We start from the raw sequence: 115,343 nt of genomic DNA, 5'->3' as shown, positions 1-115,343 counted from the left end.
CGTATTGTTGAACGTCAGAAACCCTGGGGGACGGGCCATGCAGTAATGAGCGCTGAGCAGGCTGTGAATGGGCCATTTTGTGTCATCAATGCGGATGATTTTTATGGCTATGATGCATTCCAGAAGATGGCGCACTTTCTTCGCGAAAGAGCCACCGATCAGGAGATGTCCCTTGTAGGATTTGAAGTGGGGAATACCCTGTCTGATTTTGGTTATGTATCCCGTGGTGTCTGTGAAGTCAATGACGCGGATCATCTGCAAAGCGTGACTGAGCGGACTAATATTTATCGTAAAGACGAAAATATAGTGTATGCGCAGCAGGAAAATGAAACAATTCTACCCAATAATACGAGGGTTTCTATGAACTTTTGGGGATTTACGCCCAAAATATTTGACGTAGCACGTGCGTTATTCCCCGATTTTGTCGAGCGTAATTATGAAAATCCAAAGGCAGAATTTTTTATTCCTGACCTTCCGGATTATATGGTGAAAAATGGTCTTGCTAATTTTTCAGTATTACCAACAGATGCAAAGTGGTTTGGTGTCACCTATAAAGAAGATAAAGATCAGGTACAACGGAGTATTCAGGAGTTGATCCAGGCACGTCATTATCCAGAACGACTGTGGCCGGTTAAAAAAGTGGTGGATGAGACGATTTATTTAGATTTCTAAAATAAAACCAAATAATAGAGGAAAGGGCGTATTTTTCATTAAATAAAGAGATACGCCTTTTATATGCAAAAAGACTCCTTCGTCCTAATCGCTATCTCGCCCCAAAAACTTCGAGTAAGTATGAATTAGGGGAAAAGCGATAGCTTCCTGTGGGGCATATTTTACATAGCGTTTAAAATTTTGCCATAAACGTTTTGGCGAATCCGGCCGGGCAAAACGTGTTGATTTTTTACTGTTTTCAAACCTTTCGTCCTTGAAACCGAAATTTCCCGAATACCATACTTCATCAAGCATCCAGTCGGTTTCAAGATTTTCTGGGTAAGGGAAAGGTAGTTTACTCGTAGGAAGACCTAAATTTTCAACCAAAATCTTGTGTAAGAGATGTGTCCATTTCATTACACCAGTTTTTTCATAGATCTTTTGCAGTGCTTCATTATTTATTTGTGCAGAGACAAGATAATAGAGTCTTGCGGAATCACAAAATTGACGTAGGCCTATACCATAGGTGATCAGATGCTTTAGTATGTGTATATTGACTTGGAGCAACTGTAGTTCCGGCGCTAGTAATCGTACTGAAATATCATTTATCGATACGGTTTGTTGTTTTTCCTTATATACTTCCAGAAGTTTTTTGAGGTAACTTCTTTTAAGTGGACTACGAAAATCAAATGTCTTTTTATGGTGTTCAATATGAATCCCTTTAAAGTTATAATCTAAGCTGAAGCCTGCGGTATCCTGAAATTTTAGCTGATTTTCTTTCAGAAAGCTCCGTGCTTTTGCATAGCCGTCGTCTTCAAAACAGAAATCAATGTCCCCGCTGATTCGATGGTTGGGGATTCGGTAATAAGAAGCTACCCCCTGACCTTTTTGTAAAATGGGGCGGATACCATGAGAGCTAAAAGCAGTAAACTGCTCCGCAATGACATTGTTCATTTTTGCATTGTGCCGTTCAATCTGATCGACACGTACTGCCCATTTTAACCTTAGCGACTGTGGTGGAAGCTGATGTTCTTCTAAAAAAGAGAAGCTATCATATATTAGACCTTCTATGGTATGGTTGGTTGCATAACGGTATATTCTATTCCAATCATCTGTTGTCATTGGTTGATCCAGAGATAAGGTTCCTTCTCCCCATAAACCGATTCGTAGCAATTGAAAAAATATATCCTTTAGTTGGTTGTCCATCTAGATGCTTAGCAAAAATAATTTGTCCAAAGATAGTGATTTTCACTCGTACTCCGATGATGTTGAAGTTTCATGATCATAGTAAGCAGCAAAAAATAATATATAAAATGGTAAAGAGGATACCTCCATTCGGCATGTTTTTTGTCAATTATTTGTCTTGTAATTTAGTAATTTCGCAAACGATTAATTGTTTTAAAAATATTTAATTACGGAAAGGGATACTTTTTAATCGTATTCTGCGATTAGAGTATATAATATCTTTATAGAATTTAGATGAGTAATTTATGGAAAGAAGGTTTGTCTATCAACAAACCTCGTTGGATAATTTTGCTGTTAGACATGATCATTGTCGCAACAGCATTTTTGATCAGTTATGTTCTTATATTCAAGCATAGAGGGGGAGTAGAGATTGACGACATGATCAGACAGGCGCTGCTTGTTTCAGTCGTTTATTTGATCTGGTTCTGTATTTTCGGTACGTTTAAGGGGGTTGTCCATAAGACTGGTATCCGTGAATTGCAACGTATTGTCCTGGCGATTGGATTGGCTTATTTTTCTGCTGTACTGATTTGTAAAGGAATAGAGTGGTCATATCCCTCCTATAATGCGATGTTGCCTTTTTCGGATACACAGCTTCTTTTTCATGCATTAATTGCGGGTTTCGGTATGACTTTCAGCCGGGTGCTTTATCGTGCACTGTATCATGAGCTGATGTGGGGGAATAAAGATAACCGTATTCCTGTTATCCTTTTTGGCGCGGGTAATATGGGGAATACCACCTTTCACTTTATCCATACAACTTCGCGTAATAAATACCGTATCGTTGCCATTATGGACGATAACCCACATCGTATAGGCAACCGTATTCAAGGGTTTAAAATCTATGATATAAACGATTTAAATAAAGATTTTGTATTAAGGCATGGCAAGGCATCCGAAATTATTATTGCCGTGGATGACCGCAAACCAGAGCGACTGAATAGGGTATTTAAACTCGCTGAACCGATTCCATTAATTGTTAAAATTATTCCAGATACTGCCCGTTTATTGGCAGGTGAAGTAGCGACACGACAAATCCGGAGCTTACGTATAGAGGATTTATTAGGCCGAAAAGCGATTGATCTGGATAATCCGACCATTGCCTCCGAGATGGAAGACCAGATCGTTTTGGTAACCGGAGGGGCGGGTTCAATCGGTGGTGAACTGGTGCGCCAGCTAGCCCATACTGACTTAAAACAGCTTATCGTGGTGGACCAGGCTGAATCCGCTTTATATGATATTCAACAGGAACTGAGTAGCAGCAATCATTTTGTCCGTTGTACCTTTATTGTCGGGAATGTTCGGGATGAGTCCTTTATGGACACCTTGTTCCAGTTTTATAAACCTACCTATGTCTTCCATGCTGCCGCTTATAAGCATGTGCCTTTAATGGAAGCCAATCCTTATGAGTCTATTTTAACTAATGTATGGGGATCTTACAACGTCGCTCTGCTGGCCGATAAATACAATGTTTCCAAATTTGTGATGGTTTCTACTGATAAGGCGGTGAATCCGACGAATGTAATGGGGGCGACCAAGCGTGTTGCCGAAATCGCGATATCAACGGTCAATATACATTCGAAGACTAACTTTATTGTGACCCGCTTTGGTAATGTATTGGGCTCTAATGGCTCCGTCATCCCACTGTTTGAAAAACAGATGCTCAAGGGTGGGCCGTTGACAATTACCGATGAAAATATAACCCGGTATTTTATGACCATCCCCGAAGCCTGTCAATTGGTACAGGAGGCCGCGGTAATGGGTAAAGGTGGGGAAATATTTGTCTTTGATATGGGCGAACCAGTTAAGATTATGGAGCTGGCCAAGCAGATGATTAGGCTCAAAGGATATAATTATCCCGAAGATATTGATATCAAAATTGTAGGTCTCCGTCCTGGAGAGAAAATCTTTGAAGAGCTTCTTGCGAATGGGGAGAATACCGAAAAGACCTATCATGATAAGATAATGATTGCAAAGGTTAATACACCCGATTTGGAATTGCAGAAGGCACGTGTAGAGCAATTATGTACACTTGTGAAAGCTGCTGATCCTAATGATGATAAAATGAATTTGGTGCAGTTAATTAAGGATATCGTACCCGAATACCGCTCCCAGAATTCGATGTTTTCGGCATTGGACAAATAACCCTCGTCAGGACGTAAATAGTAAATGCATTTTTAACTCAAAAATAAGTATCTTTATACAACGGGCAATAGATGAGTTTGTTATGAAGGTGTTTATTTTTTCTCTATTTTTTACTTTTGCGATCAATCCCTGCTTGCTAGCACAGGAAAAATTTGATCCTGTAGCTTGGCAAGCTCCATACAGTCTTAGTCTTGACGACTGGGGAATAGAACGATTTCCGATACCCATTGACTTTGCACCTAAAATTCCTTATAAAGGAGTAGAAGATGTACGTTTTACAACCGGATGGAGTAAGCCCGAGAGTGATGAATACTGGTCTTATGCTTTCTTGTGGTATGTGGAGGGGCAGCAAGCACCTGATGCAAAAACAGTTGAAAATAATCTGGCCATGTATTTCGATGGGCTCGTAAATCGTAACATCGAAAAGCGCGCCCTGCCAAAGGAGCTGATCAAGAAAACCAGGGCACATTTCAAGAAATTATACAAACCGGAAGGGCAGGACGAATCGACCTTTACCGGAACCATCCATATGGTGGATTACATGGGTAAAAAGCCAATTGTTCTACATGCAACTGTTCATTTAAAAAAATGTGCCGGAATAGATCACACAATTATTTTTCATCAGTTTTCACCACAAGAACGAATTGCTCCTATATGGACAAAGCTAAATGGATTATGGGAAAGTTTTCGTTGTTCTGAATAGCTCTGTTTATCTGTTAAGGAGTATTATTCGACACGATATCTAAAACATCATTGAAAACCTAATCCTCAGCCTATGACTTTCGTGATCGGCTATTTCCATTCAATTGTAATATCTTTAAAGTCTACAAAATAAGGTTCTCCTGCCGAATGCGAATAACCGAATTTAAATAATTTGATCATTTTCACAGCCGGTAGTATACCTTCGAATGTATAGGTACATTTTATAGGTACATCCGTATTTAGTTGAATGGCTGTTAGGTAATCTGAAGCGCCATTGGTGAATGATTTTAAACGATATTCATTGCCATCAATATCGATAATTGATCTAACGTCTGAATTAATATACCAATTAGCCGCTGAAGTAGTCAAAACGATAGTACACGTAACGGTTTGTGCTTTTGAATCCCCTTCGACTTTTGTTAACTTAAATAGAATTTTATCTGTATTGAATTCTTTTACTGCTTTTCCAATTTTTAAAGAGTTTTTTAGGTATTCATTTTCGGCTTTGGTTTTTTTCAATGCTACTTTTATCTCTTGGCAATCCTGTTGTGCCTGAGAATTCATAGTGATGCCCAAAATCAGCATACCAAATATCGATAATGTCTTGAACATGTTCCTATGTTTTTAGATTTATAATAAAATTACGAGTTAAATATACGAAAGCATCCAGATTATTTGGTGTTTTTTTATTTATCGAATGAATTATTGTAGAGCAATAAGAAGTCGATGCAAAATGGTGCTGATTTTAACATTTTATAACATTATTCTTTAAACGATTCTGGGCGTAGGCTGTTCTATTTATAAACAACGAAAGGAAAGATATTATGAGTGAATTAACATGGAAAGGCCGTTGGAATGAGATCAAAGGCAAAGTAAAACAGCAATATGCAGATCTTACGGATGATGATTTATTGTATGCAGAAGGCAAAGAAGATGAATTGGTTGGTAAACTTCAGAAGAAAACTGGTAAAACTCAGGATGAGGTAAATAGCTGGTTAAACGGTTTGTAGAAATAAGTGTTTTTTTGCGATAATAGGAAGCGGATAGCATTATGTTATCCGCTTTTTTATGTTGTTTTTTCTCGCCTTAAGTTCTTATGGAAAGTACTATAGTTTATGGGGAAATCTTTTAAAATTAGTCGGAAGATAATGAATTAAAAAGTTCTACTATTTTATTTCTAACCCGTCTTTTTTTGCGCTGTTACTAGGTGCGTTGCCCTGATTATCATCCTGATTTCGCAAAAAGACATTTGTCTGGTCACATTTTTAATTTTTTAAACTGAAGTGAATTACTCTTTTTCGTCATATCTTTGATATTTGTTGTTAATTATTATCTTTGCATTTAATTGTAAAAATTTAGCCTAGAAAACGTTAACCTGATTTTTAGCACGTATAGTGCGATATCTAGAGGTTTCTAATTCCACGTTTGTATAATTATTTAAGTCGTTAAGGAATTATATCGACAATTTTTCAAAAAAAATGAATAGAACAGAAATTGAAGTATTATGCGGTTCAAAACAAATATATGAAGCGCCAAAAATTGAGGTAAAGAAAATAGAATTAGAATATGGCATCGCTAGTGGATCAAATGCAACTCAACAAGGGTGGAAAGATTCACAGACTATAAGCGAAGAAGTTGAAAATAATTATTGGTAAGCCATATAAGTAAATCCTATTTTAATCTTAAAAGTATCAAAAATGAAAATAACTCTAAATAAAATCGTGGTATTTTTTATGGCCACGCTAGTCTTTTCCTCGTCTTGTCAGAAAGATAAACAAGAATATAACGCAGATTCGGATAAAGGCAAAGTAAAACTGAAAATGGGGGGTACAAGTTTTACTCGATTAGACGATAACATTTCTTCAAAAGCTTCGAATGGAAAAAATGCTATAACATCTACCGCACCACAGTCTCAAGAAGTTCCATTCAATGACGAATATAAAATCATAGCGACTCTAATTCCTGTCGGCACAAATCAACCAGTAGTAAAGGGATCAACCCGTGCTGAGTCTGTACCAAACGGAGCTGTTATAGAGCCATTGGAAAAAGGTATAAAATATACGATCAACGTAACTGGGAAGGGCGCAGTAGAAAATATACGTCTTTCAAAAAGATTTATACATGGGGTCGATGATGCAGATATCTCTTTTGATTTAGCGCCTGGCGAATATACGCTTTTAGCTTTCGATGATGATCGAGGTTATACCAATAATCGTCTTCGTTGGCAAGGGGATATTAAAGTCGTTGCGGGCAAAGATGTCAATCTAAATATTGTTCTTCAGAATATGTTTGCTCAAGCTACTGTAACTTTGAATACAGAAAATATAGGTGCTATTCAGCAGATAGGAAGCCTTTACGTCAATCCCGTGTTTTATGCCCCGGTATTAAACTTTTATACAGGTTCTATAACTTATGAAGGGAAAGGGCATGCTGAAAATATGCTTTATCCAGCAGTCAATCCTTCGAGTTCCATCTGGAAAAGTAATCCATTTGTATTAAAGACAGGCCCGAATAAAGCTGAAATTAGTATGTATAATGTTATTATAAACGGAATTGAGGGACAAATTCATTTGTCTGGCCTAACTATAGAAGATGGTGTGAAATATGATATACAGCTTAAATTGGGCTCTAAAACTGATAAGACCTTTAAAATTGCAGGGGTAGAATTCGCGGATGCAAATTTATATTATGATCAAAATAACGATAGTTACTCTTTTGCTAATGCTGATAATGCTTACAGAAGAGATGGATACTTCTTTCCTAATTATGTAAAGCCAAAAGTGAGAGGCTCTGAGGCGAATAAAAAACCAAACTCAACTATTAACGGTAACAATGGAGATCCATGCGAGCTAGTTCAGCCATTAAACAAATGGAGACTCCCTACCAAAAATGAGGTTGAAATACTGTTGACAAACAACAAGACTGTTCTAAGTAATTTTACCTACTATCCTCCAATTGAAAGCTCAAAAGAAAGAGGGGGAGTGTTTTTTGGTATTGAAACTCATCCGTCAGATCGTTACAGAGAGTTTCTTTTCTTGCCATTATTAAATTATTATACCAACTCGACAAGCACAACGGAAAATCCAGGCGAAGCAGGAAGATATTTATTGAAAAATGGATCTAGTGAATTTGCTCAATTAGCATTGTCGTTATATAAATCGCAAGGTGTTATTTCTACGACTGGAGAACCGCGTATTATAAATCAAGTTCCAGAAGATATGGCTCTCTCTATTCGTTGCGTAAAGAAATAATTATGCAAAATAGGATTTAGTTAATAGTCTTACGGATGATGATTTATTGTATGCAGAAGGCAAAGAAGATGAATTGGTCGGTAAACTTCAGAAGAAGACTGGAAAAACACAGGATGAGGTTAATAGCTGGTTAAACGGTTTGTAGAAATAAGTGTTTTTTTGTGATAATAGGAAGGCGGTTAACAATGATGTTATCCGCTTTTTTCGTGCCCAGATTTCCGTGTCTAGGTTAATTTGGTTAGATGTGCTGAATTAATAATTAATGCAACTGTATTGCTTTTGTATGTACGATTGTTATATTTGCATCTATGTTGCATTTGTGTTTGCCGAACAAAAAGATTTTAATCCTTTCTCACTGGCAGTATGAATAAAACAGCAAAACGTATAAAACCAAAACATATGACCAAGTCAGTAAAAATTCTTCTCGCAATCACGCTCATCGCTGGACTATTTGTTTCTTGCAAGAAAGATAAACAAGAGTCCGAAATTAGTCAGCCGACAGCTGAAAATGTCGAAATCGGTTATGCAAATAATAAACAGGCAATTAGAGGCCGCGATTTTCATTTTAATGCAGATCTCCTTGCCGGAGATAAAATAGAATCTGTTCAGGTCAAGATTTTGCCAAAGGCTGGGCAGACCTATACCTCACCATGGAAAATGGAAATTGCCTGGGATGAGTTTAAAGGATTAAAAAATGCCAATGTCCATAAACATTTTACCATTCCAAAGGAAGCACCCGAGGGAAGATATGATTTCTTCTTTATTGTAAATGACGTAAATGGATCGAAGCTGGAGTTAAAAGAAGATTTTCAGATTTTTGATGCTGCTAATATGCCCGTCGATCCCGTCGTGGACCGTGATATCTTTTCCCGAAACGATGATATGGTTTACTATATGGGTACCTATGTTGAGACCCCGATAGTATTCAAAAAAGGAGATAAGTTTACGGCCCGGGCGCAGATTAAACAAATACAGGGTGACGGCATCTTATATACAGCATTGATCAAACGGACGCTGAACTACTTTCCTGAAACCGTTGATAAGCTAAATCTCACGAAAGCCATAATTATTTCCAAAGTGGAGCATAAAGATCTAGGGCCAGCCTCTAAAATCAATACGTATAAGCTGGCCAATGGTGCGATAAGTGGTGATGATATTATTATCGGTGCGGAAAAAGACGGTTTGGGCAATCAAATCACTGGCGACCGACAATGGCAATCTGGTCAGTACAATCTGGTCATTCTATATAAGAACACAACGTTTAACATGAGTACCTTTAGGTCTGTTCCCCTTACCATAGTGTATGAATAAATTCGTCTCATTTTAATAGGTTTGATCAACAATGATTATATGTGGCTTTCTATCACGGAAAGCGACATATAATCATATCTGGGAAGTTTATTTAATCTTAACCAGTTCTACGCGACGATTTTGAGCTCTATTGTCTTCGGAATCGTTGGCGACGATCGGGCGTTCGGTACCGTAACCTTTGGCGCTTAAATGTGATTTGTCGATTTTTTGACCCATTAATGCTGTCAGCACGGCATTGGCATCCCCATCGGATAGCTTTTTATTGTGGGCTGCATCGCCCGTATTGTCCGTGTGTCCTTCAATGGAGATTTTGAGCGTAGGATCATTTTTTAGCGCTTCTGCAATCTGAATGACCACGTCTGTACCCTCAGCCGTGATGCTGGGTTTGTCACCAGCCTTTTGGCGGAGTAAAGAAGGGAAGTACGCCGATATCGGCACCCGGATAGCGGATACTAGCTAGATCCAAGCGTTGCCAATGTGTCAATTTTATAAGGTTTCTCTGTTGCTGATGTATCTTGTGGGACGGAAGGTGACGTGGTTTCCTTTGGCTTTTGATTACAGGAAACCATAGTTGCTGCGAGTGCAAATAATAGTACTTTTCTTTTCTCTCTTTGAATTGATAAATTTGTGCCTAAAGCGAAAAATGAAAGACTGCCATTGCCGATCTTTTTGATTGAATGCGGATCAAATAACGAGAAATTTCGCAACTATTTAGTAGGAAATCGATAACTTTAATAAATTACTTAACCGTAAAATCCAAATGCATGAACCATCATAATTTTATTTCCGCTATTGATCAGAGCATTTCTGAAGGTGTTAAAAGAGGTATTCTTCATTTAACTCAGGATGGTAATCTGACAACCGACAACCTTATCCGCATTAATGATTCAGAATTAGTGAACTTTACCTCTTGTAGCTATCTGGGACTGGAGCATGATGAACGTTTAAAACGTGCTGCAATAGCTGCCGTAGAAAAATATGGGGTGCAATTTTCCGAATCAAGAGCATATGTTTCCATTGATTTATATAGAGAACTGGAAGAGTTGATGAGCGGGATTTTTGAGGCCCCTACCATTGTTGCACCGACAACAACACTTGCACACCTGTCCGCCATACCTGTGATTCTGGATCCGGGAGATGCTGTCATTGCTGACCAGCAACTTCATAATTCCGTGTTAAGCGGTATAAACGTATTTAGGGCAAATTGGCCAATTCACTTTGAAGTCCTTCGCCATAACCGCTTAGATTTACTGCGGGAACGCATCGAAACACTCCAAAAAACATATAAAAGGGTCTGGTATTTTGCTGATGGTGTTTATTCCATGTTTGGGGATCGCTGTCCAGCTGATGAGATCTTTAATTTGTTGGATGCCTATCCTGCATTCCATACCTATATCGACGATGCACATAGTATGAGTATATTGGGTAAAAATGGAAAAGGATATATACTTGGTAACCATACCATACATGAAAGGATGATCGTAGCCTCATCGATGGCCAAAGCCTTTGCGACAGGCGGAGGTCTTTTGGTTTTTCCAAATAAGGAAATCGCCAGAAGGGTACGTGCCTGTGGGGCACCTTTCAATTCCTCCGGCCCTTTGCAACCTTCAACCTTAGGTGCTGCGGTTGCCTCTGCGAAGATCCATTTAACTGAGGAGATTTATGAACTACAAACAGCATTAGCGAATAGAATAAAGTATGCAAGCTCCTTATTTAAAGCAACCTCCCTGCCGTTAATTTCGAATTTTGATTCGGGTATATTCTTTGTTGGTACGTCAAGAGCCGAGCTGGCATACATTATTATGGAAAAAATGATCAAGCACGGATTTTTGCTAAACATTGGGGTATTTCCCGCTGTTTCAAAAAATCATTCGGGGATAAGATTTACAATAACGACACTTCAGTCATACAATCAGATAGAAAATATGGTTAAGACCCTGAATGACGTATTTTTTGAGACATTAGAGGAGCATCAATATGCAGTCGATCAGATCTATGCTGCATTTAAGGTCGTAGCCCGCTTGGAGGATCGTCCGGACGGTGAATTTGTTAGCGAGCATGGTACTGAAAAGGAATAAAACAAGCAACAGGATCTTCTGAAACCAAAACTTGGTTTATCCCGCGGGTTCTTCAACCGAGTTGTAAGCCCAGCCCAAAATGTTCTTGATCGAAGTTTTGATCCTGTTCATCCCTTCCGGGGTTGAAATGTCGATTTCACAGACCGTACTTTTTGTATGTACCGAGTGAAGAACAATATAATAAATACCTGCAACCAAAATTGTTACGACTGCCCTCAGGTCGAGATCCTTGCCCTGAAGTTCTTTATCTGCAAAGGCGAAGAAAAGCGCACTCATCTTTTCCCGTTCTTGGGAGATCTCAGACATAATTACAGACTCTTCGCAGATCTGCCAGGCCAAAATCTTTTGCATTTCAGTGTTGGAAAGGAAATCTTCCAATTGATTTAATAATAAAGATTCTAAAAAACCTCTTGATCCTACCTCGGGCGCATTTCCAAAATACTCAACGGCATTCATGGTCGCAGAAAGCCAATAGTCTTTGCCTCTTATGTAAGTTTCAACCAGCTTGTCCAAATTGCCAAAGTATAAACCAATGAGCTTACGGTCGACACCTGCCTCCTTTGAAATATTAGCTATGGTAAGTCCGGGGTAACCTTTTTCTTTAAGGACTTTACCAACGGCAGCAATTAGCTTGCCCATCGTCCGCTCTTTATTATTCTTTTCTCCCTGGTATTTTTTTCTCGACTGGTGTTTATCGGTCATAATATTACTTGTTGAAATCGAAAGATTTACAGATTAATATCAAATATATGAAAAAATCACCTTGGCTTAAATTTAATTAGCTGAAGAGTTGAAAATTATTTAAGCATTTAGTTATAAAAATTACAGTAATTATTTCACGAATTGACCTGTTTTGAGGCCAGTTAATGTTAAAGATTAGGAGGTAGGGAGTCGTTAGATATAATAATACTATTGCAGGATGGATCACTTAAACCAATGAAGGATTCTATCTTTATGTACCCCAATCAATATACTTAATTAAGGTTTGCTAATTATTTTAGTTTTTTTTGTATCTTTGTGTTAATAACCAAAAACTTAAAAATTATGGCTAAGTTAAAATATATTGGTAAATACGTTGATCCGAATACTGACTTTGGTTGGAAGCTTTATTTCGGACGAGAAGAAAATAAAATTCTCTTAATCGAATTCCTCAATAGCCTATTTGAGGGTGAAAAGGTAATTTCTGATTTATTTTACAAGTCTGTAGAGTATGACGGTGATCAGGAAGATATGCGAAGAGTAGTTTTCGATTTACATTGCATCGGAAATGATGGCGAGATATTTATTATAGAGATGCAGCAATTATTTCAAGAATTTTTTAGGGATCGAGCTGTGTACTATACCTCACGATTAATTAGTAAACAATTATCAAGGGGAAAGAAAGGCAATAATTACTGCCTACCTGAGGTTTATTTTATCGGTGTTTTAGAATTTAAGCTGCATGGAGAGAGCAATGTCCTCCCACTACGTAATACTGATCGACCCTATTTCTATGACGTAGCACTATGTGATAAGGATACACATGAAATCTTTTATGACAAGTTGGGATATAAATTGGTTTCATTGCCTATGTTTAATAAAAGGCCTGCGGAATTGGAAACAGTAATGGACCAATGGCTGTACGTGCTTAAACACTTGAGTACCATGGATAAGTTGCCGTCATTTTTGGATAAGAGAATATTTGGTCTTATCTTTGAAGTAGGAGAAATAGGTAAATTAACAGAGGAGGATAGAATGTCATACGAATCAAGTCTAAAGCATAAACGAGATGCCGAAAGTGTTTTTAATTCGGCTTTGAGGTCTGGAGAAGCGCTGGGACATGCTAAAGGTTTTGCTGAAGGAGAACATAAACAAGCTATTGAATCTGCACGGAAGATGTTGAGCAAAGGTTTTAGCAAGGAGGATATTAGTGATGTTACGGGCCTTCCTATGGAAGAAATCGAAAAGCTTAAATAGCGTAATTTTTGAAGTTTATAAATAATGTTGAAGCCATTTCCTAAAGGGAATGGCTTTTGTCATTTTAAGCTGTTGTTTTCTTAAATTAAAAACTCCCCTGTATTCGGTCGATGTGAGGTAAGTACTTATTATTAACCTATATTTTATGAAAAGTATTTTTAATGATATTCAACTTGGTAGGTATAATCCCGTTTATTGGACATTAGGCATCGCCGTAAAGGTATTCGAAAAGTTGATAAAATGTACTTTTAAAGACGAGCAAAACTAAATTACGGCCATTAAGTCATCAAGACCGTTTTCTTTAAAAGCTTGCTTGTCAACTTTATTCGGGTAAAATTTTGACAGCAACATTTGAATCAAAGAAAAGCTCTGTTCAGATTGGACTTTGGGAGCGGCAAGGGCATCTATGAGCTGAGCCATTAATTTTACTTTTTTTGCTTCATATTGTGAAGCCATAAATTCGTTACTTTCTGCATTTTTGTGCAATAGAATAACAGCATCAATTCTCTTGATTTCATCAACAAGATCCATCAATTTATATAATTCTATATTTTTCATTCTACCTTCAATTAACGATTACAGAATAATCTCAACAAATCCTTTTGGAACTTTTACTCCGTTCCTATTACGTTTATTTTTATCAAATTTGTCCATCCAATACATCTCGTCTCCAATATAAAGTGAATATTTAGTGTGAGTTCGCGGATATACTTTTACGATATAAGCATTTAACCCAAATTTAGCTAAAGAATTTGGATATTTAAAATCCTGCAAAAACTGTTCCTTTTGATCAATGGTATCATAATTAATGAAAGTGACCAGATCCAAGTCGTTAGGCTCTTTCTTCTTGGTCGCAAATGAACCATTTATCCAGCAAATCAACTCAGCATCATCTATTGCGTCTTTCAGATTTGAAGTGTATCTTAAGAAAGATTCATACAGAGACGCTCGAATTGGGGTGGCGATTTCCTCAACAAAAACCTTGTGAAATACCTCTAAAGAACATTTAATGTTGCTGTTGGGCACAAGATTGCCTTTCGAATCAAAATTTAGTGTCATATATAGTAATCTTTTTATTTTACGTCTTCAGCAGCGGGTACTATGTCTTATAACAGGTCTTTGCTGCTGTCATAGAAGTATTCAAAAAATCGTTAATAATTAAGCCTCCCAATTTGCATTAGAAGGCTTAGCTAAATGTTGGTTTTCTTTTAACCGGCATAACTAATTTAGTTATAAATATTTTATTATCAAAAAGATCTGTATTTTTTTCTGTTTAATCTTCGGTCTCGGCAACTGATTTTACTCAGAAGCTGTAATTCCAATCATTGGGCGTGGACCGTCGCCGTAGAAGTAGTCGAAGAGTTCACTAGCTTTACATGCTAAGGCTTTAGATAAACCATATATTTCATCCGCATAGAGTTCCTTAAGTTCTCCCGAAAAGAGTCTATTAAATCTTTTAGCAATAATTTTAGAGCTATCACTAAGTTGATTTTGGCTATTTATATAAGGATTAATCAAATCGTGAAATAAGTTTCCATTCTTCTCTAAACTTGCTAATATATGCCCCTCGTGTTTACCAAAATAATTGTTACAAAATGCATCAATATCTTCTCCTAAAATAATCAAGACCTTATGAAAAATTCTACCATCCAGTTTGGGGGAGCTCTCACTAAGAAGATTTGATATTTCCTCAGATTTCTTTTTTAATGCTGATCTATCTTTAATCTTTTTCTTAAGTATGGATGAAATGTGTTTAGAAAACAATTCAAGTTTATTTGATTGATAATCAGTCATTTTTTTTATGTTTTTAAATAAAAAGTCTTGAATGAGACTTTTGTTAATTTTTATTATTATATTTGTCTTATAATCAGTTTATCTGATTTAGTCTCGAATACGGAAACGACGAAATTTCAATGACGCGAGACGTAGGGTTTGCGAACCCCCTGTGCTTTTTGTATTTTCGCAAAAGGAAGGGGCAAGCTCCCCTATTGGAAACTGCGTCATGGGTATTCGTCGTACCTCGTATTCAGTAGAAGATAGTGGGGCTTGCCTCTTCTATATTTATAGATATGCCCTTCTTATTTTCCTCCTAGGAGACTCTGTTTGATAACCCAACTATTGAATTATGATACAAAGAGAGTCAAGAATAATCACAGCACGACAGCAGATCAAGGATCAACTTCGGCAGCTTGCAGTATCGCTGCTTATCAAGAACAAATACTGCCCACCAGAGTAAAAACTAATAACCTCAAAATCGACAAAGCCGATACCTTATGGTAGCGGAATGCACATAAAAATGCCTTAATGGCATATTTACAGCATGTCAATTGTTGGTTTTACCGACCCGATTTTTTCAAGATCAATGCCCGACAAATGCCCGATCTTCCATTCTTTTATTCTAGCACCCTAAAAGTACGGAATTCGCAAGTCAGATGCAAAGTTTTAGAAAAGATAAATATAGAATTTCTATAATAAAGGTCGGTTTTTCATTTTTTCCAACGGATGCGGTATCGTCTCTATCAAATCACCTGTAATTGTCAAGCACCGCATCTGAGAACCTATTAATAGTTCTATTTATTTACTGGAGTGGCCTGAGCAAGGCTTAAGAACCTAGAAAAACTGATTTAAGTCGGAAGGGGAAGCGATGTGTTTTGGTCACTCTTTAAACACCTAAAAAATGAGACATTTTTTTGGGGCAGGAGAGCTCTTGCCCAATCTGAAGACAACATGTATATATAGTGCCCTACTATCTATCCTATGCTTAGTTTCTATGTTTAGTTTATCGGCTCAGACGCCCCGCAAGGACAGCGGGGCCGATGGGTCTCTTGCTGTAAAGCCGCTCCAGATCGGGGATACTGTGCCTGCATTAATATGGGAATCAAAATTTCCAGCGTTAAATACGTCAACTGGTCGTAAAGCAATTTCCCTAAATGACTATGCGGATAAGAAGTTACTGATCATTGATTTTTGGGCTACTTGGTGTGCTCCTTGCATCGCCTCATTGCCAAAAATGGATTCTTTACAGCTTACCTACAGCAAGGATATAGCTGTTATTCCTATAACCTATGAAACAGCAAATAAAGTCAGTAGTTTTTTTGAAATGCGAAATAGAGCACAGGTAATGCCGTCAAACTTAGATTATATAACAGACAATACCCTCTTTTCAAATCTTTTCAAACATAGTACCATTCCGCATTATATATGGCTGGATGGGAAGGGTAGGGTACTGGCGATTACAGATGCTAGGCAGATAAATGCGGATAATATAGAAATAATAATCCGTGGTCAAGAAATTAGTCTTCCCATTAAAAATGACTACCATCCGCCTTATGACAAGACCAAGCCTGTTTTCTTTGATCCCGACAAAATATGGAATACGAATTTTATCAAACAAAGTACCCTGACTGAATATTCAGACAGATTCGGTTGTGGATATACTTACACGGTAGGGCTGCATGATGACCATCCGCAAGTGAAAGATGTGGCATATAGACGGGTCTTTGCACACAACCTAAGTATGATACAGCTGTATCAGCTGGCGCATTCCGACCATAACCGTTATTTTAACTGGCATAATACCATCATATTGAGCAAGGATTCCCTCGCAATAAACAGTAGAAAGCAGGGTGCTGAGTATATTTCCTGGCTACAGGCAGATAGGGGCTTTTGCTATGAATTGGTGGTAGCGAATAAATATCAAAACCAAGCCTGGAGTATCATGCGCAATGACCTTAGACAGCATTTTCCTGATTACCGTGCTTATACCGAAAAAAGAAAAGTGCCGTCCTATGGCCTCGTAAGGACTTCGGATGTCGACAAGATAAAATCCCAAGGCGGAGAAAAGATCAATACCATCAGTCCCTATGGCGGTAGGATCAACCAATATCCATTGAGCTTACTAATCAGTGTTTTGGAAGATCGTGTTTTTGTTCCCTTGAAAAAACCGTTGGTCAACCTGACGGATTATCGTGGGCCGGTCGATATTACGATCAATGCCAAGCTAACTGATCTCAAAGCCCTGAACAGGGAGCTTGCAAAGTATGACCTTGCAATCGTAGCGCAGGAGCGAGATGTAGAAGTACTGATCATCGCGGATGAAGTTTCAACTAAATAGCATGAGAGCGTTTACAATTTTACTTTTTGTACTCCTGATTCAGGGAATCGGGAAAGCACAGGATAGGCAAGGCTTTGTTATTCATGCATCGCGGGACAATGGAGCTGTAACAGATGCGCGTGTCAAGATATTGTCTACACAACAGCTTTTATTAAAAGATCATACGGGTAAATATAGAATTGACCATCTACGGCCAGCAGACTCCATTGAAATTGCTCATCTATCTTTTATGACAAGACGGGTCGCTGTAAAGGATTTGTTGCTAAATCCTGTGGTATTGCTTGAATCGAAAGAGAATCAATTGGAGGAAGTGCAGATTTCTACCGGCTATCAGTTTATAACAAAAGAACGGGCGACGGGCTCCTACGCTACGTTGGATGAAAAGCAGCTGAACCGGCAGGTGTCAACGGATATTATCAGCAGACTTGATGGTAGTGTGCCAGGGATGCTCTTCAATAGAAACAGCCCCCGGGCGATCTCGATCCGTGGACAGAGTACGCTATTTTCTGAATCCAATCCTTTAATCGTATTGGATAATTTTCCTTACGAAGGCGATATCCTTGATATCAACCCGAACGATGTGGAGCAGATTACCGTATTAAAAGATGCTGCAGCGGCCTCGATATGGGGGGCTCAGGCTGCCAATGGCGTAATCGTGATCACAACTAAACAGGGAAAGCGAGACAATAGCCCAAAACTGGGATTTAATGTAAATATGACTATAGGAGCTAAGCCTGATTTATACTACCAGCCTCGTATGTCAACAGGCTCCTTTATCGAACTGGAAAAATACCTTTTCGATAAAGGTGTATATAAAGCTGCTGAGACCAGTGTCAATAAAACGCCCTATACGCCGGTGATCGCTCTGCTAATTCAAAAACGGGATAATCCGGCGATGGCAGATCAGATAGATGCCCAGATCGAACAGCTTAAGACCATTGATAGCAGAATGGACATGGACAAATATCTTTACCAAAATATGGTCAACCGTCAATACAATATCAATTTAAGTGGGGGCAGCAAGAAGCAGACTTATTACATTTCTCTAGGGTATGATGATAATAGGGAAGAACTCGTCAGAAATGGGCTTAAACGTCTTTCCGCCAACTTAAAAAACACCTTTTTCTTGCTGGATGACCATTTGCAATTGACGACCGCAGTAGATCTGAGCGAGCGCAGGCAGGAGAGTCCCAATCTTGGAAATAACGGACTGAATATGACTGGGCAATCGCAGCTTTATCCCTATGCACGGTTGCGTAATGAAGATGGCAGCTATGCAAGGACAGTGAAAAATTATCCTTGGGCATTTATTGATCAAGCGACAGCAGACGGATTGCTGGATTGGAGTTCTCGTCCACTAGAAGAGGTTTATTTGACAGAAAGGACTGCTGCAAGTTCATACTACAGAATGTATGCCGATCTGAACTATAAGATCTGGGATGGCCTACGTGTGACAGCACTCTACCAGTACACACAAAACAAAAATGATTTTCGGAAATATAATCCGCCGGAAACGTTCTTCAGTCGTGACCTGATCAATAATCTCACACAGATACAATCCGATGGAAGCTTGATCAGACCTATTCCCTTAGGTGGGATATTGAATACCGAAAATAGTAAAAGCCATAACCATGCATTTCGCTCACAATTGGATTATCAGAAAGAATGGCAGCAACACCAATGGCGTGCTATGGCTGGCTTTGAAATCCGGGATAACCCTGCGGTTTCCAATTCAAATCTGCTCTATGGATATAATGATGATCTGGCCTTCAGTGCGAATGTGGATTTTGTCAATAGCTACCCGCGATATGTAAATCCTAATTCCAAACAGACCATAGCTAATGGCGAGAAGCTGGTTGAAACCGTGGATAGATACCGCTCTTTTTATGGCAATATCGCATATACTTATGATCGACAGCTGGATTTTTATGCTTCTGCACGTTTGGATCAGTCCAATCTCTTTGGCGTACGTACCAATCAAAAAGGGGTGCCGCTCTGGTCGGTAGGGATGGCCTATCAACTATCTAAAGCCTCCTTCTATAAATCGGAAATATTTCCGTACTTGAAGCTCAAAGCTTCTTATGGTTATAACGGCAATATAAATAAAAGCATTACAGCATTTACCACGATCCGTTATTATGGAAATGCGATCCTGACAGGACTGCCTTACGCGCGTGTCGTCAATCCACCAAATCCGGCATTGCGCTGGGAACGGACCAAAGTGCTGAATCTCGGGCTCGATTTCGCAAGTAAGGATAACCGTATTACGGGAGGAATAGAACGGTATTGGAAACGGGGACTGGATCTCATTGGCGAAACCCCGTATGCGCCATCTGCTGGGGTGAGCTCCTTTACAGAAAATTATGCAAATACAAAAACTTCCGGACTGGATGTACAGTTAAAAACTAAAAACTTTATAAAAGCTTTCGGTTGGGATACAGAATATTTTTTGTCCATCGCCAGGGATGAGATAACGCATTATCTGCCACAGGTGACCAGCTTCACCGGAGCACAGGTGACGCTGGTCGGAAAGCCTCCGTATGGTCTTTATTCTTATCCTTTTAAAGGCCTCAATCCGCTGAATGGAAATCCGGTCGGTTATCTGGATGGACAGGAAAGTGAAAACTATGCGGCCATTATTGCGGGTATGGATGAGCATTCGATTGTCTATCATGGAAGCCAAAGGCCTACGGTATTTGGTGGTCTGCGCAATACGTTTACCTGGCGTAATCTTTCCCTCTCGGTCAATATGACCTACCGCCTTGGATATTTTTATCGTCGCAATACCGTCAAGATGGCTGCGGTACTGACAGCGAATAGTCAACATGGCGATTACGAATACCGGTGGCAGAAGCCGGGAGATGAACAGTACACAGTGATCCCGTCAATTCCCGAGACAAATAATGCAAACCGGGATAATTTTTACAATAATACGGGCTTATTTGTCGAAAAAGGTGATCATCTCCGATTGCAGGATCTAAAACTATCGTATGCAATAGCTCAAAATAGGCTCCGGAAAATGAAAATTCAGGATGCCTCGTTCTTTGTCTATGCGAACAATCTTGGAATAATCTGGAAGTCCTCAAAAAATAGCCTTGATCCAGATTATCCATTGGTTGACTTCCCGCCATCAAGAACGATATCGTTTGGTCTAAACTTTAAATTTTAATGCAATGAAGATATTTAGCTATTTATATATGTTCGTATGCTTGGGTATGATATCCTGCTCGAACGATTTCCTCGATGTAAAACCGGACAAGGCACTCGTAGTGCCTAAAACTCTGGCGGATTACCAAGCCTTACTGGATGACGTCGCGCAACAGATGAATCAGACCCCCGGTCTGATAAATGCGGCTACGGATGAATTTATTGCCAAAGATAACAGCCTGCAATCATCGGCCTCCTATCTGTCGGATGCTTACCTTTGGAATTATGAGGGCCTGCAGCAGATGGAAATAGATTTTGACTGGACGAATATTTATGCGCAGGTACTGAAAGCAAATTTGGCGCTGGAAGGTCTGGATGACATGAAGGATGTCTCCGACAGAACACGATACAATCAGGTCAAAGGGAGTGCGCTGTTTCTCAGGGCATGGCATTTCTTTCATCTGCTGCAGCTGTATGCCGTTCCTTACGACAAAGAGACAGCTAATACGGATCTCGGAATTGTCCTGAAACTAAAGGCGGATATCAATGATAAAGCGGGAAGGTCAACTGTCGACGTCTGTTACAATCAGATTATTCAGGATTTATTGAGAGCAACGGAGCTGCTCTCAACGGCTTCCATTGCCATTTCAAGACCCAGCCGTTGTGCAGCTTTTGCGCTACTGGCACGCGTATATTTAAGTCGCTTTGATTACGAAAATGCGGAGAAATATGCTTCGTTGAGCCTTCAGTTACAGCCTGACTTGCTCGATTATAATCTTGTCGGTAACACATTCGAAGATCCCTTTAGGGTAAAAAATCCGGAGATTATTTTCTATTCAATGCCGATTTTACAGGCTTCGCAACTGTATACCAACGGGATCGTTAATCCTGCATGGATTTCCTTATATACGGCCGAAGACTTACGGAAAAGTAAATATTTTAAGTTTGACGGGCAAGGGAATGCGCAGATGAAAGCAACATATTACTTTAGATCATCGGTACCTTTCACTGGGCTGACAACAAGCGAAATGTATCTTATACAAGCCGAATGTCTTATCCGTAGAAACAGCATTGCAGCAGGATTGGCTGCATTAAATCATTTGCGGAAGTACCGATTCAACAAACAGGCAAGCACCATGATGCTTAAGGCAGAAGACGTGGGTGATGCAATGACTATAGTTTTAGACGAGCGGATTCGGGAGCTGGTCTTTCGGGGATTGCGTTGGTTTGATCTACGACGGCTAAATAAAGATCCTCGTTTTAAGGTTACATTGGAACGGGTATATAATGGTAATACTTACCGTCTGGAACCCAATGGTAAGATGTATTGTTTTCCCATTCCGAGAACGGAAAAAATGTATAACAATTTGATAGAATAGTTAAGGAATAAATTACAGAAGCCCGTATTTACGACAAATACGGGCTTCATTGATAAACCAGGAAAGTATCCTAGTTTAATTAAGGAAGTGTAATGTAGCCATTGGAAGCTTCATTGCGGATAAATCCGGGATCCGAAGAAGTACCTGTAACGGGTGAATAACCTTCCTCATAAACCGATTTACAGGGCTGTGCATCAGGTGTACAATCTAAGTTTTGCTGCTCTGGTGTCGTTAATTCATGCCAGTTGCCATTTTGATCCCGGCCAAACATGACCTCACTTTGTTTTAATGGTTTTGAGTGTGTGGTGCTAGCTGCCAATCCTGCTGCTCCGCCGACAAGTGCCAATCCGATTAGCACTGTGCTCATGATGTTTTTTGTTCTCATGATAATTTAGTTTTATGTATTAATTTGTGATTATATCGAATGGCATAGACTCCTAATGCTAGCCATATCAGATTAAATACAAGGTGGCTGTACCAGCCCATTTTTTCGATCGCTTTACCACAGTGGCACATTTGATCGGGATGATACTTCATCATCCAGGAAATAAAAATTGTGAAAGCTAACATTAACACTGTTGAACACCATAGCGAGATCTGTTGAATTCGTCCCGGGATAATTAGCATAAAAGAAAGGGAAATCTCCAGCACAAGAATACCTAAGCCAATTGCTAAAGCATAGTCCTGCAGGTAAGGAACTTTATGAAGTCCTCTTATAAAACTTTCAATGTTAATAAGTTTATCTACTCCAGTGAACATATATAGGCAAGCATAGCCGTAAACGCTGATCCGAAAAAGCATCATGGAGGCTTTCCCTACGGTTCGTTTGATTTTGTCATTCTTCAAACGCTTATGGTGCTTTAGTGACTGCAGTTTGCCTGTGATCATGTTCATACTTTTTTGCTGTATCTTATACCAAAGTTAACTCAGTAATTTTCAAGGCATGTATGGTTTTTAGGTAGGTCGTTGTATGATTTTTTGTTTGAAGCTGTCCGTCTTATTTTTAGGCTTGTAGTATATTATTGTTTAGAAATGGTGCCTATTTTAGGGACGAAGGGTATGATTTCATTGACTATTTATATTTACTCGGACAGACCCCTGCCTGCTTCCGAAAAAATGTTGAGAAATTTTGCTGCTGCCCATATCCACAATAATTGCTTACTTCTTTGACCGAATGCCCTGCCAGCAATAACTCTTTCGCTTTTTGAATCAGAAGCTTATTCCAGGTATGTCTTGGATTTTCGTCATAGATTGCTTTGTATATTTTATCCAACTTGCTCATGTCTACTTGCAGCTGGTCAGCTATTGTCTGTATCGAACAGCTGCTAAAAGTCTGCTCGACTTGATCCCTGATCATCCGAAAGGCACGTTCGGCAAGCGACTGATCCAAATTTATCTTTTCATGAAGGTAGAAGTTCTTGTAAATAGCAATATCAAACAGATCATAAACAACTTTTATAGCAATGACCTCATTCTCTTTGCGGTACTTAAATAAATATACCTCAATGTAGGAAAGTTGATATCGTGTCCGTTCTTTAATTGGCCACAGGGCACTTTGGAAGAGCCGCTTTTTATCACGCCTATGGGCTGCTCTGAATTCATGTAAAAAATGTTTTTCTTTGTAGATCTCCGGTCGGATGAGGCCTATATCAATTAATACACCATACAGCAGATATTGCCCGGGAGACAGGTCTACCTGTATTTTACCCTTCGGAATATAAACATAGCTGTGGTATTCCGATGGCAGCGCTGCCTGGCATTCCTGGCTTGGCTGTTTGATAATGATGTCCTCCGGTGACGCCATATTATAGAGCAGGTGATAATCCGCTTTGGTGGTATTGACGGACAACCTAAAATGTTGCTGCACCTGTGCCTGCAACCGATAGAAGATGACCGGGCGATAGTCAATGTACTCTTCAGTAAGCTGAATGCCTATATCTTCATAACGCTGTATAAACGAATCGGCCAGTTTGGGCAAAAATGCTTTCACTTGATCCCTAAAATGGTCTACTTCGGGTAACTTGAAATGGAATGTTTTTTTCATAAACGGAATTGTGGCAGCAAATTTTTTGAGATTAAATACTGCTTATAAAGGTAAAATCGAAGATTCCACTTTTCCGAATAAAATGATAAACGACGCGTTTTTAGGAAAAAGATGCAGTAAACTGATGTTATCTGTATGATTCTAATCCCAAAGGCAGCCGGTTGGCGTTAAAACTGTCCATTTCTGCAACATACCATCTCTTTCGCTTTTTTCGCGATTTTCTCCAACATTTGTTTTGTTAGCTAACCGATTTATTAAATGTTCGTAAGACAGCGGGATTGGCCTGACCCGCACGGTTGCAGGCCATATTTAAATGATTTCCAATGAAAGATACGAGAGATAGTATGGTCATCGACTCTCCTCAAATAATGGGGCTGACAATGGAGCAGATGATAGGAATGTTCCCTGAAATGGATGATGTGGTTGATGACGAAAAATGCTGGGTGGATATTCCCTGATCTAAGTATTGCCTCCCACCGCGGAGGCAATGCCTAATAGTTGCAATAGAAATAAATGGGCATCTCGTTGCAAATGCAAATCGACGTTCGATCGTGGATGCTGAAAACAAAATAATAAACCAATGGACAAAAATCACTTAACCAAGCCTTTTTGGTTCGCCAATGTCTGGACCTTCTTTCCTGATCTGGGTATCGATGATCTCGAAATTAACTATTTGAAATGGAGGGCGCTCCGGAGCTCGTTCGCGCTGATGGCTCACCCCACTTTATTGATGAAGGTCTTGGATCAGGAAATAGTGCAAACAATACCCAGAGACCTGACCGGAATATGTATCGCATTTCACTATGGTCCCTACCGAATGTTGCCGCGCTATCTCATTGCTGCCGGTTATCGGATTGCTGTAGTTGCGTCCGTCGAAGTAATCAAGCGCGACAGCGAGTCGGTTTATAATGAGCTCTTGATCAATGACCTTCCCAAGGATACACTGAAATACATAGATGCTACCCGTCCCACAGTGCTCCGCAGTATCGTCTCAGCGGTAAAGGATCGTCGGATAGTACTGCTTTATTTGGATGCGGATGAAGGTGTCCGGAAGATCGCCGCTAAAAATCACCAAGCCTTGATCAAGGTTCTTATCGCGCAAAAACAACTCTATTTCCATTCCAATAGTGCGCGGCTCGCATATAAATTTGGCATTCCCATATCTTTTATGCTAATGGACAGGGATGACATCGATGGCCGTTGGAAAGTATCGATAACGAATAAATTGGTATTCAAGAAAAATGAACCGCTAAAGGGCTATTTGAAAAGATTTAAAATGAAATTCGCAGTGGTTTTGAATAGGATCATGGGACAATACTGGATGGCTTGGGAAAATTGGCCTATGCTTCACTTGTACCAGCCAGATCTCGCTCAAACAAATCATAGCACTTCAAATGATCCTGTTTGGGTGATGCCGATATGTATGCGGCAAAGACAATTCTTTTTTGACGTGAAAAATAAACGCTTTTTTGAAATAAAGTCAGACTAGAAAATTACTTATAAGATGCTGTTATTTCCTTTATGGAAAAAATTATGTTTAAATAATTAGATATACTGTCTTGTTTTATTTATATTTAGGATTTTGAATGACCAATTAACGTACCCGTTACACTATTGTATGAGAACGACAAAAATCAGCCAGCTAACAGCTTATTGGGTTTTAAATAAAACCTTTATCCTGTTTGTTTTGGGCCTTGGAATCATTGTGTCAATTTTGATCAAGATGAATGTACATGTCTGGGGACGCCTCTCCATACGCCATCTAATAGCTTTAATAGGTCCTTATCTTATTTCGTTTACAGTTTTTTGGCTGATGATCAGGCTATGTTGGCGACAGTCATCAACCATTAAAATAGGGATACTGCTTGTTTTGGTTCTTTGGATCGGTTATTCGGCAGACTTTTGGTATGAATACGCCTATCATTGGCTCCCGGAAAAAGGTGTTAATTTTGTCGGAAAGATAACGCCCCGCCGTCTGATACAATTTAATAATAGAGTATTTGTAGGAAATACCTTAGTTATAGTAATCGCTTTTATCGTACAATTTCTGACGCACTACCTTTCGTTTCGGACACGTTTTAAGAGACGTTCAAATGCATTGAATACAACAATAGTTTCTGCACGCTTGTCGGATCATTTTACCAGACAATGGATCAAGATCGTGCAGGACAATAAAGTGCTACATCGTCCAGAGACAATACATTTGCTGCAATACATGATTGATATAGTAGCGAATAAAAAATTAAAAGTCGCTATCGCGGAGGAATGGATGCAACTCCGGGTAATGGCTTCATGTTTTACTGATAGAACTGTTCTATTCGAAGGTGAGCACCTGCTTGCCAGTGCCGATTGGAATAGGTCTATTCCTGCGGCGGCATTGCTTTCTTGGTTTGAAAACGCCCTTGACCATAGTCCCAAGGGAGAAAAATACATAATATGGATCACCTGGTGCCGCAAGGATACCAAACTCCAGCTCCAAATGAGGAATACGGTAGCCACGGCCAGATCGCATGGTCACTCGGGTACTGGGACCCAGATGGTGCAGCAACTATTTGATCAGCTGCTTCCCGGAAATTATAAAATCGAATATATAAATCACGCAAATATGTTTACCGTTCAGCTTTCTTTTATGTAAAAACAAATTGTTATGCCAATAATCCCTATTCTAATTGCTGAAGATGTTCCCAATGATGCTCAACATTTAAAAAAATTATTGTCCCAGACAGGACTGGATCTTCAGATAGATACGGCTGATAGTACTAGGGAAACCATCAGCAAAATCAACGCCAACAAGTATGATATCATTTTTATGGATATTATTTTAGGTTCGGATCCCGAGACGGGCCTGCTAAATGGGATGGACCTGTACGCGTCTATTGATCCCAAAAGGAGGCCACAGGTTGTTTTTGTTACTGCCCATGATTCCTTTTCCTTGCGCTCTTATGCATTGGATGCTGCCGATTATATCTCCAAACCCGCGACTTTTCCAATGCTGTGTCGGGCACTGAATAATGCATTTTTCCGCATGGCCCTGCCCATTAACATCGCATACAAGCCCCAGCCTGAAGCTGTCTATCTCGAACTGTCAGACCGCATGTATCATCGTATGCAGTTTAGGGATATTTATTATATCCAAAAAGTGAAAGGCGACAATGAATTGGCATTTTTTGAAAGAAATACGAGAATAGACAAAGATGGGCGTTTAAGCCCGCGGACAGCCAAAAAAACAATAAAAGAGATCATACACTTTTTACCCGAATCTGGATTCGTTCAGGTTGACCAATCGACAATCGTTAATATTGATTTTATAGCATCCTTATACAAGGATACAATACATATGACCGAAGGTCCACAACTTAAATTCAAGGTAACACGCAATTATATCAAGGAATTACGGCAAAAAATCAACGTTTTAGATTAGCTCCTTTTGTAATTGAATACTGTGCGATTTATTCCCGAGCATTTAACCAACAATTAAAATATGAACTAAATTAATGAAACATGGAAAAATTTTTTGAAGAAGTGAAATCTCAATTAAGGGATTTGGTACAGGCCGTCCAGGTCATCGCCGTTCAGGCACAGCAGCTAAGCCAGAGTTACCTCGGTACTGCCGCCGATTTAATGGATAATACCGACATGAAATCTTTCTTGAAAATAAGGGATACCAAGCTTGGTGAATTAAAAACACAGTTGCCCATATATAGTCTGGATGGCAAGGATTTTTACTTCAAAGATGAGATAATCGCTTATATTAAGGCTAATCCGAAGAAGAAAAAATAGCTCATCCATTCCATTTGCCCAGGTTCGCTGTCCCAGATCTGGGCAAACTTTTAATCCTTGCTAGCTCCACACAATAACCTTACTCCCTCGACACAATAAACTTCCTTCCTTAGTACTTGTTAAGCACAACCTCAAGACAAGCGCAACAGGATACGTTTAGGCCAACCAAGTTTTATATGGCCATTTTTCAACGTTTTTCGCCGCGAATAACCGCAATTCACCGTCGTCCCCATTGCTGCTTGACAACGGCTATTTGGGATAGCATATTTGTACTATCAACGCAATTAAGGGCGCCCATTGTGTTGATAGTAAACAGATTTTTAAATAGATAAAACAACAACAAAATGGCAAAATCAAGAGATAATATCGTTATGCAGGGTGCATCGGGCACCGTAGGGAAGATGCTGGTATTCCGCCAGCGGGGTGATCAGACTGTGATCGCACGGAGACCCAAAAAGTCAGCAAATGCAAAACCGCCGACAACCAAGCAGCTCGAGGTCCAAAGTAGGTTTATGGATGCTTCACTGTATGCACGCACTGCAATTCAGGATCCCGATATGAAGGCAGCTTATCAGGCAAAGGCCAATATCAATCAGACTGCTTACAATGTCGCATTTAAGGATTTCTTTACAGCACCGGTAATCCGGCGCTGGGACGATAGTGGCTACAAAGGAAATGCAGTGGATCAGATCACATTGATGGTCAAAGATGTAATGGCTGTGGTCAAGATCGAAGTACGGATACTAGATCAGAATGATGCGGTCATCGAAACGGGCCTTGCGCAGGATATGGATGGGATCGGCGTATCTTGGATGTATCAGATCCAGCAGGACAATCCGGATTTTCTACAGGCCAAATACCTGGTCACACTGACTGATACGCCGGGGCATCAATATGCTTACGAACTCAAATACGGGGATAAATAGCAGGCCTATGCAACTCACACTCAAACGTGTTCGACAGGGGAAGGAGAGTACCCTGTCTGAACTTTATCGCGATGGGATCTTCCAATGTTACGTACTCGAAGATAGCATCCGGGACAGCAAAGTGAAAGGGCAAACCTGCATCCCGATCGGTAGTTACAAGCTCGGACTCAATTACTGGGGTGGGATGAACACCGCCTATAAAAAACGGTTTCCGGATATACATCAGGGCATGATTGAAATAAAAGATATTCCCAATTTTAGCATGGTGTATATGCATATAGGTAATACACATGCCGATACATCCGGTTGTCTTTTGGTAGGGACTTACTTCCATAAAAGTACCGATGGCACCGATTATGAAGTATATCAATCCACGCAAGCTTATTGCGAATTCTATAATGCGATCATCGAAAAGGTAAAAAAAGGAGAGGTGACTTTACGTATCGAGCACGCCTTTGTTAATATGCCTTAAGCTTAACGAACTGGGATATCACTACCCAAATCTCAATACTAATATCTCAGTACGAAATAAAAGAAAACAAAGAGTAACAGTCTTTGACTTGCTCAACCAGAGTCTCAATACTCAATACTAATATCTCAATACTAAATAAAAATGAATAAAATCATTAGCAAAATAGGAAATGTGCTGCAGCTCGTGCTGGCAGCACCGATAAAACTCCCCGGAAAAACGTTGAATATAGTCAGGTATATAGCACTAGGACTGGGGATTATCGAATCGGTTATAAACGAGAAAGATGACGAAACCACGGATTCGGAAAAAATAAATCATAAAAGCCAATTGGATAAAACCAACACGCCCGCAGCGATGGCGATGCGTAATAATAAGGTAAAGATGGATTTGCCGCGGCAGAAAGGAGGAGCAGATGAAAATCAGTGATGTACGGCTGTCTGCTATTGGTGGCACCCTCTGCGGTATCTGGGCGTCATTTTCGGTGGACGATTTGCTCTATGGTGCCCTCACGGCTCTCATCGGTACCTTGGTTAGTTTCTTGCTGAGCAGGCTGTTAAATCGGATATTCCGACGAAAATAGGAGCGGGGCATCTGCGCGAGTAGATGCCCCGATTTCGACGGTAAAAGTATTTATACGCTTGATCTGTATTAGTACTTTTTATATTTCGATTGATACGGGTCTTGTCTTGTGAAGGCTGCGATGGCATAAAGTTTGGATTTAACCTACCGATTTTAATAAAATTTTGACTTACATGTACACGCGAACGATGAGAAAATTTATTCAAACTTTGGGATTAGGTATGCTTATTTTGACAGCGATAATCAGCTTCACATCATGCAGCAAAGATGATGATCCTGCAGACGACAATCTTTTTATCGGTAAATACGAAGGGAAAATCGCATTTGACGACCTGAAGGATAATAGTAAGGATGTCGCTTCTGCAGATGGTACCATTACAGTAACAAAAACCGGTAATACCTATAACTTTGCTTTTGGTAATAGTATTCCCAATCTAAATGGTGTTGACTTCGAAGAGAAAGACAATGTGTTGATTAATATTGGCTCGGCGGGGACAGGAGTGATCCGCATTGATGCCGGCAAACTTACGATCGGCTATACCAAAGATGACAAGGTCTGGACAGCCGATTGCCAGCGTAAATAACGGTAATAGATTGAATTCTTTTTTGAGCCATTGCCATTTTGGGAATGGCTCTTTCTATGTACATATCCCTTCACTTAATTTCTTTTAGCAAAAAGAGGCTTCTTCAAGATACTGCACAATTCCTCCTCAGTAGACCGCTTATTGCCGCGTTGGAGCAGATTGAACCCACGGACAAACCATAGTCCTTTCCTCAAAAATGCATTTCGGTCTAACGGCGATGAATTCAGTTCTTTCTATAGGAGTGGATTTTTGTAAAAAAAGCCTTCTCCAACAAAGGAGAAGGCCTCATATATAAATGTAGGGGGTGATTTTTCTAATTTGCTGTCAATGCCACAGCATTGAGCTGTCTGGATGTTCCATCCGGACCCACCGCGACGATATTATCAAAAATAACACGAGTGCCCGGTACAATACCATTTAAAGCCGATGACATGCTTGAGCTCAATTGACCACCCGAAGTGGATAGGACAATCGCATCAGCCCGGGGTTTAGCCAGGATCATCGTAAACTTGGTGACCTTGAAGGAGGCATCAAAATCAAAGTTATCCAGTTTAGCAAATAAGGCATTCTGCGCTTTCAGTGCGACTGTCGCCATTGATCCACCCGTTTTTCCGGCAAATTTAGCAATCGGGTCTGGGATCCTTTTGACACGAAACTCGGTTGAGCTCAGTGTCTGTGTCTTACCAGGAGCGACTTCGGCCGAGACGGAGATACGGGTTGTGCCGGGTGAACTTACCCGTACATTATATTTACCACCTCCTGCGCTGGATATACTGCCCCCTCCGCTCATGTTCACATGAACTTTATCCGTAGGTGTTCCCGGAGCGGAAACCGATATCGGATTATTGACTCCGATATACAGTACATTCATTTTATCCGGTGATACAACCGCCGAAGGCCGTGCGACCTGGTAGGTCTGCTGTGGAGTTCGGTACTCTTTAAAGGATCCATCCGTCTGTTTAACTTTGATAACCCCAGTCCATGAGAAGATACCCTCTCGATTAGTTGGCACCGAGTAGACACCTTTGCCATCTACAATCTGTAGGGCCGAGCCGTTGACCGAAATAGCTGGTTCGGACTTGGAATCGGATGCAGTCAAAAAGACCTCGGCTTTGTAAGGTTGGCCTTGTACCAGATAGGAGGTAGGTGCCACGGCTACTGCGGCAAACTTATCCAGATTGACTACTGCCTGGTCCATTTTACCTAAGATAATCTTAACAACATCTGACTCTGCATTTTGTGCATCGGTCTGGATCTTTGTGAGGATGGTCATTGCTGCAGTCAATGGTGTGCCACTGCCAAAATTAATTTCTTCCCAGGATTTCTTGCCATTAACAGACTTTTCGGGATTCTTGGCTTCCAGAGAGAAGGAGACCATTTTCTGCTCCTCTGGGGTAAGCAGTGCCAATAACTTAGCACGAGTGTCGTTGATCTTGTCCTTGAGGACAGTTCCTTTTTTCTCGTTGATCATCATATTGGGTGAGATGTCCTCATTTTCCCGTTTGACAAGGTCTCCTTTTTCTTCATCGTAACCTCCGCCCTGTTTGACAAATTCTTCTTTCAGGGACAGAATATATTTATCCAACTCGCCAATAATCGCCTGCGCCTTTTTAGCTTTATCGTAAATAGGCTTAGCACGTGCTGGTTCTTCTTTTAACTTGGTATTTTCAAATGCAGCAAACAGCTGTTGTACAGCCGTATTGACATTTGACTTGGATGTTTCGAGACTATTATTGATATTTTTGAATGCATCCAAGATGGAATCCGGTACATTGAGCGCTAATAAGGCCAATAGTACCAGATAGAGGATGCCGATCATCCGCTGTCTTGGCGTTTCTCTTCCTAATGCCATTTTTTCTAATTTAAGTAATACAAGGGTAAATTATATACGCGGCTGGTTCATAGCACTGAGCATATTGCCGTAGATGGCATTCAATGCATTGAGGTTTTTAGCCAGCTTGCCGACTTCTTCCTTGAACGCCTTGGAGTCGTCCAGGGACTCGTTGAAGTTTTGCATGGTATAGCTCAGGTTCTCGTAAAACTTATTCATGGATTGTAGGTGAGATGCAGAGTCGCGTAGTTCACGTTCGTACATGGCATTTAGCTGCCCCAGATTGCTGGTCAGGTTTTTCACCTGGTCATGGTAGTTTGCAGTATCGCCAGAAGTATTGGACATCGCCACGAGGTTTTCCGAAGCTTTTTCAAAAGCGAGGCTCAGGTTGTCAAATTTGGAGGTTGCCGTGCGAAGTTTCTGTGTAAATTCTTCGGTCGCCAATGAAACGTCAGACAGTTTGTTGATGGCGGATACCTTCTCGCTGAAGTCACGTAACCCACGGCCCAAGTTTTCGATACTTGCTGGCTCAATATTGGCATCTGCAAACATTTTGTCCAAAGCGGCTGTCGCCGATGGACCTGCAGGCTGTGCAATCACTGCCTTGCCACTAACAGGAAGTTCGCCATTGAAATTATCGTCCAATTCAGGATAGACACGGCTCCAGTCTGGTTCTGGCGCTGGGGGATTGAATCCCATCAGAAAGAAAAGTAGCGCCTCTACACCCAGTCCGATACCGATCATATAATTGGCTGTGCTACCACCGATATGGAGAATCTTGAAAAGTACCCCGATGATGACGATACTTGCTCCCCAGGATATGGCCACATTTAGCCATCTTGAATTGTCTTTTTTCTTGCTCATTGTGATTATTTATGTTTTTGGTTTAATTTTTTTTGAAAGTTTTATTTTCGTTTGACTTCATCTGTATAAAACGGATTTGTCTATTTAATAGTATAGCATTATGCCGATAGTATTTCATTTAGTGTTGATTATTTGATAGATCTGCTTGTTTCAAAAAATATACCAAAGATCCATGAAGTCTAAACTCTACGTTCTTATTCAATCCATTTGAGATTTGAAATAGACTTTTTTTTAATAAAATAAACGTTCGTTGGTCTCAATAGTTATATTGATCGTAAAGTGATGTAGAAAGATAGAAAGCCTGTCACTGATATAAAAATATCCCGCTCAAGCAATATCTTTGTAAAGTAAATTTGAAATCAATATGCAGATCTTATTTCTTGTTTTATCAGGGGTCTTGATCCTCCTTAGTTTACTGCCTTTTGTCCGATGCCAGCACTGGATCTTTCGTGTGGCTGAGTTTGTGAAATTGCAGTTGCTGGTTTTTCAGGTGCCAGTGCTGGCCTGGGGATTTTATCTGCTTGCCGAATCACCATGGATTTGGGCAATACAGATTGTTCAGGCCCTGCTGATTGCTTATCATGTATTTATTCTGGTGCGTTACACTAAATTCTGGCGTAAGGATAAATACGAAAAAGGAAAAGATGCCTCGGATAGCATTAAAATTATATCTTGCAATGTGCTGCAGTTTAATAAAGAACATGAGCGTTTTATCGATTTGATCCGCAAAGAACAACCCAAGATCTTCCTGACCATGGAAAGTGATGCGGTATGGGAAAAGGCTTTACGGGTATTGGAATCGGACTATCCAAATGTTGTCAAAGTTACCTTGGACAATACCTATGGGATGCATTTTTATACCAAGCTGAAAGTCAATAAAAGCCAGATTCACTATTTTGTTGCAGATGATATTCCAAGTATCGAAGTTGAACTGGAAACGGAAGATGGCCATCGTTTTGTCTTTTTTGCGGTACATCCACCGCCACCGAGTCCTACGGAGGAAGAGAATTCCAAAGAACGGGATGGCGATCTACTCAGTGTGGCAAAAAAGGTACGCGATTATAAAATGCCCGTGCTGGTTACGGGGGACTTTAACAATGTGGCTTGGGCCAGATCCTCCATCCTGTTTAAGAAAACCAGCAAGCTGATCGATGCGCGTATAGGACGTGGGATCTTATCTACGTTCCACGCCAATTATTGGTTTTTTCGGGTGCCCTTAGATTTGCTGTTCCACAGTCCAAATGTATTTATTGATAAGTTGTTTATTTATCCTTCGGTGGGTTCGGATCATTTCCCCATGGGCTGTACCTTTTTTATCGACCGGTATTCGGATGAACAGGCTGAAGATATCGAACATCTTGAACAGGGAGAAATGTCCGAAGTAAACGAGCTTATCGTCGAAGGCCGTGAGGAGGAAAGTGATAATCGAAAGTAGGGCATAAACTATCGCCCTATCTTTAGTTTATATTCCTTTAAAGAAGCAACTGAGAAATAACCCAGCGCATTGTTGGATATATTGGATCTGGGATTACCTGGGGCTGCATTACTCACATTATTATTTTGGTATTCGTTCCAGTATCGATATGCTTTTTCATCCACACAGTAACGGCGAACGATGACCTCGTCACCCTGGGATAAATCTGTTTCTAGATCGGAGATGTAATGTGTCACTTTTAACCCATCATTGAACTGGTCAGATTGCGCATCGGCAAAGCGAAATGGGCCATTATTTATAGATAATGTGTAGATATAATAATTGGAAATCTTGGCGGGATCTTTAAAAGTCAGTGTTGCAAAAAAATAGGTTTTTCCAGTGAGACTTTTCTCTGAAATGCCAGTGGAGTCAACGGCGACATAGCCTGGCATCTGACAGCTCGAGCTGTATTGTTGTTTTTGTACGGTAACATTCAGTGCATAAGTCCGGCCGGCAACGGGTTTAAAGCTGCGATGGATATAATAACCATCTTTTTCATATTGAAAGGGATAGATTCTATTTTCATTGTCTTTTACCGATACCGTGGCATCTTTGACACCCGAATTATTGACGAGATCATTAAATCCAACGGATCGCGAGACGCGTATCCGTTGTACTAAACTGGCGTCAGACAGCTGGGCGTCAATCACAACACGGGCCGCAGCTTTATGGAGATCAAGATCCATTTTTTCCTCACAGGACGAAATGAGTAGTAATAGACAGGATAGGATAGAAGATTGTCTAGCATTCATGGCATTTAAAATTTAAAATTCCAGGTAACTGAAGGGACGATGCCAAATAAAATTATTTTATAAGCTTCTGTCAGATTGGGGTTGGTTTTGTTCTCCCGAAAGTCAATAGTATAAGCGTTTTTGCGGTTGTAGGCGTTATATATGCCAATTGTCCAGCTGGAATGAAAACGTTTATTCGTATGATGTGGATCGTAAGTCGCGGATAGGTCCAGGCGATGATAGTCCGGCATACGGTAGCCATTCCGCTCTGTATAGTAGAATAAGGATTTGCCGTTGACAAGGTACTTCCCACTGGGAAAGGTAACGGCATTTCCGGTATTGAAGACAAATGTTCCGCTAAGTGTCCAGGTATTTGAAAGCGCATAATTCGCCACAACCGCGAGATCATGCGTACGATCCTGACGCGCATTGAACCAATTTCCGCCATTGATCCCATTAAATTTACGACGGCTCTTGGAAAGTGTATAACTAATCCAGCCCTTTAGCCGGCCGCTGTTCTTGCGGAGGTAGCCTTCCAATCCATAGGCCCGGCCTACACCAAAGAGTAGCTCCCCTTCAAAATAAGCATTAGCCTGTAGTGTTGCCCCATTGCGTATATCAATCTGATTGCCCAGACGTTTATAATAGGCCTCGACCGAAAAATCATACTGCTTGTTCGCAAAAGTACGAAAGTATCCCAAAACGGCCTGGTCCACACGTTGTGGTTTGATATTTAGACTGCTGAGGACATATTGGTCAGTAGGTAGGCTTGCCGTGGTATTGGTCAGTTGATGGAGGTTTTGCACGATGCGGTTATAGGAGGCTTTTAAACTGCTCTGTTCATCGAGCAGCAGGCTGGCAGACAGGCGTGGTTCCAGATTGATATAGTGTTTAGCAATCCGGCTGTTATCCCGTTTTTCAGAAATAGGCTTTCCGTTTTCGTCAAATTGATAGAAAGTCCGTTTGCCTAAGACCATAAAATCATGGAGATGGATGCCATAGTGTATAGATAGATTCGTTGTAGGTTTCCATTCATGGGAGATATAGCCCCCCAGATCGATCCCGCGCTGGCTTTCGATAGCGGTCGGATTGACAGATTGGCTCTTACCGGTAGCGAGATTAGCTGGCCGAATGGATTGGGCCAATGCAGCGACACCAAGTCGGATGGTATTATTGGTGTTCGCATAAAAGGAAAAATCCTGCTTGGCATTGATATTCCGAATTTTGGAGGCGACCTGAAAATCGATCTGCTCGCTGGAAACACCTGCCTGATAGTCGAAGCCGCTGTAAATAAGGGAAGTGCTGCTGGATATTTTATCATTGAATCGGTGGTTCAATCCTGCTGTTGCAGTGCTGTTCCCCCAAGCAATATTAAAGAGGTCGCTGTACTTTAATTTGTCTTTGCCATGATAGCCAGATAGGTATAGGCTGGTCTTCTTCCCAAGGTTAAAACTGAGTTTGGCATTTAAATCATAAAAATACAAGCTATTATTGGCCATGTCTTTACTTTTGGCCAGTTTTAAAAAGGAGTCTGCATAGGAGCGACGGGCACTGAATAGAAAAGAACTCTTGTCGCGGACAATTGGCCCCTCTAATTTTAACCGGGAAGCGATAATCCCTAGACCACCTTCGCCGGAAAATTGCTTTTTGTTGCCATCCAACATGGAAATGTCTAAGACTGAGGAAATCCGTCCGCCAAATTGGGCGGGTATTCCCCCCTTGTAGAGCTGAACATCCTTGATCGCGTCCGAATTAAAAGTGGAAAAGAATCCCAGCAGGTGCGAAGCATTATAGACGGTAGCTTGGTCGAGCAGGATGAGGTTTTGCCCACCATCCCCGCCACGTACATTGAAACTGGTCGAACCTTCTCCGCCGCCTTGTACACCGGGTAACAGCTGTATGGTTTTAACGAGGTCTTTCTCGCCAAAGAGTACGGGGACATCCTTAATATCTTTCATACTGAGATGGACCGTGCTCATCTGTGGGTCATCGAGCGCTTCACCCTTCTCTTTTGCCGATACAACAACTTCAGCTATTCGATTGGCAGCAGGCTTTAGATCAAAATTTCTTTCACGGGATTGGAATAGCTCAATCGTAACGACCTGTTGCTGATAGCCGATGTAACTGATCGCAAACCGATGTGTTCGCTGAGGTACTGTTATGCTGTAATGCCCCAGTAGGTCTGAGCTGGCGCCTATGCTGTCATTGACGCTGGAAATAATTGCCCCGTTAAGCGGCTTTCCGGTGTTTGCATCCCGAATGATACCACTTATTACAGCTTCTTGTGCTGAGACAATAAAAGGGGATAGTACAAGAGAAATGGGCAGAAGGTACTGAATTATTGGACGCATTTGTGGCTCTTATCTGAATTGATGTATACAATAAAAAATGAAACGATGTATTAACCCTTTATTAATATTTGTTTTGATAGTTTAAGTTAAGCTCACGACATAATGTCTCCTATTTTTGTTCGGTTTAGCTATTATGTAACGCTTTTGGTACATTGAATATTGTTCTAAACCTGTTATTTAAGCGACAGATTTACTTGAGATCAGCATATTGATTTACAGGGCAAGAAACGATATGATGGATATTTATTTAGAAATGTGTAATTTAACAGCTGCTAAACAATGTTGTAAATCTAACTAATGGGTAAAGATTATCATTTTAAAATGTCTGCCGAGGAGCTGCAGTCGAAGGTCATCGATTTTTTGCGCTTCCCCTTGATCGTCGGGGTGGTATTTATTCATACCGATTTTTCAGATATTGTGATGACGGGTGTAAAGCAGATTAGTTTTGTTAATTATCCTGTTTTCTCACGGATCTTTTTCTTATTCTCCAGGGTTATTTTCGAGGCCTGTGTGCCGCTTTTCTTTTTTATTTCAGGTTTTTTATTCTTCTATAAAACAGTGGGTTTTTCAAGGGAGATTTACCTTCAGAAATTAAAAAATCGTATTCGATCACTTTTGGTTCCATATATTTTCTGGAACCTGTTGATCATCCTATTCCTTATGCTTGCGCAAACGTTTTTATCGGGCAGCTTGGTTTCTGGTAGGAACAAATTAATAACAGATTATAGTTTATTGGATTGGCTCTGGTCCTTTTGGGATACTTCTCAAGTAAATCCACATATGAAGAAAACCTTACCGATCAACTCGCCATTTTGGTTTATTCGTGATTTGATGGTCGTGATAGTTTTTTCTCCGATAGTTTATATACTCATTAAAAAGTTGAAGGCTTATGCTGTGATTATATTGGGATTGCTCTGGATTTTTAATCCTTTCTTTTATTTGCCGGGACTGAGCATCGTTTCTTTCTTTTTCTTTACAGCGGGAGCTTATTTCAGCATTCATAAAATGAATTTTGTTGAAGTCCTAAAACCAATGTTGCGCGCGCTCGCCCCCTTGTATATTTTGATAGTGGTTATGGCGCTCTATTTCGCGGGTGCTGGATGGTGGTCCTATCTCTATTGTGCAGGGGTTGTAGTGGGTCTTCCCCTCACAATAACGGTATCCGCCTATTTTATCGAAAGCGGAAAATGGCATTTGAACCCTTTTTTAACCAATGGCAGCTTTTTTATTTATGCCTACCATCGTTTGCCATTGGTATTTGTGATCAAAATTTTATTTAAGTGGCTCCATCCGCGGTCGGATGGAGCATTGTTATTGTTGTACTTAGCTTGTCCGGCTATCGTCATCCTGCTGGGGCTGCTTATCTACAGCCTACTTAGGCAACGGTTGCCCCGATTCACGGCGATAATCAGTGGTGGACGTTAATACGATCAATATGAAGAAGTATAAATGGATAATTGTTGTTGTACTGGTGCTATTTGTAGGTGCATTGTCCGTCAAGTATGGCCGAAAGATGCTCAACAAAAATAAATACAAAAGAATCAAAACCGAGTATGTTTTTACGGATGTCATCAACCTAGGATGCACTTCGGTCAAACAACAAGGAGCATCAAATACCTGCTGGTCCTACACCGGTAATTCGTTTTTGGAGTCGGAGATGATTCGGATGAGGAAAGAGCCTGTTGAAATTTCTCAGGTTTTTACCGCTAGACAGGCCTATTTGGATAAGGCGCATAATTTTGTACGCCTCCATGGTGGCTTGACAATGGGTGAAGGTGGGCAATTACATGATGTATTGAATGTATTCCGTAAATATGGCGCGATGCCTCGATCGGCTTATGCTGGACTGCGTGGTAATCATACCTATAATGATTTCAGGGAAATGACCCCATTATTAAATTCAATGCTCAAAGTATTGGTCAAGAGTAAGCCCTTGACACCGAATTGGGAGAAAGCCTATAGCGCTACACTGGATGCGCATCTTGGGGAAGTGCCCGAAAAATTTGACTATAAAGGGAAGGCTTATACCGCACGCGCATTCGCAGATCAGGTGATTGGAATTAATCCGGACGATTACATAGGGTTTGCGTCTGTGACAGATCATCCGAATTATAAACCTTTTGTGCTGCTGGTACCCGATAACTGGTCCTTTGATCGGTTTTATAATGTACCAATGCAAGATCTGGTGGATATTATTGACAATGCACTGCAACAGGGCTATACGGTTGCTTGGACAACGGATGTATCAGAGAAGGGTTTCTCCTGGCAATATGGGATTGCTTATGTGCCCGAAAAGTCCTTTGACAATATGTCTAATGAGGAAAAGAAGAGAATGTTTGTAAAACCAATGGCTGAGAAAAAGGTCACAGCCCAAGAGCGGCAACAAGCGTTCGATAATTATGGTACCACAGACGATCATGCCATGCATATTGTTGGGCTTGCCAAGGATCAACATGGTAAAGAATATTACCTTGTTAAGAATTCCTGGGGTAAAGCCAACGATTTTAAAGGGTACATGTATGTCACCAAAGAATTTGTGAAATATAAAACGATTACACTGATGTTGCATAAAAATGCGCTCAATCCTGCATTGTTATCTAAAATTAATTTAACAGAACTATAAGTATTGCAAAAAAAGCTGCAGATGTTGTTGTAATTCCCAATTGTTTCCATAATTCAATGGGAGGTTTGTTGTATGAAAAACAACAACACAATCATACAATTTTCTGGAGCTTTCCTGATGGCCTGGATGCTATTGGGGGTAACGAATGCGCAAGCCCAACAAGGTCGATCTATACCCGATAAAGTACATCATGCCGAACCCTTATATAATGATCTTGTTCGTGATTTGGGCGCAAGGAAGGGAGAAAAGGAGTTTAATGTTGGCGCAGATATCAAAAAAATGAGTAAAGCAGATGAGTATGGTTATTTGGCCGAATATGAGTTTGCACCCATAGATCGATTGGGGCTGGAAGTAGAGACAGACTTTGCTTATACAAAAAGTAAAATGACCAATGTTTCCTCAGGCAATAAACTCGAAAGATTAAGATTGTCATCGCAATATTCCTTTTATGTTTCTAAGCCGCAAGCAACAACATTGGCTGTAGGTTATACCCAAATTTTTAATTTTGTGGATGGGGGAACTGCATTTAATCCTTTTTTCGTAGCTGCTAAGAGCTGGTATAACAATTGGCATACATTGATCTATACAGGACCAGAAATTGCTTATCATTATAAATCACATACAACCGAAATGAACTGGCAGATCAATACCTCCTTGCATTACACGCTACCCCAAACAGACCATTTTATTGGATTGGAGATCAACCAAGAAATCGCCTCAGGGAGCTTTGAAACGACACTTCGCCCACAGGTGAAATTGGGGCTGAATGATAAATTAGCTATCGGTATGGCGGTCGGATTTCCGATAGGAGGAAAGGAAAGCGCAATTAGCTCATTTTTCCGTTTGATTTATCAGCTTTAAGATCTCCGAAACCCTTTGGGACAATCGCCGTCGATAATTATCGTCGAATCCTAATGTAATGAAAGTAAATGAACTGCTTTTGCCAAAAATTCCTTCGGGCTACATGTAATCTTTAGACCAAAAATTTGCTCTTATAAGCTTCATCTAGATAAGCTCCCAATGAGCGGGTTCTTTCGGTGTCCGTATTGCTGATATAACGCTGAAACATCAGCTCGGTACTATGTCCTGTTGCTTGCATAAGCAACGGTGTGGGTATCTTTCCGTAAAAATTGGAGGCAAAGCTGCGTCGGCCGATGTGACTGGTAATGGCTTCCCACTTTTGTATCAGCTTTTCTGTCGACCTGAAACCAGTTCTGGTGCGAACTTTGATTAGGCTATTTATGCCGGCAAGGCGTGCGATTTCCTTAATCTGTTCATTGTATTTCTGAGCAGAAAGTTTTGAGGGGAAGTTGTTTCCATTGTCCGACATAATATGTATGGCTGTCGGATGCAGCGGCAACAGTATTGTCTTTTGTGTTTTCTGCTGTGTAAAGGAAAGACAGGGTTTTCCGTCGAGGATTTCCATCATATCCAGGTTAAAATTCATAAAATCCGAAACGCGCTGGCCTGTGTAACAGCTAATGACCAGCCAGTCTTTAGCGGCCTTCAATTCTGGGGGGACGACAGTTTCTTTGATACGAATGAGCTCATCTTCGGTGAGACTGATGACCCGGTTGTATTTTTTGATTTTTGGGAGTTCCAGTTCGTAAACGAAGGTCCGTATTCCTCTTTTTTCTAAAAAATTGAGTACAGTACGAACAAAATATATGGTGCGATAAATGGTGCTTGAACTATAGGTTTCCAGTTCACCGAACTTAATAAATTCTTTGACAAAATTACTATTTACTTCATTGAGCATCAGGTGTTTTTGCTGGAAGCCTTCAAAGCGCTTTAGCATGCTAAAAAAGACCTTGTATCTTCGATGTGTATTGCTGGATATGAGATGCAAACGGCTCTGGATAAAATTTTCAGTCGCCTCCAGCAGACTTCCTTTTGCAAACGAACTTTCGTTCAGAACGCAGGACTTTTTTATAAGGCGGGTGACAACATTGAGCGAGAATTTACGTTGTTTAGATGCTACCTCCTTCAGGTAATTTGATACGGCGATTTTGATCGCGTCTAATTTTACATTAAGCTTTTTGTAAATTTTTAGATAAATGTTTTCCGGGCGTTGTTTGTCCGTATTCCATCGGGTAGGATTGATCTTTAAAGTCGTTTTTACAATGAACTCATTTTGTTGTTCATCAATAAATTTTAGGGCAATTATAGAAGTTGAACCTGTTCTCAACAGGGTAAAATTGAAAATCATCGCGTACACTTTTTAGTATTATCTGAGCATAAAGATAATAGTATATACGAATTAGTCTAATTCAGACTACAATTTCACTTACTCAAATATACCATTTTTATTTTAAAGACGTGCAATAGATTGTGTTAAAATAACTGCGAGATTAAAAAAAAAATGTAGTTGCCAGCCTAATCCAACGCTATAAAAAAATCACAAAATTTATCTACCTCATAATCAATGAAAAATATTTTTTTTCTAGTCTGAATTAGACTAATAATGTAAAGTCAAGCCCTTATTAAAAAAACGTTTAGAAATCAATAAACACAAAAAAAATGAAAGCCAAACTGAATTATATCCGGCCCAAAGTCTGAATAATACTTGTCGAATTGGAGAAATGTTTTAATAAAAATTCTCCTTACCACCACGAAAAAAAAAGACAAAGGAATTGTAACAAAATGTTAAATGTTAAACTGGTGGAAATGAAAATACTTCCATATTAATCTTTTGATGGTTTTGAGGGAGTGTCCTATAGTTTAATGCAAAAAACAAGCACACATGGAAAACAAGATTAAGTTGATCTTTGCGGATGACTGCAGGCTCCAGCAAAAAATTATTGAGCTGCTTTTAACGCAACTTGATCTGTTCGACCTGCAATTTATGGCAGATAATGGGAGTGAATTGCTACGGTATCTTGGGTCTTGCAAAGTACTGCCCCAGATCTGTATTTTGGATCTGCATATGCCTGTTATGAATGGGATAGACACCGTGCGCGAAATGAGACGCAGATTCCCATCCATTAAAGTATTCGGGTATACAGCTACAGATAGTCTGATCGAAATAAGTGATTTCAGACGGAATGGAGTGCTGCAGGTTTTTTCAAAACGCAATCCGAAACAGATGTTGGAGGTGATTTGCAGTTATGGAAAGATGGGCGCACGATATGAGAGCCCCCTAGTTGTTAGAAAAAATAGTTCAATCATTTCGTATGACAACTCCTGATAAATTGGGCAATATCACGACTGCCGGCTTCCGGTTCTTTGGTTTTCGGAACATTCCCGATCAGGACATCGAACAAAATTTGGGGGATTTTTTTAGGATATTCAAGACCTTCGAGCCGATTGATATCGTCGTTGAGAAAGAAAAATATCATCTAAGAGCAAACCAGATGATATTTGTTGGTCCGGGTAGGTTCATTGACATGTCAAATCTACGTGTGGGCAGAGGTTATTTGCTCTGTTTCACGGCCGCATTTTATGAACGTTCGGTGGAGGATACCGCGACTATTCATTCACCAGTATTTTTTGGGGAACGCCCGGTACTGTATCATGATTCCTGCTTTGGTGAACAAGTTTTTAATCAGCAGATTACGATCCGTCTCGGTAGGGCGCGTATGCAGGGTGATTATATATTTGATCTTGTTGCACATCACTGTGTGGAATCACTTTTGTTGGATGTGTATCATGAGGTATCGGCCGGCGATCAGATGCCGCAGCCAAAGCACACAACCGATATCGGACTGGTAAACCATTTTTCGATGTTGATTCATAAACATTGCCGGGAATATACTGCTGTACAATTCTATGCTGACCAGCTTCATGTGACTACGCGCAAGCTGACGGATATATGTTTGTCGATGACTGGAAAAACTGCTAAATCGATGATTTTGTCGGTTTTGGTGCAGCAGGCTGTAAGGTATATCAAGCATACCAATCTGTCCATTTCACAGATATCCTATGAAATGGGTTTTAATGATGAATCTAACTTCCGAAATTTTGTAAAAAAGCAGACAGGTCATATTCCACGTGCGCTTCGGGAAAGTTAGTTCAAATGAAAGTCAAGGAAAATGATATCGTATGAAAGTTGACCGTTTCATCTTGATCGTGGTTATGTTGCTTTTTGAGCTGTTCAATAGCAGGAATGCTATGGCGCAACAAGCTTCATTGACAATTCGATTGGGTACTTTTATCTCGGTAAGCTGTGTTACCAATCATGTTTATTTGCCGTCGGGTGACAGCGGTAAAATTTCTTTGGATTCTTTGGTTTTTAAAGTTCCTGGACCATTTGAGTTGCAGGTAATTAGCGAACGCGTTGATATTGGGAAGGAGGTTGGTAGCGAAACAACTGGGCATAAAAGTTTTATATTTGGGAACAGACCACCTATAGCACAGGATAAGGGTGTTAAGGGAATAAATGGGCAGGGGCAGATAAGGTTTCCGCTTCAACCTCAGACAAATACTTGTGTTTCAATAACTGCATTATAGCCCTTGAGTTTCGGCCGCGGACTTAAAATACAAAAAAGGTCTTTTGCTGATGCTACCTTTACATTTGGGTTTGGGTAAAGGTTTTCGTTGCAATACTTCATGCCCCACATATTTTCGTAACAAGCTATAGATCCTTTCGGTGCTAAAATTGATTTTATAATTTTCATGAAAATCATCGACCATCTGTTCGAGTGTCCGGGGTTCGGTAAAATAATCCGAGGCATAAACAACATAGGCGATCAGTTCGCGTTGTCGCCTCAGATCCTCATTGACCGTTTCATTAGCGGGATCAATTTTCTGTTTCAGAAGGAAGTTTTGCTCCTGAGCGGATGTTATTTCTTTAAAGACGCTTAAGCTGGGAAGATTGTCGGTATCTATGACCAGTGCTATTTTTGGATTGAAAAAATCTGCAAGTGGAATGGAAAACGGACTGCATATTTTTGCGACATGTTCGACGGTGATGGTGAGCGTTTTATTGTAATGACTGCGCAGTGGTCCTGCCGTTAAACCGGCGAAATTGGCGAGACCGTTGAGAGAGAGCCCAGTCTGATTCATAATCTCCGTAATTCGTGATGAAATTAATGTGGCCAATGCATTGTCTGTAACTTTTCCCATTTTATTTTCTGAAATGATATCCTGTAGCGCAGCGGATCAATTGTCCATCGTGTCACCTGGATCAAATGTCAGGCTGCCGATATGTTAAGAAGTTTCAGGGTTAAATCGTCAGCTTCTTATGTTGCAGAGACTGGCAATAGGTGATGTGGATTTTGATGTAACAAGTTGGTTATCAGGTGTAAAAAAAATAATGGAACGAACGCCTTCGTTCCATTTTATCCATTAATATTATCAAGTCGAACGCAAAAAAAATGACTTGATGGTTCAAAAGTAGAAAATATAATTGGAACTTTTCGTGTGAAAATTGACGTTAATCGTGTTAAAAAATGTAAAAAAAATATTTTGTAGGGAGTAGGCTACAAAAAAATGCGGCTAGATATTATCTAGCCGCATTCTTGGTACGTGATATTGTTCAATATCAGTTTATTTTAGTTTGCGCGTACACAACGTACGTTTTTGAATGTAGTTCTTAGTAGATCTAGACCCAGTAGCTCAACGTTTAGAGCCTCAGCAGTAGTAGATGCTTTTATAAATGGATCTCCAAATGGTAAGCCTAAAACTGCACGTCTGGTTGTGAAAGCATGGTAGCCATAGTAACCAACTCTTGTGCCTAAAAGATCTAAAAGAGGACCTGCTAATACTGGAGAATCTGTCCAGAATGCGGCTGCAGTATTATAGCTATCGCCTAGAATATCTACATTCGTTCCAATAATTCTGAAACCTAATAGATCTGCATTAAGTGTTGATAATCCCAGCCCCAATAACCCTTGCCCGCTCGAGCCAATCTGTGTGAGTAAAGCTGTATTAACAATCTGTCCATTGTAGAAAATGCGCATATTGTTTGAGTTTGAAGTAGCATCTCCAAACGCATTTGTTCCAGCAGTACCTCCAGCAGTGAACGCATATTGTGCATGGTTGCCACCAGTTGTTCCAACGGCAGATCCTGGTGCAGGATCTGCAGCTCCTAATAACGTTCCTACTAGGTTCAATACATTATTTAGTACCCCAGTCGAAGAAGTTAATGTTGATACTTGAGCGCCAGTAGGCTGTTTCCAAAGTCCTTGAGGATATATTTTAGTACAAGGGTCTCCCTTTTGTGCCAAAGCGGATGGGAATCTTGCTGCTACTAATGATCCATAAGAGAAGTAACCGTCCGCTCTACTTCTTTGCGCATTTGTCGCGTAGAATGCAAAATTACGAAGAGGATCAGCATTATTTCTGTCATATAGGTTTGAACGACTCCATTTTACGGCTGCTGCTCCAGAACCAGTGGTTAAAGGCGATTCAACGACATTTAACAATAAGTGGTGACTTTTTCCCAATTCGGGTGTAACAGAGAAATTAAAATTAGATGCAGTCGTAAAGTAGGTACGTGCCAATCCGCCATCCACATGATTAACAGTTAAATTTTGCAACTGTACGGAGATCGCACTTTGTGCAGCAGTTGAGGCTGTATAGACATATGCGATTTTAGCATCGTTGTATAAAGGATCAACATTTTTGAAATCAGCATAACTAAGGGTCGGCGTAAATGTTGAGCCTGCAGTAACCGCACCTGTCAGTAGGTCAATACTACCAGTTGCCAAATTCAGGCCTGATACAGATACACTTGGATTTCCAGTAATATTACCGAATACACCGATGGTATTTAGTTCTATGCCAACACGAGAAAATGAGTGATTGAAAAGGATATTAATATTCGAACTAGTTGCTAAATTAACCGTACCAGAAGCATACAAGACATCCTTATTTTGAGGAAGTGCAATTGCTCCGCTCGCTGGCGTTAATGATGGTGCGTCAACTTTTGAGTTGTAAGAGAGTGCGACCCAAGTGTAAGATCCAGCTGGATCAAGCCCATCAATAGTGCCTGCGGTGCCAGACTGCAATTCTTTAGCTGCAACCAATGTACTTCCAGAGTAGATGTACACCACATATTTAGTGTCTTGTTCCATATTCTCTGTAACACCAGGTGCAACGTCGGCAGCTGTGCCATTTGATCGCGCTGCATGAGCAGTGGTAGTTTTTACAGGAACAGTATTATCCATAGAAACTGCCATATCAACATCGGAGAAGGAATAAATTTTGCTCTCGGCTGTGTTGTTAGAGGAAGAAACTCCTGCACGCTTTACGCCTGCGTCGTTATTGGTTTTAATACCACCTACTGCGATGGTTAATTTGTTGCTTTTTGTGTCAACAATCGCTGTTTTTGAATCTTTGGAGCAGCTCGTTATTAACGTACCTGGTATCGCAAGTATTGCCATTGCAACAACCCAGTGAGCTCCTTTTTTTTGTAGAAATTTCATTTTGTGCTTTTCTGTTGTTAATAATTACAATACTTCCTAAGATCCTTCACCGTTATTGGTTTCATCTGCTCCAGCTCCCCAGCCGCTCGATTGTGGAGTCGCGCCCGGTTGTGCTTGTGAACCTGCAGCAATGCCTTGCTCAAGTTCAATAACGTTCTCCTTAATGGACGGAGCAACGTACATTTTTTTTGCGTTCTTATTCATGATAATATTATTTGGATAATTCCATGCTATTGCTAGCATGGGGTTTAAAATTTAATGGACAATTTAATTCTTCATTGTTAAAAATTTAAAAATTAACGTTTTGATAAGCTGCTTGTCTCTGCGTACAGACAAGTATTGTTGTTATCGTCGCGCCAATTTTGTTATAATAATCTTATTAATGCTGTTATAAATTTATATATGTCTACTACTTTTTTCTAGTTTGGCTAAAACACTGTATGCTTTCGAATTGTAATATTACGACTAAATATCAACTTGTGCAAAAAAATATTGTAAATTATTTTCTCTAATAAAATTCATTTGATTTTTGAATATGGTTCCTTTTCATCACTTTTTTGTTTACCAGCTTTTTTGCATAACTGTCATTTAATGTAGAATAGAAATGTTTTTTAATACTTTTTTATTGTATTATATGACTGTAATACTCTGCTTGAACAAAGTTGTTTGCCTTTTGTTTTAAATTTTAATAAAATTTTTTTGGCAAATTTTTGTTTTATAATTAACGTGTTTGAACAGTCATTTTCTTAATAGTCCGTATTTATACGTGGATGTCGGCGCTTGCTTTATTTCTGGATTATATTGAATGTTTTTAATATCGATAATCAATTTCCTAATAATATTCACTTCTTTTTGAAATAAAATATTAGCCATTATGTTCTTTTAATATTTATTGAAAAACAGTTATTGTGATTTATATTTATTGTTTTGGAAAAATATATATCTATTTAGGCTTATTGTTTTTTAATGTTGTTTAGCGTTTTTGATTTCATAATAATTAAAGTGTTTAAGCAATTAATGAATTTTTGACTTCCGATTTCAACTCAATCGTAGGCCTCACGCTTTTGTTCTTTCTAAAAATTAGCCCCCACTCTTTTTGATGGCCAATTTTTCGTGAATCTGATCCTAATTCTCATGGAAATGTCATGGAAATAACTCCTTTTGAGTTGGTTTGTAGTGCTTTCGCTACAGGAAAATAAACATCGTCCGAATTCTTTTGGCTCCTTTTGAATATTCTCTACTTTCGTGCAACTTCTGATTTGGAAGTGTCATATTATTCTATACTAAAGGTCTTATTATTAATTAGATAACGTCTTTTTTGTAGTGTGTATAAATTACACAAATGTAAATTGCTTTAGAACATTTTAAAAATATAAGAAATGAAAACGAACAAAGAAAACTTGGCTAACCTAAATGGCCGTCTTCCTTATGAAGCTCCTCGTGTAAATGCTCAAAATGTAGAATTGGAATATAGTGTTGCCGCTGGCTCTGTAAACAGTTCGGTAACCGAATCTTGGCAGACTGAGACGCAAAGTCAAGAAATCGATTGGTAATAAGACGAGTTAATTAATTGGTGATATAAACAATTATTTTCATGAATAAGTTTACAATAAAATTTGGTTTTGCTACGATCTTAGCATGCGCATTATTTATCTCTTCATGTAGTAAAGATAATAATAACGTGATCATTCCAGATGGGCCAACCATACGTTTAAATATAGGACAGGGCTTTGCAGCAGCTGATCCGGTAAAAGCGGCTTCAGTTGGCCGTACCTATGCTTCGGCAACACAAACAGTAGAAATTCCGTTTGACAATCAATATACATTGGTGGCGACCTTGACCGCTGAAACGACAACGGCACCGGGCTTAAAAGCGTCTAGCCGGGCAGCTACCGTTTCAACTGGTACCGATCAGAAAGCATTGAAACAAGGAACTGTCTATTATGTTGCCATTTTTGATGCAGCGGGTGACTATAAAGAAACAAAAACTTTTACACAGGGAAACAGTGCACAGGATTTTGCGATTGACAAAGGAAAATATACTTTCGTAATTTATGCGTCCGGTACCAATAAGACATTGCCTTCAATTGCCACTGGAGCAAAGTTGAGCACGGTAAATTTCGCAGGTCTAACTGCAGATAAGGACTTTATGTTGGATCAGGTTGATTTTGAGGTAAAAGATGGACAGAATCTATTGAATGCTGATCTGGCGCATTTGTTTACACAGGTAACGCTGAAATTTGATGCTTCCCAATTGGGTTCTGTAAGCAGTATTGCGGGCGCAACAATCGCTCCTTCCAATGCAGCTGTTGATGTTGCACTTACAAACGGTGCATTGACCTTTACCGGGGCTGCAAATCCCGTAGCCTTCAATCTTAAAAATACAACCGGAAAAGTAATCAATTCAGATTCTACTTTTATCACAACGGCTGCTACAGCAAACGGTACAATTGTACTGTCTGGTGTTTCGATCGCTGGAAGTGCTGCAAAGAACTTGACAAAAGCGGGCTGGAATCTTAAACCGGGTGTAAAATATCAACTGGACATTACCTTGAAGAAACCGATTGAAGTGAATATCGGTGATGAAGTCTGGGCTTTAGGAAACTTGACCTATACGACGGATGGTAATGGAAATCCAGTATACGGTTTTGCTAAAACAAATGATACTTATGGCAACTATTGGTTCAATAGCTATGTAAAACCGAAGGTTTTCAATGTCAATAATCAACGTCCGAGCAGAGATGTCAATGGTGTTGATGGTGATCCTTGTGCATTGGTGTTGCCAGCGAATACCTGGAGACTTCCAACAGCTGCGGAAATTAACCAATTGATCAACAACACAAATAGTGGCGGCAAGGATAACCCGCAGGATGTCAATGCCTGGGCGCCGGCTCGTTATGTGGATACGTACAGTGGTACAGCTGCAACCAATTTAGGGATGTTCTTTGGTAAACAAGGTAACCCTGGGGCTGATCGCTATAAATTCCTTTACTTACCTTACGGCGGATCGTATAATGATAATAACTCTGGCGATGGAATGGGAACACAAGGTTTATATTTATTGGCAGGTAATCAGCGTCTGCAAATGACTGGTGCAAAGGGTGACAGTGGCTGGTCTATTAATGTAGGCCCCGCGGAGGCAAATTATGCATACCAAGTGCGTTGTGTAAGAAAATAGCTTTTCACCGATACATCGTAAGGATAATTTATTTGGATAATAAGTTTAATGGAGGCGCATTCCCCAAATCGGGGAATGCGTTTTTTTATGCGATTTTCTTTATTTCGTGTTATTTTTTGTTTGCCATAGCATTTGACCTGTCTTGAATAGAAAATAGGACAGTCCGATTATTTAGCCTGCTATTCCCTGGGATTTGTTGCTGTCCAGGTGATCCAATAAAGTCTGATTTAAAATTGGAGAGGTTTTTAGCATGTCGCGAACGGGATATTTTTCAGCTATATTCTTGAGCGCCTCAAGATGTCGCTCATGGTGTAAGTCTGTACCGACAAAATCATACATGCCCGATTTGAGCAATGTCATGGCTATCGCTTTGCTATCTACACCATAATAGCGACTGAGCGATAATAAGTTCAATTGCAATAGACAGCCTGCATCCTTAATCTGTTTGTAAATATTAAAATTTCCGTGATAATAGTTGTATCGCTCAGGATGCGCAAGAATAGGTTTATAACCAAGTTTCTGGATGTCTAAAATAATGTGAAAAAGTGCTTTGGATTCGGATAGGTAGGACATCTCGATCAGAACATAACCACCAGGCATCACACAGAGCTCATCCTGTTGGATAAGTGATGTCAAGCCATCATCGATCATGTGTTCGGCAGCAGCAAAAATATCGGCTCCATTGCCATTCTCTTTCAATCCTTGAACAAGGGCCGTCTGTGCTTCCTCGATCGTTGATTTATTGTTTGGATGCACACCAGCCATAATATGGGGGGTACAGATAAATTTCTTTAAGCCCAAACGCTGCAACTCTTGAATATAAGCGATAGAATTTTTTACCGAGGTACTGCCGTCATCTATTCCAGGTAGCAGATGGTTGTGCATGTCCACTTCCAAAAACTCCAGCTGCGCCAAGGGTCTTACGGATGATGGCTTTTTATTTTTAAATAAATTGGTTAAAAAATTCATAATATATAATTCAGCTATATGGTTTTGTCTGTCTTACAGGATGTTTTACAAACAATATGCCAGTTTTAACGTTTATCAAAGAGATGTAAAATATAAGAAGGGCAAGGTTTTGTTGAATAATAATAAATTTTAACAGCCTTTTGTTGGTGATTTTTTAACTTTTACCATTGTTTGTAATATTTTCGGTATAATAGTTGCTTAGTCCACGATGATATGGAGATGGGTATATGGCGCCTGTCATTATCGATTTTTCAGTAAAAAGACCAAATGATTATCAAATTTTGAGTATCTTGGTCGTCCTTTACAAAATTGAAATAAGCCATATGCGTTGTACCAACTTCATTAGAAAATACGACGGTAAAGAAATAAACTAAAACGGGAAGAAAGCTATGATGGGATCTCTATGGGATTTAAGAAAACGGTTGCGGAAGGATAATCCTCGATGGGTCATTTTGCTGATCGATATGTGGTTTGTATTCGCAAGTTATGTGTTTTCAAATTACGTAGTAAATAATTTCAAGGGCGTCTTTGATGTCGCTTTGATGCTAAAAAAGCTTGTATTGGTCTTGCCAATATACTTGTTAATGTTTCTATTTTACAATACGTTTAAGGGGATTGTCCGGCAGACAGGAATAAGGGATACCATTAAGATTTTTAAAACGGTTGCATCAGCTTACCTCGTGCTTATGATATTAACCTTTGGTATCAAGATGACTGTGGAAAAAGGAACGGCGATGGGTGATTTTTTCCGCTTATCGTATGGTGTTTTAACAATGCAGGCTTGTATTTTAATTGTAACAATGGTTGGCGCGCGCGTAGTCTATAGAACGATTTTTGAGTATTTGTTCCTACCCGCGCGAAAAGGTGAAAATGTGCTGATTTTTGGTGCGTCACGCCCAGGGCTAGTCTCTTTCTCGCTCTTGAAAGAGGATCCTAGAATCAAGTACCAAGTTGTCGCCTTTGTAGAAGATAAAGTCTCGCGCATCGGAAAACGTCTTGCTGGTCTGAAAATCAAAGATATTACTGAAATTACCAAGGAGTATATTAACAAACATGAAATCACACAGGTGATTATCGCGGTAGAGAACAATGATCCGGAGCGGTTGGAATATGTGTCAGACTGGTTCCAAAACATCGGGCTTGAACTCAAAATTATGCCATCAGCCCGCATCCTGCTCAATTCCGGAGCAAAACGGGAGATCCGTCCTTTAAAAATCGAAGATTTGCTTGGTCGTAAGCCTATTAAATTGGATCATCCGGAGATTGAAGAAGAGATGAAGGGAAAAGTGGTTCTCGTCACTGGTGCTGCAGGTTCCATTGGTTCGGAATTGGCTCGTCAGATTGCCAGACGACACTATAGCAAATTAATTCTATTGGATCAGGCTGAATCTGCCTTGTATGATATCCAGCAGTCGATAAAAGCAACACAGCCCGAACATTTGCACTGTATTGTTGGCGATGTGCGTAACTACGCTTTTATGCAAAATATATTTGCGCAGTACAAGCCGGATCTTGTATTTCATGCGGCAGCATATAAACATGTTCCATTGATGGAGGCAAATCCTTATGAATCCATTCAGACAAATGTGATTGGAAGTAAGAATGTTGCTGATCTCTGTATGCAGTATGGGACAAAGAAAATGGTGATGGTGTCCACAGACAAGGCCGTCAATCCGACGAATGTCATGGGGGCGACCAAACGGATGGCTGAAATCTATGTAAGCAGTTGTAGTGGTCGATCCGATACTAGTTTTATCATCACCCGATTTGGAAATGTGCTCGGTTCCAACGGTTCGGTAATCCCGCTGTTTGAAAAACAAATGGCGAGTGGAGGACCATTGACGCTGACACATCCTGAAATTACGCGTTTCTTTATGACTATTCCCGAGGCCTGTCAGTTGGTACAAGAAGCCGGTGTGATGGGAAAAGGAGGGGAGATATTTGTCTTCGATATGGGTAAATCTGTTAAAATAATGGATCTGGCCAAACGGATGATCAAGCTGAAGGGCTATCGCTATCCGGAAGATATCGATATCAAAATAGTTGGCCTTCGTCCGGGTGAAAAAATTTATGAGGAACTTTTGGCCAATAATGAAAATACGGTAAAAACCCATCATCCGAAGATTATGATTGCAAAAGTAAAACATGATGAATTGATCTTGAAAGCGGAACGGATCAACGCTGTTTGCCAGCAGATTGTGGATGCGGATCAACATTTACCAGACTTTATGGGCTTGGTCGCAGCGATGAAACGAATTGTTCCTGAGTTTAAATCTCAAAATTCCGAATACGAGGCCTTGGATAACAATGAGCTCGTGGACGAGGTTCCGGTATATTCGCTTATAAAAAAGATTTAAAAGTAACACAAAAGAATATAGCCTGATCTAAATACAAAAGTCCCAGTAATGGGACTTTTGTATTTATTATGCTTTCTCAATCGATTAAAACTTGCCAATTCGCAAAAATCAACCTAATTTTAGCGAACGATTTAACTAGAGTAATAATTTTGACAGATTAGCTCGTGCGGTATTCCGTCGATAAGCAACGTATATGAATAAAAAAATTTTAATCACCGGAGGTGCAGGATTTATTGGATCCCATGTCGTCCGTGAGTTTGTTACAAAGTATCCTGACTATCAAATTATTAATCTGGATGCGCTAACTTATGCCGGTAATCTGGAAAATCTGAAAGATATAGAGGATCACCCGAATTACACTTTTGTGAAAGCCGATATTACGGATCAGGCTACGATAACCTCAATCTTCGAACAATATCAGCCGGATGGTGTCATTCATTTGGCCGCAGAATCACATGTTGACCGTTCAATTGCAGATCCTACAGCGTTTGTGATGACCAATGTGATCGGCACCGTAAATTTGTTGAACGCTGCTCGAGCAATTTGGAAGGATAATTTTGAGGGAAAACGTTTTCATCATGTCTCAACAGATGAGGTGTTTGGTGCTTTGGGCGAAACAGGTTTTTTTACAGAGGATACCAAATATGATCCACATTCACCTTACTCTGCCTCCAAAGCAAGTTCGGATCATTTTGTGCGAGCCTATCATGATACCTATGGATTACCGATTGTCCTAACCAATTGTTCAAATAATTATGGCCCCAATCATTTCCCTGAAAAGCTAATCCCGCTGTGTATTCATAATATCTTACATAACAAACCACTGCCCGTATATGGGGATGGAAAGTATACGCGGGACTGGCTCTTTGTAATTGACCATGCGAAAGCGATAGACCTAGTTTTTCATCAAGGCAAAAATGGCGATTCTTACAATGTAGGTGGTTTTAATGAATGGCAGAATATAGACCTGATCAAAGAACTATGCCGACAAATGGATGCCAAGTTAGGCCGTGAAGAGGGGACAGCTGCTTCGCTAATTACTTTTGTGAAAGATCGGCCTGGCCATGATCTGCGTTACGCGATTGATGCAAACAAAATAAATACGGAATTGGGCTGGAGTCCATCAGTGACATTTGAACAAGGCTTATCACTGACGATAGATTGGTTTCTGTCCAATCAGGAATGGCTGGATCATGTGACTTCCGGTGACTATCAGAAGTATTACAACAACCAATATCACGGCGCTTAAACATGAAATATACTGAAACTAAACTATCGGGTTGCTTTATCTTGGAGCCGGCCGTTTTCGAAGATGAGCGAGGTTATTTCTTTGAATCGTATAATGAAAATAAATTGGCCGAAATATTGGGACATAATCCCCATTTTGTACAGGATAACCAATCGAAATCTCAATTTGGCGTGGTCAGGGGATTGCATATGCAAGCAGGTGAGCATGCACAGGCAAAACTGGTCCGTGTGTTAGAAGGTCGCGTATTGGATGTGGCTGTTGATGTTCGGCCCAATTCACCCACCTATGGACAGCATGTTGCTGTAGAACTCTCAGCCGAAAATAAAAAACAAATGTTTATTCCAAAGGGCTTTCTACACGGCTTCTCCGTGTTGTCTGAACAGGCCGTATTCTCCTACAAATGTGACAATACCTATCACAAAGAAGCTGAGGATGGTGTGCATCCATTAGATCCGCAATTGGCTATTGATTGGCGGATTCCTGTCGATCAGATGATCTTGTCGCAAAAGGACAAAGAGGCACAAAATTTTACAGCTTTATACAATAAATTGAAATAACAAAATAGAACGCCGATGTGCTTTAATGCTTCTGTTTGGGAGAAATAGATACATCAGGCTTAAACCATAAAAAAGATTTGATGAGAATTGTCATTACAGGCGCTTCTGGACAGTTAGGTTCCGAATTAAACGAACTATTGGCGAATGAGACCGAAAAAGAGTGCTACTTTTTGGATCGGAAGCAGTTACCGCTGGATCAAGTGTCCTTAATTCAGGATATTTTGGCGATGTATCAGCCAGATTTGATTATTCATGCAGGCGCTTATACTACAGTTGATAAGGCGGAGGAAGAACCTGAGCTGGCAGATTTGGTCAACCACCTAGCCTGCGAGGAGATTGCGCAATACTGTCATCTACATGGTGCAAAATTGATTGCGATTTCGACGGATTATGTATTTGACGGTGGTTCGGCTATTCCGTTAACCGAAGACGCGCCAACGGCACCGATCAATGCTTATGGCCAGACCAAACTTGCTGGCGAGAATGCTATTCAAAAATGGTGCTCCGAAGCGATTATTATCCGGACCTCCTGGGTATATTCTTCCTATGGAAAGAATTTTGTGAAGACGATGTGCCGACTAATGGCTGAACGAGAGGAAGTAAATGTAATTAATGATCAAATTGGTAGCCCAACCTATGCAAAAGATTTGGCTAGAGCGATTTTGAAAATCGCTGATGCAGCAAATTGGGAAGCTGGAATCTATAACTACAGTAATGAAGGCGAAATCTCCTGGTATGATTTTGCTGTAGCAATACGTGATTTTCATTCGTTTGATTGTCAGGTAAAACCAATTCCGACGAGTGCTTATCCGACGCCAGCGCAACGGCCAAAGTACTCACTGCTTGATAAATCGAAGATTAAAGCGGTCTATGATGTGGTCGTGCCCGAATGGAAGGAGAGCTTAGCTAAAATGCTAGCCGAGGAAATTAAAAAATACTAAGATCTCAATACCCAATACTCATTACGCAATACTATAAAATGAAAGGAATTATATTAGCCGGTGGATCTGGAACCCGTTTGCACCCATTAACACTTGCAGTAAGTAAGCAATTAATGCCAGTATATGATAAGCCAATGATATATTATCCCTTGTCTACATTAATGTTGTCTGGCATTCGCGAAATATTGATTATCTCGACTCCACAGGATTTACCAAACTTTCAAAAGCTATTGGGCGATGGTTCTCAACTAGGCTGTAGGTTTGAATATAAGGAGCAGCCAAGTCCTGATGGCTTGGCGCAAGCATTTTTGTTGGGCGAGGAATTTATAGGTGATGATAAGGTCGCGCTAATTCTGGGGGATAATATTTTCTATGGCTCTGGCTTGTCAAAGTTATTGCAGTCTTGTGCCGATCCAGATGGTGGTGTTGTATTTGCTTATCCTGTACATGATCCCGAACGTTATGGCGTGGTGGAGTTTGATGAAGCGAAAAATGTTGTTTCTATTGAAGAGAAACCGAAACAACCAAAATCGAACTATGCTGTTCCTGGAATTTATTTTTATGATAACGATGTTGTAGCAATTGCAAAAGGTATCAAGCCATCAGCAAGAGGAGAGCTAGAGATTACAGATATCAATAAAGAATATTTAAAGCGGGCAAAATTAAAGGTCGGTATATTTGACAGAGGGACAGCCTGGCTGGATACGGGTACTATACAATCATTGATGCAGGCCGCGCAATTTGTGCAGGTGATTGAAGAGCGCCAGGGAATGAAAATAGGTGCTATTGAGGAAGTCGCGTATCGTATGGGGTACATTGACCGACAACAACTGCTTTCTGTTGCTGAACCTTTGTGTAAATCAGGGTATGGGGAATACCTGAAACATATCATTAGATAATCGAATTGCTGTGTAATGCTAGTCTACCTTTAGAATAACCTCTTTTATGAAGAGTGAATAAAGAGGCTTCATAAAAAGCGAATTTTTTGCTGTTGAGGCGTATTTTTTATATATTGTGTATAGTCATCTTATTATACACAATATCCATTATGAAAAGTTTCTATTCTCCTTATGTGCAGGAAGTCTTCTACTTATTTTTACGACATAAAATAATTACTCTTATTCCAATTCCGGGAGCTCAGGTAAGAGACTGACCTATATTGAAAAAAATTTCATTATATTTATGTATTTTTCTTTTATAAAACAATTCTTTTCTAATAGTTGTTTTATAGAGAGTAGTAATAAGATATAGATCAATTCAGATTCCGCGTGAATCATTCGAATTAGTGCTAAATGACTGAAAAGAGGTATTACGGCATATAGGACTAATTATTATATGGAATAATAACAAGCACATGATTACTGTAGGCATTATTGATAGAGACGAACGCGCAAGACAAGAAACCCAGCGTATACTTAATGAGAAAAATGAAGTGGGAGCAAATAGGATCGAAGTTCTTTTTGATATAGGCAGCGGACGTGTAGATCGAGCGATGCTTGCTCCTGATATATTGATTGTTGACATTGAAAATCAGGAACCCTTAATTGTTGAACATGCAAAAAATGCCTTTCCAAAAACTGAAATTATCATATTAACCGAAGTGGCTGATGTGAGAACTGTGCGTAACTGCTTCCGATACGGTGCTGTCAGCTATCTATTAAAGAAAACTTGCTTGGAATCATTGATGTCTGCAATCAAGATTACGATAAATGATGGATCATTTGTGAGTCCCAGCATTAATAGAGCCCTGATCGAACAGAGCTTTAAATCAAAGAAGTATGAGGATCTGCTTACTGCACGGGAACTCCAGATTGCCAATGGGATTATCGAGGGATTGAGTTATAAAATGATTGCTCAGAAGTATACCATTTCATTGGATACCGTCCGTATTTACATCAAACGTATCTACCGGAAGCTTCAGATCAATAGCAAAGGGGAGTTGATCGCCCAACTGACGGCGTAGCATTTCGTTACATGAATATGTGACGTCGTTTATTTTAATCTCATGGAATTTAGCCTGACTTTTATGGATATTTGAATCGTATACTATGCCAATAAGAAGCCGCTGGATTTTCCTGTTTCTTTTCTGCTATGCTGCTCTTTTCTTGTCCCAAGCGAAAGGTCAGCAACTATACGATATCACGTATTATTTTGAACGTGATACAATACAAATTATACCTTCGCAAACATTCTCCAATAAATTAAACATCAGTAACCATACGGATAGAGCAATTGAATTAAAGCCTACAGCAGCTAACACTGCGGCTCTTCGGGGCTTAATAAAATTGCCGGGGTCGATTACTTTAAAGCCCAAAGAAACGAAGTGGTTTCCGCTAAAATATATGGCCGATCGCCAGACCATTGCTGAGGGAACACAGGCCTTTACAATCGGATTTGAATCGAATGATCCCTTAGTAAAAATACAGGGACATCAGTCCTTTTATACGCAATTGGCTATGGAACAGTCTTTCCTTATTCAGACTGAACAATCGGAATATTACCTGGATCAGGCCACGGGGCAGACACAATTTTTAGTGCGGGCTGTCAATCGGGGACTGGTACCCCTGACTGTCCAGTTGCGTTTTCCTAACCTTTCTCCTGACTTGGAGATCATTGGTGAGACTCTGCCATTTACATTGGCCGCGGGAGGGCAGTCTTTGCTGACTTTTACCGCCCGTTTGCGTAAGAAAAATATAAACATGGATTTTGATGTTGATATTCAGGCCGTCGAGGGTGGTGGTAGCGTGTTGGCCTCCAATCGTATTCGTATGATGACAGTGGGAAGTGTAAAGCGTTTCTTTTCCAATATGAATTTGCAAAACCAACCCTTTGACAATCGAGCTGCTTTACGTTATATCAACATGGGTAAAAATATTTCGGTTTACCAGTTACAGGGAGATGGTAAAATTGATCTGAACAATAAAGATAAATTGAGCTATCGAATGAATTTTGATTATTATCAAGATCAACGCACCTTTAATCTATACGATACCTATCTGGATTATGAGACCGAAAAGTGGGGCGTGAAACTGGGGAATATTTATGAAAATCTCGATCAGTTTATCAATGGACGCGGTATAAAAGGTACCTACAAATTCGATAAACAGCGTTCCCTCAGCTTGTATGCAATCCAGAACAATTACATGTTGTTTACGGAGATGGATAATCCAATTCCTGGTGGAGAGATAGTTGGCGTTAAATATGCTGTTCAAACCGAAAAAAACCAGGAAAACAGCATCGCCTACTTACATAGCAATAATGATTATCGTGGTGTACGCAGCGGTCTGTTCAGTGGTAAACGTTTTATTGATTTGGGCAATAATAATAGTCTTTTCTTGGAAGGAGGGACGAGTATCGAACAGGTTGAAAGCGGAAATAATAGGCTAGCGGTAGCAGGGGGCATAAATTATAATAACTCTTTTGGCAACTATCAGATTACAAGTGTCAATTATTATAGTTCACCATACTATGTGGGGCTGCGTAGAGGTCTTACCCAAACAGATTCACGTATAACGATGTCAATGGCCAACGATCGAAACCTTTCTGCCCGGATCAGCTATATGGATAATAATCCAAAATACCTTGCGGGAGATAGAAACTATTTTTTTAATAATGCCTCTCGGATACAGATTTATGAGTTGGGGTATCATACCGGTCTTGGAAAACTGCAACTTGAGCTCAGGCCTTATTTTATGGCACAACATGGTGCCTATCAGAATTGGTGGGGAATTGCAACTAATCCGGTGAATTGGAAGTCGAACTCCCTTCGTACAGTAGCTGACCTTAATTTTTTTACCCCCAGTCACCGGTTCTCACTGCAAACGGATTATGGATATACCTATAGGAATACATCCAATAGACCTATTGCGCCATTTCATTCGGTCCGCATCAATGGTAATTATACGAATACGTTTTTTGGATTTAATACATTTATTCAGATTAACCCGTACTATTTAAGCGATCTTTTGGCTACCAATGCAAATTCGAATTACAGCATTTATTCATTGGGTCCAAATACGCAATTTTACGCCTTTAATAATCAGCTACATGTGCAGCTCTCGACCATGTATAGCTATTATGGCTTCTCCCGAAGTAACAATCTCTCGGTAAATGGTAATGTCCGCTGGCAAATCAAAGATAATTGGAATTTGACAGCCGATATATTCTATACTGCAATAAGCGGAAAATCGTTGTTTCTTGTAGATCCGAATTTACCACCTGATCCTAACCCACTGAATCGTTATTCTTTTGATAATAGGCAGATTCGCCTGGGAATAGAAAAGAATTTTGGCCGACGTGCGGGACAGAAAGGTCATAAGCTGGAACTGACTTTTTTCGAAGACGAAAACAATAACGGTAGCAATGACGTCGGAGAAGCCAAAGCCGGGGCCGTTTTGGTGCGGATTGGAAAGGAAGTGGCGCTAACAGACGAGAAAGGCCGTGTGAAATTTGTTGATATGGATACCGGTCCATATATCGTGCAGGTGGAGAATAGCAAAGGCTGGGTTTCGCTGGGACCGATAAATGTATTGATGACTAAAAACCAACGGCTGGAAATTCCACTGATAAAAACAAGGCCATTAAAAGGTCGCATTAAGGTCGTTGAAAATAAGTATCTAAAAACGAGACCGCAGCTAGGGGGAATAAAAATAACCGCCGTAGATCGCCAAGGGAAAATCTACAGTACGCTAAGTTCAGAAAGCGGCGATTATGTGCTGTATCTCCCATTGGGAAATTACAGTATAGCTGTTGTTACTGAAGGAATGCCCTTCTCGATCGAAAATCAAAATTGTGCAATCGAAGTTAAAGTGGATAAGGATTGTGTGATTCCGGATTTTAACTATCGGGACGAACGCAGAAAAGTTGGTGTTAAACGCTTTTAAGGAGCGACGAAGCTAAAAATAATATTGGCCGAATATGCGCCGGCAGGTTTATTGAGAAGCATACCTGTTGCGCTCGCGGGGATACTATAAAGAATATTCAGATTACGATCTATTACAGGGTCGGCACCCTGGATAAGCTGCTGAGCTGTGGTGGATAGGGCAATGGTATTCATGCCGCTTTGACCGGTCATTGGACCAATGCGCAATACATTTAACGGAATGCTGTTGGCTCCTGAAGCAAAGCTTGTCGATGTCGCGCGCACGTAGAGGTTGTATGGCGTGGTTTTACTTATCTTAAGATGGGCTGGCATATTTAAATTGACACCATTCTTATAATCATTGGTTGTCGCAAAAGCAAGATTGACGGTTTGTTGATTGGCAACGATTTCGCCTAGGTCGCTTACCACAACAGACAGGTTTCCATTTGCTTGTGCCTGTAGGCTGCCGCTGGGATAGGCTGATGATAATTTGTTCCAGCTGTAGGTCAATGGGACGGAATAGGTGCCTGCCTGAATAAAATTTGTTTTCAGCTGGTTTAATCCAATGTTATAGGTATACGTCAACGTCTGATTATTGTTGGTTGGAACAGCAATACCGGCTGTATTGGTTAAAGATTGATCCGTGGTGGATAAAGCTGCGCTTGTGGCATTCGCAATACCTGTTAAAGTCGTATTGACGGTTGAGACAGGAGTAACCGGTGTGGTGTTAAAGGCCGAGTTGCTACTAAAGCTAAATTGTGTGTTTCCGCTCTTGATACTTGGTATATAGGGGACGGTGGTCGATAGAGGTATAACGCTATTACCGTTGATGCCATTAGCAGTACGATAATAGCTCAAATCATTGATCAAAATGCTGGTTGTACCGATACTCGCTGGAGGGCTTATAAACCCGGGCACATCGATGGAGAAATCTTGGCTCGCGGGAGTAATGGTGCCGCCTAAAATACCTGAGGCGGTAAGCGATAGTGTAGTTTTATAAATGCCTGCAACCCAGGTTTGATTTGCAGTCACAAAACGTGAGTTGATAATAACCGGACCTGCAGAAAGACTTACAGTTGCTAGCGAACTGATTAGAATTTGATTGGTAGTTGATAAGATAACATCATTACTTGAACCGAGTAACGAAAGATTGTTAATTTTTTCTAGTTTAAGGTGTGCTACATTTAAAGGGACTGCTCCCCCGCCTGTTGTACTGACAAAACTCGTACTGTTAATTGCCCTGGTGCTGATTGTTGGGAGTAGGGCGATTAAAGTAAAAGAATATTGGCCACCTGTAAAACTTTGGATATAATCCGTACGTGCTTGAATATTTGCTTGCGGCAAACTGATCGTGACTTGAGCCATCGCATGAGGTATACAGTGGCTTATACCAATCAGGAATGCAGCGAGACTAATATGTAATTTCCTTCTCCGCAATTTTTAAATCATATTGGCTACCAGCATCGAGTATCGCAACAGCGAGATATCGACCGGGCGCAAGTTTACCAGGTAGGTCTACACGGACCCATTGTTCTGAATCGGGAAGCATTGCTATGGCCACAGCGTCCACAGGTGTTTCTTCCCCAGTTTCTATATTGGTCAGCTCAAAACGTACATAAGCATCCTTATTGATCTGGCCTGTATTTTTAACCTTGACTTCCATCCGATGGATGGTTTTACCTTCCTGAACAGTAACAGCGCCTTTATCTTCAAAAGCAAGAAATTCCAGATCGCCGGCTTTTAATCCTGTTGGCGTATGGTATACTTGGATACCAACCTCAATCAGGACGTTCATATGGAGTCCATTTGCCTGCGCAGCTTTTTGTTCTTTCACCTGTGTAAAGAAAAGCATGCTATGACGCTGCTGCTTTGTTGTCGGATGATCAGGGATTGTCATGGAAAGATTGACCACTTTTGTTTCCCCAGGAGCCAGCTGTACCGTATTTTCAGATAAGGTAAGCCAGGAAGCATTTGACACGGCATTATTCCCTGTGGCATAATACCGTTTGCTGCCCAACGAGTCACGGTCCCAATCTTTCAGATTCGCGACAAAGGAAAGTGTGCTTGTGGTAGTGTTGTTGAATGTAATAGTCTGACTGACGGTCTGTCCAGCTTCACCCGTGAAAAATATGCGGGAAGGTGAAATGGAAATACCCTGTCCGTGGATCAGGGTATTGCATATTAGGATAACAAGTACTGCTAAATAATATCTCACGAATAAAATGTTTAGTCAGATTTTTATAGTTGCGTCGCTGTATAAGTTACTGTCGTGCTATAAGTCGATCCTGCAAGATCTAATAAAGATGCCGGATTTGAGATCGTATAATCAACGGTATAAACAGCGCCTGTAGATGCCGTCGAACCATTAACCAAAGGAGCAGCAGTAGTGCTAAGTGGTACATTGGGAACTGGAGTTCCACCATTGGCGGTTGCAGCCGGTACAGTAACTGTAACAATACTTAGTGCAGGCCCACCAGCAGGAGTAAATGCATCTGTAGCGGCTACAGTCAGGTCGTAGGGCTTATTGCTGACCACCGTAAAATGATTCGCTTTCGTGACAGTTTTTGACGCCGCATAATCGGCCGCTGTGGTATAATTAAAGTCGACAGTGGGACTGGCTCCTAAAGTGATTGAAATAGCATCGGTAAGATTAATATTGACAGTGACGGGTCCCGATGTGGCAGTTTGCGCTTTTGCTTGAAAACCGAAGCATATGGCGGCGACGGCAATAAAGACTATTAATAGGTTCTTTTTCATAATTTCCTCGTTTTACGGATATTTAATGTGAGTAAAGTTAACTAGGATGCAATGGAAATACAATGTGCCATAGTCACATAATGATGTTATAAATTCGATAATGCATGCGCGATTGCAAGTCGAAATTAACGATTGTAAATAATGAGGTTTAGCGCGCTCTTTTTTGGAACCATTATCCGAAACTATAAATCAAACCGCCTATATTTGCGCTCAAATGGCTGAATCCAAAAGAATCTATCAAATTGATCTGTTTCGCTTTATTGCCGCATCCGCAGTGGTATTGTATCACTATTTATATCGGGGATATAAAGGTGGAAATATGTCGTTGTTGCGCTTCGACGAGATCGGTGAATATTTCAAGTATGGGTATCTCGGTGTAGACCTTTTTTTTATCATCAGCGGTTTTGTGATTGCCTTTTCTATAAAACATCGTTCACTACCAAAATTTTGCTATTCGCGATTCAAACGTTTGTATCCAATGTACTGGATCTGTTTGATCATAACATTTGTGATCGTTTATTTCTTTGGGGCGCCACGCTACCTGGTCACATTCAAACAGCTCTTGGCCAATTTCACGATGGTACAGGAATTGTTAGGTCAGGGAAATATTGATGGTGCTTATTGGTCCTTGTATATTGAGTTGAAATTTTATCTCATTATTGCTGTATTTCTTATCGTAAACCGATTTAAGCAGATCAGTCTAGACTATCTTGTCTACTTTTGGCTGTTGTTGTCAAGCTTGCGCCTGTTTATTGAACCATCTGAAATTTACGATGCCATTCACCACCTCTTCATTCTGGACTGGAGTGCTTATTTTATTGCAGGAATCGTATTTTGCCAAATTTTTCTACAGGGTCCCGCGTTGAAGCATTTTATCGCATTGCCCTGGTGCCTGTACTTGTCCATCGATGGCGCTCTTGGTCGAATCCATTGGTTAGCAAGAACTTTCCATAGCGAGTTTTCTCCCTATATTATTGCTGCGACCATTGTTGTATTTTATATGGTTATGTTACTTGTTTCCTGTAAAAGGCTACAACGCTTCAATTCACCTAAATTTGTCAAAATAGGAATGCTGACCTATCCCTTATATCTTATTCATCAGCATATTGGTTTTATTATTTTCAATCAGCTTCACAGTTACATAAATAAATATGTACTTGTTTCTGCTGTTACGCTTCTGATGTTGGGTATTGCCTATATCCTGAGCGATTGGGTAGAGCCTCGTGTCATGAGACTCTTTAAGCGATCGTAACATCGACTTAATATCCTGTTATGGTTGTCGGATAAGTGCAATAACTTTTTCTAGGACTTCATCTTTACCTGCCCTGATTACGTCTATTGTTGGGCTTACTTTGGGGTCCAGTCCGAAAATTACTCAAAACCCTGGTTGGAAATAGCTTTTAAGTATCTTAAATTAGTGTGCCAGGGTCTAAAGCGACTAGGTATACTTTGTGAAAAGGCTGGGTGTTAAAAACACCCAGCCTTTCTGTTTTTCATGGTATAATGTAGGGGGGTATTTTTTCCAGTGAAGTGCACCTTCATGTGCAAGGGCCATGGTGGGAGATACACGCGAAACAGCTTCTGCTGAACAGCTTGCGTCGATCAGCACAAACTCAGCGCCGTCATTCGCTTTGGGCCATTGCATATTGCCTTTGTCATCCAATGGCAAGCTATTGTGTGTTGCAAAGCGAAGTGTCCTTGATAAGTCAAACTCAGATCTCCAACCGTATATTTCGGCCATTAAATTGGCTTTTGCTAACATGTTTCCGGGGCCAAAAGTGCTCCAATAGTCCTGTACGTTGTCATTTCCCACCAACACTTCAACACCCTGTTTCAATAATGTTGGGATGGGCATGACTAAGTCACCGAATGGAATGGAAGAGACAATACCGACTTTGGCAGCAGCCAATTTTTCGGCAATGCGTTCTACCTCAGCTAGTGGTAACTGAGCCAACACAAAGGCATGACTCACAAAAGTACGTCCCTGTAGCTTCGGATTCTGAAGCGCTTGTTCGGCAAGGTAATCAATCGTGTGTATACCTTCTTTTCCACCGTCATGCAAGTGGATGTCAATTCCTTTGTTATTGTCAAGGGCTAGTTTTACAGTATAATCGAGTACTTTTTCAATGTTTTTATCTATCCCATAGGGATCTACACCACCGATATAAGCGACTTGATCCATCTGTGCCACATCTTTCATCAAGGGAGCGGAGTCGGTATAAAAAAATCCATGTTGCGGAAAGGCAACCAACTCTGCTTTGAAACTCTCCTTGCGGCTGCTCAGTGCTTTTTGGAGGTTTTCCAAAGAACGAAGCCCAGAAGTGGTGTCAACATTAAAATGTGTCCGGGCAAAGGTGGTCCCATAGCTTTGCAGCAGATCAATAAGTTGCTCTGCCCGTGTGGTCGATGTCTGAAGTAATTCAGGGATAATTTCCTGTTCATAAGCAATCATTTCAAGCACCGTTCTCTTCTTTGGAGATTGTGCTTGCCATGGAAGTCCATAAAGTGTCTTGTCCAGATGGACATGCATATCGCTGAAAGCGGGTAGCATCAAGTATCCCTTCGCATCAACTGCTGTAGCGAGCTTTGGATCGTTTGGAAATATCTTTGTAATTTTTCCGGCATTAACTTCTATGCAAAAGAGTTCGGTTTTTGTTGCTTTTATCCCCCGTTCATCTGAAACAAAGCCAGTTTCCAAAAGGACATTTTTTAGTGTATAATTCCCCTTTAATGGGGCTGTGTATGGAGTTGACATGATGTTTAATACTGTTTGAATAGCAATTGTATGTCACAATGGAGCAATCAAAAGCTTATAGAAAGCAATTGACCGCCATTGTGTTAAAAAGATCTGTTGTGTAGTACTTCGTTTGTCAGAAGCCTAGTAGACAATATTGCCCTGATAGATCAGGGATCCTACGGGTGAAATCCGTGAAATAGCCTCAGCCGAACAGCTCGCATCGATGAGTACGATGTTTGCATCATCGCCGGGTTTAGGCCATTGCTGTTTTCCTTTGTCATCCAAAGGAATCGGGCCTGCCGTCGCCAATTTTAGCATACGTGACAGGCCATACTCTGTGACCTGACCATATACTTGTGCTGCCATACTAGCTTTTTGAAGGACACTTCCTGTTCCAAAAGTATTCCAATGATCGACAATACTGTCATTTCCCGTCATCACGGTGACGTTATTTTCCATCAGTGTAGGAATAGGCATAATTAGGCCAGCAAAAGGAATGGTAGAAACAATACCAATCTGTGCTGCACCAAGCTTTTCTGCCATTTCCTGTTGTTTGGCTTTTTCCAATCTCCCCAATACAAAACAATGGCTCAGGTAGGTCTTGCCTTTCAATGCGGGGTTTTCATTTACTTTTTTGATCAGATACTCAACCGTTTTTAGTCCTGATTCTCCGGACTCATGTAAATGAATGTCAATCCCTTTGTTGTGATCCAGTGCCAGTTGAACAGTGAAATCCATTGTTTTCTCAATGGCACCGTCTATACTAAAAGGATCCACTCCCCCAATAAAATCAATATTGGTCTTTGCGGCCTCCTTCAGGTAAGGTACAGTATCCGTGTAATAAACGCCATGTTGCGGAAAGGCAACCAGCTCTGCTCCGAAACTATTTTTTTTGTTTTCTAGCGCAAGCTGCAGATGACGGAGCGAATCTAACTTAGATGTAGGTTCTATGTTTACATGGCTACGCGCGAAGGCTGTGCCCTTGGATTGCAGTAATTCAATTAGTTTTTCCGCTTTATAGGTTGAATTTTTCAGTAGCTCTGGAAGGATCTGTTGTTCGAGTGCAATCATTCCTTTAACACCACCTGCGCCTCGTCGTACCGCTTGCCATTTATCACCATAGAATGTCTTGTCCAGATGAATGTGCATGTCTCTAAAAGAAGGAAGCATCAATCGCCCCTTTGCATCTATGGCATTCGCATCAGTACTGTTGGCGCTTATTTTTTTGATTTTTCCTGCTTCGATCTGTATGGAGAAAAGACCGGTTTTTGTAGCGATGACATTGCCATTTCCATCGTACTCAAACCCTGTTTCCAATAGAACATTCTTGAGGGTATAACTTTTTTTGCCTTGATGTCCGTCCAAAACCTGATGATGGGCTAGTTGGCCACCGTCTTCTGCTAATAGCATACCTGGGATCAATGTTGCTCCAGCAAGTGCCAGGGCAGAGTTCCGTATAAATTCCTTGCGTGTAAGAGCTATTGGTTTCATTTTATTTCCTATTTACGTTACAATCTGTATGACCGATCAATAAAATCGATCCGTCTTTTACAAAGGTATTTATAGAAAGCTTTAGTATTACTGGGCAATTTCTGCCATTTCTTGTGCGATTTATCTTTTTTCTCTAAAATCACTGGGACTTACACCAGTCTGCTGTTTAAAGAAATTAGAAAAATAGGCTTGATCTGCAAAGCCCAATTCAAACGTAATTTCCTTAATGGAGGATTCCGTACTTTGGAGAAGACGTTTTGCTTCAACACAGATTCGTTGGTGGATAAGCTGGGTAGCGGAGATTTTCAGATGTTTTTTACACAGAATATTAAGATAGTTTGGAGAAATATGTAGCTTGTCTGCATAGAATGCGACCATTTTTTGTGCTCTGAAAAACTCATCTATCAGCATGTTAAATTTGGCAAGCCGAGGGACAGATTGATAGACTTTAAATTCGGTGAAGACATGCTCTGCTTCTCTACTGACAATGGCCGCGATAACACCGGCACGGGCCGTAATCAAGGGAATCAGTGAATGCTCCCGTTCCAATTCCTTTTTGACAGATTCAAATTCATAATGTAGCTGAATGAAGGCCTCCTTGGTCAGGTCGATTACCGGATGATTCTGATAATTGGTGAAGGAAAAGCGAAAGAAGGGCGCAAAATGCTCGAAAAACGACCGTTCGATCATTAATTGGTAGCCAATAGTTCCAGCATACACATGCCATTTGTGCATCTGACCCGGGAATAGTACATGCACCTGATGGTCTTTAATGGGATAATCTATGGAATCAATGGTATGTACACCAGAAGCTTTGTCAAATAAATTGATAATAAAAAAATCGTGCTTATGGGGCTTGTCAATTAGCCTTTCTCCATGTAATTCATTGAAAAGAAGCTCTTCACGTCCGGCGGTCTGTTCTTTGCGAAAACCGTCCAGTCCAATGACAGGTGCCCAGATGTTAGCATTTCGTTTGTCCATAGTAGATCTTATCCGACCTAAAATACGAAATGCGCTTTGTTTTTTCGCTAATACGTAAAAATAAACAGGCTATTCGATCTGCACGGTGTTGCTGCTGGCAACTAACAGTAGTCATTTTCCTAATTCTTTCCTAAATTCGGAATACATTTGTAGCAATGAGAGCAATATACTGGAGGTAAGCAGTATGGAAATTCGGTAATAAAAAAACAATAGTCCAATGAAAGTACTTGTAATTGAAGACGAAGCGGAATTGAGAGAAATAGTAAAGGACTCGCTAGTCAAAGAGGATTATATCGTAGAGACCGCTAGCGATTTTAGATCTGCGCTGGATAAGGTGTCGGTCTATGACTATGATTGTATTTTATTGGATATCATGCTTCCGGGTGGGAGTGGGTTACAGGTATTGGATCTGCTGAAAAAAGAGGGTAAGTCGGATAATGTTATTATTATCTCTGCAAAAGATTCGTTGGATGACAAGCTAAAGGGACTCGAGCTCGGAGCGGATGACTATCTGACCAAACCCTTTCATATTGCCGAATTAAATGCGCGGATTAAGGCCGTGTTGCGCAGAAAACAGCGGGATGGTAAAAACACATTGGAGATGGGTAATCTTGTGCTTGATCTGAATGAGCGCAGTCTTTCGATTAACGGCGAGTCTGTCCCTCTGAACAGAAAGGAATTTGATATCCTCAATTACTTTTTACTGAATAAAAACCGTCTTGTCAGCAAGAATGCATTGGCAGAACATGTTTGGGGAGATAATACAGATCAGGCGGATAACCTCGATTTTATCTATTCACAGATAAAGAACCTGCGAAAGAAATTTTTGGTAAAAAAAGCGGAGGTTGATTTTGAAGCGGTCTACGGGATAGGATATAAACTTGTTGAAAAATGAAATTAGCCAATCAAACGCTCAAATATCTCTCTATTTCGGTACTGGTCGTCATTGCAGTATGGTCGACCATCTTTTATTTATTTATGCTGGAAGTAATCCATGATAATATCGATGAGGAATTGGAAAATCAAAAACGCTTAATTATTCAGGAACTGGCTTCTGAGGCAATTGTATCTCCGGATCTGGAATTTGGCATTAACAATTATAAGGTGCGTGAAATTTCCGAGCAACAGGCCATCAAAATGCAGAATGTATATAAAGATACCATGCTTTATATGCAGGATGATGATGATCCGGAGCCTGAATTGGAGCCTGTACGTATGTTGACGACTGCGTTTGAGCATAAGGGACACTACTACGAGTTATCAATTATCAATTCGATGATCGAGGAGAGCGATTTAATCAAAAACCTGTTTTATTCCGTCCTGATTTTATTTATCCTCTTGGTCGTCAGTATTGTCTCAATCAATAGAGTAGTCATACAGCGATTATGGAGCCCACTATATCGGTTCTTAGATCAATTGACCAAATTCCGGCTGGGAAAATCTGGCGAGAAGCCTGCTATGGATACCAATATCCAGGAGTTTAAAGATTTACAGCTCGCTGTCACGACCTTAATCCATCATAATGAGGAAACGTATGAACAGCAGAAACAGTTTATTGGCAATGCATCACATGAGTTGCAGACGCCTCTGGCCATTATGATCAATAAGTTGGAGATGATGGCCGAAACTGGTGGGCTACAGCCTGAACAGTCGAATACAATCGCCGAAGTATTGAATACTGCTGAAAGATTGGTTCGATTGAATAAATCATTATTGCTGCTCAGCAAGATTGAGAACAAACAATTCCTGAACAACGAGGATCTCTCAATCAATCAGCTTGTAAGACATATCACCGATGAACTAGAAGATATTGCCGCTTTTAAAAATATCAGGATTAATGTCGGACAACAAGATGAACTGAATGTACGATTAGATAGCGCTCTGGCTAATATCATTGTATCAAATTTGATCCGTAATGCATTGTTTCATAATATGGAGGGAGGAGAGGTAAACATAGCGATTACTGAAAATACACTTGTAGTGGCGAATACGAGCAGACAGGCTGCTTTGGATAAGGGGCATGTGTTTTCAAGGTTTTATAAATCGGATGTCTCATCCAAAGGTACCGGACTGGGGCTGGCAATCGTCCAGGCGATATGTAATTTATACGGTTTTTCTATTTCCTATCATTACGACAATAGTCAACATATATTTAAGCTAGATTTTCGCTCGGCATAAATTACATTCCCAAATCTTTACAGAATCATGGTTTTACTTTGTAATACATTAAAAATAGGAAAGTCATGAACGTTAAAATGATATTAAGTGCATGTATTTTTGCACTCTCAACAATTGGAGCTTCTGCTCAGGATATTCTCCAAAGTGAGGTACCCGCTGTGGTGGTGAATAGTTTTCAACAGAAATTTCCCAAAGCCAAAGGGGTAGACTGGGAACTTAAAGCAGGACTATATGAAGCCGAGTTCGAAACAGGTTTGTTTGGTACAGATCATGAGGTATGGATTCAAAGTAATGGGAAGATTGTGCGTCACAAAGAAGAACTTGCCAAAAATGATTTACCAAAAGCTGTTATTGCAAAAGTGAAAAAGGATTTTTCGGGCTATCGCATAGAAGATATAAAAAAGATCACTGAGGAACAAAAGATTACGTATGCGTTCGAAGTAAAAAGCCGGACAGAAGAATGGAAACTTGTTGTGGACACGCAGGGGAATATATTGGGTAAAATAAGAGATTAATCTGAACAAATAGTTTAGCTTAGTAAAAAAACACCTAGTTAGTATGTCTAGCTAGGTGTTTAGTATTTAAATTATCGTTCTCGCAAAATTAGTCTTCACCCTCTTCGGCATGCAATTCGAAAGTTAGACGGAGAATGTCATCCCCGGGATACTTGGCAACATAATCAATACGATTCCAATCTGCACGGGTAATAGTAGCTTTGGTTGCGGAATCCTTAAATTTACGTAGAACGAAGGCAACCTCTTTTTCACCGGCATTGTCTTTCCCAGCTGTAAAATAAGTCGTAATACCAGTGGTCTCAATAGCGCCTGTTACTGCCGAACCATCACCGTAAGCCGTTTCTTTTGGTTGAAAAATAGCGCCTGTTAAGCTATTGCCGGAATTTAATACAAAGGCACCGCCGGTCAAAAAGGCTTTGTATAAAGTGGCTGTTGCTTTATCTTTAATATATTGTCCCTGAATTTCCTGACCAGTGGCATCAAATTGTTTGAAGTCAATTTTATAAATTCCGTCTGGTTTAAGATGAGCGTGTCCAGCTAGTGCTTTGCCGGTATTGTCAAAGATAATAGTAGAAGGTTCTACATTCTCTTTATCGGCAAGATCATGGAAATGGTTGCCATGCACTGTACCTTTAACTTCCGTAAAAATAAGCTTATAGCTTGCTTTTACATCTGATGCTTGTATGGTCAAAGGAGATTCTACGGTCGTCGCATTTCCGGCCTTATCCGTCACTGTAAAGTGAAAATGATATTGGCCTGCAGGAACTTCAGATGGTATGTCGATGTGCTCATGGAAAGTCACATTTTTTTTGCCAACATATTTCTCGTCAGTATAAATTTTGGCAAATTTGAAGGATCCACCTTCCTGATGGATTTCGATCTCAATCTTGTCGATAAGCGCTTCAGCTACAATATCACCTTCAAGATGGAGGTCTGTTCCGGCTTTGACTGTTTTATTATTTTCAGATCCGATTTCTAGGGTGCCGATCGTAGGTTTTGTTGTGACAGGAATATCGGCGTTGTCTTTCTTACAAGAAGACAAGAAGCCAAAGAAAAGTGCTGTAAACAGGAATAAAAAGTGAATGTTTCGAGTTTTCATGTTCATTGGGTTTGTAGATTTTGTGATAAAAAAAATGACGTATTTTGTCTATTAAGTTGCTGTTATTCAATGATACGGACACTGATGCCACGCTGGATACTCCAGCCGGATTGATCCGTCACTTGGATCATAAAGTGATAGTTTCCGGGATCAACATCTGCAGGGACATCAATCTGAAATTGTGCATCATACTGTTGTGGTTGTCCTGGTATATTGACAGACTTGACCAGAACAAAGGGTTTGACGGGTTTCTTGATAGGCTCTAATGTACATTCCTCCACTTCGGTACTGTGTGAATGATGGTCAAAATTATGATGAACGTCAATACTGTAGCTGCCTAAGGCAACATTGTCGGATAGTTTTGCACGGAACGTAAAACTGGATCCACGTCTGATTTGGCTGCATTGTTTCGGAAAGGCAGTCGCTGCACTGATATCAATTGTTGGTTTTTCGGTATCAATATTTTCCTTATCCTTCGTACAAGCGATGGCAGAGGCCGCAATGAAGGCTATGATTCCATATTTTTTGAGTGTTTGCATATGTATATTTATTTTTATCATGATGAGTTAGTACTTGTGTATTTATTGTATCAATGAGTTTGTTAGCTTCGGTTTTGCTTTCCGAAAGGAATCCCAACAGATAAGATGATATTTCGTCCCTGTTCAGGGAGTGAGATCAATCGGTAGAAACTGGTGTGATCCATATATCTTGTGTCAAAAATGTTCTGAACTTGTAAGCGCAATTGAAGAACCGATTTGCCCAGGACCAGCTGTGTTCCTGCTCTGAAATTGAGGATTTGATAACCTTTTGTTTTTTCTTCGGGTGGGACAATATGCTTTTGGCTAGCTGTCCATTTGGAATCCAAAGAGAGGTAAGACTCCTTAAAATAGGTGCTACTTTTGGGCAACCAACTGAGATCCAATACAAGTGAAGGGGCAGGAGAAAAGGGTAATGTATAACCTTTCTTGCTGCCCGAAAGTTGTTCGGATCGAACATATTCACCCAATAATTCTACTTTCCAATGGGTTAACGGACGATACTCCACTTTTAGTTCAGCACCATAACGCCGTACTTTGCTTTGGGAATATTCAAATATTTGGTTGCCGGCACCGTAAAACTGGTCATAACCCGATGTAGGATTGAGATAGATGTAATTGGAAAAATAGTTGAAAAAAGGGGTGAAAGCAATATATGTATTTCCAGTGCGCCGAGCTACAGATAAGTCCATCTGGTAGGATTGTTCGGGAGAAAGGGACGCATCCCCCTTTTCATAACTGAAATAATGATAGTTCACACCATTGGCGGCCAGTTCTTGTGCAATAGGTACCCGAAAACTTTTACCAACGTTCAATTTTGCTTCCCATAAACCCATTTGCCGTGTTGCTCCAAGAGACCAAACAAGGCTATTGAAACTACGACGAAGTTCATCCGCTCTAACGATATTGGCAGATTGATTGTTTTCCAGTTTGGATGCAAACCAGTCCTGATAAGGCGAGCTGTGGATATTGCTGTAATCATAACGTAAGGCACCATAGAGTATGGTTTGTTCGTTTATTGGATACTGATCGTGGATAAATAAACCTAGTGCTTTTTGCCGATAAGCAGGAATAAGGAAGCTCCATCCATCGATATTGTTAAGTTGATACTCCGCATTACCTCCTATAGTGAGTCGATGTGCAGCCATGATAAATTCATCTTTTACTGTCATATGATAGATCTCTTTATCATACAGTCGTTCGAGATTCATCGGAATGGTCATGTCCTGCGGGTAAACTGGAGGCATATACCCATGTGCCGTATAGTTGTTGAATTCCTGGCGATAATTTCTTTGGTAACCCAGATCCACCCAGATCTTATGGGCGTCCTGAGCAATGTAGTTTCGGCTAATGAGTTTAAAATGATTAACATGTTGACTTGGATAGAGGATATCGCGATCAGAAAGGTCATAGAGCGCTGTATCTACACCCCGTGGCTCTAAACCATGCGCATTGGCGAAAAATCCGATTTTAGTATGGTAATTACTCAGATAAAAGATAGAGGAAAATCGATCGGAGACATAACCGCCTCGAAGTTGAAAACTGGTCTCTTGTCCTGCGGTATTACGAACCTGTCGATCTTTTAACCGGACAGCATAGTTGTAAACATATACCGTGTCGGTCGGTACACGATAGTCGGCGTAGCCCAAATGTGTTACCCCGCCACCAAAAACCCAGTTACCATTCCTACCCTGTAGTTGTAGCGAACCTCCATAGGTGGCATTATTGGATCTGGTCAATAGATTGACATGACCTTTCAATCCGTTTTCTTGGAGTTCTGTTGGCGAGGACAAACGGATGACGCCTCCAATAGCATCCGATCCATACATAAATGAACTGGCACCTTTAATAATTTCAGCAGTGCCAATGCTGTATTGGTCAATTTCCAGCCCATGATCCAGCCCCCATTGTTGTCCTTCATGCTTAATTCCATTTTCTACAGTGGCTACCCGATTAAAGCCGAGGCCTCGGATTTGGGGTTTAGATTGACTTGCACCAATGCCTATGGCATTGACACCTGGAAGTCGGCTTAACGTTTGCATCAAACTGCCCGCCTGATATTTCTGTAATGAATCACTTGTCAGAACGTCTATGGACATTGCCCCTTCAGCTGATTTTTTATAGCGTCCTCCTTCAATATATACCTCCTTTAACCCAATTGTCTTTGTTGCTTTTTCTTGCGCACAAGCGGGATGTAAGATACTATAGGTAAATAGAAGTGAGAAAATCGTACGTCTGTTCATTAACTGAGTTGGGTTTGTTATAAATTTTATGTTGCAATTAAGTTGCAACAAATATAAATAAAGAAATATTAAAAGCAACTATGTTGCGAAATATAGCTGCAGGAATAAATCCCTGAATTCAGTGATAAAAAAAATATTTTAACTCAACTATCTTTGGCTAAGTTGATTAGGTTATTGTAAAGAAGCAGGCGGAATGTGTAAACGAAATAAGGGGTAGGGGACGTTTATAAATAAAAAGACACGTAAACCATAAAATATAACAACAATGATGAAACAATTTATAACAGGCATCTTGACCGTAGCGGTGCTGACGATCTCAAGTTGTGGTTCAGGAGTGAAGGATCCTGCGACGTATAACAATTCAATTATCACTGTCATCAATGGAAGTGAAAAGCATATTGAAGCGATGAATGCTGCCATGAATGCCGCCGATTATGCAAAGGCGGAACAGGTACGCGCGGATTGGGGAAAATCCCTGGACGATGATATTAAAAAAGTAGAAGATTTAGGTGATTTTAAAGGTGATGCCAGCTTTCAGAAAGCGGTGCTCGAGGGGCTGAATGGTTACAAAAAAATTGTGACCGAGGATTATCCAAAGCTGATCGAATTGCGTAAAAGCAAAACCCCTGACGCGACTACAGAATCGGCATTGCTTAATAATATAAATAAAGCCTTTGAAAACATGAGCACTGGAGTGAACAAAGCTTCTACTGAATTTGAGGGTAAACATAAAGGGTAAGGTCTAATTTTAAGCAGATAAAATGAGCTGTTCCAAATATTTTGGGCAGCTTTTTTTTATAAATCAGCATATTGATCGGTTGTCGATGTTCGCTATAAGTTTGTCATTTGCCATGGCATAATTCTGACAGGATAAAATAGCAATCACTCCGAGAAACAGATTTACTTAAGAAAGGTTAAAGCTGGAAGAATTATAGCTGAATCATGTATTTTTATGTAGCTTTACAGGTATAAATAGTGGTTTATGAGACTGATATCAAATTTTAGGATTGTTTTTTTCTTATTTTTTTTATGTAGTTCAGCTGTAGTACAAGCGCAAAAGGATGAAAAAAATGTAGATTACCTCGTATTGATGAATGCGGATACGTTGTATGGAAAGATCTCTTCGGTTAAGGATCGTAAGCTAAAATTTGAGAACCTACAAAAGGAAAAGTTGACTTTTACCCCCGATCAGGTGTTTCGTGCTTATTGGCAATCCAAAAAGAAGGTGTATGCACCATCCTATGTAGAAAATGGGCTGGATCCCGTTCCGGGGACTTCTCCGCAGACCTATCAGATCCGAAAGGCACAAGACCTGGAACCGACTTTTGCAGAAGTGCTTGTCGATGGCGAAATTATGGCCTACTTTGTTTCCGAATTACATTTTGGAGGCAGTGGTGGAATGATGATTGGTAGTGGTGGAGCTGCACCAATGATTGGTGTCGGATTTACGAAGTCAAAATATGCTTATGCGCTCAAGAAAGCAACAGGTGAGGTGATTGAAATAAACAGTAATTCGAGTGGCTTATTTAGTGGAAATAAAAAGAAACGCACACTGACATTGGGGCGTCTGATAAATGATGAACCGGAATTATTTGCCGAATTTGAAAAAGAACAGAAATATAATTATGATGTATTTATCAAATATATTATGAAATACAATGAGTTACAGCGCGCGAAAGAATCTCCGTTGGATTCATCCAGGTTGTTTATTTATTAACGTTTATCTAGTTACATTTCGATAAAAAAGAAAAATATGGGGCTTATTATTTTTATTGTACTGACCATTATCGCAGCTTATGGTTTTTGGCTTTTATTTGGAAAGGCGGGACGTCGTGGTTGGGAAGGTATTGTTCCGGTTTATAGTCAATGGATTCAAGGGCAAATCACCAATAGACCTGTTTGGTATATTGTGTTGTTGATCGTTCCCATTGTGAATGTCTTTGTCTTTTATAATTTATACCTCGATTTTATCCATTGTTTTGGCAAAAGAAGATTTTGGGAAAATTGCGCTGCGGTATTGATACCTTTTATCGTATTACCGCTATGGGGGCGAGATAAAAATGTTCAGTTTCTCAATGGAATTTATGCCAAAAAGCTTAAAATGGCATCCGGCGAAGGAAAGGTAATGACAAAGGAAATCCAGCTGGACCTGCTGCACGAGTCCTACAATGAATTCAAAGTCAAGTATCCCTATAAGAAATCCATGATCCGTGAATGGGCGGATGCGATCGTTTTTGCAACCGTTGCAGCAACACTGATCCGAGGTTTCCTACTGGAGGCCTTTATGATCCCTTCGGGGTCCATGCAGCAATCACTTTTGATCGGTGACTATTTATTTGTGAGTAAATTGAATTATGGACCACGTATCCCTAATACACCTATTGCATTTCCTTTTGCACACCACACAATGCCCGTTATTGGTGGAAAAGCTTTCTCGGAGCTGATTGAACTTCCCTACAAGCGGCTTCCAGGTTTCCAGCAGATCAAGCGGAATGATGTTATCGTATTTAATGCACCAGCAGGGGATACTGTTGCGATAGAGAATCAAGACCAACCTTATTATGATTTGGTGCGCTCAATGGGTTATGAGGCCGTACACCAGCAATTTACCATTAAAACACGTCCTGTGGATAAAAGAGAGCATTTGATCAAACGTTGTGTTGGAATGCCGGGTGATAAAATCAGTATGAAAGAGGCTGTATTATACGTAAATGACCAACCTGGTTTTGTCGCACCAGAAAGTCAGATGGATTATATCGTGATGACCGATGGGACAGAGTTGGATGAACAACGAATGAAAGATATGGGCATCGAGATAAAGATGCTTCAACCAGGAGCCTATATTGTTTTTCTAACCCAAGAGCAGGCTCAAATGGTGAAATCATGGTCGAATGTCAAATCCATGCAGATGGACATCGCTAAGCCAGGGGAAGCGCAGATCAACACGTTTCCAAATGATCCGCAGTACAAATGGAATTATGATAATTTTGGGCCTTTTGTGATTCCGAAAAAGGGGATGAAAGTTATTTTAAATGCACAGACCTTGCCTCTTTACGAGCGCGCCATTCGGGTTTATGAGCATAACCGATTAGAGAAGAAAGCTGATGGCTTATACTTGAATGGTAGCAAGACGGATTCATACACCTTTAAAATGGATTACTATTGGATGATGGGGGACAACAGGCATAATTCGTTGGACGCAAGGGATTGGGGCTTTGTTCCAGAGGATCATATTGTGGGTAAAGCCTTATTTACCTGGATGAGCTGGAATACAAATGGAAAGGGGCTTTCTAAAATACGTTGGAACCGGATTTTCAAGGGTATTCATTAAATGGACAAAAATAAAGTGCAAGGAAAAGGGGATGGTCGTACAGGACCATCCCCTTTCTATTTATATTGCTTTTTCTACTTGTTTATTTTTTCAAACAGCGAACTTGAACTGCCGCATTTTGATTGAGCGATGCAATTTGTGTGAAGCCAGTAGTACCTTGTGTTCCTGTCAGAAGTAATTTGCCTAGCCATGCTGTGTTTTTAGGAACAATCTTGGTAATTATGGTATGATTCTTACCAAGATATGATTTGCTCTTTAAATTTCGTTGAATTTCGATTTTTCCGTATTTAATTGATCTGAAATAAGGTGTATTTTTAAAGATTTCTATTTTAATTTTAAAATCACGAGCTAGTTTGGAGTTCTTCATGTTGTCCTAATAGTTAAATATAGTATTTATTTTTATCCCTTTCTTTCTTTCTTTTTGCAGATAGCTTTTTGTGTTAATTATCCTTAGTGAAATGGGTTATTTTTAATTGTATCTCATTATATAGCACTTTTGTATTGTATTTTAATCAATCGATTGCGTGAATTTTACGCAATCGATTGAGATGTTTTATATGATAAAATATGTCGTAATTATTATTTTATTGTCACGTAATTTTTGTGTGACTAAAATTTTTGATCTACCTTCACTAGCACTAACACTAAATTAATATGAAGAGAATCCTACCTATGATTACTCTCGTGTTGTTGTCTTATTTCCATGTTTTCGGTCAATCAATCCCAGTGGAGGGGATCGTTCGAGGTGGCAAAGGGCAACCGTTGGCGGGCATGACCGTCACCGAACGAGGTACAACAAATCAAGCGTCGACGAACCAGCAAGGTTCGTTCACCTTATCCGTAAAAAGCCTTCCAATTACATTGGTTTATTCTGGTGTCGGCTATAAAAAGCAAGAAGTTCGGGTTACAACGCAGCAAGCTCCGTCGGTGGTCCTTTCGAGTGACGATTCATCATTGGGTGAAGTTGTTGTTGTCGGGTATCAAAAACAATCGGTCAAAAAGACAACCAGTGCTGTCCAAGTGATTTCGGGCAAGTCCATTGAAGATCTGCCTGCGCCAAGTTTCGAAAGTCTGTTACAAGGACGCGTAGCAGGGGTCAATATTCAAAACTTTACAGGTGAGCCTGGAGCAAGGAATACTTTCACCGTTCGTGGAAATACGACAATATCTCCAGATCTAAATTCTGAAGTCGACCTGGCAAATACCATGAGCTCTCCATTATATATTATTGATGGTATGCCATTATCTGTGTCTGATTTAGGTGGTTCTTCTGCGACAGGAACAAATTATATCGCTGGTATTAATATCAATGATATTGAAAGTATTGTCGTCCAGAAAGATGCGGCAGCAACAGCAGTATGGGGTTCTCGCGGGGCGAATGGTGTAATTGTAATTAAGACGAAACGAGGCCGGGTGGGAATTCCATCTATCCGAGCTTCTTATTACAGAGGAATTACAGAGCGCCCTCAGTTGCAGAGAACACTAGGTGGTGCTGCTGAAAGACGGACAAAGATGGATATTCTAAGCCAATATGCTTCTTGGAGTCAAATGGGTGGATTTACACAGCCTTTGACAGATAGTTTAAACAGTAGCTATAATAATGCTACGGATTGGCAGGACCTATTTTATACCACGGGCAATATCGATAATGCTGATGCGAGTATTTCTGGTGGAAGTGAGTCGGTTAACTATAGATTGTCTGCTGGATATTATAACGAAGACGGTGTTGTCCGTAACACTGGTTTTAAACGCTATTCAATTAGAGGAAACTTTGGATTCACGCTCTCACCAATTATCAAATCGGATTTTATGGTATCAGCAGCAAGGATTAACCGCAAACGTGGACTCGGTAGAGGTATTGATCAAGTTGTTCCTGTTAACCAGGGAGAGATGCCTTCTTCTTTTGTTGGTCTTGGCCAAGCGGATTATGATTTCTATCTGGGTCAATATGATAAATTGAAAGATGATAATCAGACCGATAATATCAATATATTCTCAAAAACCTATGTAGACATTATTGATGGCTTGCAATACTCATTGGAGGGGTCTGTACAAGCAAATCTCGATAGTAGAAACCAATTTCAACCTAGAGAACTTAATCAGGGAATCAATTATGCTGCATCAACTGGCAGAAATGCATATACCTATAATATCGCGAACGTTCTGAATTATATCAAAACATTTAACGATAAACATACAATTAATTTAACGGCATTACAGTCCTTTCAATATGATAAACAGCTATCTCACAAAACGGAAGGGTTTAATCTGCCTACAGACGATATTCATGTCATCCAAGGTGTTGCGACTAAGGACTTAATCGCAAGTACCAATAAAGTTGAGTCTGGACTTCTATCCTATATGGGACAGTTTTCTTATGATTATAAGTCACGTTATATTTTCAATGCATCTTGGCGTGCAGACGCATCTTCAAGATTTGGCGTCAATACTAAGTGGGGATCTTTTCCTGCATTGTCTGGAGCTTGGGTTATTTCCGATGAGAGTTTTATGGAAAAATTTGACTGGGTTAACCTGTTTAAATTAAGAGGGAGCTGGGGAAGGTCAGGTGTACTACCTGAGGATTTTTATGCACCATATAATGTTTGGGCATTGTCATCCGATACTTACAATGGTACAACATTCGCTGTGCCATCATTTGCCAAGCCATTGACTTTAAAGAATTTGACCTGGAATAAATCAGAGCAAACAAATATTGGATTCGACTTAGGACTTTTCAATGATCGTCTAACTGTAACGTTCGATGCCTATAGAAAGGTGCTTAAGGACCCAATTATGGGATTTTCATTCCCGTACTACACCGGTTACACAAAGTTATCGTTTAATGTTCCAATGTCAGTTTATAATGAAGGTATTGACCTGACTATTATGACTAAAAATTTATCTAAGACAAGTGCATTGCAATGGAATACAAACCTAAACATGACTTTTAATAAAAATAGAATTGGTTCATTGCCATTTGGCGACCGTAGTTTCTATGCAGACTCTAGGGGATATAATCAACAGTTATTGTACACGGTAGGTAGCCCGATATATCGCTGGGCTCAAATGTTGTATCAAGGCGTATATTCACATCAGGATCAGATCCCTGTAAATCCGGTAACAGGAAAACCGCTCACTGTTTTTAAAGGAAATTACCCTGTTAAACCGGGCTATCCGATTTGGACAGATGTAAATCAAGATTGGGATACGTGGAGCGATGAGGATAAAGGGGCTGCAGACGGTGACTTAATGTTGACAGGTAATCCTAATCCACGTATTACAGGTGGTCTGTATAATGAGTTTATATACAAAGGTTTTTCGATCAGTATGTTAAATACCTTTACGATTGGTCGTGATATTATTAATAACTTAAAAAGTAACCAGTTCAATGCTATTGGTGGAAATGTAACTAAATTCACCAATAATAGGTTGCCTGACTTAGAAGGTCTGGATTACTGGACTCCAGAAAAGGCCAAAGATCCTAATTATCAAGCGAATTTTCCATCGATATCTCCCTACGGAAGTTATTTCTATCAATACCTTCCATTTAGTACTATGTTTAATGAAAATGGAACCTATTTCAAAATCAAAACAATCTCTGTTGGATATCTTCTGCCAAAACATATCGTAGAAAGGTTAAAAATAGGTGCACGAAATATTAGATTCTACGGTATGCTGGATAATCTTCACACGTTTCAGAAAGCTTCTGTACCCGATGCTGAATTGGTAACGCCTCAGGGTGAGTACAGTGGTGGAGCGTATCCTTTACCTAGAAAATATACAATTGGTTTAGAAGTTAACTTTTAAAAGCGATCAAAATGAAATTTAAATATATATTATCGTTAATCGGGATGTCGAGCCTCATATTTTTTAATTCCTCTTGTTCGAAATATCTCGATTTGAAGCCAGAAAATAGTACGTATGACGAGGTGTTTTGGAAAGATGGAGAAAATGTGAATAGGGCAACTTTGGGTGCGTATGCGCTATTACGCAATTCACTCCGGGCAGATCGATCTTACTTTATATTCGGCGATATTGCGTCCGGAATAGTACACCCTGGAACTGATGATTGGAATATGAATGACTTCTCAAGGTCAGGAGGCTATAAATTTAGTTATGCTCCTTACCTGGAAGGTAGTTTGTGGAACTGGACACGTTTCTATGGTGTGATTAATCAATGTAATTTAATTGTTGAGCAAGCCGAGGCGATGGATATCAAATTGTTTGAAGGTGGGGAAGAAGAGAAGAAGGGCTATATTTCAAATGCTCGATTCTTAAGGGCATACACCTATTTCTATATGCAGCGTGTTTGGGGGGATGTGCTATTGGTCAAAGAGACTTTTAAAGATCCCCAAAATATCCCCGATATGACCAGAACGCCAGAAAAAGAGACTTTGGCGTTTTGTAAGGAAGATTTATTATATGCCATAGCTAACCTTCAGCAAAATTCAACGAAGAGTTTTGCCTCTAAAGGAGCGGCCAATGCCTTGATGGCAGAGGTTTGTGCTTGGGAACACGATTATGTTAATGCTGAAAAGTACGCGAACGAGACGTTAAAACTTGGATATGCTTTAGAAGACGTCAAAGATTATCGCAAGATATGGCAGGGTAATTCTAAAGAGTCGATCTTTGAATTGAATATGCTGTATAGTGAGAGTGGAAATGAATTCACTGAAGATTTCTTTAGTAGATTTTTGTCAAGTGCCAGTATCCCAGGTAAAGGCAGTGGTTCCGTGTGGAAGATTGAATCAGAATTTCTTGAAACAGAGTTTGATGAGCCTGAAGCAAGATTAGATTCCATGTCAATGCCGTTCCCAGATAATGCGCAGGTGAAAACTATTCGCAAATATGATCACGTTGTCGAGTATAGAGAAGGGAAGTACGCGGTTAGTAATAATCTGGTATTAATTCGTCTTGCAGATATTATTTTATTGAGAGCAGAGGCTTATTATAAGAATGGTAAGGCAGCATTGGCATTAAATGACCTAAATACAATTAGAAAGCGAGCAGGGCTCAAGGAGATACAAGTTTCTGGTGAAGAATTGTTTAAAGAAATATTCAGAGAACGGAGAAGGGAGCTCATTGGAGAAGGGGTCATTCAATTTGATTTGATTCGGATGAATATGTTTGAGCAACTTGATGAATATTCGGCTTATTATTCGGCAGATAGAATTGCTAACAAAGGATACTATTGGCCATTGGATATGCGCAACTTATTGCCTCAGAACGAATTGTTGACGCAGAATCCGTGGTGGAAAAATCATTAATTAGAGAAATCATGAAAAAAATTATTGTAAATATAGCTTGCCTATTGGGAATTATAGTAGCTATTAGTTCATGCAAAAAGAACGATTATTTTGTTGGTGGTGACCTCCATAATCCAAAGATTAATATGACTACCTATGATTGGATGAAGAGCAACAAATATGGCGTTTTTGATACGGTACTAATGCTGATCGATAAGGCGGGTGTGAAGGATAAGATCAATGCGCAGGGCATTACTTTTTTTGCGCCAACAGATTATGATGTTTATAACTATGTGCAGGCTCGGACGAAACAAGTTCAAAAAGTAGACCCCAAAAAAATGTGGACAGTAGACTCAATTATGAAATATGAATTGGGACGATTTGCAGATTCTATTGATATGTATATCACAAAAGAACAATTGACAAATGATAGACTAATAGCTGCAGGTAAAAAATATAAAAATAATAAAGGAGGCAATTTTATCATTTCGTATGAAGAAACACGAGATCCTGCATTGGGTTATAATGAAAACTCTACTGTAATTCCAAGGGTAGTATTGTTTACCTATCTGTATCAGACTATTGGTGATGTTTTTGATGTGAAATCAATTGTTCCACCTGTTGGTAGCCGTACATTAGTCCAAACTTCTAATGCGCAGACGACTACAGGTGTGGTACATGTATTAAGTAATTCACATGTTTTATTCTATTATCGTTAATGACTATGAAAAGTAAATTAATATATACTATCGGACTTGTGGCACTTGCCCTAGTAGGATGTAAAAAAATACCAGAAGGTAACTTGAGCGACATTATACGTTATGAAACGCTCCCTATAGAAATTCAAATGGGAAGATCTACGGTTTCAACAGCAATAAATCCTGCAGGCTCTAGCAAGCCTATTGAAGTCAAATTGTTGAAAGTATATCAGAAAGAAACAGGGAAGGATGTAACAGATATTTTCTTACAAACATTTCCTATTAAAATCTGGAAAAAACTATACGATTCTAAAGTGGATACTACATTGGATTTGATTGCTGCAAAACAAAAAGATACTGTAATGGCGGCTTTAAGTATAAATAAATTTTCAGGAGCAGTTGAGGCAACTCCAAATACCCTGAAGCTTCCAAAGGGTAACTATGTTTTTGATCTCGAAATAAAAAATGCGGTTGGAACCAGAGTATACCCAGCGATCGGTGAGTTTTCACTGGTTGAGGCGCCTTACTTCGATGTCCCGGCTGTTAGATCTACTGTTGCTATGAAGGTGGGGGCGGAAACGACCACGAAATCTATCCCAAGCAATGCGAGCCATATTAAAGTGACTTATTTGGGACTTGGAGAAAATAAAGTCGTTGTGAAAATAGTTGATAAAAACGGTCTTCCATTTAATCCTAAAAAAGGTGAAATAGCGAGACGTCCGAATTCGGGGACCGCCGGAGGCTTTTTACAGACAATGCAAGATTACTCCATTTCAACTACGTTATTTGATGATCGGATGGAGTTTGTTTATGGTGTGTTGCCTTTCCCATTGGTGTCATTGGGCAACGGGTTTAATTATTATTACCGAATTCCAGCGCCTTATGTTAAATTTGATGATAGTCTAGACTTGCCTTATAATACTTATTCATGTAATGCGAGATTTTCTTTTCAAGCATTTGTCCCAGGGACATATCAAGTGGAGGTTATAGTTCCGCAGGTGACAAGGGTGAATTAGTTATCATATGCTATTATATGAAAAGGAGGTGTGCTTTTGTATACCTCCTTTTCATATAATAGAATCATTGTTTTTTATGTGGTTGAACAATGTAGATTTTAGATCTGTTGAATAGAAAATTGAACAAATTAGATGTATACCAGTTAATGGCTAAATTAAAGATATAACCAAAATAATCATCGATATGATAAATAAATTTATGGCCTTAGGGGCCGGTCTATTGTTGAGTGCCAATCTAATGGCACAATCTGCTCAGGATTTTAAGCAGACCTATGCGGATCTTTCTGTGTTCGAAGATGCATTCGCATTAAAATTAAAAAAAGGTATTAAGAAAAAGCAGATCGACCAGATTGGTGACACCACATTGCGCAGGGTAGCCTTAGCTATGCTAGATGGCAAATATAATAAGGAATATAGATATGCGACTTATTCTGCCTTACTGAATCCATCGACATTGGGTCATCAGTTGAGTATTGGTGATGGCTATAGTAAGTATGAGAATATAACTGGGGTATACCTTCCAAAAGGGCGGCATATTGTCATTGTGGATGGGATTGCAAATGGGAAAGAAGTCAACCTAGTGGTGCCAAATTGGTTGCGTAAAGCTCCGGATCCGACCAAACCTACAGAAGATCCGAAGGGCTGGGGATTAGAAAAGGAAGAATTTAGGCTGCATAATGGCGTGAATATTATCCAGCTCAACGATTTTGGAAGTTTAGCTTATATCGATTATTTCTCTGACCAACCTGAAAAAGAAAAACCTGTTACTGTACATTTTCCAACAGGACAGGTAAATGGATATTTTGATATAAAAAAACAGGGGAACAAAGAATGGGATAGTCTGATTGATCATGCAGTCTTTCCAATTATGGATGCAAAGGGCGAACATATACAAACAGCTTATCCTATAGAGGCAATGAAGAAATATGCCTATGGGAGAGGTGTTGAACTGATCAGTAATTATGATTCTTTAGTATTCAGACAGCATCGATTGATGGGTTTGGAAAAATATAAAAAAATTCCTAAGAATCGCATCCTTGCACGGGTAAATTATAATTACTACATGTTCCGTGATGGGGACGGTGTTGCCTATATGGGTGACAAAGTCGGTTATGCGATGGGTATGGTTGTCGATCCTGCTTCGGTAATTAAAGGAGATCCCTGCTGGGGGTTTAGCCATGAAGTAGGACATGTCCATCAAACGCGACCTATGTTCAATTGGGGTGGACTTGGTGAAGTGAGCAATAACCTGTTTTCTTTATATGTAACACGATCATTTGGTAATAAAACACGGGTTTCTGAGCAGGATAACTTTGAAAAGGCCAAATCCAGTATTATTGAGAAGAGAATTTCCTATTTATCCGATCCGGATGTGTTTAATCGTTTGATCCCTTTCTGGCAATTACAGTTATATTTTGAGGGAATTGGAAAACACCCAGATTTTTATGCGGATTTGTTTGAGGCTTTTCGTCAACAGAATAGCGTTAGACCTTCACGAAGAGGGCGTTCGGATTGGAGTTCCGATAGGATGATGGGCGAGCGAAATCCAGCTGTTCATCAATTAAACTTTGTTAAAACAGCATGTGAGGTTGCTAAAATAGATCTGACGGATTTCTTTGATAAGTATGGCTTCTTCTATATCGGTACATTGGAGTATGATGATTATGGAAAGTATACCTATACAATGACGCAGGAAATGGTTGATGAATGCAAGAAGGCTATTAAGAATATGAATTTGTCGCAACCTAAAGTAGATCTTACTACGTTAAGAGATAATTAGTATTGACGACGTATAGAACAAGAAACTCCGAATTGCGAAAAGTAATTTGGAGTTTCTTGTTTTAAGCCAATTCCTATAGTAATCAGCAGGTGACCTATGATCAGTTATTCACATTTTTTGCGATACAAATTCGGATCATTATCGATTTAAATATTTTGACCTTATAGCTTGCATCGCTGCTTTGATGCTAAACTTAGAAGAGCTTTCAATTTCGAATCACTTGGACTAGCCCACCCATTATCTCGTAAAAAATAATTCATAAAAGTATTTTACTGAAAACGTTTAGATTGTTAATTAAATAGAGAGATGAAGAGAACTTTTTTTATAAAATTATAAAACTACTTTGTTTATAGACAATGAGGAATAAATTGCGCAATCGTTTGTGTCGATTACGCAATCGATTTCGTTTAGTTGACCTCTAACCACTCTAAAGTTTTTATTATATCATTGTTACGTACTATCAATTATTAATAAGACCTAAAAGTCTAACAATTATTCAGAGCCGTTATATAGTTTTTATAAGCTAAATAGTGCCAATTTTTTTTTAAGCCTAAGACATAAAATCGAATGAAAAGACTATTTTGTTTTTTATTTCTTGTCCCTATGTGCCCAAATGTAAAGGCTAACCACCTTAATTTTTGGGCTTCAAAACAAGATACTTCTGAAATCAATGAGGTTGACAAGCGATTACTTAGAGGGCGACTGGCTACCTTATTGCAAAAACAAGGTGTTAGAGACAGTCTCAATTTAAGAAACGTTGAAACACTGCCTGTTGTCAGTATTCCAGAGGTTTTAAAAGGGCAAGTTGCAGGTCTCTACGTACAAGAAGCGACGGGAGAACCAGGAGCACCAAAGAATATGGTACTTCGGGGATTAGGATCGCCATTATTCGAAATCAAAGATGCGATTAATGTGCAACCAGCAGTATTTGTCAATGGAATACCTATCGCAAGAGACAACAACTTTGCCTACTCAATTCAGCAGTATCAGTTTAATCGTATTGGACCTGGAACCGACAACTTTGCAGGTATTGACCTAGCAACTGTAGAGTCTATCGAAGTGATAAAAGACCCGGTTAAATTAGCAAAGCTTGGACCGCTAGCGGCTAATGGGGCAATTTGGATCCTGACAAAACCAGGTAGAGAGGGGGAACGTCAAATTTTCATTAATACATATGTTGGGCTGGCAACAAAACCCGTAGTAACCCCCGTAAATGCCCAATATGAGAATATGTTCCGATCGGTATTCTATAACAAATATGGATCAGCTACTGACCGTTTGAATTACCCAGGATATCTGAGCGACTCGACTAATGTAAATTATTACGGGCCAGCTAATTGGAATGAGGAGTATTATAAAACTACACCGATCTATGGTGGAAGTTTAGGTATACGTGGTGGTAATGATCGTGCGAACTTTTCGTTCGTAGGAGGGTATACCAAGAATGCAAGTTCGGCTGATAAAACTAATATTGAGCGATACAATGCCTTGTTTAACGTCAATATGGCCCCTTTTAAATGGTTGAATTTTGGTGCCACAATCAATGCAAGCCGCAGTTTGAGAGATCGTAATCGCAGTTTGAGAGATCGATTTGGCGAAGCTTCTTATGTACCTGATTTATCTGTGCCAATTTCTCCAGGTAAGGATATGTATGCGCAGTATCTAGATATCTATAAAGCAGCTTTGGATAAGAATACGGTCAATTTCTTAAATTCGCTGGTAACATTAGATCTTTATTTTCTCAAGAACCTAAAATTTAATACTTCCTTGGGAATTGATTATTCTGAGGGTGCAAGACAAGCTTTTTTCCCAGGTTCATTGATGGAAACCAATAACTATATGTCAAGTTATTTTGGTTTTAATCAACGTTTGGTGTACAATAACCGCTTGGAATACAATCTCGAATTTCAAGAACAGCATAAATTGGACTTGACCTTAGGATCTTCTTATACACAAGACCTATACCGTTACAATTATGCACGTGCCTATGATGGACCAAACGATTTTATCAAGGTCAACGTTGTCGATGGCGATCCTCAAAAAGGAAGTTATTTAGTGCCAATTGGAGGGTTATATGTGAATAGGTACAGTAATCGCGAAGATTTTAGATTGCACTCCCTGTATTTGGCCGCCAATTATAAATATAAAAATCTCCTAGACTTGAATGCGGTATTACGTTATGATGGTTCTTCAACAATGCAGCCTGATTCGCGTTGGTTGATGACGCCGTCATTTGCTGCGAAATATCATTTGATTCCCGAAAATGAGGACAATTTATTTAACCATTTAGGTGTAAAGGCCTCCTGGGCGCGAATTGGGAAACCAGTGTTTACAAGTAAATTTGCCATTGGCCCAAATTATACCGCTGATCTAAATTGGGGGTCCGAAAAATCCTTGGTGTCCTATAATGGTTTTGCCGTTGCATCCAGACCTTATTCAGAAGGTTGGGTAGGTTACGATATCAAATGGCCTTTTACAGATCATGCCGAATTGACCGTTGATGGAACCTTATTGGAGAAAAAAATTGATTTTGAAGTCTCCTTATACCAAAAGAAAGATGTAAATCAATTGATTAATTCACCTATTCCTGCTGAGTATGGTTATTCTGGACAAATTGTTAATGGCTTAAGTGTAAAAAACACTGGGGTGGATCTCAATCTGTCTGCGAAAGTGCTGTCTAATCCTGAGACCTTGCAATGGAATACATCACTCAATCTAAATTACAATCAAAATAAATTGACGGCACTTCCAGGAGGACGCAAGCAATTGAAAGTGGGTAATCGTTTATTAAAAGTCGGCGAGGCCATTGATCAGTTTTGGTTGTACGAAAATCAAGGATCTTATGATACCGAGGGGAGTATCCCAGTTCAAAACGGTCAGAAAATACAGTTTGATGGGGTAGATTTTGCAGCGGGAGATCCCATCTGGAAAGATCAGAACGGAGATTTTAAAATCAATGACGAAGATCGTGTCCTGAAAGGAAATGCAATGCCTAAGCTGACAGGCTCATTTCAAAACTATTTCAAATTCAAAGGTTTTGACCTGAATATGCAATGGTATTTTGCACTTGGACATAAGGCCCTGAATCAACGTGCTTCCAATAAATATAACTTCGTCAATACCGAAAACACCAATTCATTGGATGGGATTCGCGAAGTATTTCATTGGCAGCAAGATGTTGATTTGAATAAATATCCGATTTATAATCCTTGGAGCCCGATTGTCGCCTACCGTGTGGATCAAGATCTGTTTCTGGAAAATGCTTCTTTCTTGAAGTTGAGATCCTTGACTATAGGCTACGATCTTGCTCAATTGAACAATGTAAAAGACAAGATGAAGACCATTCGTAGAGCTTACGTTTACGTTTCAGGTACCAATTTATTGACGATCTCTAAGTTCTCAGGAGCAGATCCCGAACTGATAGATTTTAATGGATATTATACAGGTTATGGACTACCATTGTCCCCAATGGTTTCCTTAGGCGTTAAGTTAGAGCTGTAATAATTTAATAGTAGAAAGAGTATGAAAAGATATAATCGATGGGCGGTAATGTTCCTGATGGCGCTGGGTATCACTGCTTTTACGAGCTCATGTAATAAAAAATTGGATATTGTCGCTTCCAATCTCGGATCCGAGAAACTGGAATGGCAATCTATATCTGATACGCGGGCGCACTTAATGGGCATCTACGGCCTAATGCGGGCAGCATTAGTTGATAACTATGGGCATTGGGTATACGGAGAAATCCGCTACGGCGACTTTACACCTTATTCACGCGCCGATCTTCGTGTCGTCCAAGAAAATAAACTGAGATCAGCTTATCCTTTACTTAAGAATCTTACGGACTGGCGTAGATTCTATGCAGTGATCAATGCAGCGTCACTTTTTATCGAACGTGCACCTGAGGTGATGGCGAAAGATAAGCGATACACAGAACGCGATATGAAATACGATGTTGCACAAGCACGTACAATCCGTGCCCTAATGTATTTCTATATGGTCCGTATCTGGGGCGATGTTCCGCTGTTAAAGGAATCTTATGATAATGGTTCCTTTGTGGAACTTGCGCGATCGACCGAAGCAACAGTTTTAGCTTTCGCGGAAACCGAACTATTAGCCGCTGCACAGGATTTACCTTACCGTTATGCTGTAGGGACACAGAGCTATTATGGCCAGACTTATAGTACATGGGTTGGTGTTTTGGTCAACAAAATAACAGCCTATTCCCTATTGGCACACGTAGCGGCATGGCAAGGAAAATACATCAATGCGGAGGTATATTCGCGATTTGTTATCGACAACTATTCACAAGCGAATCTTGAACTATTGACCACATCAGCATTGGTGAATCCGACCGATGGTCTATTTGGGCCAAGTACAAGAGCACAGATCTTAGCGATTCGCTCTTCATACGAATTGGGCGAAGCGACGAATACAGGCCATATCGAATCATTGACTTTAGGTTATCCGATTGTCACCAAAGCTAAACCAGATATCTATGTGAGCCGTGACACGATCAATAAATTGTTTGATGACGTCAACGACACGCGTTTTGGTATTGACTCCGTATCAGGATTAGTACGGACGAATTACTTTACCAACTACAACGGTGATATTCCGATTTTTAGTAAGATCAAGGTCATCCGTAATGGTAATGGTGATTCTGATTTTTCCATTTTTGGATCGAACTTAGTTTTTACCCGCCTTGAAGAGATCTACTTACTGCAAGCAGAAGCAAAAGCTGTACTCAATCAGCGTGATGATGCCATTAAGTACCTCAATGTGATTAAAGAGCGTCGCGGTCTAAAACCCTATATCAGCAACTCGCCAAAAGACTTATTGGAAGAAATCTTTCTAGAGAGAAGACGGGAATTGATGGGAGAAGGCTGGAGATGGTACGATCAAATACGCCTGGCAAAGATTAAGAAAAATAATCCTGTGATGAACGATTTGATTCAGAAAGGTGGAATCTATTGGCCGATCTCCTCGGATGTTCTGGAAAGAAACTCCAAACTGGTGCAAAACTCATATTGGAAATAATAGAATAGATAATCATGAAAAACAAACATATTTTTTTAGGCTTATCGCTAATCGTATTGCTACTGGGCGTTGCTAGTTGTAAAAAAGGGAACACCTATTACGAAGATTTTCAAGTCAAGTATACCGAATTTGATGGAACTTCATTGGAATTTTTAGAATCACAAGGTAATACCTATGACTCCTTGCTGTTAGTTTTGGATCGTGTTCCTTCGGTACGCGCTAAGTTGAAAGATGCTAATGCAAAAACGACCTTTTTCGCCATGACGAACAGTAGTTTTACCAATGCTTTGGATGCCATGAACGGTGTACGAAAAGCGGGAAACAGATCTCCGTTTTATCTTGAAGACATTCCACAATTGATCCTTGATTCCTTGACGTATCATTATGCATTTAATGGTGAATATGATACGCCTTACCTACGTGATTTTGTTGAAGGAAAAGTGATTAAAGCTATTGACGATTATAATATGACCTTAAAGTATAAAGTGACATCTGCTTCCGGAATTATAGGCGGCGGTCAACAACAGATCATATTGAGTGATATGAATAAGTCTATTTTTCAACGCTACTGGCAGGAAAGCGCAACATCTGTGGTGAATATCCGTACACAAAACGGTATGTTACATGTCCTCGCTCCAAGTCATAATTTCGGATTTAGTAAACTCGCTAAATTATTAAACAAATAGCATGGAAAAGAAAATATTTAAATCGGTAAAACAGTTATTAGTGCTCGGGATGGGACTTTTCATGCTCGCCTCATGTAATAAGTACATTCCGGATGACCAAGACTCACTCGGTACTGACGTAGTGTATAGCACCAATGAATTTATGCCATTGTTAGGAAGAAATACCTTCTATAATAATATTGTCAATATTGGGCAGAATACTTCACAACCTCTCAATTTTAAAATTGTAAACGTGCGTGATATTGATGGACAGCCTTCAACACTTTTTGAAGATAAATTTCCGGTAAAAATCTGGACAATGGCATATAGCGGCGAAGAGAAATCTATCGCTGAAATTGAAAATAAACGTAAGGTAGAATACCGTCCTATTCTCGAGATTCTTGAGAAATCAGGCAATATAAATTTTTGGGGACAGGCCGTAAATTCAAATTTTGTCAAAGCACAACCAGATTCAGGCTATGTGTTTGATATTGAAGTTAACAACACTGGTGGACGCAGGTATTTGCGGAATTTCAAATTAAAGCCCTATCGGGAACGTGCATTTGAACCGAGCATCATGGATCCAGTGACAGGCTTAGCGCCACTACCATATACGAATCCCAGCAGGACAACCAATTTGTATGGCGTACGAACAAATCAATTTATTTATCCAGGTCTAATTAATGTGTATTTCAATAAATTGGAGAGCAAAGGGACAGGAAGTAGAACCTTGACCGTAAGTTTCTTGGATTCTTTAAACCGTCCAATTGATGTGAAGAAATTTGCCGCAACAGAATGGGGCAAATTAGTGCATGGTTTCAACCATAGATTTGAAAATGGTAAAGTGATTTATGACGTTGCTTATCCTATTCCATTGGCACCGATCAAAACCGACTATTCTTCAAGCGATGGTACTTATGCCGTGATGAATTTCAAATTTCGCAGGAAAGGGCAGTTTGGTTTTCTCGAAGATTGTGGGATCGAGATGCCATTTGCGATCTATGAAGAAGGAGATTGGGAGATACAATTTCGCTTCACCAGGGAAACGCCAAAATTTGACTGATGATGGACGGACTAATTAGCTTAAAGATTATGAAACAATTTAGCATAATATTAACTTTCATTTGTGCCTTGTTTGTGGGGGATGCATGGGCCCAGACCATGGTCAAGGGTGTTGTGAAAGGAAATGATAACAGAGCGCTCAGTGGCGTCTCTATACGCTTGGAAAACCCCAAACGAGATCTGGGAAAAACCGGAGAAGATGGCCGGTTTGTCATTTCGGTCCCCAACAGCGGGGTGATGGTGTTTTCCTATCAGGGCTATCGTACAGAGAAGTATACGATTGTTGCTGGAAAAAAGGAATACAATGTGACCTTAGAAAGTACGGCACAGGAACTTGAAGAGACTGTTGTGGTAGGATACCAACAACGTAAAAGAGAGACATTGACTGGATCCGTAGTAACGATCTCCGGTAAGGAAATACAGGATATTCCTTCAGGTAACTTTGTTGACCTTTTGCAAGGTAAGGTTGCTGGTTTAAATATTCAGAACAATACAGGAAGTCCTGGTATGCGCGGAACGATGGCGGTGCGTGGGATGTCTAACTTTAATGTTTCGGGTAGTGGTGACAATACCTTTGTGACACCTACTTCACCTTTATTCGTTATTGATGGTGTGCCTATTGATGACAACTCGGGCTATGAATATGGATTTGAATCAGCAGGTCCTGGTGTGTCGCCGATTTCCATGATTCCACCTGAAGATATCGAAGATATCACGGTCATGAAAGATGCACAAGCAACAGCAATGTACGGATCGCGGGGTGCTTACGGTGTTATTCAGGTACGTACTAAGCGCGGGAACTCGAAAGTTCCTATCGTTCAATATCAAGGTCAGTTCTTCTTGTCGGCTGTGCCGCAATTACGTCGTGTGATCGGTGGTAAGGGCGAGCGGATGGTTCGTTTGGATCAAATCCTGATGAATGATACAACATTAGCTGCAGCAATCCGACGTATCAATGACTCACCAATATTGGCCGATTCCCTGAATCCCTATTATAATAATTCAACCGATTGGCAATCCTATTTCTATCGCAATACGATGAACCAGACACATAACGTGAATATATCGGGTGGAGAGCGTGTATTCAATTATAAAGCCAATATGAACTATTACGATGAAAATGGAATCATCGCCAATACTGGCTTTAAACGGTATACCTTGCAATCTAATATGCAATATGAACCGAGTGACCGTTTTCGTATGATGACTAATATTAATGTCAATGTGGCGCAAAATAAGATGGGCTCAGGAAATGCATTGATGCAGACGGGGGTAGGTAAATCGGTCAATACAACATCGCTGTATCCTTCGCCTTCCTTATTTTCTGGAAGTATGGGCGCGCTATCGGCATTAGGTGTGGATGACCAAAATAAGACGGGTAATTATGTTGGGCAACTTGAATTACAGTATGTACCTATTAAAGATTTAAGAGCATCAGTTACCTTAAACTATAACTATACCACTTCAACAAAAGATCGTTATACACCAGAGATACTTTTAGGTAACTCTTCAGAAGTATACAGTTATTATAGTAACAAAAGTAAAGTCTACAACCGGAATCAACTGTCTTATGTGAAAGCTATTAAAGATAAGCATCTTTTTAACCTTTACGGTTTTACGGAAATGGAAATATCCGCTTCTTCAGAAGATTTATCGAAGATTCGCGGAACGGCGAATGATCAATTTCAGACAGGAATTAGTTATAATACAAGAAACACACTAGGTGGATTGTTAAACTCATTGAATAATTTTAGATCGGTTGCTTATGCAGGGAGCTTTTCGTATAACTACGATTCAAAGTATATTCTTGATTTGACCTACCGTGTCGATGGTAGTTCGTTGACCGGTGGTGCAACACCTTGGACCAAAAATCCTTCAGCGGGTTTACGTTGGAATTTCAAGAAAGAGAAATTTATGGAGAATGTGGATTGGTGGGACACGGGTTTCTTGAGAGGATCGGTCGGTCGTACAATTTCACCATCTGGATCCCTGTCGGATATCTATGGTTGGTATAAGATTGATGACGGTCGTTACAACAATAGACCAACAACTTCCTTGGATTTGGAAATTGCTCCAAATACAGGTTTAGTGCCACAATCTACGACGCAATGGTCTATGGCTGCGGAACTAGGGTTTTTCAATAGTTCGCTGTATGTGACTTACGAAACTTATTACAAGCAATCCGATAAGATTCTACGCAAAAAGCCAATTGCAAATCACAATGCATTTGCAAATGTATTGACGAATGAGTCTGCTATGGTGAATAGGGGACACGAGTTAAGTATCCAGTATAGACCAAAACTTGCAAGCTCAGAGTGGGAACTGAATGCAAATGCAACGTTTGCAATAAATAGAGATTATGTAACCTCATTGCCCGATGGAGCACGTCAATTGGTACAGCCGGATGGATCAGGATACGACCTGCCACAGTTTTATCGTTTGGGGCGTAATGCTTTTACTTTTGTCTTATATGATTATAAAGGTGTCTATAAATCGGACGACCAAGTGCCGGTCAATCCATTAACTGGATTGCGTTATAGAGCAGGGGGGGAAATGAATGGAGGTAAGTTCTTCCGTGCGGGAGATCCCATTTTTACAGATCTAAATGGTGACTATGTGCTAGACGAAAATGATTTAGTTTATGTCGGTAATTCGCAGCCAGCAATTACAGGCGGTTTATACCTCTATACACGCTATAAAAATTGGTCTTTGCGTACGCAATTATCCTACACCATAGACCGTGATATCCTAAATACAGCTTTGACAGATCGCTTCCGGAACTATTCGGATCCAAGCGGACAAAACTATGGTGATGGCGCCCCTGGAGCCTATGTTCCATTGGATGCTTATAATGTATGGCGCCAATTAGGTGACAACGCAGATTATCCCAATGTTTCTGATTTTACACGTTTGACATTATATAATCCTTATCGTTACAACTCAACCATGTTTATGGAGGATGGCTCTTATGTGAAAATTAACACGATCACAGTAGGCTACAATTTTGACAGAAGATGGGCGCGTCGTTTTGGCGTATCATCTGCACGCGTCAATCTAACGGCAAACAATGTTTATACGTTTAGCAATTATTCCGGACCAGATCCAGAATTGGTAACAGGTGTGGGACGTGATGGCTCAAACGGTTATCCAAGTAGAAGAACCTATTCATTGGGAGTAAGTGTACAATTCTAAGTTCGAAGACAACATGAGAAAGAAATTTTTATATCTATTTATATTGGGAGCATCCCTGGGTTTGGGCTCCTGCGGAAAGGACTTCCTAAATATTACTCAGATTGACAAATTAACGGGAAATAATTACTGGACCAGACAAGCAGATGTCGATCAGTACATGGGGGGGATCTATTCTACTTTCAGAGAAGCAACCATGACGAATATCTTTTTTCCGGCATCAGGCGACTTGCGTTGTGCTCCTACAAATCGGACGAGCGCAACATCAGGGGCGGGAAGGGATTATATTTCATTGTTGAGACAAAATGATTTGAATGCGATTATGTCAAGAACTAGTGAGGATGTGAGTAATAATTTTGCCTATTTCAGATTTCCTAGGATCACGCAATGGAATAACTTCTATAAGATGGTTCAAAATGCGAACATTGTCATCTACCAATTAGAAAATAAAGATATGCCATTCCTTAGTGAGGATATGAAAAAATCCTATAAGGCAGAGGCTGTTTTCCTACGTTCCTTAGCTTATTTTTTCATGGTGCGTTTGTATGGTGATGTCCCTTATTATACGGATGTAAATACCAACCCTTTACCGCGGACAAATATGTTCACGGTATTAAAGAATCTTTCGGCCGATTTGGATGCCACCTATAAAGATCTGCCTTGGACCTACGATGATCCTTCCGTTGTTGCTGTGAAAGCGATGCGCGGTGCTGCCATGACACTTAATATGCATATCAATATGTGGGTCGCAGGACTAGGAACGGATGATAAAACAGTACTTTATCAGAAAGTCGCAGATCTGGGAAAAGAGTTGATGGAAGAAAATGGCGGAGCTTATGCTTTGTTGGACCTCAGCAGAACAAAAGAAATCTTTAAAGGCCGGACAAAAGAAGGCTTGTTTGAGATTGTGCAAAACTTCAACTATGGTGAAAGTTTTCACTTGTCGGCATCTTATTCGGATTATGTGCTCCATGCGCCAAATAAAGTGACAACCAAGTCCTATATCTATTACGATCCAAAATTTATGGAAAAGATGTATCCACCAACTGAAGACGATCAGCGTAAAGTGTATTGGTTTGATAAAGATATCTATTCGACAAATGGAGATTTTCAATGTCTAAAATTTTCAAATGTATTTATGGAAGAGGGGGAAGATAACAATCCGGATGATAACCAAATGGTATTCCGCTACCCTGACCCAATTTTATTACGAGCAGAAGCTTTGGCGGAATTAGGAAAAGATGAAGAGGCAAGAACTGTTGTCAATGTCATTCGTACACGTGCTAAGGCAGCACCTATTCGAGACAGTGGGGATGATTTGAAAGATGCTATTTGGTGGGAGCGCGTCAGAGAACTTTTAGGAGAAGCAAACTTCTTTTATGACCTGGTACGCACGAAAAAGGTAATCAATTCGGAATACACAAGTGCTCCTATGTCAGTTGCAGCCTTTAACTCGGGGGGGTGGACCTGGCCAATTGATAAGTCTGCACGGACAAATAACCCTTATATGCAATTAAATAATTACTGGAACTAAAGGAATAGATCATGAAAAAGATTTGGAAATATACTTTTTTACTGTTGATGGCAGTTTCGCTGTTTTCGGCGTGTAAAAAAGAAGATTATATCGATACGGGTGTTCATGAAGCGAAGTTTAACGGTACGATCTGGAATTATCTGGAATCAAGACCGGATTTGTTTGATACCCTAATGGTTGCATTGAAAGTTGCTAAATTGGATGCTGTACTTAAAAATGATGAAGTAACCTTCTTTGCCCCCCCCGATCCTTGTGTTTTGAAATCTGTATGGTTGTTAAACCAACAGTTGTTTCGTTCTGGACAAGATTCCATAACAAAATTGGAGCAAATTAGACCCGATGTCTGGAGAAAATACCTGTCCAGGTATATTTTTAAAGGTAAAAATGTAGCCAAAGATTATCGTCAGATTGATACACTAAACTTGGCGGCATTTCCAGGTGGAGTTTATAAAAACCTGGATGGTGGTGATATGAATATAGGCGTACTCTATAATGACGTTGTCAGTAAAAATGAAAGCTCTGGTGGTACACAGGTCATTAAATATGCGGGTTACCGTCAGCTTTATTTAAACTATCCTTATTCGATGAGTGTACCTGATGAAATTAAGGATTATTTTGTTCCTTTTATTACAGCACCGGTAGCCACATCGGATATTCAACCGACTAATGGTGTATTACATGTATTGCAATTTTCGAAACATGCATTTGGATTTCAGAATTATGAATTTGCAAATGAGGCTTACTTGTTGGGTGTGCTTCCCAAAAAATAACGATCTGATATTATTATGAAAAGAAATTTAATAACCAAAATAGCTGTCCTGATTGTAGCATTAATCACATGTGCTGCTTGTAGCAAGGACATCGTAACCGGAACAGATCCGTACGCCGGGGGCAAGGAACCTTTGGGCATTGGATTCTATATAAATTATCCAGAACCAGGAACGGCAAAGCCAGGGGAATTGGTGGATTTTTACGTCAAAGGACTAAAAGGTAAATTGGATCAGATTAACTTTTTTGTGAATAACACAGCGGTAGAGGTCGTGTCGGCGAAAGATTCGCTAATCACGATTAAAGTCCCGGCACAGATTACCTCGGGAGATGCCAAAATTGTTGTCGGTGAAGAAATCTTTTATGGGCCACGCCTGGAAATTGAGGGGAATACTTCGGTGGACGAAAACTACGGTATGGTGAATGGATTTAGAGGCTCAGTATATGATATTCTGCCTAATGCCGGTGGTTTTATTGTCGCTGGATCTTTCTACAATTTCGAAAATGAAGCAGTGGATAAAAAGGTTTATCGCAATGGGGTACATTTTATTGATGCCAATGGCAAGACCAGCGATAATATGAAATTTGGCCAAGGGGCATTTGGCGGCGGTTTTGTACGGTCAATTGCAAAGACAAGTGATGGTAAATTTATCTTTGCCGGCGCTTTGGGAACTTTCGCCAAACGAGCGATCAATAACATTGTTCGCGTCAACAATGATGGTGCGATCGATTCCATGATTGTAGAGGTGATCAATCCGGGTAACGACCCTAAAAATTCATTGGATACGGTATCCGCATTTAACGGTGGTGTAAACGGGTTAATCCTTAGAGCTTTTACTACTACTGATAATAAAGTGATTGCGGTAGGTAACTTCACATCTCATTTTAAGATTGATTACGACTATTCTTCCCGTGATTCCCGTAGATATATTATCTCGACGGCAAAGAGTGTCATTCGCATGAAGGAGGATGGTTCGTTGGATTCTACATTTGCGCTGAACAACTCTGGTGCCAACGGACAGATTATGGATGCTGCAATGATTGATAATGAGCGTATAGTCATCGTGGGTGCTTTTACCACCTATAATGGTAAGGCCGCCAATGGGATTGCCTGCATCAAATCGGACGGCTCCTTAGACGAGACGTTTAAATTGAATGGAAATATTACCCGATTATTTGCACTAAGTTATAACAGCACCTTGAAGAAATTAGTTGTTTCGGGCATTTTTACAGGTGCTGGTGCTTCAGGAAAGGTAAATAATATTGCACTGATGAATACAGACGGTACAGTTGATGACACCTTCATCTTGCGCGATATTGGTACTGGCATTATTAATTATGCCCAAATTCTAAACAATGGACAGCTCATTATTGATGGAACACATAAAACCTATGCGGGTGTGCCAAGAGCAAATCTATTGATCTTGGAAAAAAATGGCGAATTGCTGCAAAAATATAATTCATTGGGACCATTCACGGGTGCACTTTTTAAAGTAATCGAGACGAAATCTTCTTTAGGTGAACCTGCATTGTTGCTTGGAGGGAGTATTCTCCAATATGGGCAAAAAACAGTAGGAAACTTCCTACGTTTGGAAATCAAGAATTAACCCAATAAATAAACTGGTTATGATTAAGTATTTAAAAACTTTTAGACATATTTCTTTAGCACTTGCTACCTTAATGGTATTAGGTGCTTGTAATAAAGATTTTCCGAACTTGTTGCAGAATTTCAATGAAGCAAAGGATAGTCCAGAAAGTCGTGATAAGGTGTTATTGGTTATTGTTGATGGGCTTTCAGGCCCTGCTATGCAGGACATTGCTCCAACGAATATTGATTTGATGACACGCAATGGCCTAGTTACTTATGGTAGTTTAGCTGATCCAACAACCGAATTTGAAGTGACTAATCAATCGGTTACTGCCTCGTTGCTGACGGGTGTTAATAGTGCTAAAAATAAGGTCGTCGGGACGGATTTAAGCCCGATTGATTTGAATAAGTATCCAACGATTTTTACGAAGTTGAAGCAAAATGCAACAAGTCGTAAATCGAGCCTTTTCACTTCTGACGCAAAGTATGGTACTACCCTGGGTAAAGATGCCGAAGTTAAGGTCGAAAGTAATGATGTTGCGGTGGTCACTGCGGCGAATACAGCATTGGCAAATACCGAATCGGATTTGAATGTTATCCATTTGACGGAGGTTGATAAAGCGGGGAAATCCTCAGCCTATACGGCCGAGGATACAAAATATGTTGCTGCAGTCAATGTAATGGACAAACAGGTCCAATCTTTATGGGCAACGATCAAGAAGAGAACTAGTTTCAATACGGAAAACTGGGTCGTGATTGTGACTTCTGCTCAGGGGGGAGTATCTACGGATCCGGTGACCGATTTTACACCTTATGGGGATAGTAAAAGAGATACATATACATTATTTTATTCCCCAAAGTTTGCACGGAAAATTGTTCCAAGACCCAACTCTAAAGATATTCCTTTTGTGGCAAATGCGACGAGATATACCTATGCGAGCAACAATCAAGTCATTGGGAAATTAGCTGATGCAAGTAAATTCAATATGGGAACTGGGAGTGATTGGACGATGACCCTCTTTTTAAAATATAATGTTGCCAACTCCAATTATTATTATCCGATATTTTTTGCCAAACGTGTTGAGGGTTTTACAGGAGCTGGCTGGAACTTCTTTTTAGAGGGAAACTACTGGGGTTTTAATAGCTCAATCGCAGGACAAGCGTTCGGTCCCGGTATTAATGATGGTGAATGGCATGCGTTGACTGCTGTTATTAAGCGAAGTGGAACTCAGGATTCTGTCTATGTGTATACGGACGGAACAAACGCGACAGTGTCAGGAAAGTCCTCTCAAGTGGGTGCCAACGGGAATAATCTTGATAACACAAGCCCTTTAACACTGGGCTACAATCCCGGCAATGGAAATACGGATTGTAATATATCGATATGTAATGTACAGGTTTATAATCGTGCCTTTTCGGCCGAAGAAGTAAAACGATTCGGAGGGATAACACATATTGATGAAACGTACCCGTTCTGGAATAATCTTCAAGGATATTGGCCTGGGTATGACGATGTCAATACAACTGTACTCACAGAAAAAACGGAGAAGGGAGCGGGTAACTTCAAATTGACAGGTCCTGTCGCCTGGACAAGTTTCAATGAATTGGTGCCATTTTTTCAACCACCAATTGAGGAATCTTTTTATCGTCTAGTGCCCAATGCTGTGGATATTCCTTTTATGATTTATCAATGGTTGGGGGTATCGGTAGAATCATCATGGAATTTGGACGGCAAGAGCTGGACGCCAAACTATACACAAATTAGAAAATAACCAAATTTTGACCTAATGAGAAAGAGATATTTAGTTTTTGGATTATTTGTTGGGTTGATGGCTTTTGCCTCCTCCTGCAGTAAATATGGTATTGAGTTTCCAGATGGTTATCAATCTGGAGATTCTACTGAAACCCCACTTAAATCGGATACGACCATGGGCAAAGCTGATAAAAGTTTGTACCATCGGGCTCGGATATACCCTGGTTTGGTAGGGGAAAATGTGACACGTGTTAAGGATACCACGATTTCTATGTTAATGAATAGAAAGTATGTGTCATCTTTTGATTATAAAGTCAGCGTAACGCCTGCGCCAATTTATACCACAGGATTATATGCTCCCGCAGGAGAGGTAATTCGGATTACAGTACCTGCTGGTGCCATTGGTATGACAGTACAGATCGGTGTACATACAGATAATATAACAGGTAAAGATGCTCCCCGTAGGGATCCTGTTTTGTACACTAGAAAGGAATTATTTCCGGGGACAAACTACATTAAAAACTTGTATGGTGGAACGGTATGGATTATTAATCAGAAAGCAAGCACAACTCCTGTTAATATTAAAGTAGCGGGAGCTGTCAAGTCCACTGACTTTCTTTTAGGGAAATCCACTGTGGCCGATTGGAAAAAACAGGTTTTGTCGCAAGATGTGCCATGGATGGATCTCATCGGTGAGCGCGTTGCCTTCTCCGTTCCCCGTTCACTGGTTGTTAAATTCATCCAATCTGGAAAGATGGATCAGGTGGATGAGGCTTTGCGTTTGTGGGACGAGACTTATGTCAAAGATTATTATCATTGGATGGGACTATCTGCAGATGCGACTGATCCAATAAATCGCTATCCGGAATTTTGGGAGAGAGGTGTAATGGATATTCATCCTTCATTGGGATATGCCCATAGCGGTAGCCCCTGGGTAATGCAAGAAGATGAATATTGGCTGGATGAACTGACAAATCCGAACACAATCAGAAAAGGAACTTCATGGGGATCGTACCATGAAGTCGGACACAATTACCAAGCGAGCTGGGCCTGGAGCTGGTCTGATTTAGTGGAGACGACAAACAATCTGTTTATTTTTAATGCAGCGCGAAACCGTGGCGTTACTTCTCGCATAGATTTCCATCCGGCATTGAAGACATCGATTCCTGCGGCATTAAAATTTGCGGCCTTAACTTCGGCGAAGAATTTTTCCAATTTCCCTGAGGAATTGGGTATAGACGCTGATGATCCTTTTGCACGATTAACACCTTTCCTTCAGATTTTTGATAAGACAAAGGGAAAAAATGGTGAATCAGGTTGGGATTTCTTCCCTTACATCTATAGTAAGGCGAGGAATGAAAATTTTGCTAGTTCTTTAGACCAGGGAAAACGTGATTACTTCTATCGTCAGTTATGTAATTTTACAGGTAAGGACTTCAATCGTTTTTTTATCGCATGGGGTATTCCGGTAAGTAGCTCGGCTAAACGTGAAATGCGTGAGAAATATCCACCAATGGATCGCGCGATTTGGGAGTATAATCCGTTGACTTTTACAGGTGGTGATGGCGTATTACAGCCACGTTATTTCTTGCCAAGCGGCCTGTTTGAATTTACAGCCAATGTCGCAACAGCAACCAACGAAAGTACTGGTAAGTTTACTGCGATGACCGATGGCGATCCAAATACCTATTGGCACACCTGTTGGTCAGGCTGTTCTATTCCTACTACGTTACCTGTAGAGTTAACCATGAACATGAAGGAAGTCAATGTCTTTAAAGGTTTCTATTACAAAAATAGAAAAGGACAGACTTTTGCAACCAAAGTTAAAGTTTATATCAGCCGCGATAATAAAAATTGGACCGATATGGGGCAATTTGCTTTAGCGAGTACATCACAGACAACTGCTCAAAATGAAGCAATGAAAGAATTCACATTTTCTAACCTTGTGGAGGCCCAATATGTGAAATTTGTGTTCCCGGATCCAAATACTGGTGGAGCTGTACACGTTGCGATTGCTGAGTTAGGGGTGTTTTACGATATATAAACTTAAATTATGAAAAGATTATTCAATATAAAGAAAGCCTTAGTTCTTGTCGTTATTGCGGCGTCTTTGTTGGTTGGCTGTACAAAATATGCCAATCCGCCGGCCATATATGAAGACTATGAACAGAATTTGCAACAACCGGTTAAACGGAAGGTGCTTTTTATCTCCATTGATGGGTTGGTTGGACAGGAATTAAAAAAGAGCGTGCCAAGTAATATTGCAGAATTACTCAAAACAAGTAAGTATACGTTTAATGCCCTTGCTGATGAGAATACCAGTAATCCATCTTCTTGGATGACGATGATGAGTGGAGTAACATATACCAACCACCGTATTGTCGACGAGTCTTATATTCCAAGGCCAAATGAAGATGATCCACATGAAAATGTTGCAGGTTATCCGTCCATGTTGTATCGTATCTCAACCGTAGCTCCGTCAATGAAGACAAGCGTAGTATCACGATCGGTTACTTTGAATGACAAACTGCTTGTCAGTGCGAATGAAACATATAACGGTGCGACTGATGAAGACGTTAAGAAGAAGGTGTTAGATTTGTTTAACACCAAGAATAGCGACTTTATGATTGTACAATTCACGTCTTTATTGGAAGCGGGCGAAAAAGGTGGGTTTACAATGAGCAATAACGATTATGCGAATGCCTTAAAGAAAGTCGACGGCTATATCGGAGAAATAGCGAAAGGATTGGCTGCACGTAAAAACTATCCAAATGAAGATTGGTTAGTTATCCTAACATCAAATCATGGTGGAATTGGGGATTCTTACGGAGGTGGTACTTTACAGGAACGGAATACCTTTGCCATTTTTCAGAATAAAAACTTTAAAGGCGCTGAATTGACGGGTAAACCTATGAGTTATGTCAGAATGTGGGGATACGATGGCACAGGAAATAAACCGCTTGGTGTAAGAGCTGTCAGTGATAATTTGGGCAACTCAAGCGATTATGACTTGGCAACCACAAAAGAATTAACAATTTCTGCGCGTTTTAGGTTTAATTTAAATAATACGATTATTTCATCAACCTATTCACCCAATACATATAACTATTGGTACTCAGGGATCTTCGGGAAGGATTCTAATACGTCCCTCGCTACTCCAGGGTGGATGTATTTTACCTGGGGAAATGATTTGCAAGTGAAGATCAGTGATGGCGTGAAGGAGGCTACCTGTCAGACGGCGAAAGTCAATGGCGAATGGTATACAATGACCACAGTCATCAAAGCGATCGGAAATGATCAGGTTAATATCAAGATTTATAATAATGGCACATTAGCGCAGGAAACAACTACTTCAGGAATGAATGTGGCCAATATCAAAACAAATGATCCCTTGATTTTTGGCTATAGACCAAATATATCCTATGATTTGGTGGATTTTGATGTATCGAATGTATCGATCTTTAATAAAGCATTTACGCAAGATGAAATCCGGAACTCTTTATGTTCCGTAGATGAATCGACTAATTCTTCTTTTGTTAATAACTTGAAAGGTTATTGGAAGATGTCACCTACTGAAAGCGGTTCAATTCAGAATGAGGTATCTGGCAAAAGTGCCATGGGACTTAGTGGAGATTTCCAATCTAGACTGACCTCCGAAGTAGTACCTTGTGATTTGGGTGAAAACGCAGTGTTTATTCAGGCAGCTGACTTTTTTCCGCAGATATTTTATTGGTTGGAAGTGCGGACATTAAAAGATTGGAAATTGGAAGGGCAGGTGTTTTTAAATAAATACGAAGTAGAGTTCCTCTTGCCAAAGCAATAAGAAAATAGATTATAAACTAAGCTCCATCGTACTGGTGGAATAAACGTTATTTAAAGATGAAAAGGAATTTTAAAATGAGCTGGGCATTTAATGTCATTTTAGGAGCTTTTTTACTGAGTATGGGGAGTTGTAAAGAAGAAGAACTCGTGTTTCCGCAGCAAGGGGATCAGGAAACCATTGTGACGGAGACGCGCCCAACAGCAAAGCCAACAAATTTGACTTATGTATCAGCTTTCAACCAAAATATAGAAATACATTGGCCTGCTTTGTCAGATCGTGTCGTCAAAGCACAGATCAAATACAAAGATGGTGCTGCAGATAAGCTATTGGATGTCACTAAATTCAACGAGCCTACAATCATTCACTTAAGTGAATTGAAAAGCTATGACTTCGCATTGCAATATTTTACCTCGGATGGTACCGGCTCTAAAGTGACCAAAACCATATTAAGACCAAGAGCCTATGAGGTGGATTATAAAATGGAGAATGTTTCAGTACAAGCAATTCCAGGTGGGGTAACATTTATTTTCCCAAATACATCACAGCGTGAGCTTCCAGGAAAACTGTCATATGCAGTTGCGGGAAAATCTTTTGAGGTAGACTTGAAGGGGAATAAACAGGACACAGTGACGGTTTTGAATTTAACCGACGAAACCAAAAAGATAGATTTTTCATTAAAATTCCAGGACGACCAATGGAAGAGAACAGCGACCGCTCAATCTCAAACGGCTCCTGGTTTGCTGACATATAAGTTGATTCTACCGACAGTTATTCCGTATACCGAAGGTAATAAAGGTATCTTGTCTTGGACAAATGCGACAAAAGATCCCGTTACTGTTAAAGTTCAGTATGAATTGAACGGAGTGAACAAAAATGTTATCGTTGAAGGAAGCACAGATTTAAAAGGAAAACTAGTATTTGATGTTCAGGGGGCAATGACTCCTATCACGTACACGATGGAGACAGAAGGCCAGACTTCGCCTGCTCTAAATGGACGCGTAGGACTATTGGAAAAAACAAGTTGGACAGCAGAGGTATCTTCAACTGAATCTAAGGAAGGCGCTGCAAATGGTATAGGCAAAAGCCTCATAGACGGAGACATCACAACATATTGGCATTCTACCTGGTCCTCTAGTAATAATCCAGTATATCCACATTGGTTTATTGTGGATATGTCTAAAGTGGAAGTTTTCGCTCGTTTCGGGATGATCAGACGGCACAATAATACCACAGGAGGATTTAAGCTTTTTAACGTTGAAGTATCTTTGGATAAGACAAACTGGACGTTATTGGGGAAAGATTTGACCTTTAACTCTGCGGATAATCCAGCAGCTTGGCAAGAATATGAAGTAGCACCAACCAAAGCAAGATATGTACGAATTACGATGACGGCGCCAATGAATTCCGCGACATCTACTCACTTAGGTGAATTTAGAGCGTATGCTTATTAATTGCAATTATCGTTTTTAGACTTAACAAAGGAAAGACGAAGTTCGATATTAATAATCGGAGAACAAAGATATTCGATTTAGAAATCGCCCAGAAAGTATCCACTTTCTGGGCGATTTTCTTTTGAGGTATTCCTTGAATGGCAAACAAAGATCGCTCGGTCGGTGAGTGGTTCGATAAAATTTGAACTAGTTTTTTAGGAAATAGGATCAATTTATAGCTACTCCGTGTGTTAGACTATTTGAAAATACGACCATGATATAAATGCTGACCATATGCATAGACAGATTGAACACTGTATTGGCAAGTCTTCCATCCTCAAGCACATATGCTTTAAACCAGACTGTATCGAAAGGGAGAGGGTAATCTTTGTCCGTATGAATGTAAATGCTTCAGTTTTGCGCACTTAAGCACAGAGAAAGGAAGATGAAAATTATAATGCGTAAAATAAAAGGCATGGTTATCAAATGTTGGGTTATTTTGTTTTGGTAAATAAGGCTAGCATAACCTTATTTGAAGCCAAATTTTCGAGGAAAATAGGTTAAAGATAACATAAAGTATTGCGTTAAATTATTGCGATAGCCCTGTGTAAATTCGGTCAGCCCATTGTTAATATATAATCCTTTATTCTCCTTTAGTAAATCATAGGCTGATAATTTTAGTTCGAGGTTATTTCCAGGCAATAAACGATATGTTGTATTTACATTCCAGATTAATGCATGATCTTTGAAATTGCTAGAGGAAGACAGTCGGCTTGTACTGTTACTATTTATTTGCCAGCGTTTTGATAATGAATAGCTCATGCTTAATCCGGAGCTCCAATAATTGGATACATAATCATTGTTCTTTTCGGATAGTTTATTGTGGCGCGCATAACGATTCCAGCTATTTATCCAACCGATTTGATAGCGATCAAGAATGGTGTAGTAGCTTTTCAAACTGAGATTTTGACTATTTGTATGCATTTCTTGTTTTATTGCATCGACATATTGGAATTTATTTCCCCAGCTTAGACTAAAATCGAATTGAAAATTTAACGCTTGTGTTTTGTTGAGCGGATAGTTTTTGTTTAGGTAACCATTGATACCAAATAAAGACATCGGGGCAGCAATCTGAATAAGATATCTTTGTTGCTGGGCCTCGTTAAATAAAATACTATCAGAAAGCCCTCGCCTATACAGTGTATAACTGAGGCTTATATTGCCAGAATAACCATTTTGACGTTGTTCATTAAAGCTAGTTCCAAAGGTTGCTTTAGTACGTTGTGTTTTTTTGAGTTCTGTTGCGCCAAAAAAGCGGTAAGCTACATTGCTGTTGTCATAAATAGGTCTAAGCTGGTCCAGGCTTGGATACTCTTCATCATAATTTAATTGTAAATAGCTGTTTGTGTAGTATTGGCTATTCTTGTTGTAGTATCGACTTAGGCGAAGCTGTGGCAAAAATGTATTGAACGTCTGCGCTAAATTGCGATAATCCAAACTCGAGTGATTCTCTGATTTGTATAAGCGTAGACCAACTCCTAATGTCAAATTCGTCGAAGAGCTGCTTCGTCCCTGAAGATAATGACTTTTTATACGAAAGGATTTTTCAAGATTTGGCTCGTATTGAAGTTGGTTGAACTTGCTTTGATGGGTTAGATCCAAATTGGTCTGAGGTTGATCGGCTACTAAATTAATAACATTGTCATTGGTGGTTGTATGATGGAAATTGAGCTTATGAGTGAGAGTCCAGTCCAAATAGCGAATGCTAAGGTCTATGTTTTGGCTAAATTCTTTGAGTGATTTATCATACGTTCGGTGATCCTGTCTATTTAGTTCCTGGTTATCAGCATTCGTATAAGAACTATGCATTTCATTGAACTGTTGTGTTTCAGAAGCTGATCCATCCCATTTCAATTTATAAGTCAGTAATTCTCCCAATGATTTCCCTTTTTTGTCATGAATTATCATGTTTGGACTTGAATTCACATCATATAGATCAATGTTGGTGCTGTAGGATAATCTATTTTTACGATAATCGCCATTATTTCGGATCGTATTTTGTGCATGTTCATTCGTATAATTGTATTCATTTAGGATGACAGAATTTTCTTGGTTAGAACTGCGTTCGAAATCCGCATCCGCAGATAGGTTTGCAAATCGATTGCCAACTTTTCCGCCTGTATTGGTGTATTTTAGAGCTGCTAATAGATTTTCTCTTTTGTTTTGACTTTCACTGTCATTTGTTCGTTGATTATCGATTGCATTTTCATTAGAAAGAAAAGCGGTAGTTGAATGATCCTTATTGATAATATTGTCCCAACGGCTTAACACACTGCTAGTGAAGAGATGTTTTCGATTGACTTGATTGGTTCCTACAATATCGTACTGATATCTGCCGCTAAGGACATGTTGATTGTTGATCCCCGTGCTTAAAAAATCTGAATCGAAATCAGCATTAATACCTACACCTTTAAAACTGGTGTTTTTTAATAATTGATCAGTGCTTTGGAGATCTTTATTGCTGTTGTTGCCCGAATAGGCTAGGGTGTATTGTGATTTGCCAGTTGATAAGTTAAGGTTGGAATGTTGTTGGTAGCGTTTGCTTGTACCACTACCATAGGATAAGCTTCCAAAATACATTTTTTCTTTTCCTTTTTTTAATGTTACGTTCATTTCGAGAGCAGCATCGAGCGGGTTTTCCTTTCTTTCTTTTTCATCCCGCTTATCGTAGATCTGTAACTTTTGAACAGCATCTTTAGCCAGATTCTGTAATACAATCGCTTTACTGGATCCAAAAAACTCTTTGCCGTTAACCAGTACATTAGGAATCTCTTTTCCATTATATGTCAAGCTTCCGTCTCCCCAAACCACAATGCCGGGAAGCTTACGCAATAGATCTTCTACGACGGCATTGCTGTCCAGTTTAAAAGCATCGGCGTTAAATTCCAAAGTATCCCCGTTCATTCTTACAGGAGGGAGAACTTCCACTTCCTCCAATTCGTTCTCCAGGAAATCCATATGAATCTTTCCTAAATTTTTGGACTCATCTTTCTTCAGGGTAAATTCCCGAATTGCTTTCTTAAAACCCTGGTGACTTAATTCCAATAGGTAGGTTTTGTTGATACCTAAATCATTAATTCTAAATTTTCCGTAAGTATCTGTAAGCGTAACCTTGTCTACTGTTTTATTGCCTTTCTCGTAAACTGATACTGTGGCAGATCGTAAGATATTGTTGTGCGCTGTATCAATAGCAATACCTTCTATTTTGGTTTGAGCAAAGCCGTTTATGTTCAATAGTATAAGAAGGAGAGATAGAGATAAAGTTTGAAAATATACTTTGGTCATGGATCTTATTTAAGTTTGAATCGGACAAATACCGGGTTATTGGATTTTTCCAACATTCTAAGCCGTTCGCTAACGGGATGAAACTCTTCTTTGGATTTACTGATGGCAATGCGAATGTCTTGGGGGGACAAAAAGGAGAATAAATATTCACCGTCGCTGCGTAATATATTGCTATCCATAAATGGTAAATAGTCGCTGCTTTTGTCTGGAAGAATATTTGTGAGGCCGATAACGTTTTTGGTGGCTAAATTTAACGCTATCCAAAAATTGTTTGGTTTTTTTAGCTGTAGGATAAGATGGTTTTTATAATTAATCACGTTATCCAATGTTCGGATTTCCTCCCGATGTGCATTGTAATAATGCATATAATTTATATAATCCTTTACTTTGCGAACTTCATCCAAGTTGACCGTATTCTTTAATGGGAAGATAAATTGGTAAACTTTCGAAATACCATTGCTATCCAGTTCGAATAATTTGGTGTTGTAATCAAAGCTTGCATAAGCTTTATTATTGAAATTTGGGCTTAAAGGCTGATGCAAGCCATAAGAGATTAATACGGAATCTAGTTTTTCATATTTTACCATGATACTGTCCCCGAGTTGTAGCGCATTAGTTGTTTTAATTTGGGGGTTACCTAAGTCTGGAGAATAATATGTCCATTTTTTAGTGCCAATTTGTGTGACATTTTTCGACTCATCTTTTCGGTTACTGATGGTATCAATAAAATTTCCATTCATGTCGTAACGAGCTTTAAATGGACCATGTAGAAGTTCAACACCTTTTTCGTTAAATTTAATTCGAGAGAAAAGTAAAATTCCTTTTTTATCTTCTACACCAATAACCGTATTAATTATTTTAAGAAGGTTACCTTTGATATCATATAGGTGAAAGTGGCCGTCTCGATTTAATATCCCAATACGCTCTGCGGTACTTTCCAATTCATAGACATCACTTAGTAGTTTATTATTGGTTCGTTTTAGAGGAATATATTCCAAATCACTTAACAGTTCGGAAACTGTGCCCCCTTGCGTTGTTTCGGGAATTATCCTGATCTTTTCATTTGGGATGTCTTTTGCATAAATCAGATTTTGAGCTTTGACATCTATTTTACTCAAAATAGATATTACGGTTAATAGGAGAATTATGGGCCTCATATTTCTTTAAGTTTATTGGTTAGGTTAAAATAAGTAATTATTTGGTTATAAAAAACAAGAGCTGAAGAATCAATCGATTGCGTAAAAAACTTTAAGAGGAATTATTTATGTAATAGTGGGAATTGTCTAGTTTTAAGTTAGGTTTAGTTATTCGTAACCGATTTGTATGTTGTTTATAACATATTTGACCAAAAGTGTCGGTTTTAGTTCCTACCCACTTTGAATTCTCTACTGGGGTATATCCCGGTGTTCTAGCGTGTCAGAATCGAACTCACCGTGGATGGCAGCATGGACAGATATCAAATCTGTCTGTACTGAGGTAGGGTGGAGTCCTGAGGTTCATCACGACGGGGGCGAGCAACTTGGTGACATATTTTCTGTTAGTAAACCGTGATTTTTTTACTTTTTGGGAATCCCTTTTCCGAATAATCCCAACTGACTGTTTTTATCTTATTCCCCGGTATCAGGTTCCCCAGTTGTTCTGCTATTTAATGGCTTTCCGGATATTGGTGGAGCTGAACATCGCGGTCGACCTGATCTGAAACGATAGCTTGTTGTCAATAGCCGCTCCAGGTCTTCGTTGGAGCTGCGTCCTATCTTGTTTGTATCTAAGAAAGTTATATTTAAGTATTAACTATGGTATTACACGGGATTAGCAGGGATTTACCCCTGTTATACCCCTGTTAACCCCCTGTAAACTCCCAGTTATATCCCTATTATTTTCTAAGCAATTCGAAAGCAATCTGCCGGTTGTCCCGCTGTTGCAGTGTGGACTTTTTCCGTGCTACTGGATTTTCTGCGGATACCCATGAGATCCGCTGTTAAGTTCTATTGTTGCTGTTTCTTCCTGATTGTGCCCTGAACAGGTCATTTTATAACGATCTGCCCCAGCTCCATTATATCCACAGGGTGCTGCTATAAATATAAGACCCGCATAGTCATCCCTACTGCGGAGCGGCGGCAGGGAACCTGTCTAGCAGCGATCATTATAATTATACCATCCTTGTTTCCGGAATCATTCCGTGCATCACTTGCCTTTTGTTAACCCGAGCTCAGCCGGCCCCCCTTTTCCCATGAGGCCTCTGTTTCTATCCGCGTTGCATTCTCCGGCCTTTCCACTGTGTATCCGCTGCGGTTCCACCATCCCCTTGCGCCACCTTTCCACAGCGTTTCCACAGTCTCGGCGCTGTTTCCCTGCGTCCGATCTGGCTATAACCGTCCTTTTTTGTCCTCCGGAGCCCCCCGGGATGCTGTTTCACAAAAAGAATCCGCCAAGTTCACAGCGAGTTAGCGGCAAAATGAAATAAATAAGAACAAAAGGCTTGGAAGTTTGTTAGTAAACTCCCTATCTTTGCACCACTCCGCAAGGGAGGGACGGTTACTTCGAAAGAAGAGGCCATGAAAAAAAGAAGGGTTTAGGTGAGCGCGACAGGATTTAAAATCCCGTTCAGTTTATTTTAAACGCTGAAATCGGGAAAAAGAAAAAGAAAAAAAACTTCAAAAGTTTTTTGGAATTTCAAAAAAGATTTCTACCTTTGCAGTCCCAACGGAAACGGAGGGAAACAAAAAAAAGATAAAGAGGAGCGCAATGCTCATTGAAATATAGCGGATACGGAAGTTGAAGCGAGATAAGTTCTTTAAGAAAACACAATCATGTAAGCGTG

The 115,343-nt window shown here is 40.0% G+C and carries 94 protein-coding genes and 1 pseudogene (1 of these 95 running past the window's edge); 63 read left to right on the top strand and 32 right to left on the bottom strand.

What is annotated here, in order from left to right; all coding sequences use genetic code 11:
- Positions 1 to 672 carry the 3' portion of a nucleotidyltransferase family protein gene (locus DFQ12_RS21490; RefSeq protein WP_120261120.1) on the top strand. It extends 285 nt beyond the left edge of the window, so 672 of the gene's 957 nt are visible here — the last part of the coding sequence; its start codon lies off the left edge, out of view; its stop codon occupies positions 670 to 672.
- An 84-nt stretch (positions 673 to 756) separates the two neighbouring features.
- On the opposite strand, the gene DFQ12_RS21485 is transcribed toward DFQ12_RS21490, so the two are convergent.
- Positions 757 to 1,857, bottom strand: coding sequence for a nucleotidyltransferase domain-containing protein (locus DFQ12_RS21485; RefSeq protein ID WP_120261119.1), 1,101 nt, complete (start codon positions 1,855 to 1,857; stop codon positions 757 to 759).
- Between the two features lie 273 nt (positions 1,858 to 2,130).
- Between DFQ12_RS21485 and DFQ12_RS21480 the strand changes: the two genes are divergently transcribed.
- Together DFQ12_RS21480 and DFQ12_RS21475 are read left to right on the top strand one after the other, a co-directional pair.
- Positions 2,131 to 4,041, top strand: coding sequence for a polysaccharide biosynthesis protein (locus DFQ12_RS21480; protein ID WP_120261118.1), 1,911 nt, complete (start codon positions 2,131 to 2,133; stop codon positions 4,039 to 4,041).
- Between the two features lie 82 nt (positions 4,042 to 4,123).
- Positions 4,124 to 4,744 (top strand): hypothetical protein, encoded by a 621-nt coding sequence (locus DFQ12_RS21475; protein ID WP_120261117.1) that lies wholly within the window; start codon positions 4,124 to 4,126, stop codon positions 4,742 to 4,744.
- Between the two features lie 89 nt (positions 4,745 to 4,833).
- On the opposite strand, the gene DFQ12_RS21470 is transcribed toward DFQ12_RS21475, so the two are convergent.
- Complete coding sequence (locus tag DFQ12_RS21470) at positions 4,834 to 5,355, bottom strand: hypothetical protein (RefSeq protein ID WP_120261116.1); 522 nt, start codon at positions 5,353 to 5,355, stop codon at positions 4,834 to 4,836.
- A 212-nt stretch (positions 5,356 to 5,567) separates the two neighbouring features.
- Between DFQ12_RS21470 and DFQ12_RS21465 the strand changes: the two genes are divergently transcribed.
- The 5 genes and pseudogenes from DFQ12_RS21465 (at position 5,568) to DFQ12_RS21450 (ending at position 9,305) form a co-directional block, all read left to right on the top strand.
- On the top strand, positions 5,568 to 5,753 hold the full coding sequence (locus tag DFQ12_RS21465; protein WP_046675215.1) for a CsbD family protein: 186 nt from the start codon (positions 5,568 to 5,570) through the stop codon (positions 5,751 to 5,753).
- Between the two features lie 468 nt (positions 5,754 to 6,221).
- Complete coding sequence (locus DFQ12_RS28220; RefSeq protein WP_167457330.1) at positions 6,222 to 6,398, top strand: hypothetical protein; 177 nt, start codon at positions 6,222 to 6,224, stop codon at positions 6,396 to 6,398.
- 42 nt (positions 6,399 to 6,440) lie between these two features.
- Positions 6,441 to 7,994 carry a hypothetical protein gene (locus tag DFQ12_RS21460; protein ID WP_120261115.1) on the top strand — a complete coding sequence of 518 codons (1,554 nt, stop codon included), beginning with the start codon at positions 6,441 to 6,443 and terminating at the stop codon, positions 7,992 to 7,994.
- Between the two features lie 40 nt (positions 7,995 to 8,034).
- Positions 8,035 to 8,139 (top strand): annotated as a pseudogene (locus DFQ12_RS21455) (CsbD family protein); the annotation flags it as partial.
- 254 nt (positions 8,140 to 8,393) lie between these two features.
- A complete protein-coding gene (locus DFQ12_RS21450) occupies positions 8,394 to 9,305 on the top strand; it encodes a DUF4625 domain-containing protein (protein ID WP_120261364.1) in 912 nt (303 codons plus the stop codon).
- Between the two features lie 87 nt (positions 9,306 to 9,392).
- Here DFQ12_RS21450 and DFQ12_RS21445 read toward each other — a convergent pair whose 3' ends face one another.
- Positions 9,393 to 9,743, bottom strand: a complete 351-nt coding sequence (locus DFQ12_RS21445) for an OmpA family protein (protein WP_208642601.1) — start codon at positions 9,741 to 9,743, stop codon at positions 9,393 to 9,395.
- Between the two features lie 326 nt (positions 9,744 to 10,069).
- Here DFQ12_RS21445 and DFQ12_RS21435 point away from each other — a divergent pair, with 326 nt between their 5' ends.
- Positions 10,070 to 11,383, top strand: coding sequence for an aminotransferase class I/II-fold pyridoxal phosphate-dependent enzyme (locus DFQ12_RS21435; RefSeq protein WP_120261111.1), 1,314 nt, complete (start codon positions 10,070 to 10,072; stop codon positions 11,381 to 11,383).
- A 36-nt stretch (positions 11,384 to 11,419) separates the two neighbouring features.
- Here DFQ12_RS21435 and DFQ12_RS21430 read toward each other — a convergent pair whose 3' ends face one another.
- On the bottom strand, positions 11,420 to 12,085 hold the full coding sequence (locus tag DFQ12_RS21430) for a TetR/AcrR family transcriptional regulator (RefSeq protein WP_120261110.1): 666 nt from the start codon (positions 12,083 to 12,085) through the stop codon (positions 11,420 to 11,422).
- Positions 12,086 to 12,427: 342 nt separating this feature from the next.
- On the opposite strand from DFQ12_RS21430, the gene DFQ12_RS21425 reads away from it, so the two are divergent.
- Positions 12,428 to 13,339 (top strand): Rpn family recombination-promoting nuclease/putative transposase, encoded by a 912-nt coding sequence (locus DFQ12_RS21425; RefSeq protein ID WP_120261109.1) that lies wholly within the window; start codon positions 12,428 to 12,430, stop codon positions 13,337 to 13,339.
- 145 nt (positions 13,340 to 13,484) lie between these two features.
- A complete protein-coding gene (locus DFQ12_RS28540) occupies positions 13,485 to 13,607 on the top strand; it encodes a hypothetical protein (RefSeq protein ID WP_279634420.1) in 123 nt (40 codons plus the stop codon).
- Here DFQ12_RS28540 and DFQ12_RS21420 read toward each other — a convergent pair.
- The 3 genes from DFQ12_RS21420 to DFQ12_RS21410 all read right to left on the bottom strand — a co-directional run bounded on the left by DFQ12_RS21420 (position 13,604) and on the right by DFQ12_RS21410 (position 15,133).
- Positions 13,604 to 13,897: a hypothetical protein gene (locus DFQ12_RS21420; RefSeq protein ID WP_120261108.1), complete on the bottom strand. Its 294-nt coding sequence runs from the start codon at positions 13,895 to 13,897 to the stop codon at positions 13,604 to 13,606. The genes DFQ12_RS28540 and DFQ12_RS21420 overlap by 4 nt on opposite strands.
- Positions 13,898 to 13,915: 18 nt before the next feature.
- A complete protein-coding gene (locus tag DFQ12_RS21415) occupies positions 13,916 to 14,398 on the bottom strand; it encodes a DUF6932 family protein (protein ID WP_120261107.1) in 483 nt (160 codons plus the stop codon).
- 240 nt (positions 14,399 to 14,638) lie between these two features.
- A complete protein-coding gene (locus DFQ12_RS21410) occupies positions 14,639 to 15,133 on the bottom strand; it encodes a hypothetical protein (protein WP_120261106.1) in 495 nt (164 codons plus the stop codon).
- A gap of 883 nt (positions 15,134 to 16,016) precedes the next feature.
- Between DFQ12_RS21410 and DFQ12_RS21405 the strand changes: the two genes are divergently transcribed.
- From DFQ12_RS21405 to DFQ12_RS21395, 3 genes are read left to right on the top strand one after another with little or no spacing between them, the layout of a single operon-like run.
- The gene (locus DFQ12_RS21405; protein ID WP_120261105.1) at positions 16,017 to 17,453 is read left to right on the top strand and encodes a TlpA family protein disulfide reductase; all 1,437 of its coding nucleotides are present in this window, start codon (positions 16,017 to 16,019) and stop codon (positions 17,451 to 17,453) included.
- A 1-nt stretch (position 17,454) separates the two neighbouring features.
- Entirely contained in the window at positions 17,455 to 20,622 is a 3,168-nt protein-coding gene (locus DFQ12_RS21400; RefSeq protein ID WP_167457329.1) for a SusC/RagA family TonB-linked outer membrane protein, read from the top strand.
- A gap of 4 nt (positions 20,623 to 20,626) precedes the next feature.
- On the top strand, positions 20,627 to 21,979 hold the full coding sequence (locus tag DFQ12_RS21395) for a RagB/SusD family nutrient uptake outer membrane protein (protein ID WP_120261103.1): 1,353 nt from the start codon (positions 20,627 to 20,629) through the stop codon (positions 21,977 to 21,979).
- A gap of 79 nt (positions 21,980 to 22,058) precedes the next feature.
- Here the strand turns inward: DFQ12_RS21395 and DFQ12_RS21390 are convergent, their stop codons facing one another.
- The 3 genes from DFQ12_RS21390 to DFQ12_RS21380 form a co-directional block, all read right to left on the bottom strand.
- Positions 22,059 to 22,364 (bottom strand): hypothetical protein, encoded by a 306-nt coding sequence (locus tag DFQ12_RS21390; RefSeq protein WP_120261102.1) that lies wholly within the window; start codon positions 22,362 to 22,364, stop codon positions 22,059 to 22,061.
- Positions 22,361 to 22,867 carry a MauE/DoxX family redox-associated membrane protein gene (locus tag DFQ12_RS21385; protein WP_147420458.1) on the bottom strand — a complete coding sequence of 169 codons (507 nt, stop codon included), beginning with the start codon at positions 22,865 to 22,867 and terminating at the stop codon, positions 22,361 to 22,363. The genes DFQ12_RS21390 and DFQ12_RS21385 overlap by 4 nt, the downstream gene beginning before the upstream one ends.
- Positions 22,868 to 23,051: 184 nt before the next feature.
- Positions 23,052 to 24,023, bottom strand: a complete 972-nt coding sequence (locus DFQ12_RS21380; protein WP_120261100.1) for a helix-turn-helix domain-containing protein — start codon at positions 24,021 to 24,023, stop codon at positions 23,052 to 23,054.
- A 323-nt stretch (positions 24,024 to 24,346) separates the two neighbouring features.
- Here DFQ12_RS21380 and DFQ12_RS28535 point away from each other — a divergent pair, with 323 nt between their 5' ends.
- The 9 genes from DFQ12_RS28535 to DFQ12_RS21340 all read left to right on the top strand — a co-directional run bounded on the left by DFQ12_RS28535 (position 24,347) and on the right by DFQ12_RS21340 (position 30,364).
- A complete protein-coding gene (locus DFQ12_RS28535; protein WP_279634419.1) occupies positions 24,347 to 24,481 on the top strand; it encodes a hypothetical protein in 135 nt (44 codons plus the stop codon).
- Between the two features lie 122 nt (positions 24,482 to 24,603).
- The gene (locus tag DFQ12_RS21375; RefSeq protein ID WP_120261099.1) at positions 24,604 to 25,512 is read left to right on the top strand and encodes a lysophospholipid acyltransferase family protein; all 909 of its coding nucleotides are present in this window, start codon (positions 24,604 to 24,606) and stop codon (positions 25,510 to 25,512) included.
- A 129-nt stretch (positions 25,513 to 25,641) separates the two neighbouring features.
- Positions 25,642 to 26,658 carry a hypothetical protein gene (locus DFQ12_RS21370; RefSeq protein WP_120261098.1) on the top strand — a complete coding sequence of 339 codons (1,017 nt, stop codon included), beginning with the start codon at positions 25,642 to 25,644 and terminating at the stop codon, positions 26,656 to 26,658.
- 12 nt (positions 26,659 to 26,670) lie between these two features.
- Positions 26,671 to 27,444 carry a LytR/AlgR family response regulator transcription factor gene (locus tag DFQ12_RS21365; RefSeq protein WP_120261097.1) on the top strand — a complete coding sequence of 258 codons (774 nt, stop codon included), beginning with the start codon at positions 26,671 to 26,673 and terminating at the stop codon, positions 27,442 to 27,444.
- 80 nt (positions 27,445 to 27,524) lie between these two features.
- Positions 27,525 to 27,803 (top strand): hypothetical protein, encoded by a 279-nt coding sequence (locus DFQ12_RS21360; RefSeq protein WP_120261096.1) that lies wholly within the window; start codon positions 27,525 to 27,527, stop codon positions 27,801 to 27,803.
- 344 nt (positions 27,804 to 28,147) lie between these two features.
- Positions 28,148 to 28,729 (top strand): hypothetical protein, encoded by a 582-nt coding sequence (locus DFQ12_RS21355; RefSeq protein WP_120261095.1) that lies wholly within the window; start codon positions 28,148 to 28,150, stop codon positions 28,727 to 28,729.
- A gap of 7 nt (positions 28,730 to 28,736) precedes the next feature.
- A complete protein-coding gene (locus tag DFQ12_RS21350; protein ID WP_120261094.1) occupies positions 28,737 to 29,201 on the top strand; it encodes a DUF5675 family protein in 465 nt (154 codons plus the stop codon).
- A gap of 141 nt (positions 29,202 to 29,342) precedes the next feature.
- Positions 29,343 to 29,627 (top strand): hypothetical protein, encoded by a 285-nt coding sequence (locus tag DFQ12_RS21345; protein ID WP_120261093.1) that lies wholly within the window; start codon positions 29,343 to 29,345, stop codon positions 29,625 to 29,627.
- Between the two features lie 341 nt (positions 29,628 to 29,968).
- Complete coding sequence (locus DFQ12_RS21340; RefSeq protein ID WP_120261092.1) at positions 29,969 to 30,364, top strand: hypothetical protein; 396 nt, start codon at positions 29,969 to 29,971, stop codon at positions 30,362 to 30,364.
- A gap of 313 nt (positions 30,365 to 30,677) precedes the next feature.
- Here the strand turns inward: DFQ12_RS21340 and porM are convergent, their stop codons facing one another.
- Both porM and porL read right to left on the bottom strand, forming a co-directional pair.
- Complete coding sequence (gene porM / locus DFQ12_RS21335) at positions 30,678 to 32,216, bottom strand: type IX secretion system motor protein PorM/GldM (RefSeq protein WP_120261091.1); 1,539 nt, start codon at positions 32,214 to 32,216, stop codon at positions 30,678 to 30,680.
- 30 nt (positions 32,217 to 32,246) lie between these two features.
- On the bottom strand, positions 32,247 to 33,059 hold the full coding sequence (gene porL / locus DFQ12_RS21330) for a type IX secretion system motor protein PorL/GldL (RefSeq protein WP_120261090.1): 813 nt from the start codon (positions 33,057 to 33,059) through the stop codon (positions 32,247 to 32,249).
- Between the two features lie 364 nt (positions 33,060 to 33,423).
- On the opposite strand from porL, the gene DFQ12_RS21325 reads away from it, so the two are divergent.
- A complete protein-coding gene (locus tag DFQ12_RS21325; RefSeq protein ID WP_120261089.1) occupies positions 33,424 to 34,494 on the top strand; it encodes an endonuclease/exonuclease/phosphatase family protein in 1,071 nt (356 codons plus the stop codon).
- A gap of 8 nt (positions 34,495 to 34,502) precedes the next feature.
- Here DFQ12_RS21325 and DFQ12_RS21320 read toward each other — a convergent pair whose 3' ends face one another.
- Both DFQ12_RS21320 and DFQ12_RS21315 read right to left on the bottom strand, forming a co-directional pair.
- Positions 34,503 to 35,285: a DUF4249 domain-containing protein gene (locus tag DFQ12_RS21320; RefSeq protein ID WP_120261088.1), complete on the bottom strand. Its 783-nt coding sequence runs from the start codon at positions 35,283 to 35,285 to the stop codon at positions 34,503 to 34,505.
- A 5-nt stretch (positions 35,286 to 35,290) separates the two neighbouring features.
- On the bottom strand, positions 35,291 to 37,615 hold the full coding sequence (locus DFQ12_RS21315) for a TonB-dependent receptor (protein WP_120261087.1): 2,325 nt from the start codon (positions 37,613 to 37,615) through the stop codon (positions 35,291 to 35,293).
- A 297-nt stretch (positions 37,616 to 37,912) separates the two neighbouring features.
- Between DFQ12_RS21315 and DFQ12_RS21310 the strand changes: the two genes are divergently transcribed.
- The 3 genes from DFQ12_RS21310 to DFQ12_RS21300 all read left to right on the top strand — a co-directional run bounded on the left by DFQ12_RS21310 (position 37,913) and on the right by DFQ12_RS21300 (position 41,099).
- Positions 37,913 to 39,040, top strand: a complete 1,128-nt coding sequence (locus DFQ12_RS21310; protein ID WP_208642600.1) for an acyltransferase family protein — start codon at positions 37,913 to 37,915, stop codon at positions 39,038 to 39,040.
- Between the two features lie 10 nt (positions 39,041 to 39,050).
- Positions 39,051 to 40,238: a C1 family peptidase gene (locus DFQ12_RS21305; protein ID WP_120261086.1), complete on the top strand. Its 1,188-nt coding sequence runs from the start codon at positions 39,051 to 39,053 to the stop codon at positions 40,236 to 40,238.
- Positions 40,239 to 40,310: 72 nt separating this feature from the next.
- Positions 40,311 to 41,099 carry an HAEPLYID family protein gene (locus tag DFQ12_RS21300; RefSeq protein WP_120261085.1) on the top strand — a complete coding sequence of 263 codons (789 nt, stop codon included), beginning with the start codon at positions 40,311 to 40,313 and terminating at the stop codon, positions 41,097 to 41,099.
- Positions 41,100 to 41,211: 112 nt separating this feature from the next.
- Here the strand turns inward: DFQ12_RS21300 and DFQ12_RS21295 are convergent, their stop codons facing one another.
- Positions 41,212 to 42,447: a tyrosine-type recombinase/integrase gene (locus tag DFQ12_RS21295; protein ID WP_120261084.1), complete on the bottom strand. Its 1,236-nt coding sequence runs from the start codon at positions 42,445 to 42,447 to the stop codon at positions 41,212 to 41,214.
- A gap of 534 nt (positions 42,448 to 42,981) precedes the next feature.
- Between DFQ12_RS21295 and DFQ12_RS21290 the strand changes: the two genes are divergently transcribed.
- The 3 genes from DFQ12_RS21290 to DFQ12_RS21280 are packed head-to-tail and all read left to right on the top strand — an operon-like array spanning position 42,982 to position 44,687.
- The gene (locus DFQ12_RS21290; RefSeq protein WP_120261083.1) at positions 42,982 to 43,425 is read left to right on the top strand and encodes a response regulator; all 444 of its coding nucleotides are present in this window, start codon (positions 42,982 to 42,984) and stop codon (positions 43,423 to 43,425) included.
- The gene (locus DFQ12_RS21285; protein WP_120261082.1) at positions 43,412 to 44,248 is read left to right on the top strand and encodes a helix-turn-helix domain-containing protein; all 837 of its coding nucleotides are present in this window, start codon (positions 43,412 to 43,414) and stop codon (positions 44,246 to 44,248) included. Before DFQ12_RS21290 ends, DFQ12_RS21285 begins: the two co-directional genes overlap by 14 nt.
- 31 nt (positions 44,249 to 44,279) lie before the next feature.
- On the top strand, positions 44,280 to 44,687 hold the full coding sequence (locus DFQ12_RS21280; RefSeq protein WP_120261081.1) for a hypothetical protein: 408 nt from the start codon (positions 44,280 to 44,282) through the stop codon (positions 44,685 to 44,687).
- Here the strand turns inward: DFQ12_RS21280 and DFQ12_RS21275 are convergent.
- The 3 genes from DFQ12_RS21275 to DFQ12_RS28215 all read right to left on the bottom strand — a co-directional run bounded on the left by DFQ12_RS21275 (position 44,682) and on the right by DFQ12_RS28215 (position 47,809).
- Positions 44,682 to 45,302, bottom strand: a complete 621-nt coding sequence (locus DFQ12_RS21275) for a hypothetical protein (RefSeq protein ID WP_120261080.1) — start codon at positions 45,300 to 45,302, stop codon at positions 44,682 to 44,684. The two genes, DFQ12_RS21280 and DFQ12_RS21275, sit on opposite strands and share 6 nt — an antisense overlap.
- A gap of 428 nt (positions 45,303 to 45,730) precedes the next feature.
- Entirely contained in the window at positions 45,731 to 47,605 is a 1,875-nt protein-coding gene (locus DFQ12_RS21270; RefSeq protein ID WP_120261079.1) for a fimbrillin family protein, read from the bottom strand.
- 36 nt (positions 47,606 to 47,641) lie between these two features.
- Entirely contained in the window at positions 47,642 to 47,809 is a 168-nt protein-coding gene (locus DFQ12_RS28215) for a hypothetical protein (protein WP_167457328.1), read from the bottom strand.
- 1,175 nt (positions 47,810 to 48,984) lie between these two features.
- On the opposite strand from DFQ12_RS28215, the gene DFQ12_RS28210 reads away from it, so the two are divergent.
- Both DFQ12_RS28210 and DFQ12_RS21260 read left to right on the top strand, forming a co-directional pair.
- Positions 48,985 to 49,158, top strand: a complete 174-nt coding sequence (locus tag DFQ12_RS28210) for a hypothetical protein (protein ID WP_167457327.1) — start codon at positions 48,985 to 48,987, stop codon at positions 49,156 to 49,158.
- Positions 49,159 to 49,199: 41 nt separating this feature from the next.
- Positions 49,200 to 50,783 (top strand): hypothetical protein, encoded by a 1,584-nt coding sequence (locus tag DFQ12_RS21260; protein ID WP_120261077.1) that lies wholly within the window; start codon positions 49,200 to 49,202, stop codon positions 50,781 to 50,783.
- Positions 50,784 to 50,954: 171 nt separating this feature from the next.
- Here the strand turns inward: DFQ12_RS21260 and DFQ12_RS21255 are convergent, their stop codons facing one another.
- Positions 50,955 to 51,752: a tyrosine-protein phosphatase gene (locus DFQ12_RS21255; protein ID WP_120261076.1), complete on the bottom strand. Its 798-nt coding sequence runs from the start codon at positions 51,750 to 51,752 to the stop codon at positions 50,955 to 50,957.
- A 389-nt stretch (positions 51,753 to 52,141) separates the two neighbouring features.
- On the opposite strand from DFQ12_RS21255, the gene DFQ12_RS21250 reads away from it, so the two are divergent.
- The 7 genes from DFQ12_RS21250 to DFQ12_RS21220 all read left to right on the top strand — a co-directional run bounded on the left by DFQ12_RS21250 (position 52,142) and on the right by DFQ12_RS21220 (position 61,739).
- Positions 52,142 to 54,109, top strand: coding sequence for a polysaccharide biosynthesis protein (locus tag DFQ12_RS21250; protein WP_244211817.1), 1,968 nt, complete (start codon positions 52,142 to 52,144; stop codon positions 54,107 to 54,109).
- Between the two features lie 193 nt (positions 54,110 to 54,302).
- The gene (gene rfbB, locus DFQ12_RS21245; protein ID WP_120261075.1) at positions 54,303 to 55,358 is read left to right on the top strand and encodes a dTDP-glucose 4,6-dehydratase; all 1,056 of its coding nucleotides are present in this window, start codon (positions 54,303 to 54,305) and stop codon (positions 55,356 to 55,358) included.
- A 2-nt stretch (positions 55,359 to 55,360) separates the two neighbouring features.
- The gene (gene rfbC, locus DFQ12_RS21240; RefSeq protein WP_120261074.1) at positions 55,361 to 55,915 is read left to right on the top strand and encodes a dTDP-4-dehydrorhamnose 3,5-epimerase; all 555 of its coding nucleotides are present in this window, start codon (positions 55,361 to 55,363) and stop codon (positions 55,913 to 55,915) included.
- 80 nt (positions 55,916 to 55,995) lie between these two features.
- On the top strand, positions 55,996 to 56,856 hold the full coding sequence (gene rfbD, locus DFQ12_RS21235; RefSeq protein ID WP_120261361.1) for a dTDP-4-dehydrorhamnose reductase: 861 nt from the start codon (positions 55,996 to 55,998) through the stop codon (positions 56,854 to 56,856).
- Positions 56,857 to 56,894: 38 nt separating this feature from the next.
- Entirely contained in the window at positions 56,895 to 57,755 is an 861-nt protein-coding gene (rfbA, locus tag DFQ12_RS21230) for a glucose-1-phosphate thymidylyltransferase RfbA (RefSeq protein WP_120261073.1), read from the top strand.
- Positions 57,756 to 58,210: 455 nt separating this feature from the next.
- On the top strand, positions 58,211 to 58,819 hold the full coding sequence (locus DFQ12_RS21225) for a LuxR C-terminal-related transcriptional regulator (protein ID WP_120261072.1): 609 nt from the start codon (positions 58,211 to 58,213) through the stop codon (positions 58,817 to 58,819).
- Between the two features lie 85 nt (positions 58,820 to 58,904).
- Positions 58,905 to 61,739 (top strand): collagen binding domain-containing protein, encoded by a 2,835-nt coding sequence (locus DFQ12_RS21220; protein WP_120261071.1) that lies wholly within the window; start codon positions 58,905 to 58,907, stop codon positions 61,737 to 61,739.
- Here DFQ12_RS21220 and DFQ12_RS21215 read toward each other — a convergent pair.
- Genes DFQ12_RS21215 through DFQ12_RS21205 form a run of 3 tightly spaced genes read right to left on the bottom strand, consistent with a single transcriptional unit; the run spans position 61,736 to position 64,474 of the window.
- Positions 61,736 to 63,082, bottom strand: coding sequence for a hypothetical protein (locus tag DFQ12_RS21215; protein ID WP_120261070.1), 1,347 nt, complete (start codon positions 63,080 to 63,082; stop codon positions 61,736 to 61,738). The genes DFQ12_RS21220 and DFQ12_RS21215 overlap by 4 nt on opposite strands.
- Positions 63,083 to 63,128: 46 nt before the next feature.
- Positions 63,129 to 63,932: a fimbrial biogenesis chaperone gene (locus DFQ12_RS21210; protein ID WP_120261069.1), complete on the bottom strand. Its 804-nt coding sequence runs from the start codon at positions 63,930 to 63,932 to the stop codon at positions 63,129 to 63,131.
- A gap of 23 nt (positions 63,933 to 63,955) precedes the next feature.
- Positions 63,956 to 64,474: a hypothetical protein gene (locus DFQ12_RS21205; RefSeq protein WP_120261068.1), complete on the bottom strand. Its 519-nt coding sequence runs from the start codon at positions 64,472 to 64,474 to the stop codon at positions 63,956 to 63,958.
- A gap of 214 nt (positions 64,475 to 64,688) precedes the next feature.
- Here DFQ12_RS21205 and DFQ12_RS21200 point away from each other — a divergent pair, with 214 nt between their 5' ends.
- Positions 64,689 to 65,726 (top strand): acyltransferase family protein, encoded by a 1,038-nt coding sequence (locus DFQ12_RS21200; protein ID WP_120261067.1) that lies wholly within the window; start codon positions 64,689 to 64,691, stop codon positions 65,724 to 65,726.
- Between the two features lie 186 nt (positions 65,727 to 65,912).
- Here DFQ12_RS21200 and DFQ12_RS21195 read toward each other — a convergent pair whose 3' ends face one another.
- From DFQ12_RS21195 to DFQ12_RS21185, 3 genes are all read right to left on the bottom strand, one after another.
- Complete coding sequence (locus DFQ12_RS21195; protein WP_120261066.1) at positions 65,913 to 67,229, bottom strand: amidohydrolase; 1,317 nt, start codon at positions 67,227 to 67,229, stop codon at positions 65,913 to 65,915.
- Between the two features lie 123 nt (positions 67,230 to 67,352).
- A complete protein-coding gene (locus DFQ12_RS21190) occupies positions 67,353 to 68,702 on the bottom strand; it encodes an amidohydrolase (RefSeq protein WP_120261065.1) in 1,350 nt (449 codons plus the stop codon).
- Between the two features lie 120 nt (positions 68,703 to 68,822).
- Positions 68,823 to 69,683, bottom strand: a complete 861-nt coding sequence (locus tag DFQ12_RS21185; protein WP_120261064.1) for a helix-turn-helix domain-containing protein — start codon at positions 69,681 to 69,683, stop codon at positions 68,823 to 68,825.
- Between the two features lie 217 nt (positions 69,684 to 69,900).
- Here DFQ12_RS21185 and DFQ12_RS21180 point away from each other — a divergent pair, with 217 nt between their 5' ends.
- The 3 genes from DFQ12_RS21180 to DFQ12_RS21170 all read left to right on the top strand — a co-directional run bounded on the left by DFQ12_RS21180 (position 69,901) and on the right by DFQ12_RS21170 (position 72,376).
- Entirely contained in the window at positions 69,901 to 70,578 is a 678-nt protein-coding gene (locus DFQ12_RS21180) for a response regulator transcription factor (protein WP_120261063.1), read from the top strand.
- Positions 70,575 to 71,861, top strand: a complete 1,287-nt coding sequence (locus tag DFQ12_RS21175; RefSeq protein ID WP_120261062.1) for a sensor histidine kinase — start codon at positions 70,575 to 70,577, stop codon at positions 71,859 to 71,861. Before DFQ12_RS21180 ends, DFQ12_RS21175 begins: the two co-directional genes overlap by 4 nt.
- 65 nt (positions 71,862 to 71,926) lie before the next feature.
- Positions 71,927 to 72,376 (top strand): PepSY-like domain-containing protein, encoded by a 450-nt coding sequence (locus tag DFQ12_RS21170; protein WP_120261061.1) that lies wholly within the window; start codon positions 71,927 to 71,929, stop codon positions 72,374 to 72,376.
- An 88-nt stretch (positions 72,377 to 72,464) separates the two neighbouring features.
- On the opposite strand, the gene DFQ12_RS21165 is transcribed toward DFQ12_RS21170, so the two are convergent.
- The 3 genes from DFQ12_RS21165 to DFQ12_RS21155 all read right to left on the bottom strand — a co-directional run bounded on the left by DFQ12_RS21165 (position 72,465) and on the right by DFQ12_RS21155 (position 76,254).
- On the bottom strand, positions 72,465 to 73,475 hold the full coding sequence (locus DFQ12_RS21165; RefSeq protein ID WP_120261060.1) for a DUF4625 domain-containing protein: 1,011 nt from the start codon (positions 73,473 to 73,475) through the stop codon (positions 72,465 to 72,467).
- Between the two features lie 62 nt (positions 73,476 to 73,537).
- Positions 73,538 to 74,014, bottom strand: a complete 477-nt coding sequence (locus DFQ12_RS21160) for a DUF4625 domain-containing protein (protein ID WP_120261360.1) — start codon at positions 74,012 to 74,014, stop codon at positions 73,538 to 73,540.
- Positions 74,015 to 74,076: 62 nt separating this feature from the next.
- Positions 74,077 to 76,254: a TonB-dependent receptor gene (locus DFQ12_RS21155; RefSeq protein WP_120261059.1), complete on the bottom strand. Its 2,178-nt coding sequence runs from the start codon at positions 76,252 to 76,254 to the stop codon at positions 74,077 to 74,079.
- A 265-nt stretch (positions 76,255 to 76,519) separates the two neighbouring features.
- Here DFQ12_RS21155 and DFQ12_RS21150 point away from each other — a divergent pair, with 265 nt between their 5' ends.
- The 3 genes from DFQ12_RS21150 to lepB all read left to right on the top strand — a co-directional run bounded on the left by DFQ12_RS21150 (position 76,520) and on the right by lepB (position 79,585).
- Complete coding sequence (locus tag DFQ12_RS21150) at positions 76,520 to 76,993, top strand: LIC11966 family surface protein (RefSeq protein WP_244211816.1); 474 nt, start codon at positions 76,520 to 76,522, stop codon at positions 76,991 to 76,993.
- A gap of 243 nt (positions 76,994 to 77,236) precedes the next feature.
- Entirely contained in the window at positions 77,237 to 77,971 is a 735-nt protein-coding gene (locus tag DFQ12_RS21145) for a hypothetical protein (RefSeq protein ID WP_120261058.1), read from the top strand.
- Between the two features lie 36 nt (positions 77,972 to 78,007).
- Positions 78,008 to 79,585, top strand: coding sequence for a signal peptidase I (lepB, locus tag DFQ12_RS21140; protein WP_120261057.1), 1,578 nt, complete (start codon positions 78,008 to 78,010; stop codon positions 79,583 to 79,585).
- Between the two features lie 82 nt (positions 79,586 to 79,667).
- Here the strand turns inward: lepB and DFQ12_RS21135 are convergent, their stop codons facing one another.
- Positions 79,668 to 79,952, bottom strand: a complete 285-nt coding sequence (locus DFQ12_RS21135; RefSeq protein ID WP_120261056.1) for a hypothetical protein — start codon at positions 79,950 to 79,952, stop codon at positions 79,668 to 79,670.
- Positions 79,953 to 80,239: 287 nt separating this feature from the next.
- Between DFQ12_RS21135 and DFQ12_RS21130 the strand changes: the two genes are divergently transcribed.
- The 17 genes from DFQ12_RS21130 (at position 80,240) to DFQ12_RS21050 (ending at position 109,198) form a co-directional block, all read left to right on the top strand.
- Positions 80,240 to 83,392: a SusC/RagA family TonB-linked outer membrane protein gene (locus tag DFQ12_RS21130; RefSeq protein ID WP_120261055.1), complete on the top strand. Its 3,153-nt coding sequence runs from the start codon at positions 80,240 to 80,242 to the stop codon at positions 83,390 to 83,392.
- A gap of 11 nt (positions 83,393 to 83,403) precedes the next feature.
- Positions 83,404 to 84,852, top strand: a complete 1,449-nt coding sequence (locus DFQ12_RS21125; RefSeq protein WP_120261054.1) for a RagB/SusD family nutrient uptake outer membrane protein — start codon at positions 83,404 to 83,406, stop codon at positions 84,850 to 84,852.
- 11 nt (positions 84,853 to 84,863) lie between these two features.
- Positions 84,864 to 85,550, top strand: coding sequence for a hypothetical protein (locus tag DFQ12_RS21120; RefSeq protein ID WP_147420457.1), 687 nt, complete (start codon positions 84,864 to 84,866; stop codon positions 85,548 to 85,550).
- Between the two features lie 5 nt (positions 85,551 to 85,555).
- Complete coding sequence (locus DFQ12_RS21115; protein WP_167457326.1) at positions 85,556 to 86,545, top strand: DUF5007 domain-containing protein; 990 nt, start codon at positions 85,556 to 85,558, stop codon at positions 86,543 to 86,545.
- A gap of 184 nt (positions 86,546 to 86,729) precedes the next feature.
- Entirely contained in the window at positions 86,730 to 88,325 is a 1,596-nt protein-coding gene (locus tag DFQ12_RS21110; RefSeq protein ID WP_120261051.1) for a M60 family metallopeptidase, read from the top strand.
- Between the two features lie 567 nt (positions 88,326 to 88,892).
- On the top strand, positions 88,893 to 91,826 hold the full coding sequence (locus DFQ12_RS21105) for a SusC/RagA family TonB-linked outer membrane protein (protein ID WP_120261050.1): 2,934 nt from the start codon (positions 88,893 to 88,895) through the stop codon (positions 91,824 to 91,826).
- A gap of 21 nt (positions 91,827 to 91,847) precedes the next feature.
- Entirely contained in the window at positions 91,848 to 93,365 is a 1,518-nt protein-coding gene (locus DFQ12_RS21100) for a RagB/SusD family nutrient uptake outer membrane protein (RefSeq protein ID WP_120261049.1), read from the top strand.
- Between the two features lie 14 nt (positions 93,366 to 93,379).
- Complete coding sequence (locus tag DFQ12_RS21095; RefSeq protein ID WP_244211815.1) at positions 93,380 to 94,051, top strand: hypothetical protein; 672 nt, start codon at positions 93,380 to 93,382, stop codon at positions 94,049 to 94,051.
- 1 nt (position 94,052) lies between these two features.
- The gene (locus tag DFQ12_RS21090) at positions 94,053 to 95,093 is read left to right on the top strand and encodes a DUF5007 domain-containing protein (RefSeq protein WP_120261047.1); all 1,041 of its coding nucleotides are present in this window, start codon (positions 94,053 to 94,055) and stop codon (positions 95,091 to 95,093) included.
- A 29-nt stretch (positions 95,094 to 95,122) separates the two neighbouring features.
- On the top strand, positions 95,123 to 98,284 hold the full coding sequence (locus DFQ12_RS21085) for a SusC/RagA family TonB-linked outer membrane protein (protein ID WP_120261358.1): 3,162 nt from the start codon (positions 95,123 to 95,125) through the stop codon (positions 98,282 to 98,284).
- A gap of 13 nt (positions 98,285 to 98,297) precedes the next feature.
- Positions 98,298 to 99,815, top strand: a complete 1,518-nt coding sequence (locus DFQ12_RS21080; protein WP_120261046.1) for a RagB/SusD family nutrient uptake outer membrane protein — start codon at positions 98,298 to 98,300, stop codon at positions 99,813 to 99,815.
- 11 nt (positions 99,816 to 99,826) lie between these two features.
- A complete protein-coding gene (locus tag DFQ12_RS21075; protein WP_120261045.1) occupies positions 99,827 to 100,585 on the top strand; it encodes a hypothetical protein in 759 nt (252 codons plus the stop codon).
- Positions 100,586 to 100,600: 15 nt separating this feature from the next.
- On the top strand, positions 100,601 to 102,190 hold the full coding sequence (locus DFQ12_RS21070; RefSeq protein ID WP_120261044.1) for a DUF5008 domain-containing protein: 1,590 nt from the start codon (positions 100,601 to 100,603) through the stop codon (positions 102,188 to 102,190).
- A 19-nt stretch (positions 102,191 to 102,209) separates the two neighbouring features.
- Positions 102,210 to 103,943, top strand: a complete 1,734-nt coding sequence (locus DFQ12_RS21065; RefSeq protein WP_120261043.1) for a LamG-like jellyroll fold domain-containing protein — start codon at positions 102,210 to 102,212, stop codon at positions 103,941 to 103,943.
- Positions 103,944 to 103,958: 15 nt separating this feature from the next.
- On the top strand, positions 103,959 to 105,968 hold the full coding sequence (locus DFQ12_RS21060) for a M60 family metallopeptidase (protein ID WP_120261042.1): 2,010 nt from the start codon (positions 103,959 to 103,961) through the stop codon (positions 105,966 to 105,968).
- Between the two features lie 9 nt (positions 105,969 to 105,977).
- Positions 105,978 to 107,747: an alkaline phosphatase family protein gene (locus DFQ12_RS21055; RefSeq protein WP_120261041.1), complete on the top strand. Its 1,770-nt coding sequence runs from the start codon at positions 105,978 to 105,980 to the stop codon at positions 107,745 to 107,747.
- A 56-nt stretch (positions 107,748 to 107,803) separates the two neighbouring features.
- The gene (locus tag DFQ12_RS21050; protein WP_120261040.1) at positions 107,804 to 109,198 is read left to right on the top strand and encodes a discoidin domain-containing protein; all 1,395 of its coding nucleotides are present in this window, start codon (positions 107,804 to 107,806) and stop codon (positions 109,196 to 109,198) included.
- 507 nt (positions 109,199 to 109,705) lie between these two features.
- Here the strand turns inward: DFQ12_RS21050 and DFQ12_RS21045 are convergent.
- The 3 genes from DFQ12_RS21045 to DFQ12_RS28205 form a co-directional block, all read right to left on the bottom strand.
- A complete protein-coding gene (locus tag DFQ12_RS21045) occupies positions 109,706 to 112,522 on the bottom strand; it encodes a TonB-dependent receptor (RefSeq protein WP_120261039.1) in 2,817 nt (938 codons plus the stop codon).
- Between the two features lie 5 nt (positions 112,523 to 112,527).
- On the bottom strand, positions 112,528 to 113,640 hold the full coding sequence (locus DFQ12_RS21040; protein WP_208642599.1) for a 6-bladed beta-propeller: 1,113 nt from the start codon (positions 113,638 to 113,640) through the stop codon (positions 112,528 to 112,530).
- A gap of 1,127 nt (positions 113,641 to 114,767) precedes the next feature.
- Positions 114,768 to 114,938: a hypothetical protein gene (locus tag DFQ12_RS28205; RefSeq protein WP_167457325.1), complete on the bottom strand. Its 171-nt coding sequence runs from the start codon at positions 114,936 to 114,938 to the stop codon at positions 114,768 to 114,770.
- Between the last annotated feature and the right edge of the window lie 405 nt (positions 114,939 to 115,343).

The sequence above is a fragment of the Sphingobacterium detergens genome (assembly GCF_003610355.1).
In the GTDB taxonomy this organism is placed as follows: domain Bacteria; phylum Bacteroidota; class Bacteroidia; order Sphingobacteriales; family Sphingobacteriaceae; genus Sphingobacterium; species Sphingobacterium detergens.
This window is presented reverse-complemented; position numbering and strand designations above follow the sequence as displayed.

What these genes read in the sequence shown, in the direction of transcription:
- DFQ12_RS21145 (WP_120261058.1), top strand. Translation starts at nt 77,237, where the DNA reads ATGAGACTGATATCAAATTTTAGGATTGTTTTTTTCTTATTTTTTTTA.
- DFQ12_RS21075 (WP_120261045.1), top strand. Translation starts at nt 99,827, where the DNA reads ATGAAAAAGATTTGGAAATATACTTTTTTACTGTTGATGGCAGTTTCG.
- DFQ12_RS21300 (WP_120261085.1), top strand. Translation starts at nt 40,311, where the DNA reads ATGAAAAACAACAACACAATCATACAATTTTCTGGAGCTTTCCTGATG.
- DFQ12_RS28215 (WP_167457328.1), bottom strand. Translation starts at nt 47,809, where the DNA reads ATGAATAAGAACGCAAAAAAAATGTACGTTGCTCCGTCCATTAAGGAG.
- DFQ12_RS21380 (WP_120261100.1), bottom strand. Translation starts at nt 24,023, where the DNA reads ATGAAAAAAACATTCCATTTCAAGTTACCCGAAGTAGACCATTTTAGG.
- DFQ12_RS21250 (WP_244211817.1), top strand. Translation starts at nt 52,142, where the DNA reads ATGATGGGATCTCTATGGGATTTAAGAAAACGGTTGCGGAAGGATAAT.
- DFQ12_RS21270 (WP_120261079.1), bottom strand. Translation starts at nt 47,605, where the DNA reads ATGAAATTTCTACAAAAAAAAGGAGCTCACTGGGTTGTTGCAATGGCA.
- DFQ12_RS21340 (WP_120261092.1), top strand. Translation starts at nt 29,969, where the DNA reads ATGAGAAAATTTATTCAAACTTTGGGATTAGGTATGCTTATTTTGACA.
- DFQ12_RS21220 (WP_120261071.1), top strand. Translation starts at nt 58,905, where the DNA reads ATGCCAATAAGAAGCCGCTGGATTTTCCTGTTTCTTTTCTGCTATGCT.
- DFQ12_RS21405 (WP_120261105.1), top strand. Translation starts at nt 16,017, where the DNA reads ATGAGACATTTTTTTGGGGCAGGAGAGCTCTTGCCCAATCTGAAGACA.
- rfbA (WP_120261073.1), top strand. Translation starts at nt 56,895, where the DNA reads ATGAAAGGAATTATATTAGCCGGTGGATCTGGAACCCGTTTGCACCCA.
- DFQ12_RS21105 (WP_120261050.1), top strand. Translation starts at nt 88,893, where the DNA reads ATGAAAAGACTATTTTGTTTTTTATTTCTTGTCCCTATGTGCCCAAAT.
- DFQ12_RS21480 (WP_120261118.1), top strand. Translation starts at nt 2,131, where the DNA reads ATGAGTAATTTATGGAAAGAAGGTTTGTCTATCAACAAACCTCGTTGG.
- DFQ12_RS21185 (WP_120261064.1), bottom strand. Translation starts at nt 69,683, where the DNA reads ATGGACAAACGAAATGCTAACATCTGGGCACCTGTCATTGGACTGGAC.
- DFQ12_RS21260 (WP_120261077.1), top strand. Translation starts at nt 49,200, where the DNA reads ATGAATAAGTTTACAATAAAATTTGGTTTTGCTACGATCTTAGCATGC.
- DFQ12_RS21365 (WP_120261097.1), top strand. Translation starts at nt 26,671, where the DNA reads ATGCCAATAATCCCTATTCTAATTGCTGAAGATGTTCCCAATGATGCT.
- DFQ12_RS21355 (WP_120261095.1), top strand. Translation starts at nt 28,148, where the DNA reads ATGGCAAAATCAAGAGATAATATCGTTATGCAGGGTGCATCGGGCACC.
- lepB (WP_120261057.1), top strand. Translation starts at nt 78,008, where the DNA reads ATGGGGCTTATTATTTTTATTGTACTGACCATTATCGCAGCTTATGGT.
- DFQ12_RS21410 (WP_120261106.1), bottom strand. Translation starts at nt 15,133, where the DNA reads ATGACTGATTATCAATCAAATAAACTTGAATTGTTTTCTAAACACATT.
- rfbB (WP_120261075.1), top strand. Translation starts at nt 54,303, where the DNA reads ATGAATAAAAAAATTTTAATCACCGGAGGTGCAGGATTTATTGGATCC.
- DFQ12_RS21475 (WP_120261117.1), top strand. Translation starts at nt 4,124, where the DNA reads ATGAAGGTGTTTATTTTTTCTCTATTTTTTACTTTTGCGATCAATCCC.
- DFQ12_RS21100 (WP_120261049.1), top strand. Translation starts at nt 91,848, where the DNA reads ATGAAAAGATATAATCGATGGGCGGTAATGTTCCTGATGGCGCTGGGT.
- DFQ12_RS21290 (WP_120261083.1), top strand. Translation starts at nt 42,982, where the DNA reads ATGGAAAACAAGATTAAGTTGATCTTTGCGGATGACTGCAGGCTCCAG.
- DFQ12_RS21175 (WP_120261062.1), top strand. Translation starts at nt 70,575, where the DNA reads ATGAAATTAGCCAATCAAACGCTCAAATATCTCTCTATTTCGGTACTG.
- DFQ12_RS21420 (WP_120261108.1), bottom strand. Translation starts at nt 13,897, where the DNA reads ATGAAAAATATAGAATTATATAAATTGATGGATCTTGTTGATGAAATC.
- DFQ12_RS21135 (WP_120261056.1), bottom strand. Translation starts at nt 79,952, where the DNA reads ATGAAGAACTCCAAACTAGCTCGTGATTTTAAAATTAAAATAGAAATC.
- DFQ12_RS21130 (WP_120261055.1), top strand. Translation starts at nt 80,240, where the DNA reads ATGAAGAGAATCCTACCTATGATTACTCTCGTGTTGTTGTCTTATTTC.
- DFQ12_RS21385 (WP_147420458.1), bottom strand. Translation starts at nt 22,867, where the DNA reads ATGATCACAGGCAAACTGCAGTCACTAAAGCACCATAAGCGTTTGAAG.
- DFQ12_RS21315 (WP_120261087.1), bottom strand. Translation starts at nt 37,615, where the DNA reads ATGCGTCCAATAATTCAGTACCTTCTGCCCATTTCTCTTGTACTATCC.
- DFQ12_RS21155 (WP_120261059.1), bottom strand. Translation starts at nt 76,254, where the DNA reads ATGAACAGACGTACGATTTTCTCACTTCTATTTACCTATAGTATCTTA.
- DFQ12_RS28210 (WP_167457327.1), top strand. Translation starts at nt 48,985, where the DNA reads ATGAAAACGAACAAAGAAAACTTGGCTAACCTAAATGGCCGTCTTCCT.
- DFQ12_RS28535 (WP_279634419.1), top strand. Translation starts at nt 24,347, where the DNA reads ATGAAAGATACGAGAGATAGTATGGTCATCGACTCTCCTCAAATAATG.
- DFQ12_RS21195 (WP_120261066.1), bottom strand. Translation starts at nt 67,229, where the DNA reads ATGTCAACTCCATACACAGCCCCATTAAAGGGGAATTATACACTAAAA.
- DFQ12_RS21120 (WP_147420457.1), top strand. Translation starts at nt 84,864, where the DNA reads ATGAAAAAAATTATTGTAAATATAGCTTGCCTATTGGGAATTATAGTA.
- porM (WP_120261091.1), bottom strand. Translation starts at nt 32,216, where the DNA reads ATGGCATTAGGAAGAGAAACGCCAAGACAGCGGATGATCGGCATCCTC.
- DFQ12_RS21375 (WP_120261099.1), top strand. Translation starts at nt 24,604, where the DNA reads ATGGACAAAAATCACTTAACCAAGCCTTTTTGGTTCGCCAATGTCTGG.
- DFQ12_RS21050 (WP_120261040.1), top strand. Translation starts at nt 107,804, where the DNA reads ATGAAAAGGAATTTTAAAATGAGCTGGGCATTTAATGTCATTTTAGGA.
- DFQ12_RS21215 (WP_120261070.1), bottom strand. Translation starts at nt 63,082, where the DNA reads ATGGCTCAAGTCACGATCAGTTTGCCGCAAGCAAATATTCAAGCACGT.
- DFQ12_RS21350 (WP_120261094.1), top strand. Translation starts at nt 28,737, where the DNA reads ATGCAACTCACACTCAAACGTGTTCGACAGGGGAAGGAGAGTACCCTG.
- DFQ12_RS21395 (WP_120261103.1), top strand. Translation starts at nt 20,627, where the DNA reads ATGAAGATATTTAGCTATTTATATATGTTCGTATGCTTGGGTATGATA.
- DFQ12_RS21165 (WP_120261060.1), bottom strand. Translation starts at nt 73,475, where the DNA reads ATGAAAACTCGAAACATTCACTTTTTATTCCTGTTTACAGCACTTTTC.
- DFQ12_RS21390 (WP_120261102.1), bottom strand. Translation starts at nt 22,364, where the DNA reads ATGAGAACAAAAAACATCATGAGCACAGTGCTAATCGGATTGGCACTT.
- DFQ12_RS21180 (WP_120261063.1), top strand. Translation starts at nt 69,901, where the DNA reads ATGAAAGTACTTGTAATTGAAGACGAAGCGGAATTGAGAGAAATAGTA.
- DFQ12_RS21160 (WP_120261360.1), bottom strand. Translation starts at nt 74,014, where the DNA reads ATGCAAACACTCAAAAAATATGGAATCATAGCCTTCATTGCGGCCTCT.
- porL (WP_120261090.1), bottom strand. Translation starts at nt 33,059, where the DNA reads ATGAGCAAGAAAAAAGACAATTCAAGATGGCTAAATGTGGCCATATCC.
- DFQ12_RS21325 (WP_120261089.1), top strand. Translation starts at nt 33,424, where the DNA reads ATGCAGATCTTATTTCTTGTTTTATCAGGGGTCTTGATCCTCCTTAGT.
- DFQ12_RS21065 (WP_120261043.1), top strand. Translation starts at nt 102,210, where the DNA reads ATGATTAAGTATTTAAAAACTTTTAGACATATTTCTTTAGCACTTGCT.
- DFQ12_RS21110 (WP_120261051.1), top strand. Translation starts at nt 86,730, where the DNA reads ATGATAAATAAATTTATGGCCTTAGGGGCCGGTCTATTGTTGAGTGCC.
- DFQ12_RS28220 (WP_167457330.1), top strand. Translation starts at nt 6,222, where the DNA reads ATGAATAGAACAGAAATTGAAGTATTATGCGGTTCAAAACAAATATAT.
- DFQ12_RS21370 (WP_120261098.1), top strand. Translation starts at nt 25,642, where the DNA reads ATGAGAACGACAAAAATCAGCCAGCTAACAGCTTATTGGGTTTTAAAT.
- DFQ12_RS21045 (WP_120261039.1), bottom strand. Translation starts at nt 112,522, where the DNA reads ATGACCAAAGTATATTTTCAAACTTTATCTCTATCTCTCCTTCTTATA.
- DFQ12_RS21205 (WP_120261068.1), bottom strand. Translation starts at nt 64,474, where the DNA reads ATGAAAAAGAACCTATTAATAGTCTTTATTGCCGTCGCCGCCATATGC.
- DFQ12_RS21080 (WP_120261046.1), top strand. Translation starts at nt 98,298, where the DNA reads ATGAGAAAGAAATTTTTATATCTATTTATATTGGGAGCATCCCTGGGT.
- rfbD (WP_120261361.1), top strand. Translation starts at nt 55,996, where the DNA reads ATGAGAATTGTCATTACAGGCGCTTCTGGACAGTTAGGTTCCGAATTA.
- DFQ12_RS21465 (WP_046675215.1), top strand. Translation starts at nt 5,568, where the DNA reads ATGAGTGAATTAACATGGAAAGGCCGTTGGAATGAGATCAAAGGCAAA.
- DFQ12_RS21255 (WP_120261076.1), bottom strand. Translation starts at nt 51,752, where the DNA reads ATGAATTTTTTAACCAATTTATTTAAAAATAAAAAGCCATCATCCGTA.
- DFQ12_RS21060 (WP_120261042.1), top strand. Translation starts at nt 103,959, where the DNA reads ATGAGAAAGAGATATTTAGTTTTTGGATTATTTGTTGGGTTGATGGCT.
- DFQ12_RS21460 (WP_120261115.1), top strand. Translation starts at nt 6,441, where the DNA reads ATGAAAATAACTCTAAATAAAATCGTGGTATTTTTTATGGCCACGCTA.
- DFQ12_RS21345 (WP_120261093.1), top strand. Translation starts at nt 29,343, where the DNA reads ATGAATAAAATCATTAGCAAAATAGGAAATGTGCTGCAGCTCGTGCTG.
- DFQ12_RS28540 (WP_279634420.1), top strand. Translation starts at nt 13,485, where the DNA reads ATGAAAAGTATTTTTAATGATATTCAACTTGGTAGGTATAATCCCGTT.
- DFQ12_RS21415 (WP_120261107.1), bottom strand. Translation starts at nt 14,398, where the DNA reads ATGACACTAAATTTTGATTCGAAAGGCAATCTTGTGCCCAACAGCAAC.
- DFQ12_RS21090 (WP_120261047.1), top strand. Translation starts at nt 94,053, where the DNA reads ATGGAAAAGAAAATATTTAAATCGGTAAAACAGTTATTAGTGCTCGGG.
- DFQ12_RS21485 (WP_120261119.1), bottom strand. Translation starts at nt 1,857, where the DNA reads ATGGACAACCAACTAAAGGATATATTTTTTCAATTGCTACGAATCGGT.
- DFQ12_RS21320 (WP_120261088.1), bottom strand. Translation starts at nt 35,285, where the DNA reads ATGAATGCTAGACAATCTTCTATCCTATCCTGTCTATTACTACTCATT.
- DFQ12_RS21275 (WP_120261080.1), bottom strand. Translation starts at nt 45,302, where the DNA reads ATGGGAAAAGTTACAGACAATGCATTGGCCACATTAATTTCATCACGA.
- DFQ12_RS21225 (WP_120261072.1), top strand. Translation starts at nt 58,211, where the DNA reads ATGATTACTGTAGGCATTATTGATAGAGACGAACGCGCAAGACAAGAA.
- DFQ12_RS21115 (WP_167457326.1), top strand. Translation starts at nt 85,556, where the DNA reads ATGAAAAGTAAATTAATATATACTATCGGACTTGTGGCACTTGCCCTA.
- DFQ12_RS21285 (WP_120261082.1), top strand. Translation starts at nt 43,412, where the DNA reads ATGACAACTCCTGATAAATTGGGCAATATCACGACTGCCGGCTTCCGG.
- DFQ12_RS21095 (WP_244211815.1), top strand. Translation starts at nt 93,380, where the DNA reads ATGAAAAACAAACATATTTTTTTAGGCTTATCGCTAATCGTATTGCTA.
- DFQ12_RS21310 (WP_208642600.1), top strand. Translation starts at nt 37,913, where the DNA reads ATGGGTAAAGATTATCATTTTAAAATGTCTGCCGAGGAGCTGCAGTCG.
- DFQ12_RS21425 (WP_120261109.1), top strand. Translation starts at nt 12,428, where the DNA reads ATGGCTAAGTTAAAATATATTGGTAAATACGTTGATCCGAATACTGAC.
- DFQ12_RS21085 (WP_120261358.1), top strand. Translation starts at nt 95,123, where the DNA reads ATGAAACAATTTAGCATAATATTAACTTTCATTTGTGCCTTGTTTGTG.
- DFQ12_RS21305 (WP_120261086.1), top strand. Translation starts at nt 39,051, where the DNA reads ATGAAGAAGTATAAATGGATAATTGTTGTTGTACTGGTGCTATTTGTA.
- DFQ12_RS21170 (WP_120261061.1), top strand. Translation starts at nt 71,927, where the DNA reads ATGAACGTTAAAATGATATTAAGTGCATGTATTTTTGCACTCTCAACA.
- DFQ12_RS21400 (WP_167457329.1), top strand. Translation starts at nt 17,455, where the DNA reads ATGAGAGCGTTTACAATTTTACTTTTTGTACTCCTGATTCAGGGAATC.
- DFQ12_RS21360 (WP_120261096.1), top strand. Translation starts at nt 27,525, where the DNA reads ATGGAAAAATTTTTTGAAGAAGTGAAATCTCAATTAAGGGATTTGGTA.
- DFQ12_RS21070 (WP_120261044.1), top strand. Translation starts at nt 100,601, where the DNA reads ATGAAAAGAAATTTAATAACCAAAATAGCTGTCCTGATTGTAGCATTA.
- DFQ12_RS21150 (WP_244211816.1), top strand. Translation starts at nt 76,520, where the DNA reads ATGATGAAACAATTTATAACAGGCATCTTGACCGTAGCGGTGCTGACG.
- DFQ12_RS21055 (WP_120261041.1), top strand. Translation starts at nt 105,978, where the DNA reads ATGAAAAGATTATTCAATATAAAGAAAGCCTTAGTTCTTGTCGTTATT.
- DFQ12_RS21190 (WP_120261065.1), bottom strand. Translation starts at nt 68,702, where the DNA reads ATGAAACCAATAGCTCTTACACGCAAGGAATTTATACGGAACTCTGCC.
- DFQ12_RS21430 (WP_120261110.1), bottom strand. Translation starts at nt 12,085, where the DNA reads ATGACCGATAAACACCAGTCGAGAAAAAAATACCAGGGAGAAAAGAAT.
- rfbC (WP_120261074.1), top strand. Translation starts at nt 55,361, where the DNA reads ATGAAATATACTGAAACTAAACTATCGGGTTGCTTTATCTTGGAGCCG.
- DFQ12_RS21280 (WP_120261081.1), top strand. Translation starts at nt 44,280, where the DNA reads ATGAAAGTTGACCGTTTCATCTTGATCGTGGTTATGTTGCTTTTTGAG.
- DFQ12_RS21450 (WP_120261364.1), top strand. Translation starts at nt 8,394, where the DNA reads ATGACCAAGTCAGTAAAAATTCTTCTCGCAATCACGCTCATCGCTGGA.
- DFQ12_RS21125 (WP_120261054.1), top strand. Translation starts at nt 83,404, where the DNA reads ATGAAATTTAAATATATATTATCGTTAATCGGGATGTCGAGCCTCATA.
- DFQ12_RS21470 (WP_120261116.1), bottom strand. Translation starts at nt 5,355, where the DNA reads ATGTTCAAGACATTATCGATATTTGGTATGCTGATTTTGGGCATCACT.
- DFQ12_RS21200 (WP_120261067.1), top strand. Translation starts at nt 64,689, where the DNA reads ATGGCTGAATCCAAAAGAATCTATCAAATTGATCTGTTTCGCTTTATT.
- DFQ12_RS21295 (WP_120261084.1), bottom strand. Translation starts at nt 42,447, where the DNA reads ATGATTTTCAATTTTACCCTGTTGAGAACAGGTTCAACTTCTATAATT.
- DFQ12_RS21435 (WP_120261111.1), top strand. Translation starts at nt 10,070, where the DNA reads ATGAACCATCATAATTTTATTTCCGCTATTGATCAGAGCATTTCTGAA.